At 69.6% G+C, this 81029-nt stretch carries 82 protein-coding genes (1 of these 82 cut by a window edge); 35 read left to right on the top strand and 47 right to left on the bottom strand.

What is annotated here, in order from left to right:
• Nucleotides 1-414: the 3' portion of a hypothetical protein gene (locus DEA06_RS11530; protein ID WP_116648139.1), read on the top strand. It extends 216 nt beyond the left edge of the window; the window shows 414 of its 630 coding nt (coding positions 217-630); its start codon lies off the left edge, out of view; it ends in the stop codon at nt 412-414.
• A 61-nt stretch (nt 415-475) separates the two neighbouring features.
• On the opposite strand, the gene DEA06_RS11535 is transcribed toward DEA06_RS11530, so the two are convergent.
• A complete protein-coding gene (locus tag DEA06_RS11535) occupies nt 476-670 on the bottom strand; it encodes a hypothetical protein (RefSeq protein ID WP_116648140.1) in 195 nt (64 codons plus the stop codon).
• A 489-nt stretch (nt 671-1159) separates the two neighbouring features.
• On the opposite strand from DEA06_RS11535, the gene DEA06_RS11540 reads away from it, so the two are divergent.
• The 3 genes from DEA06_RS11540 (at nt 1160) to DEA06_RS11550 (ending at nt 3334) form a co-directional block, all read left to right on the top strand.
• Nucleotides 1160-1789 (top strand): manganese efflux pump MntP family protein, encoded by a 630-nt coding sequence (locus DEA06_RS11540; RefSeq protein WP_346427033.1) that lies wholly within the window; start codon nt 1160-1162, stop codon nt 1787-1789.
• A 90-nt stretch (nt 1790-1879) separates the two neighbouring features.
• A complete protein-coding gene (locus tag DEA06_RS11545; RefSeq protein ID WP_116648141.1) occupies nt 1880-2953 on the top strand; it encodes an alkene reductase in 1074 nt (357 codons plus the stop codon).
• 111 nt (nt 2954-3064) lie between these two features.
• Complete coding sequence (locus DEA06_RS11550; protein WP_116648142.1) at nt 3065-3334, top strand: hypothetical protein; 270 nt, start codon at nt 3065-3067, stop codon at nt 3332-3334.
• A 51-nt stretch (nt 3335-3385) separates the two neighbouring features.
• On the opposite strand, the gene DEA06_RS11555 is transcribed toward DEA06_RS11550, so the two are convergent.
• From DEA06_RS11555 to DEA06_RS11600, 10 genes are all read right to left on the bottom strand, one after another.
• A complete protein-coding gene (locus DEA06_RS11555; protein ID WP_116648222.1) occupies nt 3386-4666 on the bottom strand; it encodes an MFS transporter in 1281 nt (426 codons plus the stop codon).
• 228 nt (nt 4667-4894) lie between these two features.
• Nucleotides 4895-6064, bottom strand: coding sequence for a thiolase family protein (locus tag DEA06_RS11560; protein WP_116648143.1), 1170 nt, complete (start codon nt 6062-6064; stop codon nt 4895-4897).
• 1 nt (nt 6065) lies between these two features.
• Nucleotides 6066-6710, bottom strand: coding sequence for a 3-oxoacid CoA-transferase subunit B (locus DEA06_RS11565; protein WP_116648144.1), 645 nt, complete (start codon nt 6708-6710; stop codon nt 6066-6068).
• Nucleotides 6707-7456, bottom strand: a complete 750-nt coding sequence (locus tag DEA06_RS11570; protein WP_116648145.1) for a 3-oxoacid CoA-transferase subunit A — start codon at nt 7454-7456, stop codon at nt 6707-6709. The genes DEA06_RS11565 and DEA06_RS11570 overlap by 4 nt, the downstream gene beginning before the upstream one ends.
• On the bottom strand, nt 7453-7854 hold the full coding sequence (gene pcaC / locus DEA06_RS11575) for a 4-carboxymuconolactone decarboxylase (protein ID WP_116648146.1): 402 nt from the start codon (nt 7852-7854) through the stop codon (nt 7453-7455). The genes DEA06_RS11570 and pcaC overlap by 4 nt, the downstream gene beginning before the upstream one ends.
• Nucleotides 7851-8639 carry an alpha/beta fold hydrolase gene (locus DEA06_RS11580; RefSeq protein WP_116648147.1) on the bottom strand — a complete coding sequence of 263 codons (789 nt, stop codon included), beginning with the start codon at nt 8637-8639 and terminating at the stop codon, nt 7851-7853. Before DEA06_RS11580 ends, pcaC begins: the two co-directional genes overlap by 4 nt.
• Complete coding sequence (locus tag DEA06_RS11585) at nt 8636-9988, bottom strand: lyase family protein (RefSeq protein ID WP_116648148.1); 1353 nt, start codon at nt 9986-9988, stop codon at nt 8636-8638. Before DEA06_RS11585 ends, DEA06_RS11580 begins: the two co-directional genes overlap by 4 nt.
• Nucleotides 9978-10577, bottom strand: a complete 600-nt coding sequence (pcaG, locus tag DEA06_RS11590) for a protocatechuate 3,4-dioxygenase subunit alpha (protein WP_116648149.1) — start codon at nt 10575-10577, stop codon at nt 9978-9980. Before pcaG ends, DEA06_RS11585 begins: the two co-directional genes overlap by 11 nt.
• Nucleotide 10578: 1 nt before the next feature.
• Entirely contained in the window at nt 10579-11457 is an 879-nt protein-coding gene (gene pcaH, locus DEA06_RS11595) for a protocatechuate 3,4-dioxygenase subunit beta (protein WP_116648150.1), read from the bottom strand.
• A gap of 82 nt (nt 11458-11539) precedes the next feature.
• Nucleotides 11540-12304, bottom strand: a complete 765-nt coding sequence (locus DEA06_RS11600; protein ID WP_116648151.1) for an IclR family transcriptional regulator — start codon at nt 12302-12304, stop codon at nt 11540-11542.
• Between the two features lie 228 nt (nt 12305-12532).
• On the opposite strand from DEA06_RS11600, the gene DEA06_RS11605 reads away from it, so the two are divergent.
• Together DEA06_RS11605 and DEA06_RS11610 are read left to right on the top strand one after the other, a co-directional pair.
• On the top strand, nt 12533-13723 hold the full coding sequence (locus DEA06_RS11605) for a 4-hydroxybenzoate 3-monooxygenase (protein ID WP_116648152.1): 1191 nt from the start codon (nt 12533-12535) through the stop codon (nt 13721-13723).
• 55 nt (nt 13724-13778) lie between these two features.
• A complete protein-coding gene (locus DEA06_RS11610; protein WP_240606922.1) occupies nt 13779-15011 on the top strand; it encodes an MFS transporter in 1233 nt (410 codons plus the stop codon).
• 105 nt (nt 15012-15116) lie between these two features.
• Here the strand turns inward: DEA06_RS11610 and DEA06_RS11615 are convergent, their stop codons facing one another.
• The 10 genes from DEA06_RS11615 to DEA06_RS11660 all read right to left on the bottom strand — a co-directional run bounded on the left by DEA06_RS11615 (nt 15117) and on the right by DEA06_RS11660 (nt 25818).
• Entirely contained in the window at nt 15117-16604 is a 1488-nt protein-coding gene (locus tag DEA06_RS11615; RefSeq protein WP_116648224.1) for a benzaldehyde dehydrogenase, read from the bottom strand.
• Between the two features lie 34 nt (nt 16605-16638).
• Nucleotides 16639-17559, bottom strand: a complete 921-nt coding sequence (locus DEA06_RS11620) for a sugar phosphate isomerase/epimerase family protein (RefSeq protein ID WP_116648153.1) — start codon at nt 17557-17559, stop codon at nt 16639-16641.
• A gap of 2 nt (nt 17560-17561) precedes the next feature.
• Nucleotides 17562-18344 (bottom strand): SDR family oxidoreductase, encoded by a 783-nt coding sequence (locus DEA06_RS11625; RefSeq protein ID WP_116648154.1) that lies wholly within the window; start codon nt 18342-18344, stop codon nt 17562-17564.
• 70 nt (nt 18345-18414) lie between these two features.
• Nucleotides 18415-19236 carry an SDR family NAD(P)-dependent oxidoreductase gene (locus DEA06_RS11630; RefSeq protein WP_116648155.1) on the bottom strand — a complete coding sequence of 274 codons (822 nt, stop codon included), beginning with the start codon at nt 19234-19236 and terminating at the stop codon, nt 18415-18417.
• 13 nt (nt 19237-19249) lie between these two features.
• Nucleotides 19250-20278 (bottom strand): sugar ABC transporter substrate-binding protein, encoded by a 1029-nt coding sequence (locus tag DEA06_RS11635; protein WP_116648156.1) that lies wholly within the window; start codon nt 20276-20278, stop codon nt 19250-19252.
• A gap of 96 nt (nt 20279-20374) precedes the next feature.
• The gene (locus DEA06_RS11640; protein ID WP_240606923.1) at nt 20375-21358 is read right to left on the bottom strand and encodes an ABC transporter permease; all 984 of its coding nucleotides are present in this window, start codon (nt 21356-21358) and stop codon (nt 20375-20377) included.
• Nucleotide 21359: 1 nt separating this feature from the next.
• Nucleotides 21360-22883, bottom strand: coding sequence for a sugar ABC transporter ATP-binding protein (locus tag DEA06_RS11645; RefSeq protein WP_116648157.1), 1524 nt, complete (start codon nt 22881-22883; stop codon nt 21360-21362).
• Nucleotides 22880-23947: an alcohol dehydrogenase catalytic domain-containing protein gene (locus DEA06_RS11650; protein ID WP_116648158.1), complete on the bottom strand. Its 1068-nt coding sequence runs from the start codon at nt 23945-23947 to the stop codon at nt 22880-22882. Before DEA06_RS11650 ends, DEA06_RS11645 begins: the two co-directional genes overlap by 4 nt.
• A 30-nt stretch (nt 23948-23977) precedes the next feature.
• Nucleotides 23978-24943, bottom strand: a complete 966-nt coding sequence (locus tag DEA06_RS11655) for a transketolase C-terminal domain-containing protein (RefSeq protein WP_116648159.1) — start codon at nt 24941-24943, stop codon at nt 23978-23980.
• Nucleotides 24943-25818 (bottom strand): transketolase, encoded by an 876-nt coding sequence (locus DEA06_RS11660; protein ID WP_116648160.1) that lies wholly within the window; start codon nt 25816-25818, stop codon nt 24943-24945. The genes DEA06_RS11655 and DEA06_RS11660 overlap by 1 nt, the downstream gene beginning before the upstream one ends.
• Nucleotides 25819-26069: 251 nt before the next feature.
• Here DEA06_RS11660 and DEA06_RS11665 point away from each other — a divergent pair, with 251 nt between their 5' ends.
• Both DEA06_RS11665 and DEA06_RS11670 read left to right on the top strand, forming a co-directional pair.
• On the top strand, nt 26070-27569 hold the full coding sequence (locus DEA06_RS11665; protein ID WP_116648161.1) for an aldehyde dehydrogenase family protein: 1500 nt from the start codon (nt 26070-26072) through the stop codon (nt 27567-27569).
• A gap of 78 nt (nt 27570-27647) precedes the next feature.
• On the top strand, nt 27648-28190 hold the full coding sequence (locus tag DEA06_RS11670) for a MarR family winged helix-turn-helix transcriptional regulator (protein ID WP_165817987.1): 543 nt from the start codon (nt 27648-27650) through the stop codon (nt 28188-28190).
• Between the two features lie 55 nt (nt 28191-28245).
• On the opposite strand, the gene DEA06_RS11675 is transcribed toward DEA06_RS11670, so the two are convergent.
• Nucleotides 28246-28710: a MarR family transcriptional regulator gene (locus tag DEA06_RS11675; RefSeq protein ID WP_116648163.1), complete on the bottom strand. Its 465-nt coding sequence runs from the start codon at nt 28708-28710 to the stop codon at nt 28246-28248.
• 90 nt (nt 28711-28800) lie between these two features.
• Here DEA06_RS11675 and DEA06_RS11680 point away from each other — a divergent pair, with 90 nt between their 5' ends.
• Genes DEA06_RS11680 through DEA06_RS11695 form a run of 4 tightly spaced genes read left to right on the top strand, consistent with a single transcriptional unit; the run spans nt 28801 to nt 32661 of the window.
• A complete protein-coding gene (locus DEA06_RS11680; RefSeq protein WP_116648164.1) occupies nt 28801-29727 on the top strand; it encodes an SDR family NAD(P)-dependent oxidoreductase in 927 nt (308 codons plus the stop codon).
• The gene (locus tag DEA06_RS11685; protein WP_116648165.1) at nt 29724-30608 is read left to right on the top strand and encodes an amidohydrolase family protein; all 885 of its coding nucleotides are present in this window, start codon (nt 29724-29726) and stop codon (nt 30606-30608) included. The genes DEA06_RS11680 and DEA06_RS11685 overlap by 4 nt, the downstream gene beginning before the upstream one ends.
• Nucleotides 30609-30631: 23 nt before the next feature.
• A complete protein-coding gene (locus tag DEA06_RS11690) occupies nt 30632-31084 on the top strand; it encodes a MaoC family dehydratase (RefSeq protein WP_116648166.1) in 453 nt (150 codons plus the stop codon).
• 44 nt (nt 31085-31128) lie between these two features.
• Nucleotides 31129-32661 (top strand): long-chain fatty acid--CoA ligase, encoded by a 1533-nt coding sequence (locus DEA06_RS11695; protein ID WP_116648167.1) that lies wholly within the window; start codon nt 31129-31131, stop codon nt 32659-32661.
• Between the two features lie 47 nt (nt 32662-32708).
• Here the strand turns inward: DEA06_RS11695 and DEA06_RS11700 are convergent, their stop codons facing one another.
• The 10 genes from DEA06_RS11700 to DEA06_RS11745 form a co-directional block, all read right to left on the bottom strand.
• Nucleotides 32709-33182, bottom strand: a complete 474-nt coding sequence (locus tag DEA06_RS11700; protein ID WP_116648168.1) for a hypothetical protein — start codon at nt 33180-33182, stop codon at nt 32709-32711.
• A gap of 632 nt (nt 33183-33814) precedes the next feature.
• Entirely contained in the window at nt 33815-34111 is a 297-nt protein-coding gene (locus tag DEA06_RS16385; RefSeq protein ID WP_165817988.1) for a hypothetical protein, read from the bottom strand.
• Between the two features lie 286 nt (nt 34112-34397).
• On the bottom strand, nt 34398-34652 hold the full coding sequence (locus DEA06_RS11710) for a toxin (RefSeq protein ID WP_205781269.1): 255 nt from the start codon (nt 34650-34652) through the stop codon (nt 34398-34400).
• Nucleotides 34645-34914 (bottom strand): ribbon-helix-helix protein, CopG family, encoded by a 270-nt coding sequence (locus DEA06_RS11715; protein WP_116648171.1) that lies wholly within the window; start codon nt 34912-34914, stop codon nt 34645-34647. The genes DEA06_RS11710 and DEA06_RS11715 overlap by 8 nt, the downstream gene beginning before the upstream one ends.
• Before the next feature lie 346 nt (nt 34915-35260).
• Nucleotides 35261-36178 (bottom strand): hypothetical protein, encoded by a 918-nt coding sequence (locus DEA06_RS11720; protein WP_133241756.1) that lies wholly within the window; start codon nt 36176-36178, stop codon nt 35261-35263.
• A 191-nt stretch (nt 36179-36369) separates the two neighbouring features.
• Complete coding sequence (locus DEA06_RS11725; RefSeq protein ID WP_116648173.1) at nt 36370-37212, bottom strand: PaaX family transcriptional regulator C-terminal domain-containing protein; 843 nt, start codon at nt 37210-37212, stop codon at nt 36370-36372.
• A 1-nt stretch (nt 37213) separates the two neighbouring features.
• Nucleotides 37214-38014, bottom strand: a complete 801-nt coding sequence (locus DEA06_RS11730; RefSeq protein ID WP_116648174.1) for an ABC transporter ATP-binding protein — start codon at nt 38012-38014, stop codon at nt 37214-37216.
• Nucleotides 38007-38831, bottom strand: coding sequence for an ABC transporter permease (locus tag DEA06_RS11735; RefSeq protein WP_116648175.1), 825 nt, complete (start codon nt 38829-38831; stop codon nt 38007-38009). Before DEA06_RS11735 ends, DEA06_RS11730 begins: the two co-directional genes overlap by 8 nt.
• Complete coding sequence (locus DEA06_RS11740; RefSeq protein WP_116648176.1) at nt 38828-39670, bottom strand: ABC transporter permease; 843 nt, start codon at nt 39668-39670, stop codon at nt 38828-38830. The genes DEA06_RS11735 and DEA06_RS11740 overlap by 4 nt, the downstream gene beginning before the upstream one ends.
• Nucleotides 39671-39728: 58 nt before the next feature.
• Nucleotides 39729-40721, bottom strand: coding sequence for an ABC transporter substrate-binding protein (locus DEA06_RS11745; protein WP_116648177.1), 993 nt, complete (start codon nt 40719-40721; stop codon nt 39729-39731).
• Nucleotides 40722-41097: 376 nt separating this feature from the next.
• Between DEA06_RS11745 and DEA06_RS11750 the strand changes: the two genes are divergently transcribed.
• The 6 genes from DEA06_RS11750 (at nt 41098) to DEA06_RS11775 (ending at nt 46338) form a co-directional block, all read left to right on the top strand.
• Complete coding sequence (locus DEA06_RS11750) at nt 41098-41904, top strand: methylenetetrahydrofolate reductase (RefSeq protein ID WP_116648226.1); 807 nt, start codon at nt 41098-41100, stop codon at nt 41902-41904.
• 36 nt (nt 41905-41940) lie between these two features.
• Nucleotides 41941-42816: a formyltetrahydrofolate deformylase gene (gene purU / locus DEA06_RS11755; RefSeq protein WP_116648178.1), complete on the top strand. Its 876-nt coding sequence runs from the start codon at nt 41941-41943 to the stop codon at nt 42814-42816.
• A gap of 54 nt (nt 42817-42870) precedes the next feature.
• Complete coding sequence (locus tag DEA06_RS11760; protein WP_116648179.1) at nt 42871-44274, top strand: aminomethyltransferase family protein; 1404 nt, start codon at nt 42871-42873, stop codon at nt 44272-44274.
• Between the two features lie 111 nt (nt 44275-44385).
• The gene (locus DEA06_RS11765; RefSeq protein ID WP_116648180.1) at nt 44386-44982 is read left to right on the top strand and encodes a PadR family transcriptional regulator; all 597 of its coding nucleotides are present in this window, start codon (nt 44386-44388) and stop codon (nt 44980-44982) included.
• Nucleotides 44979-45566: a GTP cyclohydrolase I FolE gene (gene folE, locus DEA06_RS11770; RefSeq protein WP_116648181.1), complete on the top strand. Its 588-nt coding sequence runs from the start codon at nt 44979-44981 to the stop codon at nt 45564-45566. The genes DEA06_RS11765 and folE overlap by 4 nt, the downstream gene beginning before the upstream one ends.
• Nucleotides 45567-45678: 112 nt before the next feature.
• Nucleotides 45679-46338: a GntR family transcriptional regulator gene (locus DEA06_RS11775; protein ID WP_240606924.1), complete on the top strand. Its 660-nt coding sequence runs from the start codon at nt 45679-45681 to the stop codon at nt 46336-46338.
• A 152-nt stretch (nt 46339-46490) separates the two neighbouring features.
• Here DEA06_RS11775 and DEA06_RS11780 read toward each other — a convergent pair whose 3' ends face one another.
• From DEA06_RS11780 to DEA06_RS11800, 5 genes are read right to left on the bottom strand one after another with little or no spacing between them, the layout of a single operon-like run.
• A complete protein-coding gene (locus tag DEA06_RS11780) occupies nt 46491-47756 on the bottom strand; it encodes an ABC transporter substrate-binding protein (RefSeq protein WP_240606925.1) in 1266 nt (421 codons plus the stop codon).
• Nucleotides 47753-48856 (bottom strand): branched-chain amino acid ABC transporter permease, encoded by a 1104-nt coding sequence (locus DEA06_RS11785; RefSeq protein ID WP_116648182.1) that lies wholly within the window; start codon nt 48854-48856, stop codon nt 47753-47755. Before DEA06_RS11785 ends, DEA06_RS11780 begins: the two co-directional genes overlap by 4 nt.
• Nucleotides 48856-49737, bottom strand: coding sequence for a branched-chain amino acid ABC transporter permease (locus DEA06_RS11790; protein ID WP_116648183.1), 882 nt, complete (start codon nt 49735-49737; stop codon nt 48856-48858). Before DEA06_RS11790 ends, DEA06_RS11785 begins: the two co-directional genes overlap by 1 nt.
• A 3-nt stretch (nt 49738-49740) precedes the next feature.
• Complete coding sequence (locus DEA06_RS11795; RefSeq protein WP_116648184.1) at nt 49741-50451, bottom strand: ABC transporter ATP-binding protein; 711 nt, start codon at nt 50449-50451, stop codon at nt 49741-49743.
• Nucleotides 50438-51217, bottom strand: coding sequence for an ABC transporter ATP-binding protein (locus tag DEA06_RS11800; protein WP_116648185.1), 780 nt, complete (start codon nt 51215-51217; stop codon nt 50438-50440). Before DEA06_RS11800 ends, DEA06_RS11795 begins: the two co-directional genes overlap by 14 nt.
• Nucleotides 51218-51503: 286 nt before the next feature.
• On the opposite strand from DEA06_RS11800, the gene DEA06_RS11805 reads away from it, so the two are divergent.
• The 4 genes from DEA06_RS11805 (at nt 51504) to DEA06_RS11820 (ending at nt 55409) form a co-directional block, all read left to right on the top strand.
• Entirely contained in the window at nt 51504-52868 is a 1365-nt protein-coding gene (locus DEA06_RS11805) for an aminomethyltransferase family protein (RefSeq protein WP_116648186.1), read from the top strand.
• Nucleotides 52869-52932: 64 nt separating this feature from the next.
• Complete coding sequence (locus DEA06_RS11810) at nt 52933-53835, top strand: IclR family transcriptional regulator (protein ID WP_116648187.1); 903 nt, start codon at nt 52933-52935, stop codon at nt 53833-53835.
• On the top strand, nt 53832-54602 hold the full coding sequence (locus DEA06_RS11815; protein ID WP_116648188.1) for a DUF1932 domain-containing protein: 771 nt from the start codon (nt 53832-53834) through the stop codon (nt 54600-54602). The genes DEA06_RS11810 and DEA06_RS11815 overlap by 4 nt, the downstream gene beginning before the upstream one ends.
• Before the next feature lie 129 nt (nt 54603-54731).
• Entirely contained in the window at nt 54732-55409 is a 678-nt protein-coding gene (locus tag DEA06_RS11820) for a hypothetical protein (RefSeq protein ID WP_116648189.1), read from the top strand.
• 257 nt (nt 55410-55666) lie between these two features.
• On the opposite strand, the gene DEA06_RS11825 is transcribed toward DEA06_RS11820, so the two are convergent.
• A complete protein-coding gene (locus DEA06_RS11825) occupies nt 55667-57025 on the bottom strand; it encodes an aminomethyltransferase family protein (RefSeq protein WP_116648190.1) in 1359 nt (452 codons plus the stop codon).
• Nucleotides 57026-57153: 128 nt separating this feature from the next.
• Between DEA06_RS11825 and DEA06_RS11830 the strand changes: the two genes are divergently transcribed.
• Nucleotides 57154-58077 carry a LysR family transcriptional regulator gene (locus DEA06_RS11830; protein ID WP_116648191.1) on the top strand — a complete coding sequence of 308 codons (924 nt, stop codon included), beginning with the start codon at nt 57154-57156 and terminating at the stop codon, nt 58075-58077.
• 205 nt (nt 58078-58282) lie between these two features.
• Here the strand turns inward: DEA06_RS11830 and DEA06_RS11835 are convergent, their stop codons facing one another.
• Nucleotides 58283-59686, bottom strand: a complete 1404-nt coding sequence (locus DEA06_RS11835; RefSeq protein WP_116648229.1) for an aminomethyltransferase family protein — start codon at nt 59684-59686, stop codon at nt 58283-58285.
• A gap of 245 nt (nt 59687-59931) precedes the next feature.
• On the opposite strand from DEA06_RS11835, the gene DEA06_RS11840 reads away from it, so the two are divergent.
• The 4 genes from DEA06_RS11840 to DEA06_RS11855 are packed head-to-tail and all read left to right on the top strand — an operon-like array spanning nt 59932 to nt 63442.
• The gene (locus DEA06_RS11840) at nt 59932-60687 is read left to right on the top strand and encodes a PIG-L deacetylase family protein (RefSeq protein ID WP_116648192.1); all 756 of its coding nucleotides are present in this window, start codon (nt 59932-59934) and stop codon (nt 60685-60687) included.
• A gap of 13 nt (nt 60688-60700) precedes the next feature.
• Nucleotides 60701-61402, top strand: a complete 702-nt coding sequence (locus DEA06_RS11845) for a 4-carboxy-4-hydroxy-2-oxoadipate aldolase/oxaloacetate decarboxylase (protein ID WP_116648193.1) — start codon at nt 60701-60703, stop codon at nt 61400-61402.
• Nucleotides 61392-62462 (top strand): 4-oxalomesaconate tautomerase, encoded by a 1071-nt coding sequence (locus tag DEA06_RS11850; protein ID WP_240606926.1) that lies wholly within the window; start codon nt 61392-61394, stop codon nt 62460-62462. The genes DEA06_RS11845 and DEA06_RS11850 overlap by 11 nt, the downstream gene beginning before the upstream one ends.
• A gap of 32 nt (nt 62463-62494) precedes the next feature.
• Complete coding sequence (locus DEA06_RS11855; protein WP_116648194.1) at nt 62495-63442, top strand: VOC family protein; 948 nt, start codon at nt 62495-62497, stop codon at nt 63440-63442.
• Between the two features lie 114 nt (nt 63443-63556).
• Here the strand turns inward: DEA06_RS11855 and DEA06_RS11860 are convergent, their stop codons facing one another.
• From DEA06_RS11860 to DEA06_RS11880, 5 genes are all read right to left on the bottom strand, one after another.
• Nucleotides 63557-64666, bottom strand: a complete 1110-nt coding sequence (locus tag DEA06_RS11860) for a 5-methyltetrahydropteroyltriglutamate--homocysteine S-methyltransferase (protein ID WP_116648195.1) — start codon at nt 64664-64666, stop codon at nt 63557-63559.
• 82 nt (nt 64667-64748) lie between these two features.
• Nucleotides 64749-67316, bottom strand: a complete 2568-nt coding sequence (locus DEA06_RS11865; protein WP_116648196.1) for a DUF6351 family protein — start codon at nt 67314-67316, stop codon at nt 64749-64751.
• 116 nt (nt 67317-67432) lie between these two features.
• A complete protein-coding gene (locus DEA06_RS11870) occupies nt 67433-68302 on the bottom strand; it encodes a PaaX family transcriptional regulator C-terminal domain-containing protein (RefSeq protein WP_116648197.1) in 870 nt (289 codons plus the stop codon).
• Nucleotides 68303-68345: 43 nt separating this feature from the next.
• Entirely contained in the window at nt 68346-69206 is an 861-nt protein-coding gene (locus DEA06_RS11875) for a serine hydrolase (protein ID WP_116648231.1), read from the bottom strand.
• 134 nt (nt 69207-69340) lie between these two features.
• Nucleotides 69341-71335, bottom strand: a complete 1995-nt coding sequence (locus tag DEA06_RS11880) for a M13-type metalloendopeptidase (RefSeq protein WP_116648198.1) — start codon at nt 71333-71335, stop codon at nt 69341-69343.
• Between the two features lie 65 nt (nt 71336-71400).
• Between DEA06_RS11880 and DEA06_RS11885 the strand changes: the two genes are divergently transcribed.
• Both DEA06_RS11885 and DEA06_RS11890 read left to right on the top strand, forming a co-directional pair.
• Entirely contained in the window at nt 71401-72729 is a 1329-nt protein-coding gene (locus DEA06_RS11885; protein ID WP_116648199.1) for an MATE family efflux transporter, read from the top strand.
• A 109-nt stretch (nt 72730-72838) separates the two neighbouring features.
• Nucleotides 72839-73051, top strand: a complete 213-nt coding sequence (locus DEA06_RS11890) for a hypothetical protein (RefSeq protein WP_240606927.1) — start codon at nt 72839-72841, stop codon at nt 73049-73051.
• Between the two features lie 15 nt (nt 73052-73066).
• Here the strand turns inward: DEA06_RS11890 and DEA06_RS11895 are convergent, their stop codons facing one another.
• Nucleotides 73067-73699: an RNA methyltransferase gene (locus DEA06_RS11895; RefSeq protein WP_240606928.1), complete on the bottom strand. Its 633-nt coding sequence runs from the start codon at nt 73697-73699 to the stop codon at nt 73067-73069.
• A 222-nt stretch (nt 73700-73921) separates the two neighbouring features.
• Here DEA06_RS11895 and DEA06_RS11900 point away from each other — a divergent pair, with 222 nt between their 5' ends.
• Nucleotides 73922-75232: an Nramp family divalent metal transporter gene (locus DEA06_RS11900; RefSeq protein WP_116648234.1), complete on the top strand. Its 1311-nt coding sequence runs from the start codon at nt 73922-73924 to the stop codon at nt 75230-75232.
• A gap of 9 nt (nt 75233-75241) precedes the next feature.
• Complete coding sequence (locus DEA06_RS11905) at nt 75242-75889, top strand: metal-dependent transcriptional regulator (RefSeq protein ID WP_116648200.1); 648 nt, start codon at nt 75242-75244, stop codon at nt 75887-75889.
• Nucleotides 75890-75892: 3 nt separating this feature from the next.
• Here the strand turns inward: DEA06_RS11905 and DEA06_RS11910 are convergent, their stop codons facing one another.
• Nucleotides 75893-76840 (bottom strand): SDR family NAD(P)-dependent oxidoreductase, encoded by a 948-nt coding sequence (locus tag DEA06_RS11910; RefSeq protein ID WP_116648235.1) that lies wholly within the window; start codon nt 76838-76840, stop codon nt 75893-75895.
• Between the two features lie 111 nt (nt 76841-76951).
• Between DEA06_RS11910 and DEA06_RS11915 the strand changes: the two genes are divergently transcribed.
• Together DEA06_RS11915 and DEA06_RS11920 are read left to right on the top strand one after the other, a co-directional pair.
• Nucleotides 76952-77776 carry an HAD-IIA family hydrolase gene (locus tag DEA06_RS11915; RefSeq protein ID WP_116648201.1) on the top strand — a complete coding sequence of 275 codons (825 nt, stop codon included), beginning with the start codon at nt 76952-76954 and terminating at the stop codon, nt 77774-77776.
• Entirely contained in the window at nt 77776-78348 is a 573-nt protein-coding gene (locus tag DEA06_RS11920) for a YdeI/OmpD-associated family protein (protein WP_116648202.1), read from the top strand. The genes DEA06_RS11915 and DEA06_RS11920 overlap by 1 nt, the downstream gene beginning before the upstream one ends.
• 113 nt (nt 78349-78461) lie before the next feature.
• Here DEA06_RS11920 and pyrE read toward each other — a convergent pair whose 3' ends face one another.
• Nucleotides 78462-79055, bottom strand: coding sequence for an orotate phosphoribosyltransferase (pyrE, locus tag DEA06_RS11925; RefSeq protein WP_116648203.1), 594 nt, complete (start codon nt 79053-79055; stop codon nt 78462-78464).
• Between the two features lie 134 nt (nt 79056-79189).
• On the opposite strand from pyrE, the gene DEA06_RS11930 reads away from it, so the two are divergent.
• Nucleotides 79190-80035: an exodeoxyribonuclease III gene (locus DEA06_RS11930; RefSeq protein WP_116648204.1), complete on the top strand. Its 846-nt coding sequence runs from the start codon at nt 79190-79192 to the stop codon at nt 80033-80035.
• A 74-nt stretch (nt 80036-80109) separates the two neighbouring features.
• On the top strand, nt 80110-81029 hold a 920-nt coding region (locus tag DEA06_RS11935; protein WP_116648205.1), incomplete at its 3' end, for a DUF222 domain-containing protein.

Below are 81029 nucleotides of genomic sequence, written 5' to 3' on the forward strand. Positions count from 1 at the left end.
CTGACCATCGTGGCGCTGTGGCCCGTGACGTCGTCAGCGATCGGTGCGGTGCTCGAGTCGCAGCGTACGACCGATGCCGCGGTATGGAGCGCGCTCGGGTACGTGGGCATCCTGGTCCCGGTCGGGGCGGGCCTGATCGCCACCGTGCAGATCGGCCGCATCGGTGTCGCACCTCACCCGTGGCGATGGGCGCCGCTCTCGGTGCTCGCCGGGCAAGCGGCGCTGTGGGTCTTGGTGCAGGTCGCCTACCTCGTCGTCCCCGGCGACGAGGTGCAGCTGCTCGCGGGGCCGCTCGCAGCGCTCGGCACGCTGGCGGTGCTCGCCGCCACGCTGGGCCTCGGGATCCTCGCCCTCGTGCTCGCCGCACGGACCAGGCCGGAGTCGGTCGAGGTCTATGCGCCCGGCGCCCCGTAGTCGACGCCGTCGGTGCGGCCGTACCGCACCCGCGAAGACGCGCGACCGGGTGCGGAGAGGATCACCGCGTGCGACGCGACCGCCACATCCCGACGATCCCCTGGCCGATCGGGTAACCCGAGAAGGCGGTGACGAAGTGAGCAGCAGTGGGGGCGCCGTTCGCGTCCCAGATCAGCATGCCGGTCAGAATCACGACGCCGGTGATGAAGTATGCCGCTGCGACGCCGAAAGTCATCGGCTTGATCTCGGTACCCATGGGTGCTGTCCTCCGCGTGGTTGCGTGTACGTGGGGCGCAGAGGGGTGTCCGTGGAGGAATATCTGCGTCGTCCTGATCGCAAGATATCGGCATGGCCGCCGACACCCCAAACTCGGTGGAGCGCACAGCCGACCCAACGCAGCATCCGTTCGGCAGATGCAGAACGACCCCCGCAGGAACTCTCACCGCAGGGGTCGCCGCGCACCAGGAGGATCCATCTCGATCGAACCGCGACCGATCCTTGTACCGCACGCGTTGCAGTAGCGACACTGCCATCGCAACGGTGTCACCGACCCGCCCTTGACAGGTCGGGTGCGCGTGCTACCGGCGAGGACCCATCCCGTCGACGAGCCGTCGGCTTTCGGCGCACCGAACGAAAAACCCGCCGGAAAATTGCCATGATGATGGCCTGAGAGGGAGTAGTTCCCGCAGAGCGCGTCGACATGCTGGTGAGATCGACCTCACCCGGTGCGCCGCCCGGATTCCGGGTGAACGAGACTCTCGACACCATCGACGTGTCGGGCGTTCGCCTGCCCGCGCGCCGAGAAAGGCGCCCCGTGTCCTTCTTCAACCTTCTCGTCGTCTCGGTCGGCGTCTCTGCCGACGCCTTCGCGGTCTCGCTCTCGCAGGGCGTGCGCGTCAAGACCCGGGTCTTCCGCGACGCCCTGATCGTCGCCCTGACCTTCGGCCTGTTCCAGGCGGCCATGCCGCTCGTCGGGTACCTGCTCGGCGCGCAGTTCAGCTTCCTCATCGCACCCGTCGATCACTGGATCGCGTTCGGCCTGCTGGCGCTGATCGGCGGAAAGATGCTGTGGGAAGCGTTCCGCGCGCACCCCGATGACGTGCCGACCGGCCGCATCCGCCCGCGCGAGCTGCTGCTGCTCGGTATCGCGACCAGCATCGACGCTCTCGCGGTCGGCATCAGCTTCGCGTTCCTCGACGTCGACATCGTGCCGGCGGTCGTGCTCATCGGCGTCATCACGTTCGCCGTCTCGTTCGTCGGCGTGGCGCTCGGCCACCGTGTCGGCACCCGCTTCCAGAAGCCGGCCGAGATCGGCGGCGGCCTCGTGCTGATCGGCATCGGCACGAAGATCCTGCTCGAGCACCTCCTCGGTTGAGCACCGGCGCGGAATAGCGGCGCGCCGCATCCCGTTGGGCCGGGGGTCGGCCGTCCGCGATGCGCCGGCCCCTCCCCCGAAAGGACCCCCGTGGATCTGTTCTCCCCCCTCGCCGTCGGCGACCTCGCGCTCCCGAACCGCGTCGTGATGGCGCCCCTGACGCGCATGCGCTCCGGTGCCGACGGCGTGCCCGGCGACATCGTCGTCGAGCACTACTCCCAGCGCGCAGGCCTCGGGCTCATCATCACCGAGGGCGTGTACCCGAGCGCAGAGTCACGGGCCTACCCCGGTCAGCCCGGGATCGTCACCGACGAGCAGGCCGCGGGGTGGAGAGCGGTCGCCGCGGCGGTGCACGCCGAAGGCGGACGCATCGTGATGCAGCTCATGAACGGCGGCCGGGTCTCGCACACCGACATCACGGGCACCGACCGCATCGTCGCCCCCAGCGCCGTCGCGATCGACGGCGCTGTGCACACCCCCGAAGGCAAGAAGGCGTTCCCCGTGCCGCACGCCCTGACGACGGCGGAGCTCGACGACGTGCGCGCGGAGTTCGTCGCGGCCGCCCGGCGCGCGATCGACGCCGGCATGGACGGCGTCGAGGTGCACAGCGCCAACGGCTACCTGCTGCACCAGTTCCTCTCCCCCGTGTCGAACCAGCGCACCGATGCCTACGGCGGATCGCCGCAGGCCCGCGCGCGGTTCGTCGTCGAGGTGGCCGCGGCCGTCGCGGCCGAGGTCGGCGCCGGTCGCGTCGGCATCCGCCTCTCCCCCGCGCACAACATCCAGGACGTCGTCGAGACCGACCCCGCCGACGTCCGCGCCACCTACGAGGCGCTCATCGACGGCCTCGCACCCCTCGGCCTCGCCTACCTCAGCGTGCTGCACGCCGAACCCGGCGGCGATCTCGTGCAAGACCTCCGCTCGCGGTTCGGCGGCGTGTTCATCGCCAACAGCGGGTTCGGCAAGCTCACCACGAAAGACGAGGCGGCCGAGTTCGTCGCGCGCGGGGCAGCGGATGCCGTCGCCGTCGGACGTCTCGCGATCGCCAACCCCGACCTCGTCGAGCGGTGGCAGGGCGGACACCCCGAGAACGAGCCGAACCCGGCGACGTTCTACGGCGAGGGCGCCGAGGGTTACACCGACTACCCGCGCCTGGCGGGCTGACCTCCGCAGAATCCGCGAGACCGCTTCTGCGCGGCGAGACCCGGGGCCGATGTCACGGTTTCGTCGCGCAGACGCGGTCTCGCGTTCATCACGGCACGCAAGACTGAGGGCATGAGACGACGACTGAGTCCTCTTGTCTGCACCCTCATCGCGATCGCATCGGTGGTCGCCATACCGGTCGTCTTCGTGGCGGGAGCCGCGTACGGCATCGAGTCGCAGGAGTGGGACCCTGTCCACTCGACCTACTTCTACGATGAGCGGCCGGGTGGGGGTTTCGTCGTGATCGGGGCGCTGCTTGCGTGCGTCGCGCTCGCGGCACTGGCCTTCGCCGCGGGCAACGCCGCTCTCAACCGCCGACGCGCATCCCGCGTCCCCGGCTGACCACTCGTCTCGCGTCGATACTTCTGTCGACAGACGAGGTCACCGGCCCGCTCAGGGACGGCGCGGGCGATCGAGACCGAGATGGATGCGGGTGCGCTTGCGCTCGACGACGATGAAGGTCGCCCCGACCAGCCACAACGGCACCTGGGTGAGGAAGGCGATGCGGAACGCGTCGAGCGAGTAGGTGTCCGGGGTGCCCGCGCCCTGCAGGTCCATCGCGATACCGATGAAGAGGATCGCCAGCAGCCCCGCGAGGAACCCGCCGCCGTTGACGATGCCCGTCGCGGTGCTGAGGCGGTGACTCGGATTGTGCGCGCGGGCGTGGTCGAACGCGATCATCGACGCGGGGCCCCCGGTGCCCATCGCGAAGGCCAGCACCAGCAGGAGCCAGAGAGGCGCCGGGCCCGGCCAGGCCGCCACGGTGATCCACGCGGCGGCCTGCAGCCCGATCGACGGGAGGACGAGCCACCGCGAGCGCCGCATCGGATGCCTGCTCGAGAGGGCGCCCATGACCGGCCCGACGGTGATCCCGAAGAGCACGAACGCGGTGAGCACCAGCGAGGCCTCGGCCGGCTGCAGCCCCTCGCCCGCGGTGAGGAAGGGGAAGCCCCAGAGGATGACGAAGGCGTTCCCCGCGAACGGCGTGGTGAAGTGCGACCAGAAGGCGAGCCGGGTGCCGGGGTGCTTCCACGCCTCGCTGAACCCCTGCCGCAGGTCGGCCGACGACCGCACGACGGTGATCGTGCCGGTGTCGGTGTCGACCGCGACATCGGCGGAGCGCGTGGGCGGGCGGTTGCGCACGATCACGAAGATCAGCACCGAGAACAGCATCCCGAGTCCGGCGAGGCTCCCGAACGCCACGCTCCACGAGGTGGCGTGCAGCAGGGCGGCGAGCGGGATGACCGAGACGATCTGCCCGAGCTGGCCGATGATGCCCGTCAGCTGCACCAGCACGGGCGCTCGTTGCGCCGGGAACCAGGTGGCGATCACCCGCAGCACGCTCGGGAAGATCGCCGCGTCGCCGGCGCCCAGCAGCACGCGCGCGAGGATGCCGATGCCCACGTCGCTGGCGAACGCCATGACGAGCTGGCCGGCGGCCATCACCACCATGCCGATCGTCATGACCGGCCGCGCGCCGAAGCGGTCGAGGAGGAGTCCGACGGGGATCTGCATGCCGCCGTAGACCGCCAGCTGGATCACGGCGAACATCGACAGCGCCGATGCATCCGCGTTGAAGCGGGTCGCCGCATCCACACCGACCGCCGAGAGCGACGTGCGGTTGGTGATCGACAGCACGTAGCCGGCGAGGCCGACGGCCCACACCAGCCACATGCGCCAACCCGGAGCGGGGGCGAGCACGGGAGCAGTCACGGGTCTTCTCTGTCGACGGAAGGGACCCTCCCAGCGTAGGCCGGGTCGGAGCGCGTCAGCGCACGGGCGCCTTCCGACCCGAGCTCACGTGACGCGCGGGTTCGGGGCGCATTCTTCGGGTCGGGGCGCAGAATCCCGCGCCCCGACCCGAGAACTGCGCCCCAAACCGCCGTGCGCCGGGGTGGGGCGTCAGCGCTCGAGCACGACCGCGAGTCCCTGTCCGACGCCGATGCAGATCGCGACCACCGCGACCCCGCCACCCCGGCGCGCCAGTTCGTGCGCGGCTCGCCCGACGACGCGGCCGCCCGACGCGCCCAGCGGGTGCCCGATCGCGAGGGCCCCGCCGTGCACATTGAGCTTCGCCGGGTCGAGCTCGGTCCACAGCTTCGCGCACGCGAGCGACTGCGACGCGAAGGCCTCGTTGAGCTCGACGAAGTCCACGTCGGCCCACGTGCGTCCCGCGCGCGCGAGGGCCCGGTTCGCCGCCTCGACCGGGGCGATCCCGAACACGTCGGGGTCGTTGCCGAACACCCCGCGCCCGGCGATGCGGGCGAGGGGCTCGGAATCGAGCGCGCCCTCGGCACCGATCAGCACCGCCGAGGCGCCGTCGTTGATGGGAGAGGAGTTGCCGGCCGTGACGGAGCCGTCCGCGGCGAACAGCGTCTTGAGCCCGGCGAGCTTGTCGAGGGTGGTGTCCTCACGGATGCTCTCGTCGCGGGCGAGCTCGTGCCCGTCGACCTGCACGATCTCGCCGTCGAAGACCCCCGCCGCCCAGGCGTCGGCCGCGGCACGGTGGCTGCGCAGGGCGAAGGCGTCCTGCTCCTCGCGGCTGATCCCGTAGAGCCCGGCGAGCTTCTCGGCCGACTCGCCGTTCGAGATCGTCCAGTCCTTGCGTAGGCGCGGATTCGTCATGCGCCACCCGATCGAGGTGTTCCACATGGTCTGATTGCCGACGGCGGGCCAGGGCTTGGGCGACTTCTCGACGACGAACGGGGCGCGGCTCATCGACTCGACCCCGCCGGTCAGCACGATGTCGGCGTCACCGGCCTCGATCGCCCGCGAGCCCTGGATCACGGCCTCGAGCGACGACCCGCAGAGACGGTTGACCGTCACACCCGGCACGCTCGACGGGAACCCCGCGAGCAGCGCGCCGAACCGCGCGACGTCGCGATTGTCTTCGCCCGCCTGATTGGCGTCGCCGAAGATGACGTCGTCGATCCGGGCCGGGTCGAGTCCGGTGCGGGCGACGGATGCTGCCATCACGGCCGCGGCGAGGTCGTCGGGGCGGACGCCCGAGAGCGCTCCGCCGGCGCGGCCGAAAGGAGTGCGGACGGCGTCGTAGATCCAGGTGCTGGGCATGTCAGTCCTTCGGAGTGAGAGAGAGCCCGAGGGCGGCCTCGAGCGAGGCGACGGTGTTGTCGCCGAAGAGCTCGCGCACGACGAACCCGTCGGGGGTGACGTCGAAGATCGCGTGGTCGGTGTAGACCCGCGAGACGCAGCCGACACCGGTGAGCGGGTAGGCGCAGGTCTCGACCAGCTTCGGCTCCCCCGACTTCGTCAGGAGGTCGGTCATGACGTAGACGTCCTTCGCGCCGATCGCGAGATCCATCGCCCCGCCGACGGCGGGGATCGCCCCGGGCTCGCCCGTCGACCAGTTCGCGAGGTCGCCGTTCTGCGAGACCTGGAAGGCGCCGAGCACGCACACGTCGAGGTGGCCGCCGCGCATCATCGCGAACGAGTCGGCGTGGTGGAAGTACGCCGCGCCCGGTAGCGCGGTGACCGCCTGCTTGCCGGCGTTGATGAGGTCGGGATCCACCGCGCCGGCCTCCGGCGCGGGGCCCATGCCGAGCAGCCCGTTCTCGGTGTGGAGCAGGATCTCCTCGCCCTCGGGGAGGAAGTTCGCCACGAGGGTCGGCGCCCCGATGCCGAGGTTCACCACCGCACCCTCGGGGATGTCGGCGGCGATGCGCGCCGCGAGGTCGTTGCGCGAGATGCGGGTGGTCATGACGCCTCCTCGGCGGATGCGGCGAGGGGCGACCCCTCGAGGTCGACGCCGCCGACGAAGACGCCGTCGCGCAGCCACGGGCGCTCGCCCACCGCGACGACGCGGTCGACGAAGATGCCGGGGGTGACGACCGCCTCGGGGTCGAGGTGGCCGAGGCCGACGACCTCGTCGACCTGCACGATGGTCGTGGTGGCGGCCGTCGCCATGATCGGGCCGAAGTTGCGCGCGGTCTCGCGGTAGACGAGGTTGCCCCAACGATCGGCACGGTAGGCCGAGATCAGGGCGAAGTCGGCGCGGATCGGATACTCCAGCACGTAGCGACGCCCGTCGATCTCGCGCTCCTCCTTGCCCTCGGCCAGGAGCGTGCCGACACCGGTGGGTGAGAAGAACGCGCCGATGCCGGCACCCGCCGCGCGGATGCGCTCGGCGAGGTTGCCCTGGGGGACGAGTTCGAGCTCGATCTCACCGGCGCGGTAGAGCCCGTCGAAGACCCACGAATCAGCTTGCCGAGGGAACGAGCACACGATCTTGCGCACCTGCCCGGCGGCCAGGAGCGCCGCGAGCCCGGTGTCGCCGTTGCCCGCGTTGTTGTTGACGATGGTGAGCTCCCGCGCTCCCGACGCGATCAGCGCATCGATGAGCTCGACGGGCTGCCCGGCGCGGCCGAAGCCGCCGATCATCACCGTCGCGCCGTCGGGAATCCCCGCGACGGCGGCCGCAGCATCCGCAACCTGTTTGTCGATCATGCGTCCCCCTCGGCGAAGATCTCGGAAGCGATGCGGAAGGCCGTGTTGGCGGCCGGCACCCCGCAGTAGATCGCCGACTGCAGAATGACCTCGGAGATCTCCGCGGTCGTGAGCCCGTTGCGAAGGGCTGCCCGCAGGTGCATCGCGAGCTCCTCGTGGTGGCCGAGGGCGATGAGCGCCGTCAGCACCGCGATCGACCGCGACCGGCGATCGAGGGCGGGACGCGACCAGATGTCGCCCCAGGCGTACCGCGTGATGAGGTCCTGGAAATCGGCGGTGAACGCGGTCGTGCGCTCGACGGCGCGGTCGACGTGCGCGTCGGAGAGCACCTCCCGCCGCACGCGCATGCCCTGCGCGTGCCGTTCGGCGTCGGTCGATCCGTGATCCGGGGTCGTCATGCGGCCTCCTCATAGATGCGGCGGAAGAAGTCGTCGAGCGCGGTCGCGACCGCGGCGGGCTGCTCGGCAGGAGGCAGGTGCGCGGCATCGGCGATGCGGATGCTGCGCCCGCGGCGGACGCCGCGTGCGATCTCGTCGGCCTTCGCCTCCGGGGCGACCTGGTCGAACTCGCCCCACATCGCCAGCACCGGGGAGGCGATCTCGCCCAGGCGCTCTCGCACGTCGTACGCGGCGAGCGCCTCGCAGCAGGCGGCGTAGCTCTCGTCGTCGGCGTCCTGCAGGGCGTGGAGCAGGCGCCCCGTGAGCTCGGGTTCGCGGGCGAGCGAGTCGGGCGCGAACCACCGGCTCGCCGAGGCGGTGATGAGCGCCGACGTCGACTGCGCCCTCACCTGGGCCGCGCGGACGTGCCAGGAGTCGGGGTCGCCGAGGAGCGCACCCGAGGCGACCGCCGCGGTGGCGTCGACGAGGTCGGGGTGACGCAAAGCCAGCTCCAGCCCGGTGGCGCCGCCGAGCGAGACGCCGGCGTAGCGGACGGGGCCGTCGGAGAGGCCGCGCGCGACGTCGGCGACTGCGTCGGCCAGGTCGGCGACCGTGAAGGGCGACGTCGATGCGGGTGAGGCACCGTGGCCGGGGAGGTCCCACGCCACGACGCGGTGAGAGCGCGCGAGAGTGGGGATGACGCGCTCCCAGAGGATCGTCGAAGTGCCCAGCGACGGTCCGAGCAGCAGCAGGGGCGCGTCGGCAGGACCGACCGGGGCGGTATGGGCCAACGTGGGGACGGTCATCGGTTCTCTCCTTCGCCGAGGCGGTCGACGAACGTCGTGGCGAGGCCCGTGTACCGGGCGGGGTCGAGCAGGTCGTCGACGTCGAGCGCGGACGCCTCGGGGAGCGCGCGCACGAGGTCGGCGAGATCCGTGTCGGCGGCCTGCCGGATCAGCGCGGCGAAGCGCTCGCGTCCGATCAGGGGAACGAGCACGACACCGAGGCGCTCGCTGACGAGCAGCCCGTCGGTGAGGGCGAGGTTGCGCGCGACGGCCTCGCGATCGACGGTCAGCCCGGCGGCGAGCGATGCCGCGTGCGCGGCTGCCCCGAGGGCGAGGCGGAGGAGTTCGCGCAGGGTCGGCCATTCGGCGTGCCAGGCGCCGTCGGGCCGCTCGTCGACGGCGAGGGCCGCGGCCAGATGCAGGGTGGCGCCGAGCTGCGGCGCGCGAAGGGCGGCCGAGCGCACGAGCACCGACGAGACGGGGTTGGCCTTCTGGGGCATCGCCGACGACCCGCCGCCCGCGGCCTCCGAGAGCTCGCCGATCTCGGTGCGGGTGAGGGTGGCGACGTCGGTGGCGAAGACGCCCACCGCGTCGATCGCCTGTACGAGGGCGTCGCCGAGCTCGGTGACGGGCCAGCGCTCGGTGTGCCAGGGGGCGTCGGCGGGTCGCAGGCCCAGTTCGGCCGCGTAGGCCGCCGTCAGCCCGGCGGCGCGTTCCGCGCCGAGGTCGGCGACGAACGCCGCCAGGGTGCCCGCGGCACCCCCGAGCTGCGCGGGCAGTTCTGCGCGCGCCGCGTCGAGACGCACGATGGCACGACGGATGCTGCGCACCCACCCCGCAGCGCGCGCCCCGACGGTCGTCGGCACGGCGTGCTGGGTGAGGGTGCGGGCGGCCGCGACGACGTCGCGATTCGTGGTGGCGAGAGCGGTGAGCGCCGCCTCGACCCGGTGGAGGTCGTCGCGCACCAGATCGGCCGCTGATCGAGCGAGGAGCATCAGAGCGTTGTCGAGGATGTCCTGACTGGTCGCCCCCCGGTGCACCCACGGCCGTGCGGCCTCGGGAACACGCTGCCTCAGCATCCCGACCAGGGCGACCACGGGGTTACCCGCGGCGACGGCAGCGACGGCGAGGTCGGCCGCGTCGAGGCCGTGCCCCCGGCACCCCTTGCCGACCCCTGTCCACCCGAGCGTTGTCGACACACCGTCGGCGATGTCGGCGGGAGCCGCTCCCACCGACGCGAGCGCGCGGACGAGCGCGACCTCGGCCGCGACGAGGGCGTCGAGCACCGCAGCATCCGAAACCGCCGCATCGTGCCCCGCGCTGACGGGCGAGAGCAGTCCGACGTCGAGGGGATGCGGGTCAGAAGGCAAGGAAGACGGTCTCCTTCTCGCCCTGCAGCCGGATGTCGTGCTGGAGGTGACCCTCGGGCGTGCGGGTCGCGATGAGCGTAGCGCGCTCGTCGGCGTCGAGGGAGGCCAGCAGGGCGTCGGCGGCCAGCGCGTCGGTGTCCTCGGGGAGGTAGATGCGCGTGTGCAGCTTGTCGGGGAGTCCGCGGGCGAAGACGACCGCCGCGAAGAACGGCGCCTTGCCGTCGACCGCGCCGGGGTTGCGGGTCCAGAACTCGAATCGGCCCTCGTCGGTCGTGAACGCGCGGCCGAAGCCGGTGAAGGTGTGGTCGTCGCGGCGACGCGAGCCGCGCCCGCGCGAGACGGTGCCATCGCTGTCGGCGCCCCAGATCTCTATGCAGGCGTCGGGGATGGGCGCCCCCGCGCCGTCGCGGAGGACGCCGCCGACGACGATCGCACCCGGAGAGTGCGGGAAGACGACCTCGTGCATCTTCGGATACTGCAGCCCGAACGCGAAGAACGGGCCGATCGTCTGCCCGGCGGTCGGCGGCAGCGGCGCGGCGCCGGCCGCCTTCACGAGGCGCCGGCGACGGGTCTCGGTGGTCTCGCTCATGTCAGTGCTCTCCCTCGGGCTCGAACCACGTCGCATCCGGACCGTCGACGACGATGTTCCAGCGGTAGCCCATCGAGAACTCGGGAACCGTCAGGTCGTGGTCGTAGGTCGAGATCAGTCGGTCGCGATCGCTCTGGCGGGCGATCGTGTTGTAGATGGGATCGAGGGCGAACAGCGGGTCGCCCGGGAAGTACATCTGCGTGATGATGCGCTGCGTGAAACCCGTGCCGAACAGCGAGAAGTGGATGTGGGCGGGACGCCAGGCGTTGACGTGGTTCTTCCAGGGGTAGGGCCCCGGCTTGATCGTGGTGAAGAAGTACTCGCCGTTGTCGTCCGTGATCATGCGTCCCGCGCCCGTGAAGTTCGGGTCGAGCGGGGCGGGGTGCTGATCGCGCTGGTGGATGTAGCGGCCCGCGGCGTTGGCCTGCCACACCTCGATGAGCTGGTTCGCAACGGGGCGGCCCCAGCTGTCGACGACCCGGCCGGTCACCGTGATGCGCTCGCCCTGCGGTTCGCCGGTGTGCTGCAGGGTCAGGTCGGACTCGATCGCCGCGACGTCGCGCTGGCCGTAGGCGGGCGAGAAGAGCTCGATCGTCTCGGGGTCGACGAGGCGCGGGTTCTTCGTGGGGTGCCGCAGCACGCTGGAGCGATAGGGAGAGAAGTCGATCAGCGTGCGGGGCAGGGTCTCACCGGCCTCCTCGCGCGCAGCGGCGGCACGGTGCAGATCGCCGATCTCGGCGGTGATCTCGCGCTGCGACGGCATGTCGGGCGACGCCAGGAGCGACTCGGGCGCGGCCGCCGTCTGCTCGAGCACGACGCTCGAGCCGAACGCTTCCTCGCCGCGCGGGTCGGCGTCCGCCGCGTTCTCCAAAGCGGTCATGGGGTCTCCTTCGACGGTCCATTCGAGTGGGGTGTCTACAGAGTCGCACCGGGGGTGGCGGGCGCAGCATCCCCGTTCCCACTCAGTGGGAATCAGGGTGTCGCACGGCGCGCGTGAGGTCTTTCGCGGTCTGCATCACCAGAGGCGCGAGCCTGCGCTCGTCGAGCGCCTCGCCCAGGTGCGCCACGATGCCGATGGCCGCCGGGGGCAGCCCCGGAAGCGCACCCAGGGCAGCGGCCACCGAGAAGTTCCCGAGCGTCATCTCCTCGCGGGTCGTCGCGTAACCCCGACCCCGCGCGCGCTCGATGTCGGCCCGCAGGCGCTCGGGGTCGGTGATCGAGAGCCGGGTTTCGAGTTCGAGCGGAGCGGAGAGGTAGTCGTCGAGCCAGACGTCGTCGCGCGTGGCGAGCAGCGCCTTGCCGACGCCGGTCGCGTGCAGCGGGTGGCGCCCGCCGCTGCGGCTGATCGTCGGCACCGATGAGCGCCCGGTGATGCGTCCGACGAAGATGGCGGATGCTGCGGAAGGGGTGGGATCGTCGAGCACCGCGAGGTGCACGTTCTCACCGGTCGCCTCGTACAGCCGCACCATGTGCGGAAGCGCCGTCTCGCGCAGCTGCGCCGCGAGGGGCGACAGCTCGCCGATTTCCCAGAGCTGCGCGCCGACCGCATACCGGTGGCCCGTGGTGCGCGCCAGCATCCCCTCGGTCAGCATCATGGCTATCAGGCGGTGCACCGTCGACAGCGCCAGCCCCGATCGCTCGGACAGCTGGCTTGCGGTGAGCTGCGGATCGTCCTCGGTGAAGGCGCGCAGCAGCCCCATCGCCCGCTGTAGGACCCCGTCGCTCATTCTCGCCTCCCCCCACGACGCTACTCGCCAGGTAACGCGGGGAGGAGATGACACGGGCGGAGGATGATCGGCGCCTCCGGCGTCCTCCGCGCGTGAGATCTCCTCCGTCGGTCACGAGGGGGGATTCCCACCGAGTGGGAATGGTGGGCGGCGAGAGCCGAGCCCGCGCGGCAGAGTGGTCGGCAGCATCCGTGCACCCCCCGCCCCGCCCTCGTCGAAGGAGACGCCATGACCCGAGTCGAGCGCACCCGCGTCGCGATCGTGGGGGCCGGCCCCGCCGGCCTGCTGCTGTCGCATCTGCTCGCCGCCTCCGGCATCGAGTCGATCGTGCTCGACCGGCGCTCGCGCGAGGAGATCGAGAACACGATCCGCGCGGGCATCCTCGAGCAGGGCACGGTCGACCTTCTCGTCGAGACCGGGGCCTCGACGCGGGTGCTGACCGACGGCAACCGTCACGACGGCATCGAGCTGCGCTTCGCCGGCGAGGGGCACCGCATCGACTTCCCCGCACTCGTCGGCCGCAGCGTCTGGCTCTACCCGCAGCACGAGGTGCTGCGAGACCTCGTCGCCGCGCGCCTCGCGGCCGGGCAGGACCTCCGGCTCGAGGCGACCGTCGACCGCGTCGACGATGCGGGCACGGCGCGCCCGCGCGTGATCGGAACGGATGCTGCGGGCCAGCCGTTCGAGATCGACGCAGACTTCGTCGTCGGCTCGGACGGGTCGCGGTCGGTCGTCCGGTCGGCGGTCACCGGTGGGACACGCGGCGACCTCTTCCGCGAGTACCCCTTCGCGTGGTTCGGGATCCTCTGCGAGGCGCCGCCCAGCTCGGAGGAGCTCATCTACAGCAACTCCCCCGACGGGTTCGCCCTCATCAGCCAGCGCAGCGCGACCGTGCAGCGGATGTACTTCCAGTGCGATCCCGAGGCCGACCCCGACGCGCTCACCGAGGAGCAGATCTGGGAAGAGCTGCGCATCCGCGTTCCGGGGACCGAGCTGCACGAGGGACACATCTTCCAGCGCGACGTGCTGCGCTTCCGCAGCTTCGTCGCCCCGGAGCTGCGTCACGGCCGCGTCGCGCTCGTCGGGGATGCCGCCCACACCGTGCCGCCCACGGGCGCGAAGGGCATGAACCTCGCCGTCGCCGACGTCGTGCTGCTGCACACGGCACTCGTCGCTCTGCTGCAGGACAACGACGAACGCCCCCTCGACGCCTACCAGGAGGTCGCGCTGCGTCGCATCTGGAAGGCGCAGCACTTCTCGTGGTGGATGACGACGATGCTGCACTCCACCCCCGACACGAGCGAGTTCGACCACCGCCGGCAGCTCGGCGAACTGCGCTCAGTGGTCGAATCGGAGGCCGGGCGCACCTACCTCGCCGAGGCGTACACGGGCTGGCCGCTCGAGACGCGGCTCGTGTGACGACGACAGCGTCGCGCGCATCATCCGCTCCGCTCCGGAGGAGAGTCCGGCGATCGTGACCCCTCCCCCCGCCCGCCGCGGCCCCGGCATTGCGCTGCTCATCTGCGCGGTCTGCGTGATCGCGGCGAACATGCGCACCACCATCACCGGCGTGGGGCCGCTCCTCGACCAGATCGCCGCCGACCAGGGCACGAGCACGGCAGCACTCGGCGCGCTGGCCTCAGTACCGCTGGTGACCTGGGGTCTCGTCTCGCCGGCGGCCCACGCCCTGTCGTCGCGGTTCGGCATGTCGCGGGTCGTGCTGATCTCGCTCATCGCGCTCGGCGCCGGCACCGCGTGGCGATCGTGGCCGGGGGCCGGTGCGAACCTCTGGCTCGGCACGATCTTCATCGGCGCCGCCCTCGCCGTGGCGAACGTGCTGATGCCCGCGGTGATCAAGCGCGACTTCGGCACCCGCGTTCCGCTGATGATGGGGCTGTACACGGCGCTGCTCGGCGGGTTCGGCGCAATCGCCTCGGGAGTCGTCGTGCCGATCTCGATCGCGGCGGGCGGCGGGGCGGACGGCTGGCGCGTGGCGTTGGCGAGCACCGCGGCGCTGCTCCCGATCGCGATCGCGCTGTGGATGTGGGCGATGGCGCAGGCCCGTCGACGCGACGGGTACGTGGCCCCGGCCCGCGCTCCGCGCGCGAGTGTCGGCACGAAGCTTCGGGGCACGGGCATCTGGCGCGACCCGGTCGCCTGGCTCGTGGCGGGCTACATGGCGCTGCAGTCCGCGTACTTCTACATGCTCGTGACCTGGCTCGCCCCCTTCGCCGTCTCGCAGGGGCGGTCGGCGGTGACCGCCGGCTTCGACACGATGATCTTCCAGATCATGACCATCGTCGGCTCGCTCATCGTTCCGCTCCTGCTTCGGGGGCGAGCCCGCCGGTGGATTCCCGCGGTGCTCCCCGTCGCGAGCATCGTCGGGGTCTTCGGGCTGCTCGTGGCCCCGGGCGCTCTCACCGTCTGGGCGCTCTGCGCGGGCCTCGGCGCCGGGGCCTCGCTGAACATGTCGCTCACCCTCATGGCCGAGCGGGCACGCGATTCGGTCGCCTCGTCTGCCCTGTCGGGGATGTCGCAATCGGTCGGCTACCTGTTCGCCGCCGTCTTCCCGCCGGTGTTCGGCGCCCTCCACGGGATCGACGGACGATGGATGCTGTCGCTGCTCGTGCTGCTGGCCGTACCCGTCGCCCAGGTCGCCGTGGGCGCCGCGGTCGGCCGCGACCGTTTCGTGCTCGACCGGGCCTGACGCGACGGCGCGCTCCGCGGCGAGGGTGCCCGTTTCCGCCGAGATAGCCCGAAGAATGAGGGCAGTTCGGCGGAAACGGGCACTCTCGAGAGTGCCGCTCCGGTGTCAGAGCGGGTACTGACCGGGCTCGCGCCGCATCGTGATCCAGCGGGTCTCGGTGAACGCGTCGATGTTCGCCTCGGCCCCGCCGTGGCGCGAGCCGGTGCCCGATGCCCCGACCCCGCCGAACGGGGCGTTGGCCTCGTCGTTGACGGTCTGGTCGTTGATGTGCACGATGCCGGTCGGAATGCGCTGCGCGAGCTCGAGGGCCGCGGCGGTGTCGCGGCTGACGATGCCCAGCGAGAGCCCGTAGTCGGTCTCGGAGGCCAGGGCCACCGCCTCGTCGTCGGTCGAGAACGACACGACCGACGCCACGGGTCCGAAGACCTCGTCGCAGTACGCGGCCGCGTCGCGCGGGGTGTTCGCGAGCACCGTGGGGCGGTAGAAGAGCCCCTCGTACGTCCCGCCCGCCGCGAGGGTCGCGCCCTGAGCCACCGCGTCCTGCACCAGCGTGTGCACGCGGTCGCGCTGCACCTCGTCGATGAGCGGGCCGAGGTGCACCTGCCCGGCGGCCGGGTCGCCGACCACCATCGAGTCGGCCTTCGCCGCAAGCTTGGCCACGTACTCGTCGAAGAGCGACTCGTGCACGATGTGGCGTCCGACGGTCATGCAGATCTGGCCCTGGTGCAGGAACGCGCCCCACGTCGCGAGGTTCACCGCCTGGTCGACGTCGGCGTCGGCGCGCACGAGGAAGGCGGAGTTGCCGCCCAGCTCGAGGTGGGCGCGCTTGAGGTGGCGACCGGCGAGCTCGCCGACGATGCGGCCCGCGCGGGTCGAGCCGGTGAACGCGATGACCCGCACGCGGGGATCGGTGACCAGCGCCTCGCCGACGTCGGCGCCGCCCGGCACGAGCTGGAGGAGTCCTGCGGGCAGGCCCGCCTCCTCGAAGATGCGCACCATCGCCACGCCGCCGGTCATGATCGTGCGCGGGTCGGGCTTGAGCAGCACCGCGTTACCGAGCGCCAGAGCCGGTGCGACGGCGCGGATGCCCAGGATGAGAGGCACATTGAACGGCGAGATCACCGCGACGACGCCGACCGGCACGCGCTGGGCGAGCGACAGGCGCGGCTCGGCGCTCGAGAGGATCGACCCGAGCGGCGCCGACGGCAGCGCCGACGCCTCGTAGCACTCCTCCGCGGTCACGTGCAGGGCGAAGCCGGCCAGGGGCGGGATCGCCCCCACCTCGCGGATGTTCCACCCCATGATCTCGTCGGCGTGCTGCTCCCACAGCTGCCCGGCCCGGCGCAGCACCGCAGCGCGCACGGGGTGCGGGGTCGCGGCCCATTCCTTCTGCGCGCGAGCGGCCGACTCGGCGGCCCGGGCGACGTCGTCGGGCGACGCCAGCCCGACCGTCGCGATCGTCTCCCCCGTGGCGGGGGCGATGGATGCTGCGGTGCCCCCGCCGCCCGGCACCCAGGCGCCGTCGAGGTAGATCTTCCCCTCGGTCGAGGTTTCGTCGATGAGGCGGTTGCCGGCCTCCGTGATGGTGGACATGGTCGTTCCCTTCGTCTTCGATCGGGTGGTGTGCTCAGACGGTCGCGCCGCGGGAGAGGCGCTGCGCACGTCGGCCGGCGACGCTCGTCGACCAGCCACGGCGGATCACACGCAGGGCGTCTTCGGCGAGCACCCTGCCATCATCGAACGGCGACCGCCAGATCGCCAATGCGTCGGCTACGGGTTCGATCAGTCCGCGCCGCGAGAACGCCTCCACGCCCCAGCGCCCGGTGTACCCGTCGTCGATGGCGCGTCCGACGACCTCGGGGAGGTCGACGGCGCCGCCGCTGAGAAGACCACGACCGGACTGCCCCAGTTCGAGGTAGGCGAGCTTCGGCAGTGCGAGCCGGATGGCGGCTCCGAGGTCGGCCTCCTCGACCGCCATGTGGAAGGTGTCGAGGTGGATGCGGAGGTGATCGGATCCACTGCGCTCGACGAAGTCCATCGCCTGCGCGGCGGTGTTCACCATCGAGGTCTCGTACCGGTTAAGCACCTCGAAGGTCATCGACACACCGCGCTCGTGGGCGTAGTCGGCGACCCGCCCCACGGCGTGGGCCGAGCGATTCCGACGACGCTCCGGCACCGGCTCCGTGGGGTGGGAGAACAGGCCGTAGGGCACGCCGTTCATCTGATCGCCCCCCAGGGCGACCGTGAGGTCGACGGCCGCGCGCAGCATCGCTGCACCGGCCGCCGCCTCGTCGGGGTCGTCGGAGGAGACGTCGGCTCCCGGCGCCTGTCCCGCGATCGTGATCGGCGCGAGGCCGCTCTCGGAGAAGAGCGCTCGCAGCTCCGCAGCATCCGTCGCCTGCGCATCGAGCGGCGGGAGCACCGCGCGACGGTACCCGAGCTCAGCCAGGGCACCGAGCGCGGCACCGAGTGCGCGCGGCTCGACGTCGGGCACGAGGACGTTGATGTGGCAAGCGAGGTCGAGGTCCAGCTCGAGGTCGGGATTCATCGCTAGAAGGTGGGCAGGTCGAGCCGCTGCTTGAAGACGGAGTAGCCGTCGTCGACGTGCACGACCGTGCCGTTGATGACGTTGGCCTCGTCGGACGCGAGGAAGGCCACCACGTCGGCGATCTCGGAGGGCTGGGTCATCTTGTTGCGCAGCTGCTCGCTCGCGAAGGTCTCTTTGAGCTCGTCGCTGAACTGGTTGATGATCGCGGTGCCCACGCGACCCGGGGTGATCGCCACGGCGCGGATCCCGTACTGCGCGAGCTCGTACGCGGCCGACCGGGTGAACGAGATCACGGCGGCCTTCGCGGCGCTGTACGTGAACGACAGCTCGGCGGCCTGCTCACCGTAGATCGACGATGTGCTGATGATGACGCCGGGGGTGCCCTGATCGCGGAACTGCCGGCCCGCGGCGAGGATGCCGTAGTAGACGCCGTCCTGGTCGATGCGGATCATCGGCTCGTAGTCGACGGCGGGGTCGTGGTCGAGCAGGGGCTTGCCGCCGGCGATGCCGGCGTTGTTGAAGATGACGTCGAGCGTGCCGAAGACCTCGACCGCTGTGGCCACCATCGCCTCGACCTCGGCGAACACCGAGACGTCGACCTGGCAGGCCGCGGTGGCGCCGTCGAAGCCGGCGGCCGTGATCTCGTCCACCGCCTGCTGCGCCCTCTCGAGCGAGATGTCGGCGACGAGCACTTTCGCGCCCTCTCGGACGAACTTCTCGACGGTCGCTCGGCCGATGCCGCTGGCACCGCCGGTGATGATGGCGACTTTGCCTTCAAGTCTCATTCTGAGTGCTCCTTCGTGGTGGGCTGCCGGCGGGGTGGTGACCCCGCCGGCAGAGAGGGGTGGATTCTTCTCAGAACCCGGTATGGGAAAGGGCGAGCGCCCCACCGTCGACGGCGAGGATCGTCCCCGTGACGAACGACGATGCCGGCGCGACGAGGAAGAGCATGGGCCCCTGGACCTCGGCCATGGTCCCCATCCGCGCGAGGGGGATGGTCCCCGCCCACATCGCCTCCGCCTCGGGGGTGATCTCGGTCTTGCCGTCGCCGATGCGCGTGCCCTTGAACGGACCGGGTGCGATCGCGTTCACACGGATCCCGTGCGGCGCCAGTTCGAGCGCGAGCTGGCGGACGAGGTTGAGGATGGCCGCCTTGGTGGTGACGTAGGCGTAGGAGACCATCGGGTCGGTCCGCAGCCCCGCCGTCGAGGCGGTGACGAGGATGCGTCCGCCCGGCTCGAGCACCCGCGACGCCGCGCGGAGCGTCTCGAACGTGCCGGTGAGGTTGGTCGCGACGACCTCGTCCCACTCGGCGTTGGTGTAGTCCGCGATGCGGCCGTCGCCGAGGTAGCTCGCCCCGCCGGAGATCCCCGCGTTCGCGACGACCACCGTGGGACGACCGACTTCGGCCGTGATCCGCTCGAACACGGCATCGACAGCGCCGCGCGCGGCGACATCGACGGCGTATCCGTGGGCCTTGCCTCCCGCCGAGACGATCCCCGCGGCGACATCGGCCACTCGCCCCTCGCTCCGTCCGAGGACGACGACGGTGGCCCCGGCGGCGGCGTACATCTCTGCCGCCGCCTGTCCGATCCCGCTGGAGGCACCCGTCACGACGACGATGTCCGCGCTCAGGTCGAGCAGCGCCGACAGGTCGGCTGAGGTGGTGGTACTCATCGTCCGGCCCGGATCAGAGCGTGGGCTCGTAGGAGGCGACGTTGCTGCGGTCGATCAGCTCGCCCTCCAACGGGATGTAGTTCTCGTCGGGCAGCGTCGCCGAGTCGCGGTACTCGTTCATGAGGACGATCATGTCGTCGACGACCCTGACCCAGTCCTGCGCGACGGACGCGTACATCGGGCCGTCCTTGGCGATCTCGACCGCGGTCTCGCCGAGGGCGTCGACTCCGGTGACGAAGATGTCGTTGCGGCCGGCCTCGGTGATGGCACGTGCCGCGCCGAGGGCTGCGTCATCCCAACCGACCCAGACGCCGTCCAGTCCTTCGGGGTTCGCCTGCAGGTAGTCGGTGACGAAGTTCAGCGCCTCGGTGCGACCGGTTCCCGGGTCCAGCGCCTGCTTCATGTCGCCACCGGCGATGATCGCTCCGGCTCCCTCGAGCTTGTCCAGGGCCAGGTTCGACCGGGTCTGAATGCCGATGTGCGGATCGTGCCCGATCACCATGACGTTCTTTCCCTCGAGGCCGCCCATGGCCTCTTCGAGCGCACCTACCGTCAGGTCCGCGGTCACCTCCTGGCTGAAGGTGATGTCCACGACGAAGTCGTCATTGGGCTCGACACCGCCGTCGATCGAGAAGATCGGGATTCCCGCCTCTTGCGCGGCCTGGACGAGCGGGGCGATCTGGCGGGGGTCGGGGAATCCGGCGAGGATGGCGTCAGCGCCCTGCTGGATGGCGGTCTGCACGTCGCTGTTGATCTTGTCGTAGTCGAACGCGCTGGTGTAGAGCGTGACTTCCCAGTTCTCCTGCGCGTTGCCCTTCTCGACGAATTCGTCCAGGGTCAGCTTTCCGCCCGGCGTGGCATAGCCGGCGGTGAATGCCGCGACCTTGAAGACGCCGTCGTCTCCGAGCCCGTCGGTCTTGCCCTCGGCGCTCGTTCCGCCGCCCGTGGTTCCGGTGGTCACCGAGCACCCGGCAAGAGCGACCGCGGCGGTCAGGGCGACCGCGACCGTGGTGAGGCGGCGCCTCGTAGTTACATTGCGCATGAGCGAACTCCTTTGTCGTGTTTCATACTGCGAATGGTGTGATCGCCGGGGCGGCGCCCCGGCGGGAGGGGGTGTCTTGAGGGCGGCGCGGCCGCGCTAGGCGTTCTTCTGCTTCAGCCCCGACAGCAGGACCGCGGCAATGATGATCACGCCGATGAGCACCTGCTGGATGTAGGTGTTCACGCCGATGATGTTGAGTCCGTTCTGGACGACGCCGATGATCGCGACGCCCACGATGGTTCCGCCGATGTTCGCCTGCCCCGATCGCAGCAGGGTCATACCGAGGAACACGGCGGCGACGGCGAACATCATCAGGTCGTTCGCGCTCGACGAGCCGGCGCTGCCCAGGCGACTGACCAGCACGATGCCGCCCAGCCCCGAGAGGAAGCCCGCGACGGTGAACGCGAGGAAACGCGTGGAGCGTACGCTCACGCCCGACAGTCGCGCGACCTCGGCATTGCCGCCGATTGCGTACCAGCGCCGCCCGATCGTCGTGAAGCGCAGAACCGCCCAGGCGACCACGGCGATGATGATCGCGTAGACGACCGGCAACGGAATACCGTTCACGCGCGCCTGCCCGAGGAAGCCGAACTCTTCCGGCCAGCCGTACAGGGTCGTCCCCCCTGTGACGATGAGGGCGAGCCCGCCGACGGTGGTCATGGTCGCCAGGGTCGCCACGAACGCCGACAGGTTGAGATAGGCGACGAGGATGCCGTTGATCACGCCGACGAGCGTGCCCACGACCATGGCCAAGACGATGGCCACCGGGACGGGCACCCCGGCGATCATGAGGGCGGCGGCGGACGCACCGGAGAGCGTGGCCGTCGTTCCCACCGAGAGGTCGAAGTCTCCGACCACCATGACGAAGGTCTGCGCAACCGCGATGATCGTCAGGATCGCGACCTGGTTGAGGATGTTCGTCATGTTGCCCGCGGTGAGGAACACCCCGTTGCCGGCGACGGTGAATACGGCGACGAGCACGACGAGGGCGATGACCGTGCTCCCCTGCCACACCCACTGCAAGCGCGGGGAGCGGTCGGGTTCCACTGCGGCGATCGTGAGGGTATCTGTCTGCGCCATGTCAGGCGTCCCTTCCATATGCATAAGTGAGGATGAGCTCATCGTCGGCGCCGTCTGCATCGACTTCGCCGGAGATGCGGCCCTCGTGCATCACGAGGATCCGGTCCGAGAGCCCGATGAGTTCGGGCAGTTCGCTGGAGACGGCCACGACAGCCGTTCCGGTCGCAGTGAGCTCGCGGATGAGGCGGTAGATCTCCGCCTTCGTTCCCACGTCGATCCCTCGAGTCGGTTCATCCATGAGCAGCACCTTGGGATTGCGCGCCAGCATCTTCGCGAGCACGACCTTCTGCTGGTTCCCGCCGGAGAGCTGCCCGACGGGCTGTCGAACGCCGCGGGCTTTGATCTGCAGCTCCGCGAGCGCCCGCTTGGCCAACTGCACTATTCGTCGCTGGGACACGACACCGCCCGGGCTCACCGACTTCAGGTTCGCGATCGCGATGTTGTCGGCGATCGGTGCCGACAGAATCACGCCCTGCGCGCGGCGCTCCTCGGGGACGAGAGCGATGCCCGCATCCAGGGCGCGGCCGACCCCGCGGCCGACCAGCGTGGCCCCGTCGATCTGGACGATGCCTCCCGAACTCTTCTGAGCCCCGGCGAGGAGGCGTAGCAGTTCGCTCCGCCCCGATCCCGCAAGACCTCCGACGCCCACCACCTCCCCCGCACGCACTTCGAACGACACATCGCTCACGCGCCGGCCGGATAGCCCCTCGACAGATAGCACGACCTTGCCCCCACCGGTGCCGCGCGGGGGGTACATCTCGTCCTGTTCGCGACCGACCATCGTCGAGATGACGTCGTTGATCGACGAGTCGGACACATTCTTCGTCACGATCGTGCGTCCGTTGCGCATCACGGTGAGGCGGTCGCAGAGCGCGAACACCTCCTCCAACCGGTGCGACACGTAGACGATGGCGACACCCTCGTCACGCAGACTTCGCAGGACCGTGAAGAGCCCCTCGATCTCGGTGTCCGTGAGGGCCGCGGTGGGCTCGTCCAGAATGAGCACCTTGGCATCGATCGACAGCGCGCGGGCGACCGCGACCATCGTCTGCTGAACGGGCGAGAGACCACCGGCGAGGCGACGCAGGCTGATGTGCTGACCCAACCGATCGAGCTGTGCCCGTGCGTGTGCGCGGAGCTGCTTCCAACGCACGACGCCGAGGGTCGACGGCGCATCGTCACCCAGCACGATGTTCTCGGCGACGCTGATCGTCGGCACGATCGAGAGTTCCTGGTACAGCGCGACGACGCCGGCTCGGTGCGCGGCGCGCACATTGGCGAAGTCGACGGCGCCACCAGCGACGAGCACCTCGCCCTGATCCTGCTGATAGAGCCCGGTGATGATCTTGATGAGTGTCGACTTTCCGGCGCCGTTCTCTCCGAGGAGGGCATGGATCTCTCCCGGACGGACGTCGAGGTCGATCCCGCGCAACGCCTGGACGCCGTCGAAGTGCTTCGTGATGCCGCGCACCTCAAGGATCGGCGCGATGGTCGGTGCCGCAACGGTGTCGATCGGAACGGTCATCGCGGCATCTCCTCGTCGATGTCGTTGCACCGCAGCACGACCTTCGGGAAGCGCCCGCTGATGTGCACCGCGAAAGCCTCGACCGCGTCTTCGAGGTCGTAGACCGCCTCGGTCAGCTCGTCGAGCTGCAGGTAGGGCAGAATCTGCAGCGCCCGGGGGAACGCGTAGGGCGAGACGAAGATGCCCGTCAGCGTCAGCTCCTTGAGGTAGAGGTAGTCCGACAGGTTGAGGGGCAGCTCGTAGTTCTCGGGATACATCGCCCCGTAGACGACGGTCGCCCCCTTGCCGGCGATGTCGAGCAGGCCCCGCACGGCGCGCGGCGATCCGGACGCGTCAATCACGACGTCGTAGCCGCGGCCGTCGGTGATCTCGGAGGCGAGAGCGGCCTGGTCTTCACCCACGGGGTCGATCACGAAGTCCGCGCCGTGGCGCAGCGCCATCTCGCGCCGCTCGGCGATGGGCTCGATCATCGTGAGCGAGGTCGCACCGTTCATCTTCATCACCTGGAGGGTGAGCTGCCCGATCGGTCCACCGCCGCAGATCGCCACCCGATCCCCGACCCGTGCGCGCGCCTTGTCCGCGATACGCACCGCCACGGAGGTCGGTTCGAGGATGCTGCCGTGCAGGAGGCTGACATCGTCGGGCAGCCGGTACACCTGCGACTCGTGCCAGGTCACGGTCTCGGCCATGCCGGGGCGGTTGTAGTCCTGGATGTTCTCGCAGAACTGCTGCCGGCCCTCCTGGCAGGGGCGGCATGTTCCGCAGAATCGCAGGAAGTTGCCCGCCACCCGGTCGCCGACCTTCAGACCGTTCCGGGTCGCCCGCTCACCCAGCGCCTCGATGACCCCCGACAGCTCGTGGCCGAGCCCGATGGGTACGTCCGTTCCGAAGAAGCCCTCCGCGAGGTGGGGGTCAGATCCGCAGATCGCCGAATAGGCGACCCGGATGCGGACGTCTTCGGGCCCGAGCGGCTGCTCGGGGAAGTCGACGACGCCGATGCGTCCTCGCGTGTTCTCATCGGGATCGCGCAGGCTGCCGATCCGTGTCACCGCTACCGTTCTCATTCGCTTCTCCGTTGAACCGAGGTGGGTCGTTCAGGCCTGCGCGGAGACCGCGCGCCGCAGGGCCGCGACCGTGGCCGCCGGGCCGTATCCGTGCTTGTTGCGGAGTTCCTCGTCGTCGCCGAAGCCGGCGTACACCTGTGGGATCCCGAGTCGCTCGAAGGTCGTGAGTCGCACGCCGCGGTCGGCGACGACGTCGGCGATGCGCGAGGCGAGTCCGCCGTAGGCGAGGTGGTCCTCCAGCACGACGAAGCGTCCGCCGGTCTCGTCGGCGCACCGCACGATGAGCTCTTCGTCGATCGGCTTGAGCGTGAACATGTCGACGACGCGGATCGAGCGTCCGTCCTTCGCGAGCTCGTCGGCGGCGTCCAGCGCCTGGGCGACGGTCGTGCCGTGCGTGAAGATGGTCGCGTCGGTTCCCTCGCGGGCGACGATCCCCTTGCCGATGCGCACGTCGTGCTCGCCCGGCTCGTACAGCACCTTGTCTTTCTTGCCGACGGCCAGACGGATGTAGATCGGTCCCGTCATGGTCATCGACTGCCGGATGATCTCGCCGACCATCAGCGGGTCGCCGATGGAGGTGACCGTCATGTTGGTCAACGCGCACATCAGCGCGAGGTCTTCCACGGCGTAGTGCGTCGATCCGCCGTTGCCGACGAGACCGCCGTGGGTGCCGATGATCTTGACGGGGAGGTTCGGGTAGCAGACGTCGCTGCGCACCTGCTCGAGCGCGCGCATGGAGAGGAAGGGCAGCATCCCCGAGACCACCGGGATGTTGCCGTCGTATGCGAGACCGGCGGCGATGCCGACGCAGGCCTGCTCCGCGAGACCGACGTCGATGAAGCGGTCGGGGAACTTATCGCGGAACTCCACGAGCGTGGCGCCGATGTCGGGGGTGAGCACCCAGAGGTTCGGGAGCTCGTCGCCCAGTTCGGCGAGGGTCGACCCGATGACCGAACGGGCTCCGAGGAACTCACCGAAGGTGAAGGTGGTGGGCATCAGACGTTCTCCTTCATGCGTGAGGACTGCAGGGCGGCGAGAGCCTTTTCGAGGTCGGCGGCGCCGAGCGATCCGGCGTGCCAGGCGAGGTTGCGCTCCATGAAGTCGACGCCCTTGCCCTTGATGGTCTCGGCGATGATCACCGTGGGGACGTCGCTGTCGGGCGCCGGGAGGGCGTCGATGGCGCCCACCAGCTGGCCCATGTCATGGCCGTCGATCTCGACGACGTTCCAGCCGAAGGCCCGCCACTTGTCGGGGTAGGGCTCGAACATGACCCGCTCCTCGGCGTGGCTCGTCATGAGCTGACGGTTGCGGTCGATGAAGGCCACGAGGTTGCCGAGCTTGTTGCTGCGGCCGGCCATCGCCGCCTCCCACACCGAGCCCTCACCGGTCTCGCCATCGCCGAGCAGGGTGAACACGCGGTGGTCGTCGCCGCGGTGCCGGGCGCTGAGCGCCATGCCGACCGCGAGCGGAAGACCGTGACCGAGCGAACCGGTCGACGCCTCGACACCGGGCAGCTGAACCTTGCACGGGTGCATGCCGTACGCGCTGTCGAGCTGGCCGTAGGTGTCGACGATCCCCTCGTACGAGAAGAATCCACGCATCGCCATCGTGATGTACATGCAGACGGCCGCGTGGCCCTTGCTCAGCACGAAGCGGTCGCGCTCCGGGTTGCTGATGTCGGTGGGGTCGATGTGCATCCCGTAGTGGAACAGCACGGTGAAGATGTCGGCGGCCGACAGATCTCCGCCGATGTGCACGGCCCCCTCGTAGGTTCCGCAAAGCTCCAGCAGTTTGGTGCGCAGCTCGAAAGACAGTTCCTCGAGCTCCTCGACGCTGTGCAGCGCCCCGGCATCCAGGGTCTTCGTACTCATCGCATCTCTCCTCGTCGATTGATACGCATGCCGATTTCCGGCGCCTGACCAGGCATCTTCTTCGACACTCTCGGGCTGTCGAGGGCTTTTCTCCCCCGACGGAAGTGACGCTAGCACGAAGCTCTTTACATGTAAACAGGAATGCACGTAAACTCCGAGGAGAGGTTGTGGCGCACGCACTCAGCCCGCAGAATCGGGGGAAACGGCGTCGTTCTCTCCCGGAAACGACTCACAGAGAGGTGGATGTCGATATGACTGGAGACGTTCTGACCAGCGCGGGAACCCGCACAGGTCTGTACATCGGCGGGGAGGAGCGGTTCACCGAGAACACGCTCTCGATCGCCGACCCGGCAAAGCCCGGAGCGATCGTCGGTGAGGCTGCCGCAGCATCCGTCGACGACGTCGCCGATGCCGTGGCTGCCGCGAAGGCCGCCTACCCGGCATGGTCTGCGCTCGGCGCCAAAGAGCGTGCCCGCATCATGGGCGAGGCGATCAAGGGCATCGCCGATGACCGTGACGAGGATGCCGCGATCCTGTCGCAGGAGAACGGCAAGGTCCGCTTCGAGTCCTGGGTCGATGCCCTCGTGTTCGAGATCCGCTGGAACCTCGCGCTCATGCTGGCCGACGAGATCGACACGACCAAGACGCTGCCGGTGATCCCCGGTGCCATCCCCGTCTCGACCGAGGTCGCGTACCAGTCGATCGGTGTGGTCACCGTCATCGTTCCGTTCAACTGGCCGATCGCGATCCTGGGAGCCGCCCTCCCCCACGCGCTGCTGGCCGGCAACACCGCGATCGTGAAGCCGCCGCCCTCGGCGCCGCTGGCGACGACCCGCGTGGTGCAGCGCATCGCCGAGAAGCTGCCCCCGGGAGTGCTGAACGTCGTCACCGGTAAAGACGAGAACATGGCCGGACTCATCCAGAACACCGATATCGCGAAGGTCTGCTTCACCGGATCGGTGGGCGGCGGCAAGCGCATCATGGAGATGGCGTCGAAATCGCTCACGCGGGTGACGCTCGAGCTCGGCGGCAACGACGCGGCGGTCTTCCTCGCCGATGCCGAGATCGACGACACGCATCTCGACCGTCTCTACGCGGCGATCTACGACACGACCGGGCAGATCTGCATGAACGCCAAGCGCGTGTTCGTGCACCGCTCCCGGCTCGACGAGGTCGTCGCGGGACTCTCCGCGCGCCTCGAGAAGGCCGTGATCGGCTACGGCCTCGACGAGGGCACCACGATGGGCCCCCTCCACCAGGCCGCGCAGAAGGCGTTCGTCGAAGAGATCATCCAGGAGGCCAAAGACGCCGGTGCCGACGTCCGCGAGTTCGGCGAACTGCCCGGCGGCGACCTGGCGGGCGGCAACTTCCTGCGCCCCGCGATCGTCGTCGACCCCGCCCTCGACCTCCGCGTCGTGACCCAGGAGCAGTTCGGCCCCGTGATCCCCGTCATCCCGTTCGACGACGAGGACGAGGCCGTGCGCCTGGCCAACGACACCTGGGGCGGACTCTGCGGATCGGTCTGGACCGCCGACCCCGCGGCCGCCCAGCGCGTGGGAAGCCAGCTCGAGTGCGGCTACGTCTGGGTCAACGACCACGGCGCCACCCGCCTCGACCTGCGCGCGCCCTTCGGCGGCGTCAAGCAGTCCGGCTTCGGTCGCGAACAGGGCATCGAGGGCATCCGGGCGTTCCAAGACACCCGCTCGATAGCGACCATCGACCCCGAAGCGCTCGCGAACATGGCGCACTGACCCCGTGACGTCCAGATGGGGCTCGGCCTCCCGGCCGGGCCCCATCTGCGTTCCCCCACCGACGACGGAAGGATCTGCATGCCACGCGGCACTGCATCGACGAGATTCCCCGCAGGATCGGATGACCTGCTCACCGAACCGCTCACCGCGACGATCGACCCCGAGAACTTCACCCCGCGGCTGATAGCGCTGCTGTCGAACGCGCTCGTGTGGCGCGAGTCGCACGAGCTGCGCCGGCGCTTCGGGCTCGGCACCAACGACTGGCGAGTGATCTCGGCGCTCGCGATCAGGCCGGGTTCGTCGGCGACCGAGGTGACGGAGTTCATCGGCGTCAACAAGGCGGTGGTATCCAAGAGCGTCACGTCATTGGCTGCGCGCGAGCTCATCACGCTCGTCGACGGCCCTCGCGGCTCACGCCCGCTCTACCTCACACCGGCGGGAGTACGGATGCACGACGAGATGCTGCCCGTCTCGACGAACGGGCAGGACATCATCCTCGAGGGCATGGACCCGGCGCACGTCGCCGGCCTGAACACCCTGCTCCGCGACATGATCGACAAGGTCCGGGTGGCCAACGCAGACGAAGCCGCCGAACTCGGCGAAGCCGCGACCCCCGCGTAATCGTCGGCGACGGATGCGGCGAACCCCGCCATCGCGCACACCTGAGGGGCGCGGTTCAGCCCCGGTCGACGAAAGCGATGCGACGCAGCAGCGCGGCGAGCTGATCGCGCTCGGCCGGCTCGAGCGCGGAGTGCAGCTCCTGCTCGGCGTCGCGCGCAGCGATCGCGGCCTCGGCGTGCACCGACCGGCCCTCGTCGGTCGCGATGACGACGTTCGCCCGCCGATCGTTCGGATCGGGCCGTCGCTCGACGAGACCGCGCTGCTGGAGCCCGTCGACCAGAGCCACGACCTGGCTCGGGTCGAGTCTGAGGAACGTCGCGAGGTCTCGCTGGGTGGGTCGACGGTCGTCGACCGTCAGGGCCAGCACCGAGAACGATCGCACGCTCAGTCCGAACGGCCGCACAGCCGTGTTGCCTGCCGCCAGCGACAGGGCGTTCGCCCGCGCCATGAGAAAGCTCAGATCCCCCGCGAGCGACACCGACGCGAGCCTCTGCACGGAGATGGTGCCGTCGGTTGCCATGGCGGCAAGCGTAGCAAAACATGCACGAATCAATAATTGACAATCTCAATGATTTACAGGTTCAATGAAGACACCAACGAAGGAGCCCTCATGTCCCTGGACGGCAAAGTCGCCATCGTCACCGGATCCGGCCGCGGCCTCGGCCTCGCCTACGCGCAGGAACTCGCCCGTCAGGGCGCGTCGGTCGTCATCAACGATGTCGACGCCGCCACGGCCGCCGAGGCGGTCGCCAGCATCGAGGCCGCAGGGGGCAGGGCCGTCGCGGTCGTCGCGCCGGTCGGTTCGACCGAGACGGCACAGCTGCTCGTCTCGACCGCCGTCGACACGTACGGCCGCCTCGACATCCTCGTCACCAACGCCGGCGTCCTGCGCGATACCGTGCTGTGGAAGATGAGCGATGACGACTTCGACACCGTCATCGGCGTCCACCTCCGCGGCACATTCACGTGCGTTCGCGAAGCGGCGACCTACATGCGCGCCAACGAGATCGCCGGCCGCATCATCTGCATCGGCTCCCCCACCGGGCAGCGCGGCAACTTCGGTCAGACGAACTACGCCGCCGCCAAGGCCGGGATCGTCGGCATGGTGCGCACGTGGGCACTCGAGCTCAAGAAGGCCGGCATCACCGCGAACGTCGTCGTGCCCGTCGCGGCAACGGCGATGACCGCGACGGTCCCCTACTTCGCGGCCGCCGTCGAAGCCGATACGGCCGGGGAACCGATGCCGGCGTTCTATCGCCACGACCTCGGATTCGGCACCGCCGACGACGTGTCGGGGCTGATCGCCTACCTCGCCTCCGACGAGGCGAGCGGCGTCACCGGCCAGGCGATCGGTGTGGGCGGCGACCGCCTGCAACTGTGGTCGCACCCCGAGCCCGTCGTCACCGCGTATCACGACGGCGGATGGGACGTCGAAGCGTTGCAGGATGAGTTTCCCGCCCTCATCGGCGAGCACCAGCAGTCGGTCGGCGAACGCTTCCCCGCCCTTCCCGAAGAACTGCAGCGCCCCCGGCCGTGACCCGCTACGAGCCGGCGATCGACCTCGCCTCGATCCGCGCGATCGACGTGCACGTGCACGTGGAGGTCGACGATCACGGACACAGTTCGCTGCCGCCCGACCTGGCCGACGCCGCCTCGAAGTATTTCAGCGCCGAACTCGAGCGCCCTGACATCGACGCGATCGCGGCGTACTACCGCGAGCGGCAGATGGCCGCGGTCGTCTTCACCGTCGACGCCCAGACCGCGCTGCAGCATCCGCCTCTCTCGAACGAGGAGATCGCGGAAGCTGCCGCTCGCAACAACGACGTGCTGATCCCGTTCGGCTCGGTCGACCCCCGCCGCGGCGCCGACGCGGTGGAGCGGGCACAACGCCTGATCGGCGACTACGGGGTGCGCGGGTTCAAGTTCCACCCGACCGTGCAGGGGTTCGATCCGAGCGACCCGGCATGGTTCCCGCTCTACGCCGCACTGCAGGACGCGGGCATGGTGGCCCTGTTTCACACCGGCCAGACCGGGATCGGCGCGGGGATGCCCGGAGGACGCGGGTTTCGCCTGGCACTGTCGAACCCCATGCTGCTCGACACGGTCGCCGCAGAGTTCCCCGAGCTGCAGATCATCATGGCCCACCCGTCGGTGCCCTGGCAGGACGAGGCGATCTCGGTCGCGACCCACAAGCACAACACGTGGATCGACCTGTCGGGCTGGAGTCCGAAGTACTTCCCGCCGCAGCTCGTGCGCGCCGCGAACTCGTTCCTGAAGTCCCGCATCCTCTTCGGCTCCGACTTCCCGCTGCTCACGCCCGACAGGTGGTTGCGCGACGTCGAACAGACCGACCTGAAGCCCGAGGTGATGCCCGGCATCCTCCTCGACAACGCCGCACGCCTGCTCAACCTCACCTGACCCTCATACCCCTAGGAGCACTCATGACGACTACCGTCGCTTACACCGATGCCGCCGGCCTCGCCGGAACCGACCTCGGCTGGACCGACTGGGTCGAGGTCACCCAGGACCGGGTGAACCTCTTCGCCGACGCCACCGACGATCACCAGTGGATCCACGTCGACCCCGAGCGCGCGAAAGACGGCCCGTTCGGCGGCGCCGTCGCCCACGGCTTCCTGACGCTGTCGCTGACGGTGAAGTTCTGGTCGGAGCTGTTCGACGTCGAGGGCGTCAGCGCGAAGGTCAACTACGGCCTCGACAAGGTGCGGTTCGTCTCGCCCGTGAAGGTGGGGGCGAAGGTGCGCGGCGGTGCCGTGATCGCCGAGGTCACCGAGGTGCCCGGCGGCTACCAGTTCGCGGTCGACCAGACGATCGAGATCGAGGGCGGCACGAAGCCCGCCGTCATCGCGCGCGGTCTCTACCGCTTCTACGCCTGACCCACCGGGTCGACTCCCGACACCCTCGACGATGAGGACACGCAATGACGCAGGATCACGGACTCGGCTTCTGGCTCGATAAGCGGCGACGGAAGACGCCCGACAAGCCGGCCATCGTCTTCGGCGACGACCGGACCATGACCTACCGCGCCCTCGCCGATGCTGCCGACCGGGTAGCGGCCGTGCTCGCCGACCGGGGGATCGGTGCGGGCGATGCGGTCGGCTACCTCGGCGAGAACAGCCCCGAGTTCCTGCAGGTGCTGTTCGGCTGCGCGCAGCGCGGCGCCGTGTTCGTGCCGGTGAACACGCGCCTCGCTCCGCCCGAGATCGCGCACGTGCTGGCCGACTCGGGCGCGAAAGCCCTGGTGTACGACGCCGAGTTCGCCGAGCGTGTCGCCGACGGCATCGAGGCGGCGCGCGTCGCGCACGTGTTCCTCACCGGCGAGGGTGCTCCGGGGGTGCCGGGCCTCGCGCACTATATGCGTGAGGCCGCTCCACGCCCCGCCGATGCGGGGATCGGTCTCGACGATCCGGCGGCGATCATCTACACCTCCGGAACGACGGGGAGGGCGAAGGGAGCCGTGCTCAGCCACGGCAACCTGACGTGGTGCGCGATGAACTGCATCGTCGACTACGACGTCGTCTCGTCCGACGTGGCTCTGATGATCTCCCCCCTGTTCCACGTCGCGTCGCTCGGGATGGGGGCACTTCCGGTGATCCTCAAGGGCGCGACGCTCGTGCTCGAGAAGGGGTTCGAGGCCGGGCGCGCACTCCGCCTCGTCGAACGTCACGGCGTGACCATGCTCAGCGGGGTTCCGACGACCTACCAACTCATGGCCGATCATCCCGACTGGCCGAGCACCGACGTGTCGAGCCTTCAGAAGCTCACGTGCGGCGGCTCCGCGGTGCCGCTGCGCATCCTCAACGCCTTCGAAGAGCGCGGGCTCTCGTTCTCGCAGGGCTACGGGATGACCGAGACCTCCCCCGGCGCGACCGCGCTGTCGCCGGCGATGACCCGCGAGAAGCAGGGCAGCGTCGGCCTCCCCCACTTCTTCACCGATGTGCGCATCGCCGGGGAGAACGGCGAGCGGGTGCCGGCGGGCACGGTGGGCGAGATCGAGATCTCGGGCCCCAACGTCTTCCTCGGCTACCACGGCCTGCCCGAGGCGACCGCTGCAGCATTCACCGACGACGGCTGGTTCCGCTCGGGTGACCTGGGCTATCTCGACGACGACGGGTACCTCTTCATCGCCGACCGGCTGAAGGACATGATCATCTCGGGCGGCGAGAACATCTACCCCGCAGAGGTCGAGAGCCTCATCGCCGAGATCGGCGGCATCTCGGGGGTGGCCGTGATCGGGGTGCCCGACGAACGCTGGGGCGAGGTGCCGTGGGCCGTGGTCACCCTCCGCGACGACGCGGAGGTGACGACCGAGTCGGTGCGCAGCCACCTCGACGGGGTGCTCGCGCGCTACAAGCTCCCCAAGAACGTCGTGGTCGTCGAGGATCTCCCCCGCACGGCCTCGGGCAAGGTGCGTAAGCCCGACCTCCGCGCCCGGTTCGGCAAGCGCGGCTGAACGTAGGCCACGCGCGTTACCCCGCCCTGGCCCGGCTCAGCGGGGCGCTAACGACGGTCCGCAGGCGTGGCCGGTGTCCGTCGATCGGCGAACGCGGTAAAAACGACCTCGTACTCACCTTCGGGCCAGAGGAGCACTCGGTGAACGAAGCGTCCCTCGGGAGCTGTATCGACCTCGTCGTAGATGATCTCGGTCTCTGAGTCGAAGAGGTTCAGGGAGCTGATCGTGACACCGGCCTCCAGCCGCAACTCGGCTTCCGCGTAGCTCATCTCGACAAATTCGTACCCCACCTGTAAGTCCCCGATCAGCGCGCAGACCTGGAGCATGTCACGGGGTCGGTAGTCGAAGGATCGCACCTGGCCGTCGTGAAGATGGATGCTGTCGAGAAGCCGATCCGCACCCCTGGTGAGGCGTGGTCGCACCTCGTCTCGATGCGCGAGGTAGCTGCTCCATCGCTCTTCGTACTCGATTTCCCCAAGACCACCCGACGCCCACTCGCGCGTGAGCCACCTCATCGACATGATGTGACCCTACTGCCCTGTTCCACTCCGGCGACTCCCGCGTCCGATCGGCGAGCCTTCACCCTTCCGCGGCGGGGGCACCCGGGTGCCGGAGCATTCGGTATAGCAGTTCCTCTGCGCACATCGGGTCCCACGCGATGCCTCGTTCATCGACGGACCACGCGGACCGTCGATGACCGCTACCCACCGGAAAGGCGATAGCGGGAAGACTTCCACGGAGAGATTCACCTGAGAAGTATCGAACGGGCGCGCCGCTCCGACGGGATATCGGGGCCGATCCTGCCATGGGCTCGCATGGGGTTCGGCTGCGGTTAGCCGTCTGCGCCCCGAACGAAGCCGGGGCGCAGCGGGCCATGCCGGTGGCTACGCCCCCGGGAGTGGAGGCGACGGGATTCGAACCCGTAACTCGAGATGCGTGTTGGAGAGAGTAATTGCACAGGCCCACGTCGCGCCAGCGCACGCCGGCTCTGTTACGGATCCGCCGTGACGCTCCGCGAACTTGGCTCGCCTCCATACCGCCGACGAGACCTGACGCGCCGCTGATCCCGCGCCTCAGCCCCGAACGGCCGGGCTCGTCTCGCAGGAAAAACTGACGACCCAACGCAAGAAGCATGTCGTTCCGCGGGCAAACGCTAGGTGGCATCGTCTTGGCACCACGCGCGAACGATCTCGACCGCAACCTCGACATCTTGCGTGTGCGAGTTTGCGGCGAGCAGAACGCGGTGTGCACCGCCGATGAGAGACAAGCGAAGGGTGTGCTCGACGTCACAGTTCAGCAGCACGTTGAGCAGCAGACTCGGCCACCACGTCAATCGAACCGCACCCACAGACACGATCTCCTGGCGCCGATAGCTGCGCGTAAGGAAGTGTCCGCGAGCAATCAGGTGTGTCGGTGTGAGTTCGACGCCGTGGGTTGCAGCCCGGAGCATGCGACGACTGCCGAACATTGTCACCTTTGCCGCCGCACTGGATTACTGCTCATCCCCTCCACGGAAAGTCGTCCGTCCGGAACCTCCGGGACTCGCGACGGCCCAAGCTGTCCGTCCCCGCAGTAACGTCACCTGACGGAGGTTCATCGCGCCGGGACCCACTCCACCGCCGAGCAGGCCGAGCATTTCGCATGGCGCGGTCGGCTGCTTACAGACCCGCGCAGCGCCAGGAGGCAGTCGAACGTCGACGCCGAGCACAACGCCGACGGGCCGCACGCGGATCGGTTTAGAGTTCGGCGAGGTACTGAGCGCGGGCTTTCATCGCGTGGATGACCAGCTCGTAGCCATCGTCGTAGATCGGAGCGACGAGCTCGAGTAGACGGCCTGCGGGGTCGGTGCTGATCATGAGCCACCGGCCTGGGTCGTCTTCGTCGTCGAGCGGACGCGAATGCAGGACGTGCGCGGCCGCGTAGAGCACGACTGAGTCGTCGAGCTGGTCACGCCGGTAGTGCTTGCGGGCTGATCTGTGCAGCTCAGGCAACGTGTGCCCATTCGCGCACCGCGGCGCGGATCGCATCAGAGCGCGTGGTGATGCCCTCGGCCTCGGCTCGCGCGGTCAAGGCCGCGAGGGTGGAGGCATCGAGCCGCACGGGGATCACCGCGCCTGGGCCGTCGCCCACGGGCGGCCGTCCGCGACGCGGCTTGGGAAGTTTTGACAGGTCGTAACCGACCTCGGCCTCATCCGCCCACGCCTGAATCTGCTCGTCGGTCACTGGCTTGCCGTTCAACAGATGCTCGCTCATGCGGTTATCGTATACGAAACTCACGCGATTGTGTATACGAAACTCCTGAGGCTCGCCGCTCGTGGCGGCCCGAGCGTGCGAGGCCGCGGCGTACGTGCTCCGGTTCGCACCATCGCTCGCGCTAAGACCTGTGCGGGGCAGATCTCCGCCAGAGCGCGTGGTGCTCGACTTCTCCGACACTGAACTGCCTGCCGCAGGCGGTGCACTCGTAGGTCGCCGGCCGCCCTGAACCGTCTTGACCGAGGATTCCCACTGCCCGAGCTCCTCCTCCCGGGCCGGGTCGGATACGAGTAGTCGCGGATATTCGTCGCGACAGCCTCGCCATGTGCCCCGAGGCGGCGTATGCCTACGAAAGTGCCCCCGGGCGGGGAGGTGGTGTGACGAGCACCAGTGGGGCGCCTCCCTCGTCGCCGACGGAGACGACGAACGCATCGTCGGTGATCCAGGTCATTCCCGCCGGCGCGCACAAGAACGGTGTCGTCACGGTCGTTTCGGCGGTAACAATCGCGAGGTGGTCGACAGCAGCGCCACTACCCGACGGATCGCAATCGGCGTGACGTTCGATGACCGCTCGAGCCTGTGCCGACCCGGCCGCGACGAAGGAGGAGAGCTCTTGCGGTGTTCCCTGGCGTGACGACAGTACGTCTCCCCGGTCGTTGACGGAGATCAGGGGGCGCTCGCTCCGGGATGCCACCTCGGCCAGGAGTTGACCGTCAGCGGCGAAGGTGTAGCGGTGTTCCCCAGTGACGAGGTGGATCGTGCCAGTGCTGTCCGCGTCCAGGGCGATCTGGCCAACCGCCGGTAATGGCGTGGTGATGTCGACGGCGCCGACGCCTTCATCGAGCGGGAGCCTCGCGACCGTGAACGTCGGTGTCGCCGAGTAGTCGTAAGCGACGACAAGGACGTCCTGACCAAACACCGTCACGTCTCCTAAAGGCCGCGAGTCCTCGTGGACCACATCCCATGACATGGTCTCCGTGTCGAAGACCCGCACCACTCCACCTCCGCTCACCGCGTCGGATGAGACCACCACGAGTTGAGTGGGGGTGATTGCCGCCACCGCGCCACTCGGGACGCCCTCGTCGAGGTTGAACCGGCGGACGGCGTCGCCGGACGCATCGATGTGCAGCCAAGAGCCGACCGAAACCCCCCAGAAGCCTCCCGCGGTGTCGCTGAGCAGTTCCATCGGGTAGGTGGTGTCGATCAGGCTCTCGCCCGCCTGCTCGCCGTCCATCGAGTTGTCATAGCTCACAGGAGTGAGCACCCAATCGTCCTCCTGAGGTCCTGACGCTGAACATGCCGCCGCTGGAAGCAGGCTCGTGAGGACGGCAACCGCAAGCAGGGCTCTCCGGGGAGCTTTCACCCGTTCACGATAGTGCCGCGCGCGTGGCTACGCCCGACCTCGCACCACGATCGAAGTCACGCGGTAGACGAACCGTCTCGTCGCGCTCAACGTCAGCCCAGGTCGGCGAAGGCCGCGACGGCCGCGACGTGCAGCTCGCTACGACGCGCCCGGTAGGCGGCGATCGAGCGCTGCGCCGGCCAGTCGTCGTCGAGGAACTCGTCGGGAAGACGGGGGTCTGCCCTGAGCAACGTGAGCCAGTCCGACACCAGCATCGTCAGCGACGACAGCGGCGGAACGGATGCTGCGGAGCGCGCCGGCTCTTCCCATACGGCCAGGAAGCGCTCGTGCAGTCCGCGCAGAGCGACGAGATCCCAGGCCTCCCGCACCGACGCGGCGAGAGGGAACTCGGGCAGGTCGCGCGCCCGGAAGGCCACGACGCTCGAGTCGGCCAGCTCGTCGCGGAGCGGCTCGAGCGCACCGGCGAGATCGACCTCGCCGGGGGCGACCCACAGACCGTCGCGCACCGGCGCGAACCCGCCCCAGGTGAGGGCGGCGCGCAGGCGGTGGCGGAGAGTGCGCTGGCCCTCGGGAACCGAGAAGGTCACGAGCGTCCATCCTCCGCCGTGGGGCGAGAACGGGTCGGGCGAATGCACGCGCTCCGACCCCTCGCGCAGCACGTCGCGGCCGTGGTCGGTGAGGCCGTACTCGACCTCGCGCCCGACGCGACCGCGGCTCAGGAACCCGCGCACGACCATGCGGTCGAGTGTGGCGCGCGCCGTCGGGCCGGCGACGCCCGCACCCTCGAGCACGTCGAGGTAGACACCCGCGCGCAGGGGTCGCTCGATGCGCAGGTCGAGCTGCTCACCCAGCAGCGCCAGCAGCAGCTGTCGCGGGTTGCGGGCGAGGCCCGCCTCTTCATCGCGGGGGCGGGCAGGGGTGACCGTGGACGACACGTCAGGCGACCGGCCGCACGGCCTCGCCCCGCTTGGCGCGCTGGATCTGCTCGTAGACGTGCGTGCGCAGCTCGGTGAAGCGCGGCAGGGCCCGCGTGGTGATCTGGTCGCGGTCCGGGGCCAGGTCGATGACGAGGTCTTCCTGCACCCATGTCGGCGACTTGGACAGCACGACGACCCGCTCGCCGAGGTAGACCGATTCGTCGATGTCGTGAGTGACGAAGAGGATCGACATGCCGCGCTCGAGGTGGAGGCGGCGCACCAGATCTTCGAGATCGGCCCGAGTCTGCGCGTCGACGGCGGCGAAGGGCTCGTCCATGATGAGCACCTCGGGCTGATAGGCGACGGCACGGGCGATCGCCACGCGCTGCTGCATGCCGCCCGAGAGCTGCCACGGGTAGCTCTTGGCCGCGTGATCGAGGCCGACCGCGACGAGCGCGTCGTCGATGAGACTGTCGCGCTCGCCCTTCGAGAGCTTCTTGTGCTTCAGGGGCAGCTCGACGTTGCCCCGCACGGTCAGCCAGGGGTAGAGGCTGCGACCGTACTCCTGGAAGACGAGCGCCATGTTCGGCGGCGGGCCGGTGACCTTTTTGCCGTCGAGCACGACGCTGCCGGCGGTGGGCTTGAGCAGCCCCGCGATGCACTTGAGCAGGGTGGTCTTGCCGCAGCCCGACGGGCCGACGATGCAGACCAGCTCGCCGCGACGCATGGTGAAGTCGATGTCGCCGATGGCCTCCACCGATCCGGTGGTCGATTCGTACACCTTGTTCAGGTGCTCGACGTGCAGGAGCGTCTCAGGCACGCTCCACCTCCTTGATTCCGTGGTACCAGCGCAGGACTCTGCGCTCGACGATGGTGAAGACGACGGCCAGCAGCACACCGACGAGGCCGAGCAGCACGATGCCGCTCCACATCTCGGCGATGAGGTAGTTGCGCTGGAAGAACGTGATGCGGAAGCCGAGCCCCGACGACGAGTAGAACATCTCGGAGATGACCATCATGATCAGGGCGACCGACAGGGTCTGGCGCACCCCCGCCATGATGCGAGGGCTCGCCGCGGGCAGCACGAGGCGGAACAGCCGCTGGCTGCGCGTCAGCGAGAACGAGCGCGCGGTCTCGGTCATGACCGAGTCGGTGCCGCGCACCCCCTCGACGGTGTTCAGCAGCACGGGCCAGAGCGACCCGAAGACGATCACGATGATCTTCATGCTGTCCGTCACGCCCAGCAGCGCGACGAAGACGGGGATGAGCACCGGCGGCGGGATCGCGCGGAAGAACTCCAGCAGCGGCTCGAGCAGCTCGCGCAGCCACCGGGTGAGACCGATCAGCGTTCCGGCGGCGATCCCGATGGCGATCGCGAGCACGATGGCCACGGCCAGCCTCGCCAGGCTCGGCAGCACGTCGGTGACGAAGATCGGCCCGACCCAGGTGTCGACGAACGCCTCGGCGATCCGCAGCGGGCCCGGGAAGAACTTCGCCGGGGCGAGGGTTCCCCAGATTCCCCAGACGATCAGCAGCACGATCGGGAGACCGATGGCGAAGCCGATGCTCTTGCCGGCCTTGGCCCACACGCGCGGCGCGGGCGAGGCGGTGCGCACGGTGCTCGTGTAGAGGGTCACAGCACTTCCTCCCCGCGGATCGATTGGTGCCACGCCAACGCGCGGCGTTCGACGAAGCGGAAGACGAGGTTGATCAGCAGCCCGAGGATGCCCGTGACGACGACGACCGCGTACACCGTCGAGATGTTGCCGATGTTGTAGGCGACGACGAGCACTTGACCGAGGCCCGGGTTCTGGATGGTCATCTCGGCCGTGATGGCGAGGATGAGGGCGACGGATGCGGCGAGCCGCAGTCCCGTGAAGATGTAGGGGAGCGCCGTGGGGAGCACCAGGCTTCGCAGCTGCGCGACCCGCGTCAGCCCGTAGCTGCGCGCGGTGTCGCGGGCGACCGTGTCGATGTCGGCGACGCCGTAGAGCACCTGCACGAACACCTGCCAGAAGCAGGCGTAGACGATGATGACGAGCGCCGCCTGGATCTGGATGCCGTAGGCGAGGATCGCGAGCGGGATGAGGGCGACCGACGGGATCGGGCGGAGGAACTCGACCGTGCTGTGGGTCGCTTTCCGCAGGAACGGGATCAGCCCGACGAGCCCGCCGAGCACGATGCCGAGCACCGAGGCGATGGTCAGCCCGATCGCCCAGGCCGTCATGGTGCGCCCGACGTTGCGCCAGAACTCGAGGTCTCCGACCATCACGCCGAGCCGGGCGAACGTGTCGACGGCCGAGGGCAGCTGCGAAGGGTTCACGATTCCGGCCGCGGCGACGAGCTGCCACACGGCGAGGAAGCCGATAATGCCCAGCGCGCCCAGGAGGGGCTTGCGCGGAGACCGCCGGGGCTTCCGGCGACGCGGCACCACCACCGTCGAGGTGTGCAGCGGAGCGGGGGGAGCAAGGGTCATGAGACGCCTTCCGGGAGGGAGAGGCCGGGGGCGTCGCCGAGCGACGCCCCCGGTCGGGTCACTGCTGCGGCTGGATCAGCGTGGCGAAGTCGGGCTCCGCGTCGATGTAGCCGTACTCGACGGCGAGGGCGCCGAGGTCTTCGATGCCGGCGTCGCCGAGATCGAAGGTGAAGTTCGGCAGCGTGATCGCTGCGGCCGCAGCCTCCGGGATCTCGAGGTTCGACGCGATCGCCGCGCGCACGGCGTCTTCGTTCTGCGTCGCGTACTCGAGCGCTTCCTTCATGGCCGCCGCGTAGTCGGCGACGAGCTCGGGGTCGGAGTCCATCTTTTCCTGCGTGGTGAAGTTGGTCAGCACCGTCAGACCCGGAATGGTCGCCTGGTAGGGCGAGACCACGTCGACCCCGCCACCGCTGACGATGAGGCCGCGGAACGGGTCGGGCACCCATCCGGCGTCGATGTTGCCGGCCTCGAGCTGCGCCTGCACGTCGGGGAAGGCGACCTCGATGAACTCGATCGTCGACGAGTCGCCGCCGGCGTCGTCGACGGCCTTGCGGATCGTGAGGTCGCCGGCCGCGCCGATGCTGTTGACCGAGACGCGCTTTCCCGCGAGGTCGGCGGGGCTCGCGATGCCGGAGTCGGCGAGCGCGACGACCGAGTTGACGTCGTCGCCGCTGGCAAGGCTCGAGGCGTAGTTGCCGAAAATGACCACCCCGAGGTCCTGCAGGTCGGCCCGGATCGGCCCCATGGGCTGACCGATGGCGAAATCGATGTCACCGCTGAGGAGGGCGGGGATCGCCTGGGCGCCGCCCTGGGCGGGGACGACCTCGACCGCGAGGCCGTGCTCCTCGAAGATGCCCGCGTCGATCGCGGCCCAGAGCGCCCCGCTCTCGGCGATGGGGAGGGCGGCGACGCGAACGTCGCGCAGTTCGCCGCCGCCCGCGTCGGCGGAGCCCGACGACGTGTTCGCGGGGGTGGCGGCGGAGTCGCTGCAGCCGGCGAGCGCCAGGGCTGCGACGGCGACGAGTCCGAGCGCGGTCAGGGTCTTCTTCATCGAATGGCCTCTCAGTGCGGTGAGTGGGTGTCGACGCGACAGGGCCATCGGCGGGCGCCCGTTACGGGAGTCACGCTGTCATCCGCACCGCGTCGTGCTGACACCGCCATGCTCCGCGATGGCCGACCCAATGTCAAGCATTCCGTGACGATCGTCGCGTGATCGTTTATTGGCGAACGGACGTCACGGATCCGTGGGCCGACAGGCACATCCGAAATACCTCTTGTCATTACCTATCAACGTAGGTAATGTCCCTCTCGGAGCTGCAGTGACGCACTCCCCCTGAGAGCGGAAAGGACCACGATCAGTGGCACACACATCCCCCGCGGGCGACAACGCCGCATCCGTTCGTCTCGTCGAAGGCTTCTCGCTGGAGATGACCGGCAAAGACATCCCCGGCCTCCAGGAAGCCCAGAGCACGATCCCGGCCGGTACCAAGATCAACGTCACCTTCCTCGGGAACGAAGACCTCGAGATGCGCGTGGCTGCCTCGAAGGCCGTCGTCGACATGGGCTTCGTCCCGGTCCCGCACATCTCGGCCCGACGCCTGTCGTCGCAGGCTCGGCTCGAGGAGTACCTCGACCGCCTCCAGCAGGTCGGCGCGAGCTCGAACGTGTTCTCGGTCGGCGGCGACCCGGCGGAGCCCGAGGGTCCCTACCCCGACTCGCTGTCGGTCATCCGCACCGGACTCCTTCAGAAGTACGGGGCCACCGAGGTCTCGATCGCCGGTTACCCCGAGGGGCACCCCGACATCCCGAACGACGTGCTCTGGAAGCACCTCGAAGACAAGTCCGCGGCGCTGAAGGAACAGGGCCTGGATGCTGTCATCCTCACGCAGTTCGCCTTCGACACCGACCCCGTCACGGCCTGGGTCAACGGTGTCCGCGAGCGCGGCATCGCGTCGGAGATCCGTATCGGCACCCCCGGCCCCGCGGGCATCAAGCGCCTCATCGGGTTCGCGCGCCGCTTCGGCGTCGGCGCGAACGCGATGATCGTGAAGAAGTACGGGTTCTCGCTCACGAACCTCATGGGAACCGCCGGTCCCGACACCTTCGTCACCGACCTCGCCGCCGAGCTCGCCCAGAACCCCGCGTCGGGGGATGTCAAACTGCATTTCTACACGTTCGGCGGTCTCAAGGCGACGTCGGAGTGGGCACGCGACTACATCGCGGCCCGCGTCTGACCCGCGCCCGACGACCGAGGCCTGAGGAGAAAACGCATGTCCATGCACACCGCCGCCCTTCGCGATCGCGCCTGCCTGATCGTCCACGGCCCTGACCAGCCCGGGCTCGTCGCCGCCGTGACCGCGCTCATCACGCGGCACAAGGCGAACATCGTCTCGCTCGACCAGTACAGCGACGACCCCGAGGGCGGCAACTTCTTCCAGCGCGTCGTGTTCCACATGAACGACCTCGCCGCCGCGTTCCCCGACCTCAAGGCCGACCTCGCGGAGACCCTCGAGCCCTACGGCATGACCTGGAAACTCACCGATCAGTCGGTGCCCAAGCGCATGGCGATCCTCGCCTCCACGAGCGATCACTGCCTGCTCGAGTTGCTGTGGCGCCACCGCCGCGGCGAGCTCAACGTCACGATCCCGATGGTGATCTCCAACCACACGAACACCGCGGAGGACGTGCGCTCCTTCGGCATCCCGTTCTTCCACGTGCCCTCGCAGGGGCCCGACAAGTCGGCGGCCGAGGCGGAGATCCTCAAGCTCCTCGCGGGCAACGTCGACTTCGTCGTTCTCGCGCGCTACATGCAGATCCTCTCCGACGACTTCATCACCGGCGTCGGGGTTCCCGTCATCAACATCCACCACTCGTTCCTCCCCGCCTTCATCGGCGCCGGCCCCTACAAGAAGGCCAAGGAACGCGGCGTGAAGCTCATCGGCGCGACCTCTCACTACGTGACCAAAGACCTCGACGAGGGTCCGATCATCGAGCAGGACGTCGCGCGCGTCGACCACTCGCACTCTGCCGCAGCCCTCCAGGCCCGCGGCGCCTACGTCGAACGCGCCGTGCTGTCGCGAGCCGTGCAGTGGCACGCCGAGGACCGTGTCATCCGGCACGGAAACCAGACCATCGTCTTCACCTGACCCCATGCCTCATCCGAGGCACTCTTCGAGAGAGAACAGAGAGGTTCACCTTCCATGGCTGACAACCTGCAGGAGCTGCTCGACCAGACCAACCCGGTCGAGATGCTGCGCAACTCGCAGATCGGTTCGTACATCTACCCCGTCGTGCCCGCCGACTTCCAGAACTGGATCAAAGAGCAGCAGGCCTGGCGCAACACCGCCGTGCTGTACGACCAGTCGCACCACATGGACAACGTGTTCCTCAAGGGCTCCGACGCGATCAAGCTCATCAGCGACACCGCGATCAACTCGGTCGCGAACTTCGCCGTCAACAAGGCGAAGCAGTACGTGCCGACGACCTCGTCGGGCCACGTCATCGGCGACGGCATCCTCTTCCGCGAGGCGGAGGACGAGTACACCTACGTCGGCCGCGCACCCGCGTCGAACTGGCTGATGTTCCACGCCGAGACCGGCGGCTACTCGAACCTCGACCTCACGGTCGACCGTCGTTCGAACTCGCGCCCCTACGGCCACGCGGTCACGCGCCAGTACTACCGCTTCCAGATCCAGGGTCCCAACGCCTGGGCCGTCATCGAGAAGCTCAACGGCGGCCCGCTGGAGAAGCTCGGCTTCTTCAACATGTCGACGATGAGCATCGCCGGCAAGCAGGTCCGCACCCTCCGTCACGGCATGGCCGGCGCGCCGGGCCTGGAGATCTGGGGCCCGTACGCCGACCACGACGCCATCCGCGACGCCATCGTCGAGGCGGGGGCCGAGTTCGGTCTCGTCCCGGTCGGATCGCGCGCCTACCCCTCGAACACGCTCGAGTCGGGCTGGATCCCGTCGCCGCTGCCGGCCATCTACACCGGCGAGGCGGAGCGCGCGTACCGCGAGTGGCTCGGCACCGACAGCTACGAGGCGACCGGAACGCTCGCCGGCTCGTTCGTCTCCGACAACATCGAGGACTACTACCTGACCCCGTGGGAGCTCGGATACGGCTCGTTCGTGAAGTTCGACCACGACTTCATCGGCCGCGACGCCCTCGAGAAGATCGACCCGGCCAGCCAGCGCAAGAAGGTCACGCTCGCCTGGAACGCCGAGGACCTCGCCGGAGTCTGGGGATCGCTCCTCAACGTCGACGGACCGACCTACAAGTTCTTCGACCTCCCGCTGGCGAACTACGGCTCGGCGAACTACGACTCGATCGTCGACGCCGACGGCACGAACGTCGGATTCTCGATGTTCACCGGATACAGCGCGAACGAGAAGCGCGGCCTCTCGCTCGGCGTCGTCGACCCCGACGTGCCCGAGGGAACCGAGCTGAAGGTCGTCTGGGGCGAGCCCGACGGCGGCACGTCGAAGGCGTCGGTCGAGAAGCACGAGCAGACCGAGGTCCGCGTCGTCGTCAGCCCCGTCCCCTACTCGACCGTCGCCCGGTCGACCTACCAGGGCGGCTGGCGCACCGGTTACAACGACTGAGCACGTCCGTCCGAGGGGCCTGGGCGAACTCGCCCGGGCCCCTCGCCGCACCCCGCGGTGCATCGACCGGTAGCCTCGGCACTCCGACGGGGTGACGACAGAAGGAGTCCGATGAGTCTGCGATACGCGCTTCTCGCGCTCGTTCGCGTGGGTCCGCAGTCGGGGTACGAACTGCAGAAGCAGTTCGCCGTCTCCGTCGGCCATGTCTGGCACGCGCCCGACTCGCAGATCTACCCCGAGCTGCGCCGCATGGAGGGCGAGGGGCTGTTGTCCGGCGAGGAGCAGACCCGCGGCGAACGCGGAACCCGACGGCTCTACCACATCACTCCGGCCGGCGAGCAGGCATTCCTCGACTGGATGGCCTCGCCGCCCGACTATCAGCGGGTGCGCGATCCCGCGCATCTGCGGGCGGCCTACCTCGAGGCCGCCACCCCCGCGCAGGGACGCGCGTTCCTCCGCGCTCACATCGCGCAGTGGGAGGGCGAACTCGATCAGTGGCGCGGCGAGCTGGTGCGCATCGACGCCGCCGACAACCCGATGCTCGTCCGACGCCTCGCCGTCACCGCCGACGAAGATCGCGAACGCACGATCGCGTACAAGAGATTCGCCTACGAAGGCCTCGTCGAGCGTGCCCTCGGCGAGATCCAGTGGGCCCGCAGCGGACTCGACCTGATCGACCGCCTCGAAGGTGCCGAGGAGGCCCCATGACGATCACCAGCCCCGTCAGCGTCGACCGCGACCGTGCGGTCTCAGCCGTCCGCGAACTTCTGCTGGCCGTCGGCGAGGACGCCGACCGCCTGGGCCTGCTCCGCACGCCCGAACGCGTCGCCGACCTCTTCCTCGATCTGTTCTCGGGGCTCGGCGTCGACCCGGCCGCCGCGCTCGGCGCTCCCGTCGCCCTGACGGAGAACGAGCAGCCCGGCGAACTCGTCGGGCTCACCGGCATCCCGTTCCGGTCGGTCTGCGAGCACCACCTCCTCCCCTTCGAGGGCACCGTCGACATCTACTACGCGCCCGTGCGCCACATCGCGGGCCTCAGCCGCATCGCGACTCTCGTCGAGCTCGCCGCCCGCCGCCCCCAGCTGCAGGAGCGGTTGGGACAGCAGATCGCCGACGCGCTCATGGCCGTTCTGCGGCCGCACGGCGTCGCCGTCCGGATCGAGGCGGCCCACGGATGCGTCGCGCATCTCGAGCCGAGCGCCGCGTCGGCGCGAGCGATCACGGTTGCGACCGTCGGCACGATCCCCGACGCGACCTGGCGTCTCGCGGCCAGCACGCACCCCGCGCCCTGACTCCGCACCTGCCGCACAGCGGAAATGGCGTCGAGAATGGTGCCCGGATCGGCGACAATGGTGCCACTGCCCGTGGAGGTCGCCACGGGCATCTCACGGAGAGCGTGGAACCATGACCCTCATGCCTGTCGCCGATGACGCCGACACCGTGGAACGAGCCACCGTCGATCAGCAGATCCGCGAAGCGATCCTCGGCGGCGAGTTCGCCCCCCACCAGCGCCTCATCGAGGCCGACCTCAGCGACCGGTTCACCGCCACCCGCGCTGCGGTGCGCACCGCGCTGCTCACCCTCGCCAGCGAGGGACTCGTCGAGCGGCTGCCGAACCGCGGTGCGCGCGTACGCGCCATCAGCGTCGAAGAGGCGATCGAGATCGTCGAGGTGCGCGTGGGCCTCGAGTCGCTGTGCGCCCGCAAGGCCGCAGAGCGGGTCGACGCCGACGCGATCGCATGGTTGCGCGACCTGCGCGACCGCATCGGGACCGCCGTCTCCGCCGGCGATCTCGTCGAGTACTCCCGCCTGAACCAGGAGATGGACCGGCGTCTTCGCGAGTTGAGCGGTCACGCCACCGCCACCCAGCTGCTCGAGCGCCTGCGAGCCCAGTCGGCACGGCACCAGTTCCGCCTCGCGTTCGCCCCCGGGCGCGCCGCCCGATCGGCTCCCGAGCACATCGCGATCATCGACGCGGTGATCGCCGGAGACGCGGATGCTGCGGAGGCGGCGACACGCACCCACCTCGCCGGGATCGTCGAGGTGCTCCGCACCCTCGACTGACCCCTCCGCACAACGTCGGACGAACCAGCCGGCACCCCGCGGCAGCCACCGCTTGGCCCGGCGTGTCGCACGAAGCATCCGAAGTCCTGCCTGGGAAACACCAAACGGCGGCCCGCCCCGAGGGACGGACCGCCGTTTCGGCAGGCGGAGGTCTAGCCGAAGTCCTCGACGGTGGTGTAGCCGGTGCCGTTGTACTTCTGCACGACGACCGACGAGACCGCGGGCTGACCGTCGACCGTCGTGTCGACGGCGGTGCCGTCGAGCATCAGCGGTGCCTGGAAGTCGGTGATCGACCTCAGCGCCTCCATGAAGTTCTCACGGGTCGGCTCGGTCATGTTCTCGAAGGCCTGCTCGAGCGTCGCGCCCACCATCCAGCTCCACTGGCAGTGGGGGAACGCCGGCATGTCGGGGTAGTTGCCGTACTCCTTCAGCGCGGAGAGGTACGTCTTCACGTCCTCGTCCTCGGCGAAGGCGGGGCTCTGCGGGGCCTTGGCGAACGACACCGAGTAGATGCCGGGGAACGCGTCGGCACCACCGGGCTGGAGGATCGCCGTCGGGCTCGAGGTGTTCGACGGCAGGAACCAGCTCGGGGTCCAGTTCAGCTGCTGCGCCTTCTGCAGCGCCGAGATCACGAGAGGCGTGATCGACATGGCGTTGACGAAGACGTCGGCTCCGGACGCGGCGAGCTCGGTCATCTGACCATCGACGGCCGTGTCGGTCGCCTCGTAGGTGAGCTCCTTGACGATCTCGATGTTCGAGGCGCCCTCGACGGCCGTCTTGAAGCCCTCGAGGTACCCCTCGCCGTAGTCGTCGTTCTGGTACAGCACGGCGACCTTGTGGCTCTCGGTCGAGGAGGCCAGCAGCTCTCCGAAGGCTTCGCCCTCGTTCTGGTAGATCGGCACGAAGCCGAGCTGCTCCGGGCTCTCGGCCTGGTCGCTGAAGATCGGGTCGCCCGTCATGACGAGCACCTGGGGCACCTCGTCGGCGACGGCCGCCTGGAGGTACGCGCGGTTCGTCGGCGTTCCGAGGCCCGCCGTCATCGCGAAGACGCTGTCCTTGAGCTGGTCGTAGTTGGCCTTCGCCTTCTGCGGGTCGTATGCGTCGTCGAGCGCGTTGATCTCGACCGTGCGCGTCTTGCCGTCGCCGAACTCGATGCCGCCCTCGGCGTTCTTCATGCCGAAGTAGGCCGTGACGCCCGCCACGGTGCACGTGCCGGGGCCGGCCGTCGCACCGCTCAGGGGCGTCGTGATGCCCAGGGTGAGCGTGGTGTCGGTGATGCCGGGGCTGGCCGCGACCGCGCCGCCCGAGGCGTCACCGCCGCCCTCTCCCCCGCGCGAACAGCCCGAGATCGTCAACGCGAGCGCCGAACTCAGGGCGACGATGCCCAGGACGCTCCTGCTCCTCTTGCTCATGTTCATGCCTGATCCTCTTTCTTGTTATCGGTGCCCGAGGTGCCGCCCCCGGCGGCGTCTCGAAGGACGGTTCCCTCCGCCGCGGGGCGCTGCTGCTCGCCCTGCGGAGGAGTCGGTCGACTGCCGGACGGACCGGCGTGCTGAGGTTTTCGGAAGAGCTTCCGCAGCCGGGCGGGAAGCGAGGCGAGCCCGCCGGGGAGGAGGAAGAGCACGAGCAGCAGGAGCGCGCCCTGCAGCACGGCGGTCAGGTTCGGATCGACGAGGTTCGTCAGCTGCGGGGCGAGCACGTAGTACGCGCCGCCCAGGAGCGACCCGATGATGCTGCCCGCGCCGCCGATGACCATGGCGGCGAGCAGCTGGATGCTGTGGCCGAAGCTCATGGTCTCGGGCGAGGTGTACTGCACCACCACCATGTACAGGAAGCCGCTGACGCCGCCGATGAGGGAGGCCACCGTGAAGGCCAGCACCTTGTAGCGATAGGGCGAGATGCCCATCGACGAGGCGACGGCCTCGTTCTCCTTCACGATGGCGAAGGCGCGGCCGTACTTCCCGCGCACCAGGTTGCGGGTGAGGAGGAAGACGATGCCGCCGACGAGGATCACGATGTAGAGCTGGAACTGGTCGTCGTACAGACCCGACCATTCCGGCGCATCGGTGAAGCGGGCGGAGATGCCCTGCGAGCCGCCCGTGAACTCGGACAGGCGCTTGGCGAGGGGCACGCCGACGATGGGGAGAGCGATGGTGACCATCGCGATCGCGAGCCCGCCGAGGCGAGCGGCGGCGAGCGCGATCAGAAGCCCGACGACACCCGGCAGCACGATGCTCGCGATGAAGGTGACGACGATGTTCCAGTCGTTCTCGACCCCGTAGGCGGTGATGTACGCCCCGAACCCCACGAAGAAGATCTGGCCGAGCGAGACCTGGCCGGTGTAGCCCATGACGACGTTGAGGCCGAGCACCGCGACGGCGAAGACGCCGATGCGCGCGACGGTCTGGTTGGCGAACTCGGGGAGCATGAGCGGCAGCGCGAGCACGAGCGCGACCACCACGATCGTGATCGCGAGGCGCACCCAGCGGCGCGAGAGGAACGACGTTGCAGCGGACATCAGACGCGCACCACGGCTTTCCGGCCGAACAGGCCCTGCGGTCGAACGATGAGCACGACGAAGATCAGCACGAACGGCACCGCGACCTTGAGGTCGTAGCCGATGAACGGCACGTACACGGCGGCGAGGTTCTCGAGCACCCCGATGATCCAGGCCGCGAGCACCACCCCGAGAGGACTCGACAGGCCGCCGAGGATCACCGCGGCGAGCGCGTAGACCAGGGCGTTGTCCATCATTCCCGGGGTGAGCGTCAGCTGCGGGGCGATGAGCGCACCGGCAACGGCACCGAGCACCGCCGCGAGGCCCCACCCGACCATGAGCAGCCGACCGACGGGGAGGCCCGAGAACGACGCCGACTGCGGGTTCACCGCGACCGCCCTGAGGGCGAGTCCGAGCTTCGTGCCGAGGAACAGCCCCTGCAGCGCGATCATGATCGCCACGATCACGAGGGTCGTGCCGAGTGACCGCACGCTCACCGAGGCCCCGAGGATCGAGACGGTGTCGAGCGAGAAGAGCGAGGCGAACTGCTGGTTGTTGTAGGTGAAGAGCCACCCACAGATGCCGGTGATGAGGGTGAGCACACCGATGGTGACCACGACCGCGGTGTCGGGGTCTCCCCGTTCGAAGCGGCGCATCACCCACCGTTCGATGCCCGCGCCCATGAAGAACGAGACCAGCACCGACAGCAGGATCGCGACGATCAGGGGCACACCGAAGCCGGTGAACCACCACGCGATGTACGCCGAGAGCACCGCCATGCCGCCCTGCGCGAAGTTGATCAGCCCGGTCGTCTGGTTCACGAGCACGATCGCGAGCGCGAGGGCCGCGTACACCGACCCGATCGAGAGCCCGTCGACGACGAGTTGGACGAAGGTACCCATCGGTCAGCCTCCCAGGTAGGCGCGTCGGATCTCGTCCATGCCCTTGAGCTCGGCCGAGGTGCCGGTGAGGACGTTGCGTCCGGTCTCGAGGACCGTCGCGCTGTCGACGAGGCGGAAAGCGAGGTTGGCGTTCTGCTCGACGACGAGCATCGCGATGCCCGACTCGACGCGCAGCCGCGCGATCGCGTCGTAGACGTTCTTCGCCGTGCTCGGCGCGAGCCCGAGCGAGGCCTCGTCGAGCAGCAGCAGCCGGGGCCGGGCCATGAAGGCGCGGGCGACGGCCAGCATCTGCTGCTCTCCACCGGAGAGCGCGGAGGCGCTGGAGCGGTACCGCTCCTTCAGGTTGGGGAACAGCTCGAGCAGGTAGTCGATGTCGGTCTGGATCGCCGTGCGGTCCTTGCGGAGGTAGGCCCCGACACGCAGGTTCTCGCGCACGGTCAGAGAACCGAGCGTGCCTCTGCCCTCGGGAACGTGGGCGATGCCGATCCGGGCGACGCGGTCGGTGCGCATGCCCCGGATGTCCTGGCCGTCGAAGCGGATGCTGCCGCCCGCCCGTACGACGCCGGTGATCGCGCGCAGCGTGGTGGTCTTCCCCGCGCCGTTCGCTCCGAGGATGCCCACCGCGCCTCCCTCGGGCACCGACAGCGAGACGCCGTCGAGCACCTGTACGGGACCGTAGAACGCGGTGACGTTCTCGAGTTCAAGCAGCGCCATCGACCGCGTCCTTTCCGATGTAGGCCTCGATCACGCGAGGGTCGTTCTGCGCCTGCGCGGCCGTGCCTTCCATGAGCGTGCGCCCGTGGTCGAGCACGACGACCCGGTCGGTCAGCGCGGCGATCAGGCCCATGTGGTGCTCGACGACGATGACGGTGATGTCGTCGTCGCGGATGCTGCGCACCGTCGCGATCAGCTGCTCCACCTCGGAGTGCGGCAGGCCCGCCGCGGGCTCGTCGAGAAGGAGGAGGCGGGGTCGCGAGAGGAGCGCCCGGCACAGCTCGATGCCCTTGTGCAGACCGTGGGAGAGTTCGTCGGCGGGGAGGTCGGCTGCCCATCCGAGGCCCGTCCGCTCCAGCAGCGCACGCGCCTCCGCGCGCAGCTCGCGCTCGGACCGCAGGGTGCGGGGCGACCGGATCGACCACTCGGCCGGTCCGCCCGGGAGGCGGGTGTGAGCGCCCAGCAGCACGTTCTCGAGCACCGACGAGTGCAGCTGGAGCGCGGGATGCTGGAAGGTCCGCGCGAGTCCGCGTCGGGCGAGGCGTGCCGGCGTCGAGCCGAGCATCTCGTCGTCATCGATGCGGATCGACCCGGAACTCGGGCGGTAATGCCCGCTGATGCAGTTGAACAGCGAAGTCTTCCCCGCGCCGTTCGGCCCGACGAGGCCGAAGATCTGGCCCGGTTCGACCGTGAATCCCACGTTCTCGAGCACCGTGATGCCACCGAATCGCAGGTTCACCTCCTGCAGGGTCAGTCGAGCTGCCATTGCTCACCTCTCCGTGTCGCAGCATCCTTGCCTACGACATAAAGGACGAATCCCGCCCTGTCTGGGAAGCTACGGATCCGCTCCCCGATTGTCAACGATTTTGGTGTGCGGTTATGCGGACGTGATCTCGGGCCCCCTCCACGAGCATGCGCCGGCGGCCCCGTCGACCCGGTTCACGGTGACATCGAGACCGCCCATACGCCGCGGAATTTCCTTTCATCGGAAGCCGACACGTCGAACCGGCGCGGCGGGCGCACGATCGGACGTAACGAAAGGAACGTCGACGATGACATCCGAATCCCTCGCCCAGGCGATCACCCGTGCCGGCTCCGCCGTGGAGCTGCTCCGCAACCAGAACTGGCCGGCCTTCACGTTCCCGGTCGCACCCGAGTTCACGAACTGGCGCGACGAGCAGCGCTCGTGGAGCACGACCGTGGCGCTCATGGACCAGTCCCACCACATGACGCAGCTGTTCCTCGGCGGCAGCGATCTGCTGCCGCTCCTCGAATCGGTCTCGCCGAACACGTTCGCCACCTTCCGGCCCGGCGTGGCCAAGCAGCTCATCTCGGTGAACGAGGGCGGCTACCTCATCGGGGACGGCATCCTCTTCTACAACGAAGACGCCCCCGAGGGCCTGGTGCTCATCGGCCACCACATCCTCATCGACTGGATCCGTTACAACGTCGAGAAGGCCGCGGCGGCGGGCAAGGACGTGCACCACCGCCTCGAGCCGAACTCGCACATGCGTCAGGGCCCCCCGACCTTCTACCGCTACGAGCTGCAGGGCCCCCGCGCCGACGAGGTCATGGAGAAGCTCTTCGGCGGCCCGCCACCCGAGGTGAAGTTCTTCCACATCGGCGACTTCCAGATCGCCGGACGCGCGGTCAAGGGGCTTCGCCACGGCATGGCAGGACAGCCGGGCTTCGAGTTCTTCGGGCCCTGGGCAGACAACGAGGCCGTGCTCGAGGCGATCCTCGACGCCGGCGCCGAGTTCGACATCCGCCGCGTGGGCGCGAAGGCCTACTCGGCGACGCCGCTCGAGTCGGGCTGGGTGCCCACCCCGTTCCCCGCGGTCTTCGACGACGACCTGGCCGAGTACCGCGAGTGGCTGCCGGCCGCGCGCATCGGATCGGTGGCCGGGTCGCACTTCTCGTCCGACATCCGCGATTTCTACATGACCCCCTACGACCTGGGGCTCGGGCGCTCGGTGCGCTTCGACCACGACTTCCATGGGCGCGCCGCCCTCGAGCGCCACGCCGAGGCTCCGCGCCGGCGAAAGGCCACGCTGCTCTGGAATGCCGAAGACGTCGCATCGGTCGTCCGCTCCCAGCTCGAACCCGGCACTCCGGCGAAGTTCCTCGACTTCCCGAAGGCGCGCTACGGGCTCTACCAGATGGACGACGTGCGGCTCGACGGCCAGAGCGTCGGCATCTCCACCGACGCGGGGTACATCGCGTTCGACCAGCTCTACATGTCGCTCGCGACGATCGACGTCGACGTGGCGGACGGCACCGAGGTCGAGGTGGTGTGGGGCGAGGATCCGATCTCCGCGAAGCACTCGGTCGACCAGGATCACCGCCAGGTCACGATCCGCGCGACCGTCGCCCCCGCGCCGTACCACGAGTGGGCGCGCACGGTCTATCGCGCCTGACCGCGATCGCCGGAGGGTCGGGCACGCGGCGGATGGTGTGTAGGGTCTCTCGCAGGAGGTCGCGATGGCGCGGAGATCTGCCGGGGAGTCGGCGCTGCACCGGCACCTGCGCGTGCTCGACGCCTTCGACGCGCTCCGTCCGTTCCTGACGCTCGGCGAGCTCGCCCGCGCCGCGGGACTCCCCCTCTCCACGACGCACCGGCTCGTCGGCGAGTTGCTGCAGGAAGGGATGCTGGAGCGCATGCCCGATCGCACCTACCGCCTCGGCGTGCGGCTGTGGGAGTACGCCTCGCGCACTCCGGGGGCGCTGGGCCTCCGCGAGGTGGCGCGCCCGTGGCTGGCCGCGGCGCACGCGCGGATCCGTCAGCACCTGCAGCTGGGGGTGAGGTCGGGCACCGACGTGCTCTTCATCGAGCGCATGTCGACGAAGGACGCCGTGGTCAACGCCACGCTCATCGGCGGACGCATCCCGCTGCACGCCTCCTCGATCGGCCTGGTGCTGCTCGCCCACGCCCCCGACGCCGTGATCGAAGACACCATCGCGCAGGGGCTGCGCGCTTACACCTCCCGCACGATCGTGACCGGGGCCGGGCTGCGCTCGACCCTCCGCCGCATCCGCGCCGACGACGTGGCGATCGCTCCCGGCCACATCCATCTCGAGTCGCGCGGAATCGCTGTGCCGGTGCGCGGGCCCGACGGCTCGGTGTACGCGGCGATGGGTGCCGTCGTGCGCAACGACGATTCGTCGGCCGCTCCCGTGGTCGAAGTGCTGCGCGTGGCCGCCGCGGGGGTCACCCGGTCACTCCGCGACGTCTATGCCGCCGACGTCGACGAGAACGCCGCGCTGCACGGACCGCGACCCGATGCGGGGGTGTCGGCCCGTTCGTGGGAGTACATCGCCGCGCTCGATGCCCGGGCACCGCGGACGGGATCCGGCGGGGCGGCGGCGGTGGGAGGCGTGCGATGACACGGATCGCGGTGATCGGGCTCGGCGAGGCCGGCAGCCTCTACGCCGGGGGGTTCCGCGAAGCCGGTGCGCGGGTGCGGGGCTACGATCTCCGCCCCCGTCTGGCCGACGGCGGGCAGGTCGACCGCCTCGCCGATGCGCTCGAGGGCGCCGACGTGGTCGTGAGCCTGGTCGGTGCCGCCTCGTCGCTGGAGGTCGCCCAGGAGGCCCTTCCCCTGCTCGAGCCGTCGACGATCTTCGCCGACTTCAACACCTCGTCGCCCGATCTGAAAGACCGCATCGCCGCGATTGGAGCGGCTCACGACCTCGACGTGGTCGACGTCGCCGTGCTCGCTCCCGTCCCGCGTGAGGCGGAGCGCACGCCCCTCCTGGCCAGCGGTCGCGGAGCCGAGCGACTGGCCGCGCTTCTGCGCCCGCTCGGGGCGCCCGTCGTCGTGCTCGACCAGCCGGCGGGCGCCGCGGCCCGCATGAAGCTGCTGCGGAGCGTCTTCACGAAGGGGCTCGCGACGCTCATGATCGAGACGCTCGGGGTGGCCCGCGCCGTCGGGGCCGAAGACTGGGTGCGCGACCAGATCGCCTCGGAGCTCGGCGACCAGGGGCCCGCACTGCTCGACCGCTTCGTCGCGGGCACGTACCAGCACGCCGAACGCCGCGAGCACGAGGTGCGCGACGTGCTGGCAGCGCTCGAGGCGACCGGGCAGCCCTCCGACATGACCCGCGGAACGCTGGCCTGGTTCGAGCGCATCCTGTCCGAGCGTCCGGCCTGACGCCGCCCGGGCTGCTGACTCCCCCGGGTTCGGGGCGCCCTTTCTCCCTCCGGGGCGCGGAATCCCCCGCCCCGGGGAGTAGATCGCGCCCCGAACGTCGGTGGCGCCGTCATACGGAAGACTGTCGGCGTGGCCGAGCCCGACGTGAGCGAGCTGATCGCACGCCTGGAAGCGCTGAACGAGGCAGAACGGATGCTGTGGATCGGCGACGGCACGATGCGCGCGCTCAACGGCCCGGCCGCGCTGGTCCGCCAGCGGGAGATCGATGACGAGCGCGAGAGGGTCCGCGCCGAGTTGCGCGCGCGCACGACCCCGGAGATGTGGGCCGCGGCCCTCGCCGACCTCCAGGAAGACCTCCAGAGGATCGGTTTCGTACCGCGCCTGTTCGGCGTCGGGTTTCTCCTCCTCATGCTGCTCTTCGCGATCTTTTCGTGGTTTCACGGCTGGTCGCCGCTTCTCCAGGCCGCCTTCGTCGTCACTCCCGTGGTGACCCTCGTCTGCGCGTTCCGCGTCACGGCGCACGTCCGCGGAGACGTCCTGGTCGTGAGGTCGTACCTCAGAACGCAGGAGATCTCGCTGAGAGACGTGTCTTTCAGCGTGGCGCCGTACGAGGGGTTATGGAACACCTACAGGGGGGCCGAGGGTTGGCTGGGCGGGAACATCTACGTCCTCGTCGCCTGGTACGCCGACTCCTCGAGTCAGGAGGTGAAGGCGACCGTCTGTTTCCGCAGAACCGCTGAGCGCATCGCTCGACGGCTCGACGACCACGCCGACATGCTCCGCGACTTGGCGACCGGAGAGAACTGACGGCGGCCGCGCCGCATCCGGTTCGCTCCGGAGGAGATGTGCACTGCGGAGGTTTCCCCTCGCGAAACTCGCCTCCGGTGTGCACATCCCCTCCCGTATGAACCGTGCTTCGAGTGCTCCGGGCGAACCAACACCTCGGGAGGACGGCGCACGTCGTTCGTGCCGGTGCGTCCCCAGCGGTCCGGTGCACGATGCCCCCCGTCACCGCGAAGAGAGACCTCGTCGCGGTGACGGGGAAGGCATCCGGATGCTGCGCCTCAGCTCTTGCGGTAGTTCTCACGCGCGAAGCGCGAGAACGGCGCGGGAGCCACGGTGGCGCGGATCTCCACCTGCCGGTGCGGCTCGACGGCGGGCTTGCGGGAGTTCGGCTCCTCGCCCCACGTCACGACGACCCGCGTACCGGGTTCGGCCGACGCCGCATCGACGCTCGCGAGCGAGACGAACGCCTGCTCGTTGGTGATGTAGCCGCAGTCGTGCGAGATGCCGACGTCGGTGCCGTCGATGCTCACCCGGTCGACCTGGTAGACCCCGTAGCGGGCCTTCGGGAACTCGAGGTACTTCGCCGGCACGCCCTCCTCGTAGAGCGAACGCTGCGCGGCCGCGACGTCTTCGGGGTCCCAGACGAGCGTGACCTTCACCCGCTTGTCGGCGGCGGCGAAGCGCTCGAGCGCGGCGCGACCGATGAAGTCGTGGTCGAACGCGACGCTGCGGCCGTAGCCGAGTTCGTAGGGCGTGAGGTAGTAGTCCTCGATGTTGTCCGAGACGACGCTGCCCGCCAGCGACCCGGTGCGGGCGGCGGGCAGCCATGCGAGGTAGTCGGCGCTGCGCTCGCCTGTGAAGATCGCCGGAAGCGGCGACGGCACCCACGCCGACTCGAGGTTCGCCGACGAGTAGGCGCGCGACCCGACGAGAACGAGGTCGAACTCCTCCCCTGCCGCGACGATGGCCTCCCGCACGGTCGCGCCATCGGCCCACGGCCCGAACAGTTCGAACCCGGGCTGCCCGGCCATGCCGTGGCGCAGGGAACGCACCGTGACCCCCGCGATCTCGAAGGTCGCCATGCCGAAGAACTTCGTCGGCGGAACCGGTGCTCCGGTGAGCTTCTCCATGAGAGCGAGGGCGTGCGGCCCCTGCAGCTCGTAGCGGTACAGCTTCGGGTCGGCACCCGGTGCGCGCATGAGCGAGTTCGCGTCGCGCTCGAACGTCACGTCGTAGTCGCCGGTCTCACCGATGAACTGCACCCAGTCGAGCACCATGTGCCACCCGACGAGGTCGTAGACCTCTTCCTCGAGGTGGAACAGGATGGCGTCGCCGATGAGGTAGCCCTCGTGGTTCACCGCGATGAACTGCTTCGCGGCATCGACGGGGAAGTTCGCGAAGCTGTTGACGCCGGTCTCGCTCAGCAGGCGCAGCGCGTCGGGGCCCGAGATGAACAGGTCGGTCATGTGGTGCGACTGGTCGAGCAGGGCGACGCTCGTGCGCCATGCCCGTTGTTCGGAGCGCCAGTTGCTGAACTCGGGGGTCACGGGGAAGATCGTCGGTCGAGACTGCGCGTTGCGCAGCAGCTCGACGGGGCTTCCGGCCCGGGCGATGGCCTCGGCGGCGGATTCGATCATGGAGAACTCCTTCGTTCGGCGGGTGTCGCGAGAGCAATGCTAGGCAGCCCCACGCATGATGGGTGGGCGGGCGCATAATGAATGCTTATGGGATCGCAAGCAGCCGTTAGCCGCGCCGGGAACGCCTGATGGATCTGAACCTGGTGCGGGTGTTCCTCGCGGTGAGCGAGACGCGAAGCCTCACCGCCGCGGCCGCCCGCCTCTACGTGACGCAGCCGGCGGTGAGCCAGGCGCTCGCCCGACTCCGCCGCGAGCTCGATGACCCGCTGTTCGTCCGCGAGGGGCGACTGATGGTTCCCACGCCTCTCGCCGAGAGCATCGCACCGGGCTTCCGCGACGCGATCGCCGCGATCGACCGCACGCTCGACGGCGTGCACGGGTTCGACCCCGCAGCATCCGATCGCACCTTCCGCATCGCTCTGTCCGAGCTCGGCGAGATCGGCTGGCTGCCCGCCATCGTGCGGGCGGTGCGCGCGAAGGCCCCGATGATGCGGATCGAGGTCGTCCCGATGAACGTGCGGGAGCTGCCCGAGTGGCTCGGGCGGGGCACCGTCGACCTCGCCGTGACGCCCTCCCCCGTGCCGGGGCGGTTCGAGAAGGTGGTGCTCAAGTCGCAGGGCTACGGGGTCGTGATGTCGACGAAGCATCCGCTCGCCACCGGGAAGCTCGGTCTCGAGGCCTACGCCAACGCGAACCACGTCGTCGTCGCGAGCGACTCGGGAGCCTCGGCGATCGACCAGGCGCTGCACCGCGCGGGGATCGCCATCGAGCCGCGGATCGCGTCGAACCACTTCGCGGCGCTGCCGCCGCTGATCGCGGCCAGCACCGACCTCGTCGCCACGATGCCCGACACGATCGCCGAGGGGTGGGCGCAGACATGGCCGCTCGTCGTCCGCGCCCTCCCCTTCGACATGCCGGCGATCGACGTCAGCCTCTACCGGCGGTCGACGACCCAGCACACCGCGGCCCTCGACTGGCTGTTCGCGACGGTCGCCCACGCGATCCGCGGCTCATCGGGCCGCTTCCAGGTCATCCACGGCGACGCCCCCTGAGCATCCGCGCCGCCCCGCCTCGTCCCCCGCCTCGACCCCTCCATCGTCAGGAATGTGGCGCATTCCAGCGACTGACTGCACAGATTCCTCGCGTCACTCGCAGGAATCTGGCGCCGTCGTCGCGAGCACCGTGCCCGAAGCCGCCGCCGTGAAACGAAACCGCCCCCTGCCCCGCGACGACGGGACAGGGGGCGGGGATCGGATGCTACTGGCCGCCGCTGGTGCGCCAGCCGCCCTGGTACTCCTGGCGCGCCGTCTCGGCGTACGGCACCGGGCTCACGATGGCACGCACCGAGATCTGCTCGTGCGGCTCGACCGTGGTCTTGCCGGAGCCCCCGTCGGGCTCGCCCCAGACGACGCGCACCTCGGCGCCGATCGGCACGTCGTGGTCGACGGTCGCCAGCGACAGCCCGCGCTTCTCGTTCGCCGTGATACCGGTGAACAGCGACAGTCCGACGGTGTTGCCGTCGGCGTCGATGACCGCGTCGTAGTTCGACGAGCCGTAGTTCGCGTTCGGCAGGTCGAAGAACTGGTAGCCGACGCCCTCGCGGTCGATGACGCTCGTGAGGATCTTCGCGAGGTCCTCATCGTTCCACGCGAGCGTGACCTTCTTGCGCTGGTTGGCCGGATCGATCTTCTCGAGCGCCTCGCGGCCGATGAAGTCGTGGTCGAACTTCACGAACGAGCCGTATCCGAGCTCCCACGGGTTCAGGTAGTAGTCCTCGATGTTGTCGGAGACGAACGAGCCGGCGAGCGCGTTGATCGCCTCGTAGCTGTTCGCGGGCAGCCATTCGCGGTACGCGCGCTCGGCCTCGCCGGTGTAGATGGCCGGCAGCGGCGACGGGATCCAGCCCGACTCGAGCGTGTTCGACGAGTAGGCGCGCGAGCCGCAAGGCTCCAGTCCGAACTCGCGTCCGGCGTCGAGCACGGCCTCGCGGATCTTGCCGTGCTGCTCGTAGGGGCCCCAGATCTCCAGGCCCGGCGCACCCGCCATGCCGTGGCGGAGGGTGCGGACCTTCTCGCCGGCGATGGTCATCTCGCCCATGTGGAAGAACTTGACCTTCTCGAGCGTGCCGCCGTTGAGCTTCTCGATGATCGACCAGGCGTTGGGGCCCTGGATCTGGAAGCGGTAGTACTCGCGGGTGACGGCCTGACCGTAGGGGCGCGAGGGCGAACGGTCGTCGTAGCGGAACTGCACGTCGTAGCCGCCGGTCTCGGCGTGGAACTGCAGCCAGTTCGCACCGGGTGCGCGGCCGACGTAGACGTACTCGCCCTCGGCCTCGTGGAAGAGGATGCCGTCGCCGATGACGCCGCCGTTGGAGGCGGTCGGCACGAACTGCTTCGCCGTGTTCACGGGGAAGTTCGCGAACGAGTTGATGCCCGTGTCGCTCAGCAGCTTCAGCGCGTCGGGACCCGAGACGAAGAAGTTGACCATGTGGTGCGTCTGGTCGTAGAGCACGGCGGTCTCGCGCCAGGCCTTCTGCTCACGACGCCAGTTCGTGAACTCGGCGGGCACCACCGGGTAGATGTAGGTACCGAGCTGCGAGTCGCGGAGCATCTGGACGATGCCGCCCTTCTCGTCCAGCAACTCCTGCAGATTGCGCGCCATGGGGGCTCCCTCGACTTTCTCTTCGTTGAGCAGCACGTTCAGTCCTGTGTGTCAGCCGCCACCGTACGGCGACGATTTGCCTCTGTCCATAGTGGTTCAGGTTGCCCGGATTGTAAACAAAATCTTGACCATTCGTCCGGCGATGTGGTTCGCTGAGTCCGAGTCGGCCAGCGTCGCCCCGTCCGCGGCAGCAGCGTGCCCACCGATCCGGTGGACGGACCGACCCACGACGGACAGGAGTCGACATGGCAGAGACCGCACCCGCACTTCTCGTGGTGAGCGCACACGCCGGAGACTTCGTCTGGCGCGCCGGTGGAGCCATCGCCGCCGCGACGATGCGCGGCGAGCGCGCCACCGTCGTCTGCCTCAGCTACGGCGAGCGCGGCGAATCGGCGAGCCAGTGGCTGGCCGGCAAAGACCTCGACGAGATCAAGGCCACCCGTCGCGGTGAGGCCGAGGCCGCAGCATCCGCGCTCGGCGCCGACGTCGTCTTCCTCGACCTCGGCGACTACCCGTTGCGCGAATCCCCCGAGGCCGTGGCGGCGCTCGTCGACGTCTACCGCCGAGTGCAGCCCACGGTCGTGCTCACCCACCCGCTCACCGATCCCTACAACGGCGACCACCCGGCGGCCGCCCGCATGGCGCTCGAAGCACGCGTGCTGGCGCAGGCGATCGGCGTGGCGAACTCCGACGGCACCTTCCCCACGAAGGACGACATCATCGGCGCGCCCCCGGTGTTCTTCTTCGAGCCGCATCAGCCGGAGCAGAGCGACTTCAAGCCGAACGTGCTGCTCGACATCACCGACGCGTTCCCGCTGAAGCGCGCGGCCATGGAGTGCCTCCCCGCACAGAAGCACATGTGGTCGTACTACACCGACCTCGCGATCCGCCGGGGGGTGCAGGTCAAGCGCAACGCCGGACCCAACCTCGGACTCGCGCACGACACGATGGGAGAGGCCTACATGCGCTACTTCCCGCAGGTCACCGGGCACCTCGAATGAGCGGAGCATCCGAATGACCGGCGTCGTCGTCACCGACATCCAGAGAGCGGATGCTGCGGTGGCCGCCGCGCTCGCGGAGTTCGGCTCCGCCACCGTGCACGAGGCCATGGGGCGGATCGGCTACGCCGGCCCCCGGCTGCGGCCGATCCAGCAGGGAGCGCGCATCGCGGGGACGGCGATCACGGTCAGCGTGGCGCCGGGCGACAACCTCATGGTGCACGCGGCGATCGAGCAGGCCCGAGAGGGAGACGTGATCGTCGTGGTGCCCATCAGCGACTCGGCGTTCGGATTCATCGGCGACCTCATGGCCACGCAGATGAAGGCGCGCGGCGTGCGCGGCTACGTCACCACGGGCGGCGTGCGCGACACCCAGGAATTGCGCGAGATGGGCTTTCCGGTCTGGACCCGGCACATCAGCGCGCAGGGCACCGTCAAAGACACCGCAGGTTCCGTGAACGTGCCCGTCATCCTCGACGACGTCGAGGTGCGCCCGGGCGACATCGTGGTCGCCGACGACGACGGCGTCACGATCGTGCCGCGGCGACGCGCCGAGGAAGCGCTCAGCGCATCGCGTGCCCGCGCGGCGAAAGAGACCGCCAACCGCGCCCGCTATCTCTCGGGCGAGATCTCGATGGACCTCAACGGTCTGCGGCCCGTGCTCGATGACCTCGGCGTCCGGTACGTGACACAGGAGGATCACGACGGTGGTCGCTGATCCCGTGCACGACGGCATCCGCTGCATGGTGCTCCGCGGCGGCACGTCGAAGGGCGCGTTCTTCCTCGCCGACGAGCTACCCTCCGACCCGGCGGCACGCGACGACCTGCTGCTGCGGATCATGGGCAGCCCCGACCCGGCCCAGATCGACGGGCTCGGCGGCGCGCACCCGCTCACGTCGAAGGTCGCGGTCGTCTCGCTCTCGGACGCCCCGGGTATCGACCTCGACTACCTCTTCTTCCAGGTGTCCGTCGATGAACCCGTCGTCGGCACCGCGCAGACCTGCGGCAATCTGCTCGCCGCCGTCGGGCCTTTCGCCGTGGAACGGGGCCTGACCCGAGCGGTCGACGAGCGCACGACCCTCCGCATCCGTCTCCTCAACACCGGGGATGTCGCCACGGTCTCGTTCGCGACCCCCGAGGGCCGTGTCTCCTACGACGGCGACGTCGCGATCGACGGCGTACCGGGCACCGCCGCCGGCATCGACATCGACCTCACCGGCGGCGACAAGCCCCTGCTTCCGACGGGTTCGGTCGCGGACGAGATCGCCGGGCACCGCGTGACGCTCATCGACAACGGCATGCCGGTGGTGCTGCTGCGGGCCGACGAGTTCGGCGTCGATGGCGACGAGTCACCGAGCGATCTCGAGGAGCGCGCGGAGCTGCGCGAGGAGGTCGAGCGCGTGCGCCTGGCCGCGGGCCCCCTCATGGGGCTCGGCGATGTCTCGCAGCAGACCGTTCCGAAGATGTTCCTGCTCTCGGCCCCGCGCGGCGACGGCGCGATCTCGACGCGCGCGTTCATTCCGTCGCGCGTGCACACGTCGATCGGGGTGCTGATGGCGGCATCCGTCGCGGCGGGCATCCGCATCCCGGGTGCGGTCGGCAACGACCTCGCCCGTATCGCCGACGACACCACCACCGCCGTCGAGCATCCCTCCGGCGCGTTCCCCGCCGCCGTGACCGTCACCCGCACCGACGACACGTGGCGCGCGTCGTCGGCGTCGGTGCGCACCGCCCGCAAGATCTTCGACGGCACGGTCTTCGCCCGACCGCGTCGCTGAACCCTGTTCGCCCGTCAGAGAGGACCCGCACCATGACCGACTCCACCGCATTCGACGTCGCCCACATCGGCAGCGTCGAACTGCTCACCCCCGAGTTCGACAAGAGCCTCTGGTTCTTCCGCGACCTCCTCGCCATGCGCGTCGTCGCCGAGGAGGGCGGCTCGACGTTCCTGCGCACCTGGGACGAGTACGAGCTGTACACGATCAAGCTCACCCCCTCGGATGCTGCGGGCGTCGGGCGCACGACCTTCCGCGCGTCGTCGCCCGAGGCCCTCGAGCGCCGGGTCGCCGCGATCGAGGCCACGGGCCTCGGCGAAGGCTGGGTCGACGGCGAGGTGGGCACGGGCCCCACCTTCATGTTCCGCGACCCCGACGGCCACTCGATGGGCATCTACTACGAGACCGAGCGCTATGTCGCCACCGATGACAAGCCGGCGCTGAAGAACCAGGCCTCGGCCTTCCCCGGTCGAGGAGTCAACGCCCGGCGCCTCGACCACATCAACTACCTCGCGAAAGACGTCGAGGCCAACGGCGAGTTCCTGGCCGACGCGCTCGCGATGCGCGAGAGCGAGCGCATCCGCAACGACGACGGCAAGTTCGCCGCCTGGTGGTTCCACTTCTCGCTGAAGTCCTACGACGTCGTCTACTCCGACGACTGGACGAAGCACGGCAACCGCCTGCACCACATCGCGTTCGCCCCCGACACCCGTGAAGACATCCTCAAGGCCGCCGACATCTTCCTCGAGAACGGCATCCACATCGAATCGGGCCCGCACAAGCACGCCATCAACCAGACGTTCTTCCTCTACGTGTGGGAGCCGGGCGGCAACCGCATCGAGTTCGCCAACGCGGGTGCGCGTCTGCTGCTCGACCCCGACCAGCCGGTCGTGGAGTGGAGCCAGGAGGAGCGCAAGAAGGGCCAGGCCTGGGGCATGAAGACGATCGAGTCGTTCCACACCCACGGCACCCCGCTCGTCTGACGCTCGGGTCTCAGCCGCGCAGCATCCGCTTCGCTACCCCCTTCACAGTCCCAGACACCCGGACGCGCAGCTCACGCGCTCCGGGTGTCTGGGACTTTCAGCGGGAGGGGGCGCTCAGCCCCAGACGGAGTCGGCGATCTCGACCACCGAGCGGATCTTCGCCCACTGCTGATCCTCGGTGAGCGTGTTGCCCTCCTCGGTCGAGGCGAAGCCGCACTGGGGGCTCAGGGCGAGCTGCTCGAGAGGGGCGAAGGCGGATGCTTCGTCGATGCGCCTGCGGATGGCGTCGGCGTCCTCGAGTTCACCCGTCTTGGTCGTGATGAGCCCGAGCTCGACGACCTTGTCGCCGGCGGGCAGGAAGCGCAGCGGCTCGAACCCGCCGGCGCGCTCGGAGTCGTACTCGAGGAAGTACCCGTCGTACGCGGTGTTGCCCAAGAGCTGTTCGGCGACGGGCTCGTAGCCGCCCGACGAGATCCAGGTGGAGCGGAAGTTGCCGCGACAGACGTGGGTGGTGACGACCAGGTCGTCGGGCTTGCCGTCGAGGATGCGGTTGAGCAGGGTCGCGTAGCGCTCGGCGATACCTTCGGTGTCGATGCCGCGATCACGGGCCTTGGCCAGCTCGACGTCGGAGCAGAGGTACGCCCACGCCGTGTCGTCGAACTGCAGGTAGCGCGCACCGGCGTCGTAGAAGGCCGCGAGCGCGTCGCGGTACGCGGTCACGAGATCGTCGGTGATCGCGTCGCGCCCGTCGTAGGTGGCGTCGATGTGGCCCGGCTCGAGCCGGAAGTCGAGCACGGTGGGGGCGGGGATCGTGAACTTCGGGGTCAGGCCCGTGCCGGCGACGTCGTCCTGCAGCGCGCGGTAGTGCGCCAGGAACGGGTGGTCGGCGGGGAAACGGATGGGCCCGGAGATCTCGATACCGCGGGGGCGGGTCTGCACCCCTTGGAACTGGATGCCGTGGTCGAGTTCGACGATCTCCACGCCGTCGAGCAGACCGAAGAAGTCGAAGTGCCACCACGACCGACGGAACTCGCCGTCGGAGGCGACCCGGAGCCCGTTCTCGGCCTGCTGGGCGACCAGGTCGACGACCGCGGCGTCTTCCGCCGCGCGCAGCGCGTCGTCCGAGAGATCGCCCGCCGCGTGCCGGGCACGAGCCTCGGCGAGAGCCGCAGGACGGAGGAAACTACCGACGATGTCGGCGCGGAACGGAGGGTTGACGGTCATGCAGCGATGCTACTGAGCGTCGCGGGTGCGCGCCGCACCGGCCGACGCGCGACGTCATCGACGCCGCACGCCGGCCGGTCGATCACGCGGACCGGCGACGCCGCAGGGCGAAGGCGAGCCCGCCTCCCGTGGCCAGCGCGCCGGCCAGCAGCGCGAGCCCCCACGGCAGCGTCGCGCCGGTCGCCGCGAGCGGCGACCCTGCGACCGCCGTCGGCGTCGGGCTCGGCACGGGGGTCGCCGTCGGCGACGGGACGGCCGTCGACGTCGCGCTCGCGCTCGGACTGGGCGACGGTGCCGCTGCCGCCGTCACCGTGGCCGTCGCGGCCGAGACCGCCGATCGCGACACCCGACCCTCGGCCTCGGCGGTCACCCGCACCGTGAGACGCGCGCCCTCTTCTGCGACGGTCGGCGCGAACTCCGCGGAGGAGGCGCCGGCGATCGCGACACCGTCCGCGAACCAGGCATACGACAGGGCGGCGTCCGCGGGGTCGGCGTCGACGGTCGCCCGCAGCGTCGAGCCGACGAGCGCCTCTCCGGCCACGACCGGCGCGTCGAGGCCCACCTGCTCCGTGTCGCCGAAGTCGAGCCACGTGCCCTCGAGCTCCGCGTAGCCCTGGCTGGGCTTCGTCCAGTCGCAGACGCCCTCGGAGAACACGGCGGTGATCGCCGACCACTGCTCGTCGGTGAGCACCGGGTAATCGGCACGCACCGGAGCCGTCAGCTGGCACTTCGGCACGTCGCGCAACAGGCCTTCGCCCGCTTCGTAGCGCGGCTCGGAGTGGTACGGGTACAGCGTGTTGCAGGCGGTCGTCGGGTCGGAGTAGTCGAGCTCCTCCGCGATGAAGGCGCCGGCGCCGTCGAAGCATCCGTCTTCCAGCCCCGCCGGGCGCGCATCCACCGTGCGCTCGCGATCGGCCGGGCCGCCCCGCGCCTCGATCTCCTCCAGCCACTCGTCGAGGTAGGCGAAGGCCTGCTCGCGCATCGTGTTGTTGACCGCCCCCTCGGGGCTGGTCCAGTTCACGTGGGTGTCGGCATCGCCGTGAGCCGCCAGCATCCGCTCTCGGATGATGGCGGAGCGGTACCGCTCGTGGAAGTCGCCGCGCAGATCGGAGTATCCGCGGATCTCGAGCACGGGGATCGCCTGGAGGCCGCCCGTCATCATGTTGATACGGCCGGTCTCGAACGCCCGCTCGATCGCCTCGACGCTCGCGACCGAGCGCTCCGCGGTGCGGACTCCGTCGACGTCCATGCCGCCGATGTTCTCGTTCAGGCTGAGGAACTGCTTGACCGTGATCTCGCCGTCGTGCAGAGCGTCGAGTCCGTACTGCACGCCAACATTGTCGGGCTCCACGCGCAGGCCGCGTCCCTGGTCGTCCACACCGTAGACGTTCTTGACCATGTCGGCGATCGTGCAGCGCAGGCCCCCGGGATTCGTCGGCGACCACCGGTCGGCGACCGGCACCGCGGCCGCGCAGCCGCGGTTCGGGTCGTCGACGCCGTCGAAGAAGGTGAATCCGATGCACGTGCCGGTGACCGCGTGGCCGCTCACCGCGAGCTTCTCGGCATCGGTCCATCCCGAGCCGGCCGGGCTCGCCCAGTAGTTCTGCAGCCCGCGGCAGTCATGCCCGCCCACGGTCGTGGTGCGCTCGTCGGGGTAGCCGATCTCGCCCAGCACGCCATCGAGGATGCCGGGGTAGTTGTTCGACAGCAGCAGCTGCTGCATCGTGCCCGCCGAGCCGCCCGACCCCATGGTGAAACGCACCTCTCCGTGCGTCTCGACGAACTTCTCCTTGACCATCATCGCGGTCTCGGCGCTCGTGACGTCGTTGCAGTTCTGGGCGTAGACGTTGAGGGTGGCGGATGCGACGGCGTACCCGTTCCGCAGGAACAGGTCGTTCTCGACCCCGCCGGTGCTCGCGCCCTGCCAGTATCCGACGCCGCACGCGCCGCCGAACGTATAGGCCAGCTTGCCGGTCCAGCCGGGGAGGTCGCGCGTCGGCGACGGTGCGGGCGTGCCCGGTTCGTGCAGCACCGCCGTCTCGTACACGGCACGATTGACGGTTCCGCGCTCGATACGCACGACGTACGGCACCTCGACGCCGTCGACGACCGTCGTGGCGAGGTCGGCCGGGGTCGTCCCGTCGGTCGGGTAGTCGGCGAACGCACCGGCGCTCGTGCGATAGCGGTAGGTGACGAAGGTCTCGTCGGTCTGGCAGTCCTCGTCGAGGGCGCCGAAGTTCCACGGCGCGCCCGACGCGGTGCAGTACATCGGATGCTGCGGACCGGAGAACACCGGACCGGAGGCCGGGTGGTTCACGACCTCGAGCCGGGCGGATCCGGCTGAGCCGGTCTCGACCACGATGTCGCTCGACCCGAGGGGCAGACCCTCGACCAGGCCGACCAGACGATCGCCGTCGGCGACGAACGCCGACGAGACGTCGGCGCCCGCCGCGGTGACGCGCACCGCGCCGCCGGCGCCTGTCACCGCGATCAGGGCGTCGCCGCCTGACACGCTGTCGGCGCGACCGGAGAGGATCTCGACGCCCACCGCGTCGGCAGCCACGGCCGGCGGGGTGAGCATCGCGAGGGCGACGGCGGATGCTGCGGCGACAGCTCCGACGGCGGCGAACAGATTTCGGGGTCTTCTCATGCGGATGCCTCCGAGCGGGGAAAAGGACGACGTCGTCCGGGCGGCGTCGTTGCCGCCTTCTGCCCAGATGTTAGAAGCTCAGGTGTCGACCGTCAAGAAAGTATCGAGTATCGACGTCACAGGCGACGGTCGGTCACCTGTTCGGCCAGTGCGGGATCGACCGCCGCCACGAACGCGCGGAACCGTTGCACGCTCGCCGGAGCGAGCGATCCGTGCCACTGGGCGAAACGACGGCGAAGCGGCACCCGCGGCCAATCGTCCGCCAGGATCGCGAGCGGGAGCGCGGGATCACTCTCGCGGAACGACTGCCACCCCAGCATCAGCCGCGACCGGAGGGCGAGCGCCTCGGCCCCCGACGCCGGGCTCTCGCTCGCGTCGAGCACGGCGCCGAACGCGTCGTAGTGCCCTCGGATCTCGTCCAGATTCCAGGCCGACCGCGGGCTCGCCCCACCCGACCGCTCGAGGGGGGCGCGCAGGGCGGTGGCATCGGCGACTCCGAGCTCCGTCAGCTGCGCGAGCGCATCGGAGGCCGGCACTCGGGCGGAGATCCACACCCCGTCGTACAACGGCGCGAAGCCGAGCCACCGCAGGCGAGTACGCGACGAGTGCCGCAGTGCGCGATGCGACTCGGGGATCGAGAACGCCACGACCGTCCAGGCGCCGTCCCACTCCGGCTCGCGCACCCCGAACGCATCGAGCCAGCGCGCCTCGTCGTCGATGACCGCGCTCCCCCGCTCCGTCAGCCGGTGCGAGGTGCGCCGCCCCTCGCGCTCGGTCGCGAGCAGACCGATCTCGACGAGCCGCGCGAGGGCAGCTCGAGCGGCGGGTTCCTTGACGCCGAGGTCACCGAGGGCCCGCAAAGCAGCCCCCGTCGGCAGCGCCTCGGGCACGTGCCACCAGTAGTCGCCGAAGAGGGTGAGCACCTGCCGGGCGGGAGACACGCGCCGGACGGCGATCGCCTCCCCGCCCAGGGCTGTCGACATCATCCCGCCATCCTCCCACCGCGGGTCGCGGTGGGAGCCGACGCGGTCAGTACACGTACTCCATGAGTTCGACACCCAGAGTGCGGAACGCGTCGTGAGCGCGCAGCCGGTGCGTGATCGACAGGTCGTCGAAGCAGACGATGAGCGCGTAGGAGACACCCGCCCGGGGGCCGGCGAGCACCCCGGCCTCGGCACGCACGCCGGCGCCGCGGCCGGTCTTGTTCACGAACAGCAGCTCGTGCTCGTCGTGCTCGTGAGCGAACGGATCCAGCCCCGTCGCCGACGCCACGAGACTCAGATCGTGGTTGAGGCTCAGCCACTCCGAGACCTGCGCGCTGACCCCGGGGCTGACGGCCTTCGAGTTCACGAGCGCCGAGAACAGCTGCGCCAGCTCGCGCGCCGAGGCGAGCGCGACCTGGGGCGCGTCGTCGGGCCCGCGTGCGTCGCGGAACCGGTCGAGCAGCGCCGAACGTTCAAGGCCCAGCGACTCGATGCGGGCGAGCACCGCGGGCAGCCCCACCCGCTCCAGGAGCGCATTGGTCGCGAGCGCATCGCCCACGGCGGCGGCCAGCACGGCCGCGTCGACCAGCGGAAGGGCGGGGATCTTCATGTGCTGCCAGATGCCCGCGACGCCCACGTGTTCGAAGCCCGCCCGATCGACGATCTCGAGCGGGTCGAGGCGCCCCTCCTCGAAGGCCGCCGCCACCTCGATCAGGAGCGGCACCACACCGAGACCTCCGACGGGGTGCGTGTCGAAGTCGTCGCCGGCGAGCACCGGGGTGCCGCGATCGAGATCGTCGACGCGCACCGACACGCGGGCACCCGACGCCGCGACGGCGTCGAGCGCGCGCAACGTCGACGTGAACGACCTCGCCGCGGAGCGTGCTCGCCGCGGCGAACCCCGCATCTCCGTGCGATCGCTCGCCCGCAGCGGGGCGGCCTCACGCGAAGAGTCGGCAGACGTGCCCACGGCGGCCCCCCTCTCCGGTCCGGTCAATCGCTCGACGGTCGATGCAGCATCCGGATCTCACCAGACGCGGGTTACCAGATGGTGACCCGACGGTCGGGGTCCAGCCACAGGTCGTCGGCCTCGGTGACGTCGAACGCGTCGTAGAACGCGTCGATGTTGCGCACGATCTGGTTGCAGCGGAACTCGTTCGGCGAGTGCGGGTCGATCGTGAGGAGGCGGATCGTCTCGGCGTCGCGCCCCTTCTGCTGCCAGACCTGTGCCCAGCTGATCAGCAGGCGCTGGATGCCGGTGAGGCCGTCGACGACCGGCGCTTGCGTGGAAGCGTCGTCGGAGACCGCAGCGCTCGAGGACTGCAGCGACAGCCGGTAGGCGCGGATGGCGATGCCGAGGCCCCCCAGGTCGCCGATGTTCTCACCGATCGTGAGCTCGCCGTTGACCTTGTGCTCGTCTGACAGACCGCGCGGCACGAGCTCGTCGTACTGGTCGATGAGCGCGCGCGTGCGCTGCTCGAAAGCGGTGCGGTCGGCGTCGGTCCACCAGTCGCGGAGCGATCCGTCGCCGTCGAAGCGGCTGCCCTGGTCGTCGAAGCCGTGACCCAGCTCGTGACCGATCACGGCGCCGATTCCGCCGTAGTTCGCCGCCGCGTCGCGGTCGGCGTCGAAGAACGGGTACTGCAGGATCGCCGCGGGGAACACGATCTCGTTCATCAGCGGGTTGTAGTAGGCGTTCACCGTCTGCGGCGTCATCAGCCATTCGTCGCGGTCGATCGGCTGCCCGACCTTGCCGAGCTGGCGGTCGTGCTCGAACACGTGCGCCCGGCGCACGTTGCCGACCAGGTCGGTTGCGTCGACCTCGAGGCCGGAGTAGTCGCGCCACTTCACGGGGTAGCCGATCTTCGGCGTGAACGCGTCGAGCTTGGCGAGCGCGCGTTCGCGCGTCTCGGGACTCATCCACTCGAGATCGGAGATCGACTGCCGGTAGGCCTCGATGAGGTTGGCGACCAGCTCGTCCATGGCCTCCTTCGCCGACGGCGGGAAGTGCCGCTCGACGTAGACGCGACCCACGGCCTCGCCCAGGGCCGCCTCGACGAGGCTGACGCCGCGCTTCCACCGCTCGCGGTTCACGGGCACGCCGGTGAGCTGCGTGCCGTAGAACGCGAAGTTCTCGGCGACGAACTCGTCGCTGAGGAACGCGGCGGCGGCGTGCACGATCTTGAAGCGCAGCCACGCCTTCCAGTCGTCGATCCGCTCGGCGGTGAGCACCGTCTGCAGCGCTTCGACGAAGCTCGGCTGGTAGAGCACGACCTCGGAGAAGGCGTCGGCGTGCCCGGGCGCGATCGCATCGAGCCACGGTCCGAGGTCGACGCCGGCGAGGGCGAGGGTCTCGTCCCAGGTGCGCAGGTTGTAGGTGGCGACCGCGTCGCGGCTGCGCACCTTGTCCCAGTGGTGGGTGGCGATGTCGGCCTCGAGGGCGAAGACGCGGTCGGCCGATGCTGCGGGCTCGGCGACACCCGCGAGACTCAGGATCCGCTCGATGTGGGTGCGGTAGGCCGCGCGCACATCGGCGAAGTTGTCGAGGCGGTAGTAGCTCTCATCGGGAAGCGAGAGTCCGCCCTGGATGACGAAGGGCACGTAGCGCTGCGGGTTGCCCGGATCGGGCTCGACGTAGAGCTCGATCAGACCGTTGACGCCATCGCGCTCGAGCCTGCCCACGGTGCGCAGGAACGACGCGACGTCGTCGATGTCGTCGACGAGCGCGAGCTGATCGGCGATGGGGGCGGACCCCAGCTCGGCGATGCGCGCGGTGTCGGTGAAGCTGGCGAAGAGGTCGCCGATCTTGCGGGTCTCGGTGCCGGGCTCGGCGTCCTGCGACTCCTCGATGATCGTGCGCACGTGGCTCTCGGCCTGCTCGGCGAGCACATGGAAGGCGCCCCACCGAGCCTTGTCGTCGGGGATCTCGGTGCGGTCGAGCCACTGTCCGTTGACGTGGCGGAAGAGGTCGTCCTGGGGGCGGATCTCGTCGCTCAGCTCGTCGAGCGCGAGACCGGAGCGGGGGGAATCGGTCATGCGACAAGGATAGGCGCGCCGCTGCGGAGTCGGCTGGGAACGGCGAGGACTCTACGCTCGAAGCCGTGACAGCCGACACGCTCAACCGCGACATCCTGCGCCTCGCCGTGCCGGCACTGGGCGCCCTCGTCGCCGAGCCGCTGTTCCTCATCGTCGACTCGGCGCTGATCGGTCACCTCGGGGTCGACCCGCTCGCCGGTCTCGGCATCGCCGGTGCGGTGCTGCAGACGATCGTCGGGCTCATGGTCTTCCTCGCCTACTCGACGACCCCCGCGGTCGCCCGGCGCTTCGGCGCCGGTGATCCGACCCGCGCGGTGTCGGTCGGCATCGACGGCATGTGGCTCGCGCTGTGCATCGGAGCCCTGTTGGCCCTCGCCGGCTCGCTCGCCACCCCGTTCCTCGTCGGGCTCTTCCGCGCGCCGGAGAGCGTGGCCATGCAGGCCGAGATCTACCTCGGGATCTCGATGTGGGGCCTTCCCGCGATGCTCATCGTCTTCGCCGCGACCGGACTCCTCCGCGGCATGCAGAACACCGTCACGCCCCTGTGGATCGCCGGCATCGGCTTCGCGGCGAACGCCCTCCTGAACGGGCTGTTCATCTACGGCTTCGGGTGGGGGATCGCCGGTTCGGCCGTCGGAACCGTCATCGCCCAGTGGTCGATGGTCGGGGCGTACGTCGTCGTCGTCGGTCGCCTCGCGCGCAGGCACGCCGCATCCGTGCGCCCGCAGAGCGAGGGCGTGCGCGGCTCCGCCGTGTCGGGGGGATGGATGCTGCTGCGCACCGTCAGTCTGCGCGCCGCCCTGCTCGCCACCGTCGTCGTCGCCACCGGGCTCGGCGCGCCGGAGCTGGCGGGGTGGCAGGTCGTGTTCACCATCTTCTCCACCGCCGCATTCGCCCTCGATGCCCTCGCCATCGCCGCGCAGGCCCTGGTCGGAAAAGGACTCGGTGCCGAAGACCCCCGGGGCGTGCAACGGGTGCTCCGGCGCACGACGGCGTGGGGCGTGTGGTTCGGAGTCGTCGTCGGCGGGGCGATCGCGGCTCTCTCGGGTGTGATCGGACTCGTCTTCACGGGCGACCCGGCGATCGCCGCGCTCATCCAGCCCGCACTGCTCATCCTCGCCGTCGCGCAGCCGGTGGCCGCCGTGGTGTTCGTGCTCGACGGCGTGCTGATCGGCGCCGGCGACGCGCGCTACCTCGCCGTGGTCGGCGGACTGAACCTCGTCGCTTTCGCCCCCGCACTGGCGCTGGTCGCCGTGCTGGGCCCGACCGACGCGAGCGGCCTCGGCTGGCTGGCGGTGACGTTCTTCGGGGTGTACATGCTCGCGCGGCTCGCGACCCTGGGCTGGCGGGTGCGCGGCACCGCCTGGATGACGGTCGGCGCGCGTCAAGCCTGACCGCCTCCCCAGCCCGACATCCGTGGGAGTTGTCCACCGGTCGGCACCCCCACCGGCGACGCGTGACTTCGCACTGGAAGTGTGGGGTCATGGTGACGACAATGGAGAGGTGCTGACGGTGACCGAGCCCCAGGTGTGGACCCTGATCGGCGTGTTCGCCGCCATGATGTTCGGCATGCTGACGATCGTGTCGACCTTGTTCGTGCGCGTCCTGCGCGTGGAGATCGGGTCGCTGCGCACCGAGATGACGTCACGCATCGACAACCTCGACCGGGACGTCCAGGCTCTCGTCAAGCACACCTTCGGCATCGACCGCGGCTGAGCCTCGGCCGGGTCGCTACTGCGCCCAGCGACGGCTCCACTCGTACATCACGACCGCCGCGGCAGCCGAAGCGTTGAGAGACCGCGTCGACCCGTACTGGGTGATCTCGACGACGCCGGATGCGGCGGCGACCGCCTCGGGAGAAAGCCCGGGGCCCTCCTGACCGAACAGCAGCACGCAGGCCTCGGGCAGATCGGCGCGGTCGACCGGAACCGAGCCGTCGACGTTGTCGACCGCGACGACCGGCAGCGAGGCGGCTTCGGCCCAGGCGACGAACGTCGCGACGTCTTCGTGGTGGCGCACGTGCTGGTACCGGTCGGTCACCATCGCGCCACGGCGGTTCCACCGACGCTTGCCGATGATGTGCACCTCCGCGGCGAGGAACGCGTTGGCGCTGCGCACGATCGACCCGATGTTCAGATCGTGCTGCCAGTTCTCGATGGCGACATGGAACGGGTGGCGCCGCTCGTCGAGGTGGGCGACGATCGCCTCCATCGTCCAGTAGCGGAACTCGTCGACGACGTTGCGCCGGTCGCCCTTCGCGAGCAGCTCGGGGTCGAAGCGCGGATCGTCGGGCCACTCGCCCTGCCAGGGCCCCACGCCGTGCGCGACCTCGGCCTCGGGTTCGGTCAGGCCGTCAGCATCCACCGCCTCAGGCTACCCGCGCTCGCCTCTGCCGGAATGTGGCGCATTCCTGCGACTGACCCCATCGATTCGTGGCGTCAGTCGCCGGAAACTGGCGCATTCGTCTCGCACGACGGCGGTGGGAGGCCGATGGAGTCGCAGGAGGGCGGATGCGGCGCCGCAGGCGGTGTTTTCGGTGAGCCGAAATATGGCTAAGGTTTCGGTATGCCGAAAAGCGATGTCGCGATGGCGCGAGCGCCCCGCACCACCCGGCCCCCGCGCGCCGCCTGGCTGATCGGCCCCGCCCTCGTCGCGGGGGTCGCGTACCTCGATCCGGGCAACGTCGCGAGCAACATGACCGCGGGCGCCGTGTTCGGCTACCTGCTCGTCTGGGTCGTCGTGCTCGGCAACGTCATGGCCTGGCTCATCCAGTACCTCTCGGCCAAGCTCGGCATCGTCACGGGCGAGAGCCTGCCCGAGGCCCTGGGCCACAGGATCCGTCGCCCGTGGGTGCGGCGCGCGTACTGGCTGCAGGCCGAACTGGTGGCGATGGCGACCGACATCGCGGAGGTCATCGGCGGCGCGGTCGCCCTCAACCTGCTCTTCGGCGTGCCCCTCCTGTGGGGCGGGGTCATCACCGGGGCGGTCTCGATGGCGTTGCTGGTCGTACAGTCGCGGCGAGGTGCGCGCCCCTTCGAATTCGTGATCGTCGGACTCCTGGCCATCATCGCCATCGGCTTCATGTTCGGCGTCTTCATCGCCCCACCCGACCCCGCCGGTGTCGTCGGGGGTCTCGTGCCCCGGTTCGAGGACTCGCAGTCGGTGCTGCTGGCCGCATCCATCCTCGGCGCCACGATCATGCCCCACGCGATCTACGCCCACTCCGCGCTCGCCCGCGACCGTTTCGATCCGGAGGGGGCGGCCGACGCGAGGCGGGCGGGCACCCCGACCGAGCACGAGCGCAAGACCGCGCGCGACGGCCTCGAGAAGGCTCGGGGCATCGGCACCGCCCGGCTGCTCCGCGCGACGCGGTGGGACGTCACGATCGCCCTCGCCATCGCCGGAACCGTCAACCTCGCGATCCTGCTGCTGGCGGCCGCCAATCTCGCCGGAGTGCCGGGTACCGACACGCTCGAGGGGGCCTACGGCGCCCTCCGCGACGGCATCGGCCCGCTCGTGGCCACCCTCTTCGCGGTCGGCCTGCTCGCCAGCGGCCTCGCGTCGACCTCCGTCGGGGCGTACGCGGGCGCCGAGATCATGCACGGCCTGCTGCGCATCCGGGTGCCGCTGCTCGCACGGCGTCTCGTCACCCTCGCCCCGGCACTGGTCATCCTCGGCCTCGGCGTCGACCCCACCCTCGCCCTCGTCCTGAGCCAGGTCGTGCTGTCGTTCGGCATCCCGTTCGCCCTGATCCCGCTCGTCGCCCTGACCGCGAAACGCGAGGTGCTCGGACGGTTCCGCAACCGCTTCATCACGACGGCGGCGGGGATCGCCGCATCCGTGTTCCTCATCGCCCTGAACGGCCTGCTGCTCTGGCTGGTGCTGACGGGCGGTTAGCCTGTTCGCGTGGCCTCCCCTGCCGTCGACGACTACCTGAAGACGATCTACCACCACACCGAGTGGCAAGACAGTCGCATCACCCCGTCGCAACTCGCGGCCGTGCTGGGGCTCGCGCCCTCGAGCGTCACCGAGATGGTCAAGAAGCTCGCCGCCCTCGACCTCGTCACCCATCGCCCCTACGGCCCCGTCTCGCTCACCGATCTCGGCGAGCGCCGCGCGGCCGCCGTCATCCGTCGCCACCGCCTCATCGAGACCTGGCTCGTGCGCGACTTCGGATACTCGTGGGACGAAGTGCACGACGAGGCCGACGTGCTCGAGCACTCGCTCAGCGACCGGCTGCTGGAGCGCATCGACGAACGCCTCGGGCATCCCCGCTTCGACCCCCACGGCGACGCGATCCCCGACGCGGAGGGCGCCGTGCATCGCGAGCCGTTCGTGCTGCTCGCCGACGCGCAACCCGGTCATCGGGGGCGCGTGCTGCGGGTCAGCGATCGCGACTCCGCGCTGCTGCGCGCGCTCGTCGACGTGGGCATCGACGTCGACGTCGAGCTCGAGGTCGAGGATGCGTCGTCGGTGCGAGTGGATGCTGCGCGGGTCGCGCTGCCCGACGGCGCGGCGGATGCGGTGTGGCTCAGCCGAACGGACGGCGACTGACGGTCACCGCGCCGCGCGCGCGGCTTTCGCGAACGGCCATCGCACACCGGTCGCTTCTTCGCACACGGCCCAGAGACGCTCGCCCACGGCGGGGTCGCGCGTGAGGGCCGATGCCGTGGCGGGCCGCGGGGCTCCTCGCGTGATCTGAGCCGGCCCCCAGTACGACCCTCCCTCGGCGCCGATGTCGACGAGCGCGCGCACGAGCGGCCACGCGCCGTCCTCCTTCGACTGCGTGAGCGGTGCTTGCAGGTTCGCGAGGAAGCGCTTGGCGCGAGTGGGCTCGTTGACGTCGCGGATGCCGGCGGTGCGGCCGCTCAGCGAGTATCCGGGGTGGGCGACGAGACTGCGCACCGGCACGCCCGTCGCACGCAGCCGTCGGTCGGACTCGAAGGCGAGCGCGGTCGTCGCCACCTTCGACTGCACGTACGCCCGCCACGGCGTGTACCCGGTGGTCAGTTGCGGGTCGACGGGGTCGTAGTTCCACATCGAGGTCGACATGCTGCCCACCCAGACCATGCGCCCCCGCGCCGCCGCCAGGGGCTGCAGCAGTTCCCCGGCGAGCGCGAAGTGTCCGAGCACGTTCGTGGCGAAGATCAGCTCGTTGCCGTCGACCGTCTCGCGGATCTTCGGCGGATGCACGACACCGGCGTTCAGCAGCAGGCCGTCGAGTGCCCCGCGGGCGCGCAGGGTGGCCGCGGCCGCCCGCACCGACCCGAGTTTGCTGGTGTCGAGGAGAAGGGTCTCCACCGAGGCGTCCGGCACCCGTCGCACGAGCGCGGCGCGCGCGGTGACGAGCCGGTTCGGGTGGCGCCCGGTGAGCACGACGTGGGCCCCGGCACGTGCGAGCTGCTCGCAGGCGAAGAAGCCGAGCCCCCTGGTCGCTCCGGTCACCGCGAACGTGCGTCCCGTCAGGTCGGAAAGCTCTCGAGGGTTCCACTCCGCTCGCGTCACACCATCGACGATATCGGCGTGGAGGGCCACGATCGAGGCATGTCGCCGACGGCATGGAACTGGTAGGGAACGCACCCTGCGGCGGCGGATCGCGGGGTTTAGGCTGAGGCCATGCGGACCAGGGGCGACATCGAGTGCTGGCTGACCGATATGGACGGCGTGCTCGTGCACGAGAACGTCCCCATTCCCGGGGCGGCCGATCTTCTCGCGCAGTGGCGCGAAGAGGGGACCCCCTTCCTCGTACTCACGAACAACTCGATCTACACGCCTCGCGACCTGAGCGCTCGGCTGCGAGCGTCGGGGCTCGAGGTGCCCGAAGCATCCATCTGGACCTCCGCCCTCGCGACCGCCGACTTCCTGAAGTCGCAGAAGCCCGGCGGCACCGCGTTCGTGATCGGCGAGGTCGGCTTGACCACGGCCCTGCACGAAGCCGGCTTCATCATGACCGAGACCAATCCCGACTACGTCGTCGTCGGCGAGACCCGCAACTACTCGTTCGAGGCGATCACGAAGGCGATCCGCTTCATCGGCGCCGGCGCCCGCTTCATCGCGACGAACCCCGACGCGACCGGGCCGTCGACCGAGGGGGTCCTGCCGGCGACCGGTGCGATCTCGGCGCTGATCACGAAGGCCATCGGCAAGGAGCCCTACGTCGTCGGCAAGCCGAACCCGATGATGTTCCGATCAGCGCTGAACCGCATCGGCGCGCACTCCGAGAACACGGGCATGATCGGCGACCGCATGGACACCGACGTCGTCGCGGGCATCGAGGCGGGACTGCACACGGTGCTCGTACTCACCGGCATCAGCGACCAGGCCGAGATCGACCGCTACCCCTTCCGGCCCGACGAGATCCTCGGCTCGGTAGCCGAGCTCGTGCGGTCGGAGCCGATCGAGATCGAATTGAGCGAGTCGGAGCTTCCGGACGGACTCTGATGGGGGCACTCGACGACGGGGAGCGCGTGGTCGCCGCGGACGGCGATGCCTGGCTCGCATGGCTCGACCTCCATCACGAGAGCTCACGGGGGGCCTGGCTCGTCCGAGGACGGACGGGTTTCGCTGACCGCCACGTGGCGTACGAAGACGCGATCCTGCACGCGCTGTGCTTCGGGTGGGTGGACGGCCCGGTGCGCGTCTTCGACGAAGAGACGTCGGGGCTGTGGTTCGCGCCACGTCGACCCACGAGCGGGTGGGCCGCCACGAACAAGGCGCGTATCGCTCGCCTCGAGGCTGAGGGGATGCTGCGACCCGCCGGCATGCGCGCCATCGAGACGGCGAAGCGCAACGGCGCGTGGGAGATGCTCGACGGACCGGAGGCCGGTATCGAGCCACCGGAGTTCACCGCGGCGCTCGACGCGACCCCCGAAGCGCGCACCCGGTGGGACGCTTTTCCGTCTTCGACGAAGAAGTTCGGGCTCACCCAGATCGCCATGGCGAAGCGGCCCGAGACCCGCGCCGCACGCATCGCACGGATCGTCGCCGACGCGGCGCAAGGAAAGAGGCCCTGATGGACGACCGCACCGCGATCCTGCTCGTCTCGTTCGTGATCCTCGCGACGACGCTGGTGGTGTTCGTCGTGCAGTGGGTGCGCTCGCGCCGCGACCGCGACGACGACTGACTCCTACTGCGGGGCGAGCCCGAGATCGTCGAGGTCGATCGCGGCGAGCCACGTCAGGCCGGCCGCTTCGACCGCGGCCTGCGCGCCGGTCTTGCGGTCGACGATCACCGCGACGGCCAGAACCTCGGCGCCCTCCTTGCGGAGCGCCTCGACCGCCTTCAAGGCCGACTGCCCGGTGGTCGAGGTGTCTTCGACGACGATCACGCGCGCACCGGCGACCTCTGCGCCCTCGATCTGACGGCCTCGGCCGTGGTCTTTGGGCTCCTTGCGCACGACGAACGCGTCGACCGGGTCGCCGGCACGGGCGGATTCGTGCAGCACCGCGTTCGCGATCGGGTCGGCACCCAGGGTGAGTCCGCCGACCGCCGAGATGTCGCTCCAGGTCTCGCCGAGCCCCTGACGCATGAGGTCGAGCATGATGCGCCCGATCGCGGGCGCGGCACGGTGGTCGAGCGTGAGCTTGCGCATGTCGACGTAGTACGTCGCCTTCTTGCCGCTCGAGAGCGTGAAGTCGCCGTGGAAGACGGCCTCCTCCCCGATCAGGGCGATCAGAGCCTGGCGGTCGGCTTCGAGCTCGGGCGTGGAGGCGACGGTCATGCTCCGAGCCTAGAGCCCGCAGCATCCGTCGAGTGTGCCCGAAACCGCCGACCGTGCGCGTTCCTTCGGGCACCTCTGGCCGAAAGCGGCACTCTCGGCAAGGCCGACGTGGCCGCGGTCGTAGGCTGGAAACCATGCGCCTGGCCACCTGGAACGTCAACTCGATCCGCGCCCGCGTGACCCGCACCGTCGAGTTCGCCGTGCGCGAGCACATCGACGTGCTGGCCATGCAGGAGATCAAGTGCAAGAACGAGCAGTTCCCCTACGCGCAGTTCGAGGATGCCGGCTACCACGTCGTCGCCCACGGCCTGAACCAGTGGAACGGCGTCGCGATCGCGAGCCGTGAGCCGATCACCGACGTCGAGATCGGGTTCCCGGGGATGCCCGGTTTCGCCAAGGGGCACGAGGGTCCGGATGCTCCGCAGGAAGCGCGTGCGATCGGCGCGACGATCGGCGGGGTCAAGGTCTGGAGCCTCTACGTGCCGAACGGGCGGGCGCTCGACGACCCGCACTACATCTACAAGCTCGACTGGCTGAGCGCGCTGCAGGAGTACGCCGCCTCGACGCTGGCACAGACGCCCGATCTGGCGCTCGCCCTCACCGGTGACTTCAACATCGCCCCGACCGACGCCGACAACGGCGCGCCCGGTGTTGTCGTCGGGAAGACCACTCACGTGTCGCCGCCCGAGCGTGCGGCCTTCGCCGCCCTCGAGTCGGCCGGCCTCACCGATGTCGTTCGCCCGCTCGTTCCGACAGGCTTCACGTACTGGGACTACAAGCAGCTGGCATTCCCCCGCAACGAGGGGCTGCGCATCGACTTCATCCTCGGCTCCCACACGTTCGCCGACGCCGTGCGCGGCGCCGAGATCCACCGCAATGAGCGCAAGGGCGAGGTGCCGAGCGATCACGTTCCCGTGGTGGTCGACCTCGACCTGTCTTCCGACGAAGACGACGACGATCGGCCGATGATCTTCGGCTGAGCCGCCCGCTGCGGAGTTTTCCACAGGCCTCTGCTTTCCGGGCGAGTGTCGTACCTTTGTTCTAGAATGTAAGCATGTTCTCGAACGGTGGTACCCCGACTGACGGTGAGGCGCGGCGTGATGCCGATGCCCCGCAGTCGGAGGCCGCTGGCTCGGAGTGGTCCGACGAGCGCGAGTGGTTCGACGAGCGCGAGTGGATCGACGCCGACGGTGATCCGGTCGCGGCGGGTCGTGATGGCCTGGATGCGGTGGCGGATGTGTCGACGTTGATGTCGGTGTTCGCCGCGCAACGGTTCGAGCGGGTCGAGGGCTTGCGGCGGGAGGCGGTGGCCGAAGCGGCGGTGTTCCGCGGGAAGACGACGGAGATCGTGATGCGGTCCCTGCGGCTCGAGCTTGCGACGGTGTTGCAGGTCACCGAGCACATCGCAGAACGGATGCTGGCGACCTCCGACGGCCTCGTCAACCGATACCCGGCGATGCTCGACGCCCTCTCCCACGCCCGCACCACGGAGCGGCACGCCAACGTGTTCGTCGAGCTGGTCGACCAGGTCGAGCCGGAGTTGCGTGACCAGGTCGTGCCGCTCGCCGTCGACCTCGCCACGTCGCACGCGCTGGGGTCGTTCCGCCGGTTGCTGCGGAAGCTCGTCGACACGGTCCGCGCCGCAACGCTCAGCGAGCGGCACGCGGAAGCGATCCGGGAGCGGCGGGTGGTGGTGCAGCCGGCGGAGGACGGGATGAGTTGGGTGATGCTCTACACCTCCGCCGTGAAGGCCCACGCGATCCAGCACCGCGCAACGGCAATCGCACACGCCCTCGGCCCCCAGGAGGGCGAAGAACGCACCCTGGACGAGTTGCGTGCGGATGTGGTGGTCGATCTTCTCGTCGACGGCGACGTGCCCGCCCACCCCGACGCGGCGCGCGGAATCCGCGCGACCGTGGCCGTCACGGTGCCGGTGTTGTCGCTGCTCGATGACGAGCACGCGAACACCGCCCC

The sequence above is a fragment of the Microbacterium sp. Gd 4-13 genome (assembly GCF_003095395.1).
Lineage (GTDB): Bacteria > Actinomycetota > Actinomycetes > Actinomycetales > Microbacteriaceae > Microbacterium.

Excerpts from the sequence above, each read along its gene's own strand:
- DEA06_RS11535 (WP_116648140.1), bottom strand. The coding sequence starts at position 670 with ATGGGTACCGAGATCAAGCCGATGACTTTCGGCGTCGCAGCGGCATAC.
- DEA06_RS11550 (WP_116648142.1), top strand. The coding sequence starts at position 3,065 with ATGAGACGACGACTGAGTCCTCTTGTCTGCACCCTCATCGCGATCGCA.
- DEA06_RS11555 (WP_116648222.1), bottom strand. The coding sequence starts at position 4,666 with ATGTGGCTGGTGTGGGCCGTCGGCCTCGCCGGCTACGTGCTGTCGATC.
- DEA06_RS11560 (WP_116648143.1), bottom strand. The coding sequence starts at position 6,064 with ATGCCCAGCACCTGGATCTACGACGCCGTCCGCACTCCTTTCGGCCGC.
- DEA06_RS11565 (WP_116648144.1), bottom strand. The coding sequence starts at position 6,710 with ATGACCACCCGCATCTCGCGCAACGACCTCGCGGCGCGCATCGCCGCC.
- DEA06_RS11570 (WP_116648145.1), bottom strand. The coding sequence starts at position 7,456 with ATGATCGACAAACAGGTTGCGGATGCTGCGGCCGCCGTCGCGGGGATT.
- pcaC (WP_116648146.1), bottom strand. The coding sequence starts at position 7,854 with ATGACGACCCCGGATCACGGATCGACCGACGCCGAACGGCACGCGCAG.
- DEA06_RS11580 (WP_116648147.1), bottom strand. The coding sequence starts at position 8,639 with ATGACCGTCCCCACGTTGGCCCATACCGCCCCGGTCGGTCCTGCCGAC.
- pcaG (WP_116648149.1), bottom strand. The coding sequence starts at position 10,577 with ATGAGCGAGACCACCGAGACCCGTCGCCGGCGCCTCGTGAAGGCGGCC.
- pcaH (WP_116648150.1), bottom strand. The coding sequence starts at position 11,457 with ATGACCGCTTTGGAGAACGCGGCGGACGCCGACCCGCGCGGCGAGGAA.
- DEA06_RS11600 (WP_116648151.1), bottom strand. The coding sequence starts at position 12,304 with ATGAGCGACGGGGTCCTACAGCGGGCGATGGGGCTGCTGCGCGCCTTC.
- DEA06_RS11605 (WP_116648152.1), top strand. The coding sequence starts at position 12,533 with ATGACCCGAGTCGAGCGCACCCGCGTCGCGATCGTGGGGGCCGGCCCC.
- DEA06_RS11615 (WP_116648224.1), bottom strand. The coding sequence starts at position 16,604 with ATGTCCACCATCACGGAGGCCGGCAACCGCCTCATCGACGAAACCTCG.
- DEA06_RS11620 (WP_116648153.1), bottom strand. The coding sequence starts at position 17,559 with ATGAATCCCGACCTCGAGCTGGACCTCGACCTCGCTTGCCACATCAAC.
- DEA06_RS11625 (WP_116648154.1), bottom strand. The coding sequence starts at position 18,344 with ATGAGACTTGAAGGCAAAGTCGCCATCATCACCGGCGGTGCCAGCGGC.
- DEA06_RS11630 (WP_116648155.1), bottom strand. The coding sequence starts at position 19,236 with ATGAGTACCACCACCTCAGCCGACCTGTCGGCGCTGCTCGACCTGAGC.
- DEA06_RS11635 (WP_116648156.1), bottom strand. The coding sequence starts at position 20,278 with ATGCGCAATGTAACTACGAGGCGCCGCCTCACCACGGTCGCGGTCGCC.
- DEA06_RS11640 (WP_240606923.1), bottom strand. The coding sequence starts at position 21,358 with ATGGCGCAGACAGATACCCTCACGATCGCCGCAGTGGAACCCGACCGC.
- DEA06_RS11645 (WP_116648157.1), bottom strand. The coding sequence starts at position 22,883 with ATGACCGTTCCGATCGACACCGTTGCGGCACCGACCATCGCGCCGATC.
- DEA06_RS11650 (WP_116648158.1), bottom strand. The coding sequence starts at position 23,947 with ATGAGAACGGTAGCGGTGACACGGATCGGCAGCCTGCGCGATCCCGAT.
- DEA06_RS11655 (WP_116648159.1), bottom strand. The coding sequence starts at position 24,943 with ATGCCCACCACCTTCACCTTCGGTGAGTTCCTCGGAGCCCGTTCGGTC.
- DEA06_RS11660 (WP_116648160.1), bottom strand. The coding sequence starts at position 25,818 with ATGAGTACGAAGACCCTGGATGCCGGGGCGCTGCACAGCGTCGAGGAG.
- DEA06_RS11665 (WP_116648161.1), top strand. The coding sequence starts at position 26,070 with ATGACTGGAGACGTTCTGACCAGCGCGGGAACCCGCACAGGTCTGTAC.
- DEA06_RS11670 (WP_165817987.1), top strand. The coding sequence starts at position 27,648 with ATGCCACGCGGCACTGCATCGACGAGATTCCCCGCAGGATCGGATGAC.
- DEA06_RS11675 (WP_116648163.1), bottom strand. The coding sequence starts at position 28,710 with ATGGCAACCGACGGCACCATCTCCGTGCAGAGGCTCGCGTCGGTGTCG.
- DEA06_RS11680 (WP_116648164.1), top strand. The coding sequence starts at position 28,801 with ATGTCCCTGGACGGCAAAGTCGCCATCGTCACCGGATCCGGCCGCGGC.
- DEA06_RS11690 (WP_116648166.1), top strand. The coding sequence starts at position 30,632 with ATGACGACTACCGTCGCTTACACCGATGCCGCCGGCCTCGCCGGAACC.
- DEA06_RS11695 (WP_116648167.1), top strand. The coding sequence starts at position 31,129 with ATGACGCAGGATCACGGACTCGGCTTCTGGCTCGATAAGCGGCGACGG.
- DEA06_RS11700 (WP_116648168.1), bottom strand. The coding sequence starts at position 33,182 with ATGTCGATGAGGTGGCTCACGCGCGAGTGGGCGTCGGGTGGTCTTGGG.
- DEA06_RS16385 (WP_165817988.1), bottom strand. The coding sequence starts at position 34,111 with ATGCTCCGGGCTGCAACCCACGGCGTCGAACTCACACCGACACACCTG.
- DEA06_RS11715 (WP_116648171.1), bottom strand. The coding sequence starts at position 34,914 with ATGAGCGAGCATCTGTTGAACGGCAAGCCAGTGACCGACGAGCAGATT.
- DEA06_RS11740 (WP_116648176.1), bottom strand. The coding sequence starts at position 39,670 with ATGACCCTTGCTCCCCCCGCTCCGCTGCACACCTCGACGGTGGTGGTG.
- DEA06_RS11745 (WP_116648177.1), bottom strand. The coding sequence starts at position 40,721 with ATGAAGAAGACCCTGACCGCGCTCGGACTCGTCGCCGTCGCAGCCCTG.
- DEA06_RS11750 (WP_116648226.1), top strand. The coding sequence starts at position 41,098 with ATGACCGGCAAAGACATCCCCGGCCTCCAGGAAGCCCAGAGCACGATC.
- purU (WP_116648178.1), top strand. The coding sequence starts at position 41,941 with ATGTCCATGCACACCGCCGCCCTTCGCGATCGCGCCTGCCTGATCGTC.
- DEA06_RS11760 (WP_116648179.1), top strand. The coding sequence starts at position 42,871 with ATGGCTGACAACCTGCAGGAGCTGCTCGACCAGACCAACCCGGTCGAG.
- DEA06_RS11765 (WP_116648180.1), top strand. The coding sequence starts at position 44,386 with ATGAGTCTGCGATACGCGCTTCTCGCGCTCGTTCGCGTGGGTCCGCAG.
- folE (WP_116648181.1), top strand. The coding sequence starts at position 44,979 with ATGACGATCACCAGCCCCGTCAGCGTCGACCGCGACCGTGCGGTCTCA.
- DEA06_RS11775 (WP_240606924.1), top strand. The coding sequence starts at position 45,679 with ATGACCCTCATGCCTGTCGCCGATGACGCCGACACCGTGGAACGAGCC.
- DEA06_RS11780 (WP_240606925.1), bottom strand. The coding sequence starts at position 47,756 with ATGAACATGAGCAAGAGGAGCAGGAGCGTCCTGGGCATCGTCGCCCTG.
- DEA06_RS11785 (WP_116648182.1), bottom strand. The coding sequence starts at position 48,856 with ATGTCCGCTGCAACGTCGTTCCTCTCGCGCCGCTGGGTGCGCCTCGCG.
- DEA06_RS11790 (WP_116648183.1), bottom strand. The coding sequence starts at position 49,737 with ATGGGTACCTTCGTCCAACTCGTCGTCGACGGGCTCTCGATCGGGTCG.
- DEA06_RS11795 (WP_116648184.1), bottom strand. The coding sequence starts at position 50,451 with ATGGCGCTGCTTGAACTCGAGAACGTCACCGCGTTCTACGGTCCCGTA.
- DEA06_RS11800 (WP_116648185.1), bottom strand. The coding sequence starts at position 51,217 with ATGGCAGCTCGACTGACCCTGCAGGAGGTGAACCTGCGATTCGGTGGC.
- DEA06_RS11805 (WP_116648186.1), top strand. The coding sequence starts at position 51,504 with ATGACATCCGAATCCCTCGCCCAGGCGATCACCCGTGCCGGCTCCGCC.
- DEA06_RS11810 (WP_116648187.1), top strand. The coding sequence starts at position 52,933 with ATGGCGCGGAGATCTGCCGGGGAGTCGGCGCTGCACCGGCACCTGCGC.
- DEA06_RS11815 (WP_116648188.1), top strand. The coding sequence starts at position 53,832 with ATGACACGGATCGCGGTGATCGGGCTCGGCGAGGCCGGCAGCCTCTAC.
- DEA06_RS11825 (WP_116648190.1), bottom strand. The coding sequence starts at position 57,025 with ATGATCGAATCCGCCGCCGAGGCCATCGCCCGGGCCGGAAGCCCCGTC.
- DEA06_RS11830 (WP_116648191.1), top strand. The coding sequence starts at position 57,154 with ATGGATCTGAACCTGGTGCGGGTGTTCCTCGCGGTGAGCGAGACGCGA.
- DEA06_RS11835 (WP_116648229.1), bottom strand. The coding sequence starts at position 59,686 with ATGGCGCGCAATCTGCAGGAGTTGCTGGACGAGAAGGGCGGCATCGTC.
- DEA06_RS11840 (WP_116648192.1), top strand. The coding sequence starts at position 59,932 with ATGGCAGAGACCGCACCCGCACTTCTCGTGGTGAGCGCACACGCCGGA.
- DEA06_RS11845 (WP_116648193.1), top strand. The coding sequence starts at position 60,701 with ATGACCGGCGTCGTCGTCACCGACATCCAGAGAGCGGATGCTGCGGTG.
- DEA06_RS11855 (WP_116648194.1), top strand. The coding sequence starts at position 62,495 with ATGACCGACTCCACCGCATTCGACGTCGCCCACATCGGCAGCGTCGAA.
- DEA06_RS11860 (WP_116648195.1), bottom strand. The coding sequence starts at position 64,666 with ATGACCGTCAACCCTCCGTTCCGCGCCGACATCGTCGGTAGTTTCCTC.
- DEA06_RS11865 (WP_116648196.1), bottom strand. The coding sequence starts at position 67,316 with ATGAGAAGACCCCGAAATCTGTTCGCCGCCGTCGGAGCTGTCGCCGCA.
- DEA06_RS11870 (WP_116648197.1), bottom strand. The coding sequence starts at position 68,302 with ATGATGTCGACAGCCCTGGGCGGGGAGGCGATCGCCGTCCGGCGCGTG.
- DEA06_RS11875 (WP_116648231.1), bottom strand. The coding sequence starts at position 69,206 with ATGCGGGGTTCGCCGCGGCGAGCACGCTCCGCGGCGAGGTCGTTCACG.
- DEA06_RS11880 (WP_116648198.1), bottom strand. The coding sequence starts at position 71,335 with ATGACCGATTCCCCCCGCTCCGGTCTCGCGCTCGACGAGCTGAGCGAC.
- DEA06_RS11900 (WP_116648234.1), top strand. The coding sequence starts at position 73,922 with ATGGCGCGAGCGCCCCGCACCACCCGGCCCCCGCGCGCCGCCTGGCTG.
- DEA06_RS11915 (WP_116648201.1), top strand. The coding sequence starts at position 76,952 with ATGCGGACCAGGGGCGACATCGAGTGCTGGCTGACCGATATGGACGGC.
- DEA06_RS11920 (WP_116648202.1), top strand. The coding sequence starts at position 77,776 with ATGGGGGCACTCGACGACGGGGAGCGCGTGGTCGCCGCGGACGGCGAT.
- pyrE (WP_116648203.1), bottom strand. The coding sequence starts at position 79,055 with ATGACCGTCGCCTCCACGCCCGAGCTCGAAGCCGACCGCCAGGCTCTG.
- DEA06_RS11930 (WP_116648204.1), top strand. The coding sequence starts at position 79,190 with ATGCGCCTGGCCACCTGGAACGTCAACTCGATCCGCGCCCGCGTGACC.